The organism is Kitasatospora sp. NPDC001095, from assembly GCF_053598615.1.
Window position 1 is genome coordinate 1 of the sequence record NZ_JBSFKQ010000020.1, and the last position, 112395, is coordinate 112395.

General features: G+C 75.1%; 100 protein-coding genes and 1 pseudogene (1 of these 101 only partly in view). 53 read left to right on the forward strand and 48 right to left on the reverse strand.

All coding sequences use genetic code 11. The features are described from left to right. The first annotated feature begins 416 nt into the window (after nucleotides 1–416). Both ACWDBB_RS18540 and ACWDBB_RS18545 read left to right on the forward strand, forming a co-directional pair. Entirely contained in the window at nucleotides 417–1181 is a 765-nt protein-coding gene (locus tag ACWDBB_RS18540; RefSeq protein WP_449790615.1) for an SDR family NAD(P)-dependent oxidoreductase, read from the forward strand. Between the two features lie 125 nt (nucleotides 1182–1306). Continuing rightward, entirely contained in the window at nucleotides 1307–1912 is a 606-nt protein-coding gene (locus ACWDBB_RS18545; RefSeq protein ID WP_449790616.1) for a TIGR03086 family metal-binding protein, read from the forward strand. Between the two features lie 149 nt (nucleotides 1913–2061). On the opposite strand, the gene ACWDBB_RS18550 is transcribed toward ACWDBB_RS18545, so the two are convergent. From ACWDBB_RS18550 to ACWDBB_RS18560, 3 genes are all read right to left on the reverse strand, one after another. Continuing rightward, nucleotides 2062–3210, reverse strand: coding sequence for an alpha/beta hydrolase (locus tag ACWDBB_RS18550; protein WP_449790617.1), 1149 nt, complete (start codon nucleotides 3208–3210; stop codon nucleotides 2062–2064). A 111-nt stretch (nucleotides 3211–3321) separates the two neighbouring features. Next, entirely contained in the window at nucleotides 3322–3789 is a 468-nt protein-coding gene (locus ACWDBB_RS18555) for a (2Fe-2S)-binding protein (protein WP_449790618.1), read from the reverse strand. 41 nt (nucleotides 3790–3830) lie between these two features. Next, nucleotides 3831–5840: a molybdopterin cofactor-binding domain-containing protein gene (locus ACWDBB_RS18560; RefSeq protein ID WP_449790619.1), complete on the reverse strand. Its 2010-nt coding sequence runs from the start codon at nucleotides 5838–5840 to the stop codon at nucleotides 3831–3833. Nucleotides 5841–6701: 861 nt separating this feature from the next. Between ACWDBB_RS18560 and ACWDBB_RS18565 the strand changes: the two genes are divergently transcribed. From ACWDBB_RS18565 to ACWDBB_RS18580, 4 genes are all read left to right on the forward strand, one after another. Further along, on the forward strand, nucleotides 6702–7964 hold the full coding sequence (locus ACWDBB_RS18565) for an MFS transporter (RefSeq protein WP_449790620.1): 1263 nt from the start codon (nucleotides 6702–6704) through the stop codon (nucleotides 7962–7964). Nucleotides 7965–8160: 196 nt separating this feature from the next. After that, nucleotides 8161–8949, forward strand: a complete 789-nt coding sequence (locus tag ACWDBB_RS18570; protein ID WP_449790621.1) for a Mut7-C RNAse domain-containing protein — start codon at nucleotides 8161–8163, stop codon at nucleotides 8947–8949. 93 nt (nucleotides 8950–9042) lie between these two features. Then, nucleotides 9043–9468 carry a cupin domain-containing protein gene (locus tag ACWDBB_RS18575; protein WP_449790622.1) on the forward strand — a complete coding sequence of 142 codons (426 nt, stop codon included), beginning with the start codon at nucleotides 9043–9045 and terminating at the stop codon, nucleotides 9466–9468. Further along, on the forward strand, nucleotides 9465–11330 hold the full coding sequence (locus ACWDBB_RS18580; RefSeq protein ID WP_449790623.1) for a CocE/NonD family hydrolase: 1866 nt from the start codon (nucleotides 9465–9467) through the stop codon (nucleotides 11328–11330). Before ACWDBB_RS18575 ends, ACWDBB_RS18580 begins: the two co-directional genes overlap by 4 nt. Nucleotides 11331–11441: 111 nt before the next feature. Here ACWDBB_RS18580 and ACWDBB_RS18585 read toward each other — a convergent pair whose 3' ends face one another. Next, nucleotides 11442–12518: a restriction endonuclease gene (locus ACWDBB_RS18585; RefSeq protein WP_449790624.1), complete on the reverse strand. Its 1077-nt coding sequence runs from the start codon at nucleotides 12516–12518 to the stop codon at nucleotides 11442–11444. Nucleotides 12519–12628: 110 nt separating this feature from the next. After that, nucleotides 12629–13435 (reverse strand): hypothetical protein, encoded by an 807-nt coding sequence (locus ACWDBB_RS18590; RefSeq protein WP_449790625.1) that lies wholly within the window; start codon nucleotides 13433–13435, stop codon nucleotides 12629–12631. A 109-nt stretch (nucleotides 13436–13544) separates the two neighbouring features. On the opposite strand from ACWDBB_RS18590, the gene ACWDBB_RS18595 reads away from it, so the two are divergent. Continuing rightward, on the forward strand, nucleotides 13545–14045 hold the full coding sequence (locus ACWDBB_RS18595) for an inorganic diphosphatase (protein ID WP_449790705.1): 501 nt from the start codon (nucleotides 13545–13547) through the stop codon (nucleotides 14043–14045). Between the two features lie 49 nt (nucleotides 14046–14094). Here the strand turns inward: ACWDBB_RS18595 and ACWDBB_RS18600 are convergent, their stop codons facing one another. Then, nucleotides 14095–15354, reverse strand: a complete 1260-nt coding sequence (locus ACWDBB_RS18600; RefSeq protein ID WP_449790626.1) for a pyroglutamyl peptidase — start codon at nucleotides 15352–15354, stop codon at nucleotides 14095–14097. A gap of 168 nt (nucleotides 15355–15522) precedes the next feature. Between ACWDBB_RS18600 and ACWDBB_RS18605 the strand changes: the two genes are divergently transcribed. Together ACWDBB_RS18605 and ACWDBB_RS18610 are read left to right on the forward strand one after the other, a co-directional pair. Beyond that, nucleotides 15523–16596: a TerD family protein gene (locus tag ACWDBB_RS18605; RefSeq protein WP_449790627.1), complete on the forward strand. Its 1074-nt coding sequence runs from the start codon at nucleotides 15523–15525 to the stop codon at nucleotides 16594–16596. Nucleotides 16597–16740: 144 nt separating this feature from the next. Next, the gene (locus tag ACWDBB_RS18610; protein ID WP_449790628.1) at nucleotides 16741–17343 is read left to right on the forward strand and encodes an SUKH-4 family immunity protein; all 603 of its coding nucleotides are present in this window, start codon (nucleotides 16741–16743) and stop codon (nucleotides 17341–17343) included. A 96-nt stretch (nucleotides 17344–17439) separates the two neighbouring features. Here ACWDBB_RS18610 and ACWDBB_RS18615 read toward each other — a convergent pair whose 3' ends face one another. After that, nucleotides 17440–18105 (reverse strand): TetR/AcrR family transcriptional regulator, encoded by a 666-nt coding sequence (locus ACWDBB_RS18615; RefSeq protein WP_449790629.1) that lies wholly within the window; start codon nucleotides 18103–18105, stop codon nucleotides 17440–17442. Between the two features lie 117 nt (nucleotides 18106–18222). On the opposite strand from ACWDBB_RS18615, the gene ACWDBB_RS18620 reads away from it, so the two are divergent. Further along, nucleotides 18223–19260, forward strand: coding sequence for an aldo/keto reductase (locus ACWDBB_RS18620; protein ID WP_449790706.1), 1038 nt, complete (start codon nucleotides 18223–18225; stop codon nucleotides 19258–19260). A gap of 12 nt (nucleotides 19261–19272) precedes the next feature. Here the strand turns inward: ACWDBB_RS18620 and ACWDBB_RS18625 are convergent, their stop codons facing one another. From ACWDBB_RS18625 to ACWDBB_RS18635, 3 genes are all read right to left on the reverse strand, one after another. After that, a complete protein-coding gene (locus ACWDBB_RS18625) occupies nucleotides 19273–20244 on the reverse strand; it encodes a hypothetical protein (protein ID WP_449790630.1) in 972 nt (323 codons plus the stop codon). Nucleotides 20245–20348: 104 nt separating this feature from the next. Beyond that, nucleotides 20349–20771, reverse strand: a complete 423-nt coding sequence (locus ACWDBB_RS18630; RefSeq protein ID WP_449790631.1) for a hypothetical protein — start codon at nucleotides 20769–20771, stop codon at nucleotides 20349–20351. 277 nt (nucleotides 20772–21048) lie between these two features. After that, nucleotides 21049–22023, reverse strand: a complete 975-nt coding sequence (locus ACWDBB_RS18635; protein ID WP_449790632.1) for an NAD-dependent epimerase/dehydratase family protein — start codon at nucleotides 22021–22023, stop codon at nucleotides 21049–21051. A 383-nt stretch (nucleotides 22024–22406) separates the two neighbouring features. Here ACWDBB_RS18635 and ACWDBB_RS18640 point away from each other — a divergent pair, with 383 nt between their 5' ends. The 7 genes from ACWDBB_RS18640 (at nucleotide 22407) to ACWDBB_RS18670 (ending at nucleotide 31581) form a co-directional block, all read left to right on the forward strand. Further along, a complete protein-coding gene (locus tag ACWDBB_RS18640; RefSeq protein WP_449790633.1) occupies nucleotides 22407–25151 on the forward strand; it encodes an SdrD B-like domain-containing protein in 2745 nt (914 codons plus the stop codon). A 129-nt stretch (nucleotides 25152–25280) separates the two neighbouring features. Next, nucleotides 25281–26123: a hypothetical protein gene (locus ACWDBB_RS18645; RefSeq protein ID WP_449790634.1), complete on the forward strand. Its 843-nt coding sequence runs from the start codon at nucleotides 25281–25283 to the stop codon at nucleotides 26121–26123. A gap of 207 nt (nucleotides 26124–26330) precedes the next feature. Next, the gene (locus ACWDBB_RS18650) at nucleotides 26331–27221 is read left to right on the forward strand and encodes an ABC transporter substrate-binding protein (RefSeq protein WP_392878083.1); all 891 of its coding nucleotides are present in this window, start codon (nucleotides 26331–26333) and stop codon (nucleotides 27219–27221) included. 31 nt (nucleotides 27222–27252) lie between these two features. Further along, the gene (locus ACWDBB_RS18655; protein WP_449790635.1) at nucleotides 27253–28251 is read left to right on the forward strand and encodes an amino acid ABC transporter permease; all 999 of its coding nucleotides are present in this window, start codon (nucleotides 27253–27255) and stop codon (nucleotides 28249–28251) included. After that, nucleotides 28251–29051 carry an amino acid ABC transporter ATP-binding protein gene (locus ACWDBB_RS18660; protein WP_449790636.1) on the forward strand — a complete coding sequence of 267 codons (801 nt, stop codon included), beginning with the start codon at nucleotides 28251–28253 and terminating at the stop codon, nucleotides 29049–29051. Before ACWDBB_RS18655 ends, ACWDBB_RS18660 begins: the two co-directional genes overlap by 1 nt. Nucleotides 29052–29092: 41 nt before the next feature. After that, complete coding sequence (locus tag ACWDBB_RS18665; RefSeq protein WP_449790637.1) at nucleotides 29093–30721, forward strand: N-acyl-D-amino-acid deacylase family protein; 1629 nt, start codon at nucleotides 29093–29095, stop codon at nucleotides 30719–30721. Then, nucleotides 30718–31581, forward strand: coding sequence for a serine hydrolase (locus tag ACWDBB_RS18670; protein WP_449790638.1), 864 nt, complete (start codon nucleotides 30718–30720; stop codon nucleotides 31579–31581). The genes ACWDBB_RS18665 and ACWDBB_RS18670 overlap by 4 nt, the downstream gene beginning before the upstream one ends. Nucleotides 31582–31633: 52 nt before the next feature. Here the strand turns inward: ACWDBB_RS18670 and ACWDBB_RS18675 are convergent, their stop codons facing one another. Then, nucleotides 31634–32557: a LysR family transcriptional regulator gene (locus ACWDBB_RS18675; protein WP_449790639.1), complete on the reverse strand. Its 924-nt coding sequence runs from the start codon at nucleotides 32555–32557 to the stop codon at nucleotides 31634–31636. A gap of 9 nt (nucleotides 32558–32566) precedes the next feature. After that, the gene (gene lysA / locus ACWDBB_RS18680) at nucleotides 32567–33955 is read right to left on the reverse strand and encodes a diaminopimelate decarboxylase (RefSeq protein ID WP_449790640.1); all 1389 of its coding nucleotides are present in this window, start codon (nucleotides 33953–33955) and stop codon (nucleotides 32567–32569) included. Nucleotides 33956–34144: 189 nt separating this feature from the next. Between lysA and ACWDBB_RS18685 the strand changes: the two genes are divergently transcribed. The 3 genes from ACWDBB_RS18685 (at nucleotide 34145) to ACWDBB_RS18695 (ending at nucleotide 36899) form a co-directional block, all read left to right on the forward strand. Next, nucleotides 34145–34813, forward strand: coding sequence for a GntR family transcriptional regulator (locus ACWDBB_RS18685; protein ID WP_449790641.1), 669 nt, complete (start codon nucleotides 34145–34147; stop codon nucleotides 34811–34813). An 85-nt stretch (nucleotides 34814–34898) separates the two neighbouring features. Next, nucleotides 34899–36158, forward strand: coding sequence for an MFS transporter (locus tag ACWDBB_RS18690; RefSeq protein ID WP_449790642.1), 1260 nt, complete (start codon nucleotides 34899–34901; stop codon nucleotides 36156–36158). Nucleotides 36159–36329: 171 nt separating this feature from the next. After that, a complete protein-coding gene (locus ACWDBB_RS18695; RefSeq protein ID WP_449790643.1) occupies nucleotides 36330–36899 on the forward strand; it encodes a Uma2 family endonuclease in 570 nt (189 codons plus the stop codon). Nucleotides 36900–36906: 7 nt separating this feature from the next. Here the strand turns inward: ACWDBB_RS18695 and ACWDBB_RS18700 are convergent, their stop codons facing one another. After that, a complete protein-coding gene (locus tag ACWDBB_RS18700) occupies nucleotides 36907–38973 on the reverse strand; it encodes an MDR family MFS transporter (RefSeq protein ID WP_449790644.1) in 2067 nt (688 codons plus the stop codon). 219 nt (nucleotides 38974–39192) lie between these two features. Here ACWDBB_RS18700 and ACWDBB_RS18705 point away from each other — a divergent pair, with 219 nt between their 5' ends. Next, entirely contained in the window at nucleotides 39193–40734 is a 1542-nt protein-coding gene (locus ACWDBB_RS18705) for an MFS transporter (protein WP_449790645.1), read from the forward strand. Continuing rightward, nucleotides 40731–41372: a maleylpyruvate isomerase N-terminal domain-containing protein gene (locus tag ACWDBB_RS18710; protein WP_449790646.1), complete on the forward strand. Its 642-nt coding sequence runs from the start codon at nucleotides 40731–40733 to the stop codon at nucleotides 41370–41372. Before ACWDBB_RS18705 ends, ACWDBB_RS18710 begins: the two co-directional genes overlap by 4 nt. 71 nt (nucleotides 41373–41443) lie before the next feature. On the opposite strand, the gene ACWDBB_RS18715 is transcribed toward ACWDBB_RS18710, so the two are convergent. Together ACWDBB_RS18715 and ACWDBB_RS18720 are read right to left on the reverse strand one after the other, a co-directional pair. Next, on the reverse strand, nucleotides 41444–42319 hold the full coding sequence (locus tag ACWDBB_RS18715) for an ABC transporter permease (RefSeq protein WP_449790647.1): 876 nt from the start codon (nucleotides 42317–42319) through the stop codon (nucleotides 41444–41446). Next, nucleotides 42316–43239 (reverse strand): ABC transporter ATP-binding protein, encoded by a 924-nt coding sequence (locus tag ACWDBB_RS18720; RefSeq protein WP_449790648.1) that lies wholly within the window; start codon nucleotides 43237–43239, stop codon nucleotides 42316–42318. Before ACWDBB_RS18720 ends, ACWDBB_RS18715 begins: the two co-directional genes overlap by 4 nt. Before the next feature lie 135 nt (nucleotides 43240–43374). Between ACWDBB_RS18720 and ACWDBB_RS18725 the strand changes: the two genes are divergently transcribed. Both ACWDBB_RS18725 and ACWDBB_RS18730 read left to right on the forward strand, forming a co-directional pair. Next, nucleotides 43375–44613 carry a sensor histidine kinase gene (locus ACWDBB_RS18725; protein ID WP_449790649.1) on the forward strand — a complete coding sequence of 413 codons (1239 nt, stop codon included), beginning with the start codon at nucleotides 43375–43377 and terminating at the stop codon, nucleotides 44611–44613. A gap of 5 nt (nucleotides 44614–44618) precedes the next feature. Continuing rightward, entirely contained in the window at nucleotides 44619–45380 is a 762-nt protein-coding gene (locus ACWDBB_RS18730; RefSeq protein WP_449790707.1) for a response regulator transcription factor, read from the forward strand. Nucleotides 45381–45434: 54 nt separating this feature from the next. Here the strand turns inward: ACWDBB_RS18730 and ACWDBB_RS18735 are convergent, their stop codons facing one another. Both ACWDBB_RS18735 and ACWDBB_RS18740 read right to left on the reverse strand, forming a co-directional pair. Next, the gene (locus ACWDBB_RS18735; protein WP_449790650.1) at nucleotides 45435–46274 is read right to left on the reverse strand and encodes an SAM-dependent methyltransferase; all 840 of its coding nucleotides are present in this window, start codon (nucleotides 46272–46274) and stop codon (nucleotides 45435–45437) included. Nucleotides 46275–46451: 177 nt separating this feature from the next. Then, on the reverse strand, nucleotides 46452–47219 hold the full coding sequence (locus tag ACWDBB_RS18740) for a hypothetical protein (RefSeq protein WP_449790651.1): 768 nt from the start codon (nucleotides 47217–47219) through the stop codon (nucleotides 46452–46454). A 314-nt stretch (nucleotides 47220–47533) separates the two neighbouring features. Between ACWDBB_RS18740 and ACWDBB_RS18745 the strand changes: the two genes are divergently transcribed. Next, nucleotides 47534–50365, forward strand: a complete 2832-nt coding sequence (locus tag ACWDBB_RS18745) for a hypothetical protein (RefSeq protein ID WP_449790652.1) — start codon at nucleotides 47534–47536, stop codon at nucleotides 50363–50365. Nucleotides 50366–50448: 83 nt separating this feature from the next. Here the strand turns inward: ACWDBB_RS18745 and ACWDBB_RS18750 are convergent, their stop codons facing one another. Both ACWDBB_RS18750 and ACWDBB_RS18755 read right to left on the reverse strand, forming a co-directional pair. Next, nucleotides 50449–51462 (reverse strand): DUF1648 domain-containing protein, encoded by a 1014-nt coding sequence (locus tag ACWDBB_RS18750; RefSeq protein ID WP_449790653.1) that lies wholly within the window; start codon nucleotides 51460–51462, stop codon nucleotides 50449–50451. Next, the gene (locus ACWDBB_RS18755; protein WP_392878052.1) at nucleotides 51459–51806 is read right to left on the reverse strand and encodes a GntR family transcriptional regulator; all 348 of its coding nucleotides are present in this window, start codon (nucleotides 51804–51806) and stop codon (nucleotides 51459–51461) included. The genes ACWDBB_RS18750 and ACWDBB_RS18755 overlap by 4 nt, the downstream gene beginning before the upstream one ends. Before the next feature lie 318 nt (nucleotides 51807–52124). On the opposite strand from ACWDBB_RS18755, the gene ACWDBB_RS18760 reads away from it, so the two are divergent. Together ACWDBB_RS18760 and ACWDBB_RS18765 are read left to right on the forward strand one after the other, a co-directional pair. Then, nucleotides 52125–52688, forward strand: a complete 564-nt coding sequence (locus ACWDBB_RS18760; protein ID WP_449790654.1) for a universal stress protein — start codon at nucleotides 52125–52127, stop codon at nucleotides 52686–52688. A 6-nt stretch (nucleotides 52689–52694) separates the two neighbouring features. After that, on the forward strand, nucleotides 52695–53141 hold the full coding sequence (locus tag ACWDBB_RS18765) for a hypothetical protein (RefSeq protein WP_449790655.1): 447 nt from the start codon (nucleotides 52695–52697) through the stop codon (nucleotides 53139–53141). Nucleotides 53142–53346: 205 nt separating this feature from the next. Here ACWDBB_RS18765 and ACWDBB_RS18770 read toward each other — a convergent pair whose 3' ends face one another. Next, nucleotides 53347–53775, reverse strand: coding sequence for an RNHCP domain-containing protein (locus ACWDBB_RS18770; protein ID WP_449790656.1), 429 nt, complete (start codon nucleotides 53773–53775; stop codon nucleotides 53347–53349). A 28-nt stretch (nucleotides 53776–53803) separates the two neighbouring features. Then, nucleotides 53804–54172 (reverse strand): RNHCP domain-containing protein, encoded by a 369-nt coding sequence (locus tag ACWDBB_RS18775; protein WP_449790657.1) that lies wholly within the window; start codon nucleotides 54170–54172, stop codon nucleotides 53804–53806. 275 nt (nucleotides 54173–54447) lie between these two features. On the opposite strand from ACWDBB_RS18775, the gene ACWDBB_RS18780 reads away from it, so the two are divergent. Beyond that, complete coding sequence (locus ACWDBB_RS18780; RefSeq protein WP_449790658.1) at nucleotides 54448–55044, forward strand: GNAT family N-acetyltransferase; 597 nt, start codon at nucleotides 54448–54450, stop codon at nucleotides 55042–55044. 103 nt (nucleotides 55045–55147) lie between these two features. Here the strand turns inward: ACWDBB_RS18780 and ACWDBB_RS18785 are convergent, their stop codons facing one another. Then, the gene (locus ACWDBB_RS18785) at nucleotides 55148–56131 is read right to left on the reverse strand and encodes a S1C family serine protease (RefSeq protein ID WP_449790659.1); all 984 of its coding nucleotides are present in this window, start codon (nucleotides 56129–56131) and stop codon (nucleotides 55148–55150) included. A gap of 198 nt (nucleotides 56132–56329) precedes the next feature. Between ACWDBB_RS18785 and ACWDBB_RS18790 the strand changes: the two genes are divergently transcribed. Further along, nucleotides 56330–56839: a Clp protease N-terminal domain-containing protein gene (locus ACWDBB_RS18790; RefSeq protein ID WP_449790660.1), complete on the forward strand. Its 510-nt coding sequence runs from the start codon at nucleotides 56330–56332 to the stop codon at nucleotides 56837–56839. Between the two features lie 48 nt (nucleotides 56840–56887). Then, nucleotides 56888–57568: a GOLPH3/VPS74 family protein gene (locus ACWDBB_RS18795; RefSeq protein ID WP_449790661.1), complete on the forward strand. Its 681-nt coding sequence runs from the start codon at nucleotides 56888–56890 to the stop codon at nucleotides 57566–57568. A 122-nt stretch (nucleotides 57569–57690) separates the two neighbouring features. On the opposite strand, the gene ACWDBB_RS18800 is transcribed toward ACWDBB_RS18795, so the two are convergent. Continuing rightward, nucleotides 57691–58107, reverse strand: a complete 417-nt coding sequence (locus tag ACWDBB_RS18800) for a hypothetical protein (protein ID WP_449790662.1) — start codon at nucleotides 58105–58107, stop codon at nucleotides 57691–57693. A 201-nt stretch (nucleotides 58108–58308) separates the two neighbouring features. Between ACWDBB_RS18800 and ACWDBB_RS18805 the strand changes: the two genes are divergently transcribed. Next, nucleotides 58309–59307, forward strand: a complete 999-nt coding sequence (locus ACWDBB_RS18805) for a right-handed parallel beta-helix repeat-containing protein (protein WP_449790663.1) — start codon at nucleotides 58309–58311, stop codon at nucleotides 59305–59307. A gap of 43 nt (nucleotides 59308–59350) precedes the next feature. Here the strand turns inward: ACWDBB_RS18805 and ACWDBB_RS18810 are convergent, their stop codons facing one another. From ACWDBB_RS18810 to ACWDBB_RS18825, 4 genes are all read right to left on the reverse strand, one after another. Beyond that, nucleotides 59351–60613 (reverse strand): NAD(P)/FAD-dependent oxidoreductase, encoded by a 1263-nt coding sequence (locus ACWDBB_RS18810; protein ID WP_449790664.1) that lies wholly within the window; start codon nucleotides 60611–60613, stop codon nucleotides 59351–59353. A 136-nt stretch (nucleotides 60614–60749) separates the two neighbouring features. After that, nucleotides 60750–61181 (reverse strand): nuclear transport factor 2 family protein, encoded by a 432-nt coding sequence (locus ACWDBB_RS18815; protein WP_449790665.1) that lies wholly within the window; start codon nucleotides 61179–61181, stop codon nucleotides 60750–60752. A gap of 7 nt (nucleotides 61182–61188) precedes the next feature. Then, the gene (locus tag ACWDBB_RS18820; RefSeq protein WP_449790666.1) at nucleotides 61189–61992 is read right to left on the reverse strand and encodes an MBL fold metallo-hydrolase; all 804 of its coding nucleotides are present in this window, start codon (nucleotides 61990–61992) and stop codon (nucleotides 61189–61191) included. Between the two features lie 111 nt (nucleotides 61993–62103). Beyond that, nucleotides 62104–62670, reverse strand: a complete 567-nt coding sequence (locus tag ACWDBB_RS18825; RefSeq protein WP_449790667.1) for a hypothetical protein — start codon at nucleotides 62668–62670, stop codon at nucleotides 62104–62106. A gap of 181 nt (nucleotides 62671–62851) precedes the next feature. Here ACWDBB_RS18825 and ACWDBB_RS18830 point away from each other — a divergent pair, with 181 nt between their 5' ends. The 3 genes from ACWDBB_RS18830 (at nucleotide 62852) to ACWDBB_RS18840 (ending at nucleotide 65971) form a co-directional block, all read left to right on the forward strand. Next, nucleotides 62852–63709 (forward strand): PhzF family phenazine biosynthesis protein, encoded by an 858-nt coding sequence (locus ACWDBB_RS18830; protein WP_449790668.1) that lies wholly within the window; start codon nucleotides 62852–62854, stop codon nucleotides 63707–63709. 89 nt (nucleotides 63710–63798) lie between these two features. After that, entirely contained in the window at nucleotides 63799–65037 is a 1239-nt protein-coding gene (locus ACWDBB_RS18835; RefSeq protein WP_449790669.1) for a phosphotransferase, read from the forward strand. Nucleotides 65038–65056: 19 nt separating this feature from the next. Next, nucleotides 65057–65971: a LysR family transcriptional regulator gene (locus ACWDBB_RS18840; RefSeq protein ID WP_449790670.1), complete on the forward strand. Its 915-nt coding sequence runs from the start codon at nucleotides 65057–65059 to the stop codon at nucleotides 65969–65971. 9 nt (nucleotides 65972–65980) lie between these two features. Here ACWDBB_RS18840 and ACWDBB_RS18845 read toward each other — a convergent pair whose 3' ends face one another. The 3 genes from ACWDBB_RS18845 to ACWDBB_RS18855 all read right to left on the reverse strand — a co-directional run bounded on the left by ACWDBB_RS18845 (nucleotide 65981) and on the right by ACWDBB_RS18855 (nucleotide 68817). After that, the gene (locus tag ACWDBB_RS18845; protein ID WP_449790671.1) at nucleotides 65981–67192 is read right to left on the reverse strand and encodes an MFS transporter; all 1212 of its coding nucleotides are present in this window, start codon (nucleotides 67190–67192) and stop codon (nucleotides 65981–65983) included. Between the two features lie 147 nt (nucleotides 67193–67339). Further along, nucleotides 67340–67597 (reverse strand): ferredoxin, encoded by a 258-nt coding sequence (locus ACWDBB_RS18850; RefSeq protein WP_449790672.1) that lies wholly within the window; start codon nucleotides 67595–67597, stop codon nucleotides 67340–67342. Further along, nucleotides 67594–68817: a cytochrome P450 gene (locus ACWDBB_RS18855; RefSeq protein ID WP_449790673.1), complete on the reverse strand. Its 1224-nt coding sequence runs from the start codon at nucleotides 68815–68817 to the stop codon at nucleotides 67594–67596. Before ACWDBB_RS18855 ends, ACWDBB_RS18850 begins: the two co-directional genes overlap by 4 nt. 689 nt (nucleotides 68818–69506) lie before the next feature. Here ACWDBB_RS18855 and ACWDBB_RS18860 point away from each other — a divergent pair. From ACWDBB_RS18860 to gndA, 4 genes are all read left to right on the forward strand, one after another. Beyond that, the gene (locus tag ACWDBB_RS18860) at nucleotides 69507–70592 is read left to right on the forward strand and encodes an S-(hydroxymethyl)mycothiol dehydrogenase (RefSeq protein ID WP_449790674.1); all 1086 of its coding nucleotides are present in this window, start codon (nucleotides 69507–69509) and stop codon (nucleotides 70590–70592) included. Beyond that, the gene (locus tag ACWDBB_RS18865) at nucleotides 70589–71230 is read left to right on the forward strand and encodes an MBL fold metallo-hydrolase (RefSeq protein ID WP_449790675.1); all 642 of its coding nucleotides are present in this window, start codon (nucleotides 70589–70591) and stop codon (nucleotides 71228–71230) included. Before ACWDBB_RS18860 ends, ACWDBB_RS18865 begins: the two co-directional genes overlap by 4 nt. An 88-nt stretch (nucleotides 71231–71318) precedes the next feature. Beyond that, the gene (locus ACWDBB_RS18870; protein ID WP_449790676.1) at nucleotides 71319–71720 is read left to right on the forward strand and encodes a pyridoxamine 5'-phosphate oxidase family protein; all 402 of its coding nucleotides are present in this window, start codon (nucleotides 71319–71321) and stop codon (nucleotides 71718–71720) included. A 285-nt stretch (nucleotides 71721–72005) separates the two neighbouring features. Continuing rightward, nucleotides 72006–73445, forward strand: a complete 1440-nt coding sequence (gene gndA / locus ACWDBB_RS18875) for an NADP-dependent phosphogluconate dehydrogenase (protein WP_449790677.1) — start codon at nucleotides 72006–72008, stop codon at nucleotides 73443–73445. 62 nt (nucleotides 73446–73507) lie between these two features. Here the strand turns inward: gndA and ACWDBB_RS18880 are convergent, their stop codons facing one another. The 7 genes and pseudogenes from ACWDBB_RS18880 to ACWDBB_RS18910 form a co-directional block, all read right to left on the reverse strand. Next, nucleotides 73508–74611, reverse strand: coding sequence for an NAD(+)/NADH kinase (locus ACWDBB_RS18880; protein ID WP_449790678.1), 1104 nt, complete (start codon nucleotides 74609–74611; stop codon nucleotides 73508–73510). A gap of 214 nt (nucleotides 74612–74825) precedes the next feature. Then, nucleotides 74826–76151 carry an MFS transporter gene (locus tag ACWDBB_RS18885; protein ID WP_449790679.1) on the reverse strand — a complete coding sequence of 442 codons (1326 nt, stop codon included), beginning with the start codon at nucleotides 76149–76151 and terminating at the stop codon, nucleotides 74826–74828. A gap of 299 nt (nucleotides 76152–76450) precedes the next feature. Continuing rightward, nucleotides 76451–77187, reverse strand: a pseudogene (locus tag ACWDBB_RS18890) (class I SAM-dependent methyltransferase). 254 nt (nucleotides 77188–77441) lie between these two features. Beyond that, complete coding sequence (locus ACWDBB_RS18895; RefSeq protein WP_449790680.1) at nucleotides 77442–78644, reverse strand: MFS transporter; 1203 nt, start codon at nucleotides 78642–78644, stop codon at nucleotides 77442–77444. Nucleotides 78645–78782: 138 nt separating this feature from the next. Next, entirely contained in the window at nucleotides 78783–79022 is a 240-nt protein-coding gene (locus ACWDBB_RS18900; protein WP_449790681.1) for a hypothetical protein, read from the reverse strand. Nucleotides 79023–79198: 176 nt separating this feature from the next. Next, nucleotides 79199–80620, reverse strand: a complete 1422-nt coding sequence (locus ACWDBB_RS18905; protein WP_449790682.1) for a glutamate-cysteine ligase family protein — start codon at nucleotides 80618–80620, stop codon at nucleotides 79199–79201. Beyond that, the gene (locus ACWDBB_RS18910) at nucleotides 80617–82083 is read right to left on the reverse strand and encodes a flavin monoamine oxidase family protein (RefSeq protein WP_449790683.1); all 1467 of its coding nucleotides are present in this window, start codon (nucleotides 82081–82083) and stop codon (nucleotides 80617–80619) included. Before ACWDBB_RS18910 ends, ACWDBB_RS18905 begins: the two co-directional genes overlap by 4 nt. A 586-nt stretch (nucleotides 82084–82669) precedes the next feature. On the opposite strand from ACWDBB_RS18910, the gene ACWDBB_RS18915 reads away from it, so the two are divergent. After that, a complete protein-coding gene (locus tag ACWDBB_RS18915; protein ID WP_449790684.1) occupies nucleotides 82670–83047 on the forward strand; it encodes a hypothetical protein in 378 nt (125 codons plus the stop codon). Between the two features lie 277 nt (nucleotides 83048–83324). Further along, nucleotides 83325–83957 carry a sigma-70 family RNA polymerase sigma factor gene (locus ACWDBB_RS18920; protein ID WP_449790708.1) on the forward strand — a complete coding sequence of 211 codons (633 nt, stop codon included), beginning with the start codon at nucleotides 83325–83327 and terminating at the stop codon, nucleotides 83955–83957. Between the two features lie 37 nt (nucleotides 83958–83994). On the opposite strand, the gene ACWDBB_RS18925 is transcribed toward ACWDBB_RS18920, so the two are convergent. Further along, nucleotides 83995–86892 (reverse strand): BTAD domain-containing putative transcriptional regulator, encoded by a 2898-nt coding sequence (locus tag ACWDBB_RS18925; RefSeq protein WP_449790685.1) that lies wholly within the window; start codon nucleotides 86890–86892, stop codon nucleotides 83995–83997. 276 nt (nucleotides 86893–87168) lie between these two features. Between ACWDBB_RS18925 and ACWDBB_RS18930 the strand changes: the two genes are divergently transcribed. Both ACWDBB_RS18930 and ACWDBB_RS18935 read left to right on the forward strand, forming a co-directional pair. Beyond that, complete coding sequence (locus ACWDBB_RS18930; RefSeq protein WP_449790686.1) at nucleotides 87169–89838, forward strand: BTAD domain-containing putative transcriptional regulator; 2670 nt, start codon at nucleotides 87169–87171, stop codon at nucleotides 89836–89838. 318 nt (nucleotides 89839–90156) lie between these two features. Continuing rightward, on the forward strand, nucleotides 90157–92526 hold the full coding sequence (locus tag ACWDBB_RS18935) for an ATP-binding protein (RefSeq protein ID WP_449790687.1): 2370 nt from the start codon (nucleotides 90157–90159) through the stop codon (nucleotides 92524–92526). Nucleotides 92527–92597: 71 nt separating this feature from the next. Here the strand turns inward: ACWDBB_RS18935 and ACWDBB_RS18940 are convergent, their stop codons facing one another. Beyond that, nucleotides 92598–93878: a serine hydrolase domain-containing protein gene (locus ACWDBB_RS18940; protein ID WP_449790688.1), complete on the reverse strand. Its 1281-nt coding sequence runs from the start codon at nucleotides 93876–93878 to the stop codon at nucleotides 92598–92600. A gap of 338 nt (nucleotides 93879–94216) precedes the next feature. On the opposite strand from ACWDBB_RS18940, the gene ACWDBB_RS18945 reads away from it, so the two are divergent. Continuing rightward, the gene (locus ACWDBB_RS18945; RefSeq protein ID WP_449790689.1) at nucleotides 94217–95113 is read left to right on the forward strand and encodes an alkaline phosphatase family protein; all 897 of its coding nucleotides are present in this window, start codon (nucleotides 94217–94219) and stop codon (nucleotides 95111–95113) included. Between the two features lie 10 nt (nucleotides 95114–95123). On the opposite strand, the gene ACWDBB_RS18950 is transcribed toward ACWDBB_RS18945, so the two are convergent. Next, nucleotides 95124–96449 carry an MFS transporter gene (locus ACWDBB_RS18950; RefSeq protein WP_449790690.1) on the reverse strand — a complete coding sequence of 442 codons (1326 nt, stop codon included), beginning with the start codon at nucleotides 96447–96449 and terminating at the stop codon, nucleotides 95124–95126. Between the two features lie 84 nt (nucleotides 96450–96533). Between ACWDBB_RS18950 and ACWDBB_RS18955 the strand changes: the two genes are divergently transcribed. The 4 genes from ACWDBB_RS18955 to ACWDBB_RS18970 all read left to right on the forward strand — a co-directional run bounded on the left by ACWDBB_RS18955 (nucleotide 96534) and on the right by ACWDBB_RS18970 (nucleotide 97790). After that, complete coding sequence (locus ACWDBB_RS18955) at nucleotides 96534–97067, forward strand: MarR family winged helix-turn-helix transcriptional regulator (protein WP_449790691.1); 534 nt, start codon at nucleotides 96534–96536, stop codon at nucleotides 97065–97067. A 131-nt stretch (nucleotides 97068–97198) separates the two neighbouring features. Then, complete coding sequence (locus ACWDBB_RS18960; RefSeq protein ID WP_449790692.1) at nucleotides 97199–97450, forward strand: hypothetical protein; 252 nt, start codon at nucleotides 97199–97201, stop codon at nucleotides 97448–97450. Between the two features lie 24 nt (nucleotides 97451–97474). Beyond that, the gene (locus ACWDBB_RS18965) at nucleotides 97475–97618 is read left to right on the forward strand and encodes a hypothetical protein (protein WP_392877974.1); all 144 of its coding nucleotides are present in this window, start codon (nucleotides 97475–97477) and stop codon (nucleotides 97616–97618) included. After that, nucleotides 97611–97790: a hypothetical protein gene (locus ACWDBB_RS18970; RefSeq protein ID WP_392877972.1), complete on the forward strand. Its 180-nt coding sequence runs from the start codon at nucleotides 97611–97613 to the stop codon at nucleotides 97788–97790. The genes ACWDBB_RS18965 and ACWDBB_RS18970 overlap by 8 nt, the downstream gene beginning before the upstream one ends. Before the next feature lie 13 nt (nucleotides 97791–97803). Here ACWDBB_RS18970 and ACWDBB_RS18975 read toward each other — a convergent pair whose 3' ends face one another. Further along, nucleotides 97804–99075 carry a DUF5685 family protein gene (locus ACWDBB_RS18975; RefSeq protein ID WP_449790693.1) on the reverse strand — a complete coding sequence of 424 codons (1272 nt, stop codon included), beginning with the start codon at nucleotides 99073–99075 and terminating at the stop codon, nucleotides 97804–97806. Nucleotides 99076–99306: 231 nt separating this feature from the next. Here ACWDBB_RS18975 and ACWDBB_RS18980 point away from each other — a divergent pair, with 231 nt between their 5' ends. The 3 genes from ACWDBB_RS18980 to ACWDBB_RS18990 are packed head-to-tail and all read left to right on the forward strand — an operon-like array spanning nucleotide 99307 to nucleotide 102113. Continuing rightward, complete coding sequence (locus ACWDBB_RS18980) at nucleotides 99307–99870, forward strand: helix-turn-helix domain-containing protein (protein ID WP_449790694.1); 564 nt, start codon at nucleotides 99307–99309, stop codon at nucleotides 99868–99870. Next, nucleotides 99867–101393, forward strand: coding sequence for an MFS transporter (locus tag ACWDBB_RS18985; RefSeq protein ID WP_449790695.1), 1527 nt, complete (start codon nucleotides 99867–99869; stop codon nucleotides 101391–101393). Before ACWDBB_RS18980 ends, ACWDBB_RS18985 begins: the two co-directional genes overlap by 4 nt. A 27-nt stretch (nucleotides 101394–101420) precedes the next feature. Beyond that, nucleotides 101421–102113 (forward strand): alpha/beta fold hydrolase, encoded by a 693-nt coding sequence (locus tag ACWDBB_RS18990; RefSeq protein ID WP_449790696.1) that lies wholly within the window; start codon nucleotides 101421–101423, stop codon nucleotides 102111–102113. 19 nt (nucleotides 102114–102132) lie between these two features. Here ACWDBB_RS18990 and ACWDBB_RS18995 read toward each other — a convergent pair whose 3' ends face one another. Continuing rightward, complete coding sequence (locus tag ACWDBB_RS18995; RefSeq protein WP_449790697.1) at nucleotides 102133–103581, reverse strand: DUF2252 domain-containing protein; 1449 nt, start codon at nucleotides 103579–103581, stop codon at nucleotides 102133–102135. A gap of 244 nt (nucleotides 103582–103825) precedes the next feature. Here ACWDBB_RS18995 and ACWDBB_RS19000 point away from each other — a divergent pair, with 244 nt between their 5' ends. Then, a complete protein-coding gene (locus ACWDBB_RS19000; RefSeq protein ID WP_449790709.1) occupies nucleotides 103826–104266 on the forward strand; it encodes a ribosomal maturation YjgA family protein in 441 nt (146 codons plus the stop codon). Nucleotides 104267–104300: 34 nt separating this feature from the next. Here ACWDBB_RS19000 and ACWDBB_RS19005 read toward each other — a convergent pair whose 3' ends face one another. Continuing rightward, nucleotides 104301–105083 (reverse strand): SGNH/GDSL hydrolase family protein, encoded by a 783-nt coding sequence (locus ACWDBB_RS19005; RefSeq protein ID WP_449790698.1) that lies wholly within the window; start codon nucleotides 105081–105083, stop codon nucleotides 104301–104303. A gap of 339 nt (nucleotides 105084–105422) precedes the next feature. Here ACWDBB_RS19005 and ddaH point away from each other — a divergent pair, with 339 nt between their 5' ends. Beyond that, on the forward strand, nucleotides 105423–106250 hold the full coding sequence (ddaH, locus tag ACWDBB_RS19010) for a dimethylargininase (RefSeq protein ID WP_449790699.1): 828 nt from the start codon (nucleotides 105423–105425) through the stop codon (nucleotides 106248–106250). Here ddaH and ACWDBB_RS19015 read toward each other — a convergent pair. From ACWDBB_RS19015 to ACWDBB_RS19035, 5 genes are all read right to left on the reverse strand, one after another. Beyond that, nucleotides 106237–106956, reverse strand: coding sequence for a LutC/YkgG family protein (locus tag ACWDBB_RS19015; protein ID WP_449790700.1), 720 nt, complete (start codon nucleotides 106954–106956; stop codon nucleotides 106237–106239). The genes ddaH and ACWDBB_RS19015 overlap by 14 nt on opposite strands. Beyond that, complete coding sequence (locus ACWDBB_RS19020) at nucleotides 106953–108347, reverse strand: lactate utilization protein B (RefSeq protein ID WP_449790710.1); 1395 nt, start codon at nucleotides 108345–108347, stop codon at nucleotides 106953–106955. The genes ACWDBB_RS19015 and ACWDBB_RS19020 overlap by 4 nt, the downstream gene beginning before the upstream one ends. A gap of 17 nt (nucleotides 108348–108364) precedes the next feature. Then, nucleotides 108365–109126: a (Fe-S)-binding protein gene (locus tag ACWDBB_RS19025; protein ID WP_449790701.1), complete on the reverse strand. Its 762-nt coding sequence runs from the start codon at nucleotides 109124–109126 to the stop codon at nucleotides 108365–108367. Nucleotides 109127–109313: 187 nt separating this feature from the next. Next, nucleotides 109314–110495, reverse strand: a complete 1182-nt coding sequence (locus ACWDBB_RS19030; RefSeq protein ID WP_449790702.1) for a globin domain-containing protein — start codon at nucleotides 110493–110495, stop codon at nucleotides 109314–109316. Between the two features lie 73 nt (nucleotides 110496–110568). After that, nucleotides 110569–111030 carry an RrF2 family transcriptional regulator gene (locus tag ACWDBB_RS19035; protein ID WP_449790703.1) on the reverse strand — a complete coding sequence of 154 codons (462 nt, stop codon included), beginning with the start codon at nucleotides 111028–111030 and terminating at the stop codon, nucleotides 110569–110571. A gap of 265 nt (nucleotides 111031–111295) precedes the next feature. On the opposite strand from ACWDBB_RS19035, the gene ACWDBB_RS19040 reads away from it, so the two are divergent. Then, nucleotides 111296–112395, forward strand: the 5' portion of a protein-coding gene (locus ACWDBB_RS19040; RefSeq protein WP_449790704.1) for a YVTN family beta-propeller repeat protein. 511 nt of this gene lie beyond the right edge of the window; only the first 1100 of its 1611 coding nucleotides appear in the window; it begins with the start codon at nucleotides 111296–111298; the stop codon falls past the right edge of the window.

The window sequence follows — 112395 nt, forward strand, 5'->3', positions numbered from 1 at the left end:
CCCGGGGCCGGCCGGGCCCGACGGCAGCTTCGAGAACAGGCGCCGCACCCAGGGCCCCGCGCGGGGCGGGCGCCGGCCGTCCGGCCTCTCGCCGGCGTCGGCCGACGGTCCGGTGGTGACGGCCCTGCGCGCGGCGGGATTCGAGAACCGCGCGGCGGCACCCGTTGCTCCTGGACGGCGCGCGGGAGCTGGAGCGGCCCTTCGGCTACGCCGGAGCCGACCCGGCGGCCGGGCCCGACCGCACGGGACAGACGGCGGTCGGCTCGTACTGCCACTGACGGGCGCGTACGCCGGGGTGCGGGGCGTCCCGCGAATGGTTGAACGTTGAACGCAACGTCTGATTTCCGCCGGAGGTTTGAAACGCCCCGGACCAGGATCGAGTCATGTCCGAGATCGGAACGAGGAGTTCTGGAGAGATGACGATGAACGGTGCGGCGGGAATCGACGGGGTCGACGGCAAGGTGGCGCTGGTGACCGGCGGCAGCCGGGGGATCGGGGCGGCGGTCGCCCTGCGGCTGGCCGAGGACGGTGCCCACGTGGTGCTGACCTACCAGGGCGGTGCGGAGCGGGCCGAGGAGGTCGTCGCCAAGATCACCGCGATGGGGCGGACCGGCTGGGCCCTACGGGCGGACAGCTGCGACCCGCAGGCGGTGGAGAGCGTGGTCGAGGCCGTCGTCGAGCGGTTCGGGAAACTGGACGTCCTGGTGAACAACGCCGGCGTCGGCGCCGTCGGCCCGATCGGCGACTTCACGCTGGAGGACGTCGACCGGGTGATGGAGGTGAACGTCCGGGCCCCCTTCCTGTACGCCAGGGCGGCCTCCGCGCACCTGGCCGACGGCGGGCGGATCGTCAGCATCGGCAGCTGCATCGCCCAGCGCGCCGCCTTCCCCGGTGCCACGCTGTACGCGACCAGCAAGGCCGCGCTGATCGGCCTGACCAAGGCGCTGGCCCGCGAGCTCGGCCCGCGCGGGATCACCGCCAACCTGGTCCACCCCGGGCCGATCGACACCGACATGAACCCGGTCGACGGCCCGGCGGCGGAGCTCCAGAGCGGACTCACCGCACTCGGCCGCTTCGGCACCGGGGCGGACGTCGCCGGCGCCGTCGCCTACCTGGTCGGCGCGGACGGCCGGTACGTCACCGGCGCGGAGCTGGCGGTGGACGGCGGCTTCGCTTCCTGACGCCCGGCGGCGGGCCCGGTGACGGTGGGTGCGGTGTCGTGGCGGGCGGTGGTCGGTGCCCGCGCTTACGATCACCCGGCACGACCCGCGCTCCCGCACCGGGACCCCGTACCGAGAGGTGTGCCATGACCGCAGCGGAAGACCCGATCGAGCTGCTCGCCCGGGCCCTCGCGCAGACCGCCGGACTGATCGACGGCACCGGCGTCGAGCTGGCCGGCCACCCGACGCCCTGCCGCTCGTGGGACGTCGGCGACCTGGTCAGCCACCTCCTGCACGACCTGCGGCAGTTCACTGTACGGGCGAAGGGCGGGCAGCCGGACTGGTCGCAGCCCTTCGACCGGGTCGAGGAGGACTGGCTGCACGCCTTCGAGGCCGGGGCGGAGGAACTGGTCGACGCCTGGCGCGCGGCCGGCGACCTCGGAGGCACCCTGGAGATCCCCGGCGTCGGCACCCTCCCGGCCCGCTTCCCGGTGGACCAGCAGATCGCCGAATTCGCCGTCCACGGTTGGGACTTGGCCCGAGCCACCGGCCAGTCCACCGAGGGCCTGGACCACGAGGTCGCACACGCGGCGCTCGCCTGGGCCGGCGGCGCGCTCAAGCCCGAGTACCGCGGCGCCGAGGAGGAGCACCACGCGTTCGGCCCCGCCGTCGCCGCCCCCGAGGACGCCCCGGCGTACGACCGGCTCGCCGCCTTCTTCGGCCGCGACCCGGCGGAGTACCCGGCGGGTTAGGGCGGGATCGTGCCCGGGGCCCGTCTTGTCGACCAGTCCGGATCAGGGCGCGGCCTTGGGGTGCGTGCATCGCAGGGCGGGGGTGGGGTACCGCCCGGCCCGAAGGCCGGGGGAGTGTCCCGGCCCGGGAACGATCGGCGACACGGCCCCTACCCGCGGCTCCAGCGGAACTCGATCTCCGGGTGGCGAGGCGACGGGCCGTCGAGGAGCGGGGTGGGGCGGTCGCGCAGGAAGCGGTCGGCGAAGGCCCGGACGTAGCTGCGGGTGAGCGCGGTGGCGCGGGGCGGGGCGAGGGTGCCGAGCAGGGCGGCGTAGGCGTCGGCGGGGAGGTGGTCGGCGAGGTGGCCGGGGGCGGCGGCGTGCGGCAGGTCGGTGAAGCTGAGGTGGCCCGCGCCCAGGGTGCGCAGCTGGCGGCCCCAGGCGTGGTGGTGCTCGCGCCAGCGCTGCCAGGTGTCGTGGTCGTCGATCGAGGTGAGCAGCAGGAACGGCCGGTCCAGCCCGAGTTCGGGGACAGGGGAGCCGAACAGGCCGCCGTCGAGGTCGAGGCCGATCCGCAGGCGCCGGTCCTGGCGCAGCGCCTCGGCGGCCGCGGCTCCGCCCATGGAGTGGCCGAGCACGCCGATACGCTCCTCATCGACCCGGAACGGCAGCCGGCCGCCGGTCAGTTCGTCGGTGACGAAGCGCAGGTCGCCGACCCGTGCGGCGATCTCCTTGCGGTCCTCGGGGTCCCAGCCCGGCGGGCTCTCCGGCAGGGCGCCGCGCACCAGCCGGCCGTCCGGGAACTCGACGGCGGCGGCGTCGTAGGTGTGGTCGACGGCCGCGACGAGGTAGCCGTGGGCGGCCAACTCCTCGGCCAGTGCGGTGCAGTTGCTGCGTGCGCCGCCGCGGCCGTGGCCGAGCAGCAGCAGGGGGAGCGGGCCGGGGTGGGCGGGGGCGTCGACGCGGGCGGTGGGGCGGACCAGGGCGAGGGTGCCCGGATCCAGCGGCAGGATCCGCTCGATCGCGGCCGCGACCCGCGCGGTGGTGTAGGGCGCGCGGGGCCGGCCGGCGGTGCCGCGCGCCGGGTACCAGAACTGGACCATGAGTTCGCGCAGGCCGGGGACGGGGGCGAACGGGTCGGGGCGGCCGTGGTCGACCAGGTGCAGGCTGGTGGTGCCGACCGGGCGGCCGACGGTGGGCGCGGGCAGGTCGATGGCGCGCGCGGGGGCGGCCGGGGCGGCCTGGGCGGGCCCGGCGGGCAGCAGGGTCGCGGCCCCGCCCAGGCCGGCGAGGGCGAGCAGTGAACGGCGCCTGATCATGTGTCATCCTCGCGTGGCTCGGCGACTGGATCCCCGGGCCAGCCTAGGTGGTGCGGACCGGTGTGGCCAGGGCGCCGAACTGCTCGCGCCGCGCCAGGGCTCGCCGTCCGCTCAGGGCTTGGCGCCCTGTCGGGTGGCGGCCTGCTTGATCGCCTCGCGGATGCGCGGATAGGTGCCGCAGCGGCAGATGTTCTGGATCTGGTCGATGTCCGCGTCCGTCGGGTTCGGGGTGCGGCGCAGCAGGGCGACGGCGGTCATGATCTGGCCCGGCTGGCAGAAGCCGCACTGGGCGACGTCGCAGGCGAGCCAGGCCTCCTGGACGGGGTGCAGCACCTCGCCGTCGGCCAGTCCCTCGATGGTGGTGACGGTGTGGCCCTCGCAGTCCTTGACGGACCGGGTGCAGGGCTGGAACTCCTGGCCGTCCAGGTGGCTGGTGCAGGCGCGGCAGACGCCCACCCCGCAGCCGTACTTGGGGCCGGTGACGCCGAGCTTGTCGCGCAGGACCCAGAGCAGCGGCATGTCGTCCGGGGCCTCGACGGTGACGGGCTTCCCGTTGAGGACGAAGGTGTGGGTGGGCATGGGGAGTCGGGATTCCTCAGCTGGTGGTCAGGAGCCGGTGGTCAGAAGTTGATCGGGAAGGAGCGCGGACTGGTGCCGGTCGCCCGGGCGTAGGCGTTGGCGACGGCGGCGGAGGCGGCCGGGACGCCGAGTTCGCCCGCGCCGCCGGGCTGTCCGCTCGGCGGCATCAGGTGGATCTCGACCACCGGCGGGGTGTGCCGCTGCCGGGCGTAGTGGAAGTCGCCGTAACTGCCCTCCCGGAAGGCGCCGTTGTCCAGGTGGTTGCCGGCCTGGAGGATCACCGAGATGCCGTCGACGAGCGCGCCGGTCAGCTGGGCCTCCAGGCCCCTGGGGTTGATCACCCGGCCGACGTCGGCGACGACGACGGCCTTGGTGACCCGCGGGTTGGCGCGGTCGGTGGCGTCCAGCTCGACCAGGTAGGCGACGCAGGCGCTGTGCTCGTCGTGGTAGCCGATGCCCTGGGCCTGGCCGGGGGGCATCGGGCGGCCCCAGTTGCCGCGCCTGGCGAGCTCGTCCAGCACGGCCCGTCCGGCGGCGCTGCGCATCCGGTCGCGGCGGAAGGAGAGTTCGTCCTGGCCCATCGCGCGGGCGAGTTCGTCCATCATGATCTCGTCGGAGACCCGGACGGTGCCCGAGTAGACCGAGCGCCAGCTGCCGGTGGGCAGTTCCAGCGGCAGCTCGGCGAGCAGCTGGGTGGGGACGCCGACGTCGTACGGGATCTTCTCGGTCAGCAGGAAGAAGAGTTCGGAGGCGGTGAGCCCGGCCAGCGGGAGGTCGTAGCCGGCGGCGGTGAGCATCTCGCCGAGGCCGTGCCCGAGGTCGGTCCGGACGCCGGCCACGCGGTGCTCCCAGCTGAACACCTGGCCGAGGCCGTAGGTGGCCCGGATGACGTGGTGGCTGGCGGGGCGCACCCGGCCGTGGCGCATGTCGTCGTTGCGGGTCCACATCAGCTTGACCGGGCGGCCGGCAGCCTTGGAGACCTGGGCGGCCTCCAGGGCGGCGTCGAAGAACAGCCGGCGGCCGAACGAACCGCCGCCGCGCACCACGTGGACGGTGACGGCGTTCTCCGGCAGGCCGAGTTCCCTGGCGATGGTGCCCTGGGCGAGGATCGGGCTCTGCGCGGCGAACCACAGTTCGGCGCGGTTCGGCCGGACGTCGGCGACGGCGGTGAGCACCTCCATCGGGGCGTGGTTGACGAAGGCGAAGTCGAACCCCCCCTCGACCCGGTGGGAGAGCAGCGGCGGCGGGAGGGACGGCAGGTGGGCGGCCCGCAGTTTGGACCGTACGTCGGCGTCGGACAGGCCGGCGACCGGGCCCGGGTTCCAGGTGGTGACCAGCGCGTCGCGGGCCTTGAGCGCCTGGTCGAAGGTCTCGGCGAGGACGGCGACGCCGGTCGGGATCCGCACCACGCCGAGGACGCCGGGCATGGCGCGGGCGGCGGAGGCGTCCAGGGACTTGAGGGTGCCGCCCACGGTGGTGGGGCGGGCGACCACGGTGGGCACGGCGCCCGGGACCTGGAGGTCCCCGGTGTACTGGGCCCGGCCGGTGACGATGTCGCGGGCGTCGATCCGGCCGGTCGGCCTGCCCACCAGGCGCAGCTGGTCGGCGGTCTTGGGGACGGCCGGGACGGCGGGCACGGCGACGCGGGCCGCCTCGGCGGCGAGGTCGCCGTAGCCGAGGCGGCGGCCGTCGGGGGCGAGGACGGCGGAGTCGGCGGTGCGCAGGGTGGCCGCGGGAACGTTCCAGCGCTTGGCGGCGGCGGTCACCAGCCGGGCCCGGGCGGCGGCAGCCGCGGCGCGCACCGGGTCGTACAGCGAGCGGATCGAGTTGGAGCCGCCGGTCAGCTGGTTGAAGAGCAGTTCGGGGCGGGCGTCGGAGAGCGGGACGTCGACGTCGGAGAGCCGGGCGTCGAGCTCCTCCGCGACGATCATGGCGATCGCGGTGGTGAGGCCCTGGCCGACCTCCAGCCGGGGCAGGTGGAGTGCGGCGCGGCCGTCGGCCGTGACCTCGAGAACCAGCAGGTGGGCGGTCGGCAGCCCGGCGATGACCATCGCGTCGCCGAGGTCGACGATGTCCGGGATGCCGGGCAGCCCGATCAGCTGCTGGGGGAGGGCCGTCTCGCGGGCCGGCGCGGCGGCTGCGGCGGCGGGCTGGACGGGCGTCGGGGCGGCGGCCTCCGCGGTGGCGGGCGCGGCGGTGTCGAGGCCGAGGCCGGCGGCGACGGTGAGGGTGGGGGCGGCCAGCAGGTAGGTGAGGAAACGCCGTCGGCGGGTGCCGCCGTCCGACGCCGGGGCGTACGGAGCGTCGGCGGGGTGGGTGTGCGGGTGCCCGGGGCCGTCGGGTCGGTCGGTGGAGTCCGAGGGCGCGATGGAGGTGCTGATGGGGAGGCCACCCTTCGAACCGGAGACGGCGATGGAGCGGGCGGGCCGGGCGGCCCCGGCCCGGTGCCGGATCGCGAACGCCGTTGAGCATAAAAGGGCGCTACTGACGGGTCAACACGGTCAAAGTTGGCCCCTGGTCTGTCCGATCGCGGTTTTGCAGCGCTCGGCGGAGCCGGATTCGGAGCGGGTACGGACGGCGCTTCACCGGCGCGGGCGCGGCCGGGGCGGGACCGCTCCGAAGAACTCGGAGGCGCCAACTGGAGCCCCTCGCACGCGGGTTCACGGGTCGGTCGACGGTGCGGCGGCATGGCGGATTGGCCCAGGAAATTCCTTGATCACTGGACCGGTCCACTGGGCCGGTTCTCTCCTAGGGTGAGGGGGCGCCAGAGCCGCGGTCGCGAAGAGCCGCTCCGTGCGCCGCCCATCCGGCGGTCGCGGGTAGGGGTGACGGTCCGTGAAGTCGTTTACACAGGTGGACGCGTGTGGGTGACCGCGCCTACGCACCAGAACGCGCCCGAGCGAAGGAGAGGCATGCCGACCGAACGAGCCGCCCGCCGCGGCGCCCTGCCGCCCGCCGGGCCCCAGCGGACCCTCGCGGCCGCCCAGTTGGCCGCCGCCGTGGGCGACGGCGCCTACTACACCTGCTCCGCGCTCTACTTCACCAGGGTGGTCGGGATGTCGCCGACCGCCCTCGGAATCGGCCTCACCCTCGCCTGGGCGCTCGGCTCCGTGGCCGGCGTCCCGCTCGGGCACCTCGCCGACCGGCGCGGCCCGCGCCGCACCTCGGTGGCGCTCGCGCTGGGCACGGCGGCCGTGGTCACCGCCTTCCTGGTGATCCGCTCCTACCCGCTGTTCCTGGTCGCGGTCTGCCTCTACGCCACCGCGCAGTCCGGCCTGACCGCCGCCCGGCAGGCACTGGTCGCCGCGCTGGTGCCGCCCGCGCAGCGGACCGCGCTGCTCGCCCACATGCAGTCCACCCTCAACGGCGGACTGGCCGTCGGCGCGGCGATCGGCGGCATCGCGCTCGGCCTGGGCACCCGCGCCGCGTACCTGACCGCCTTCGCCGTCACCGCGCTCGGCTTCCTGCTCGCCGCGCTGTTCCTGCGGCGGCTGCCCGAAGCCCCGCCCGCGGCAGGGTCCTCGGACGCCGGGCCGCGCCTCGCCGTACTGCGCGACCGCCGGTACGCCGCCGTCACGGCCGTCAACGCCGTCCTGCTGCTGCGGATGCCGCTGCTCAGCCTGATCATCCCGCTCTGGATCGCCGCGCGCGCCCCCGGGCTCGGCTGGCTCGGCTCGGCGCTGTTCGTGCTCAACACCCTCGCGGTGCTGGCCTTCCAGGTCCGGGCGGCACGCGGCGTCACCGGACTGGCCCCGGCCGCCCGGGCCGTCCGCTCCGCCGGGCTGCTGCTGCTCGCATCCTGCGCGGTCTTCGGACTGTCCGCGCTGGACGTGCCGGTCTGGGCGGTCGGCGCACTGCTGGTCGCGGCCTCCGTCCTCCAGGTGGCCGGGGAGATGCGGCAGTCGGCCGGCAGCTGGCAGATCGCCTTCGACCTCGCCCCGCCCGGGCGGGTCGGTCAGTACCAGGGCTTCTTCGGCACCGGCGTCGCCGTCGCCCGCACCCTCGGACCGCTGCTGCTCACCACACTGCTGCTGGACGGGGGTCTGGTCGGCTGGCTGGTCCTGGGCGGGGCGTTCCTCGCGGCCGGGTACGCGATGGGGCCGGTCGCCCGCTGGGCGGCGCGCGACCGCGGTCACCCGGTGTCCCCGTCGACGGTGGTCGCGGCGGCCGTCTGAGCCCGCGCGTCGCCAGCCGCCTGAGCCCGCGTGCGTCGGCGGCCGTCTGAGCCCGCCCGTGCCGCCGGCCGCCCGACCTCGCCCGCGTCCGCGGCCGCCTGGGCTCGGACGGCCGCCGTGCGCCCGGGACGGCCGGTCCGACGGCGAGCCGCAAACCCGGTGGCCCCGGCCCGCCGCCCGCTGGCATGCTGGCCGCGTGGACCGACCCCAGATCAGCCTCGACTTCGCCCCCGAACTGCACCTCTTCGTCTCCGCGCCCCGGCGGGCCGGCAGCACCGCGCTGCGCACCGACGGCACCTCCACCCTCGGCCACGTCGTCGAGTCCCTGGGCGTCCCGCTCACCGAGGTCGGCGCCCTGCTGGTGGACGGCCGGGCCGTGCCCGACACCCACGTGCCGGCCGACGGCGAGGAGATCTCCGTCCGGGCCGTCACCAGGCCGCAGCGCTCGCCCGCCCCGGCGCGCTTCCTGCTGGACGTCCACCTCGGCACCCTCACCCGCCGGCTGCGCCTGCTCGGCGTGGACGCCGCGTACGAGAACCCCGACATCGGCGATGCCGCCCTGGCCGCCCGCTCGGCCGCCGAGCAGCGGATCATGCTCTCCCGCGACCGCGGCCTGCTGCGCCGCCGCGAACTGTGGGCCGGCGCCTACGTGTACAGCCACCGCCCCGTCGAGCAACTGCGCGACGTGCTCTCCCGCTTCGCGCCGCCGCTCGCCCCCTGGAGCCGCTGCACCGCCTGCAACGGCACGCTGCACCCGGCCACCAAGACCTCGGTGCGCGAGCAACTGCGGGACGGCACCGAGCGCTCCTACGACGCCTTCGCCCAGTGCGCCGACTGCGGACAGGCCTACTGGCGCGGCGCCCATCACGCCCGCCTGGAGGCGATCGTCACCGAGGCCGTGCGCGACTTCGGAGCCGATCCGACCGCGGGAGGAGGCCAGGAGTCCGGGGAGGGCCGGGGCCGGATCGGGGTCGTCTCAGGGTAGCCCCGCCCTGGCGGACGGCCGGGGGCCCGTGATCCCATCGACGGTGGGGGACGAGACCACGCTACTCACTCGGATGAGAGGCCAGGTCGTCACATGGGACATCACACAGGGCACCAGCCCTTCGGCACCGCGGACGTGGGGGACGCCGAGGTGGTGACCGCCCCGGACGGGGCCGAGGTGCGCCCGCTGCTGGTGCTGGAGGGATCCGGGAGCCTCGCGGTCTTCACGCTCACCCCCGGGCAGGTGACCCACGCGGTGTCGCACGCCACCGTGCAGGAGCTGTGGCAGGTCACCGCGGGCAGCGGCGAGCTGTGGCGCCGCCAGGGCGGCCGCGAGGAGACCGTACGGCTCGCGCCCGGAACGGCGGTGTCGATTCCGCTGGGCACCGCGTTCCAGTTCCGGGCGGACGAGGGCTCCGACGGGCCGCTGCGGATCACCGCCGTCACCATGCCGCCCTGGCCCGGCACGGACCGCGAGGCACGCCCGGAGGAAGGCCGCTGGAAGGCGACCGTCCGATGAGGCGGGGACTGCCGCGCCGCCCGCTGGCGGCGCTGCTCGCGGCCGCCGCCGTGCTCGGACTCTCGGTCGCCCCGGCGGCCGCCGCCGCGCCCGCCGGTTCCGCCGAACCATCGCGGCGGTCGCTCTACGTGGCGATGCCGGACGGGGTCCGTCTCGCCGTCGACGTCCACCTCCCCGAGGGCACCCGGGCCGGCGCCCGACTGCCCACCGTGCTGGTCACCAACCGCTACTGGCGGGCGAGGGTCCGGGCCGGCCAGACCGACGGCGTCAGCGGCGAGGCGCGGCGGTGGACCGCCCGCGGCTACGCCTTCGTGACCGCCGACCTGCGCGGCACCGGGGCCTCCTTCGGCACCCTCACCTCCGAACTCGGCGCCGACCTGACCGCCGACAGCGGCCCGCTCAGCGACTGGATCGCCGCCCAGCCCTGGTCCAACGGCCGGGTCGGCACCACCGGCATCTCCTACGGCGGCGACACCGCGATGCTCGCCACCGCCCTCGGCAACCACCACATCACCGCCGCCGCCCCGATCTCCTACGACTTCGACCCGTACGAGGACCTGGTCCGCCCCGGCGGTGTGCTCATCGAACCGCGCATCGCCCAGTACGCGCTGCTGCTGCGCGTCCTCGACCAGGCCGGCGGCACCACCTGCGAGACCGACGAGCGGACCCGGAAGCTCTGCGCCGACGTCGGCCTCACCGGGCTCCAGCCCCGGCCGGTCGACGGCCCCGACGGGCCGGCCCTGCTCGCCGCCGCCCGCGCCGAGCACGCGGACAACGCCAACCTCGTCGAGATGGCGCACACCGGCGTCCACCGCGACTACCGGGACGGACCGAAGAGCTGGACGGTCGGCAGCGTCGGCGAACGGACCGACGCGATCGAGGCCGGCCGGGTGCCCGTCCTGACCCGGGCCGGCTGGCTCGACGCCGGCACCGCCAACGGGACGCTCTCCCAGTTCACCGGTCTGTCCAACACCCAGGACGTCTGGCTCGGCCCGTGGAACCACGGTGCCGGGTGGCTCGCCGACCCGTTCCAGCCCGCCCGCCCGCTCACCGAGCGGGAACACGACGAGAACGACCGGCGCGTGTTCGACTTCTTCGACCGCTACGTGCGCGGCGACGCCCGCCCCGACGGCCGCCGACAGGTGCACTACTACACCTTCAACGAGGGCGTCTGGCGCACCACCACCCGCTGGCCGGTGCCCGGCACCCGCACCCAGCGGTTCCACCTCGGCGCGGGCGGCACGCTCGCCGGCCGGGCCGACGACCACCGCCACGGCTCAGACCCGCTGCACCTCGACCCGACCGCCGGCACCGGCCCGTTGGACCGCTGGAACACCAACCTCAGCGGTGACGAGGTCAGTTACCCCGACCGTGCCGCCGTCGACGCCAAGCTGCTCGGCTACACCACGGCGCCGCTGACCGCCGACACCAGGGTCACCGGCAACGGCAAGGTCACCCTCGATGTCACCGGACTGGCGGGCTCGGCACGCGGCGCCCTGCACGTCTACCTGGAGGACGTCGCTCCGGACGGCCGGGTCACGTACCTGACGGAAGGTCAACTCGCCATGGCGGACAGGGCGGTGGCCGACCGGTCGGACAACCCGGACTGGCGCCGGCTGCGCACGCCGCGCAGCTACGCGGCCGAGGACGCCGAGGACTTCCCGCGGGGGAGCGCCCAGCGCGTCACCATCGACCTCCAGCCCGTCTCGGTGCTGTTCCGCGCCGGCGAGCGGATCAGGCTCACCGTCGCCGCCGCCAACCCGGACTCCTTCCAGCTGCTGCCGGCCGACGGGCGGGCGGACTACCGGATCGGCTGGGGCGGGGACCGGGGGTCGGTGCTGGAACTGCCGGTCGTGCACTGAGGTCCGCGAAGTGCCGAGACGAGCCAAGTGCTGAGGCGCAATGGCCGAGACGCGTGAAGCGTCGGGTTCGCGGGGCGAGGCGCCCGGTCGACGACCGGGCGCCCCGCCCCGTCACGCGTCCACGACCTCCAGCCCGTAGGCGGTCACGGCCTGGCGCAGCCCGCCCGGGTACCCGGCGAGCGCCGGAGTGAACTCCCAGTCCCCGGAGGGCTCGCGGTCGAACCGGCCGAGCCGCATCGCGGTGTTGGTCTCCGCGCCGTCCGCCAGGTGCACCACGGCCGCGTCCTGCCCGGAGCCGGCCTCCAGGATCAGCGCCGGCCCGGCGAACCCGCCCATGGTGGCCCCGGGGTGGTTCTCGGTGTCGGCGGCGGCGATCACGACCAGCCGGTCGACCTCGGCGGGCAGCGCGTCGAAGTCGACCATCAGGCAGGCGTTCGCGTCGCCGTAGCCAGTCACCAACCGCACCGAACCGTCCGGCGTCGAGGCGTTGTTGTAGAACACCAGGTGGTCGTCGGAGAGCGCCACGTTGCCCGTGCAGACCAGGGCGGCGATGTCGTACTCCTCCTCCCCGGTCCAGTGCAGCAGCAGCCGTGAGGGCTCGGCGGCCACCTCGATGGCGGGCAGCCCGTCCAGGGCGTCGGCCTCGGGGGAGTCCCCGTCCTGGACGGCCGCGAACACCTCGTGGAAGCCGTGGTGCTTGAGCAGCCCGACCAGCTCGGCGCCGTTGATCAGGCTGACCGGCTTGCCCGCGACGAACTGGTGCGAGCTGGGGCCGAACTTGCTGGTGGTGACCAGGACGGCCTTGGTCGCGTCCCGGTCGTGCCGCAGCGTGCCGTACAGGTCCCGCACCGCGGACGGCGCCACCGTGTCCCGGTACCGCTTCACCTGCACGATGACGTTGCCGCCGCGGAACGGGTCCGGGTCGACGCCGCGGACGTCCACCCCGCCGTCCCGCGACCGGGCGGTGAGCTCGACCTTCATGCCCATCGCCTCCATCAGCCGGGCGATGAGGCCCTCGAACTCGACCGGGTCCATCGCCAGCAGCAGCTGGAGCTCGCGGACGCGCTTGGCCATCCGGCCGCGGTTGGCGTTGGTGTCGTCGCGGAGGTGACGGAACAGCGCGCGCTGGGCGCGGCGTTCGTCGACGTCGGGGTTGCTGAGGCGGTGGAGCTTCCGGCTCCGGGACATGGGCGTGCCCCCTCTTGCATGGTGACGGTTGTTGCAGGCGTCACCGTAGAGGAATCGTGGACGAAGGGATGTCGGGCCGTCAGTTCCGCCGCACAATCGAGATCTGGAGGCTAGCCTGCGTGCAGGTCGAGGGTCCACGCGTGGGTGGTGTAGGCGCCCATCCGGGTCGGGTGGCGCTCGACCAGCGTGACGGCGAGGCCGTCGGCGGTGCGGTGCAGCGAGCCGGTGTGGCGCGGCCGGTCCTCCGGGGCGAGGGGGAGCAGCTCGGCCAGTACGGCGTCGTCCAGGTCCCGGCCGACCGCGCGCAGCACCCCCGCGTCCAGCACCAGCAGGGTGCCGTCCGGCAGTACCAGCGGCGCCGGGGCCTGCGGGTCGGCCAGCAGCGGGCCGTGCTCGATCCGGCCGCCGGGCAGCAGCCGGACCACCCGGCTTCCGGTCGGGTGGCGACGGTCCGTCTCGACCACCCGCAGGGCGCCGCCGACCACGTAGTGGCCATAGCTGAGCCAGGAGTCGACCAGGGTGCCGTCCCGGTCGTACGCCCGGGTGCCGAAGGCGCCTTGGCCCGCCGACCCGAGCAGGAAGCGGCCGCCGCCGAGGGCCGCGCCGCGCTCGCCGCGCAGCTCCGCGAGGGTGGCGCCGTCGGCGAGGTCCAGCAGCAGGGCCGGGCCCGGCGCGGTGCGGGTGAAGGAGTCGGTGGTGACCAGCGCCCGGCCGGCCGAGAGGTGCGCCGCGTTCGGACGGCCCGGGCAGGGCCGCCGCCAGCGTTCCCCGCCGGTGGCGTCGACGCGGACGAGCCCGCCGTCCCGGACGTGCAGCTCCGTTCCGTCCCGGCGGGCCAGCGGCCCGTCCGGAAGGCCCTGCGGGCGTCCGCCCGCGCGGCGACGGCGATCCAGGACCGTGACCCGCCAGTTCCCCATGCGCCGGACGGTAGTGGGGCGGGTTGAACGGCGGGGGTGCTTTCGGTGGCCGTCCGGACGGCCGACAATTCCCCCAGGAACCGAGGAGGAGGCCGCGGTGGCGTTCGACGTGGAGTTCGAGGTCATGATCGAGATCCCTCAGGGGTCGCGGAACAAGTACGTGATGGACTTCGTGGCGGGCCGGATCCGCCTGGACCGCATGCTCTTCACGGCCACCGCCTACCCCGCCGACTTCGGCTACGTCGAGGGCACCCTCGGCGGCGACGGCGAGCCGCTGGACGCCCTGGTGCTCGGCGGCGAGCCGGCCGTCCCCGGCTGCCTGCGGACCTGCCGGGCGGTGGGCATGTGGGTGATGCGCGACGAGCGCGGCCCGGACCAGAAGGTGCTCTGCGTCCCGGCCCACGACCCGCGCTACGCCGACCTGCGGGACATCGGGGACGTCCGGGAGTTCGACCTGCTGGAGATCACCCACTTCTTCCTGGTGTACAAGGACCTGGAGCGCGGCAAGTCCGTCGAGGGCTCGCACTGGGCGGGGCACGACGCCGCCTACGCCGAGATCGCCGATTCGCGCGCCCGTGCGGCGGGCACGCGCTTCGCCGGCCCGGCCTGAACGGGCCTCCGGGGCGGGCCGGTTCCCACCGCCCGCCCCGGAGGCGCCGTCAGAGTCGGGCGGTGCTCAGGATCGCCCGCACCTCGTCGCCGATCGCGGCCTCGTTCTGCTCGAACTCCGGTGCGGTGAGCAGGCTCGGGTCGGCCGGCAGGCCGGTCAGGACCGGGGTGTGCAGATGCCCGCCTGGCAGTCCCGGGGCGAGGAACGTGCGCAGCCGGTTGGAGCGGTAGGCGACCTCGTTGGACAGGTACCCGCCGCCGCCACCGGAGACCGCGCGGGAGCCGGGGGTGGGCCCGTCCGGCCGGAAGACGGGGTCGGTGGCACCCGCCGGGATCTCGGTGACGAAGGTGTCGAGCAGCACCGGGAAGGGCTGCTGGACGGCCCTCATGGCGTCGGTCGGCAGGGTGGTGCGGACGAACTGCGGCCCGGCGGCCAGGCCGGGGGCGTCCACCGGGTGCCGGGTGGTGCCACCGGAGAGCGCGGCCACGTTGTCGGTGGCCGGGTCGGCGGAGCGGGCGCGCCCGGCCCACTCCTCCAGGGTGAACTTGCCCGGGTAGCCCTGGCTGATGCTGGTGATCAGGTCGGCGGACTGTCGGCCCGGCCGCAGGTGCGGGGTGAAGGCGCGCTCGACGATGCCCTCGTCGAAGTCCCGGTAGCGCACGGGGAGCACGACCGCCCGGACCTCGGCGGTGCTGCCGTCGGCGAGGGTGATCCGCTGCCCGTGCAGCTGCAGGACGGCCGAGCCGGAGGGGTTGGCGCGGCGCGGCTCGGCGTCCAGGCCGAACGGGTCGAAGCCGCTGACGAAGATCCGACGGACGCCGGAGGCGGAGTCGAAACCGTCGTCGAGGCCGCGCGAGGCGTCCTCGAAGCGGGACCGCAGCGCGGCGTGGTCGACGTCGAACCGGGGCTGCCACCGCGCGAGCCGGACGGCCATCGCGAGCCTGGTCCAGTACAGCGGGCGGTCGTCCCTGGCGGGCAGTTCGCCGCTGGGCCGCCGGCCCTGGGCGCGGTCCAGTCCGGCCTGCCAGAGCGTCCGGCCCCACGTGGTGACCACCCGCTCGGCCTGCCGGGCGTCGCGGGCGGCGCACAGGGCGGAGGGGAAGGCCCCGAGCAGTTCTCCCAGCCCGGAGCGCTCGGTGAAACCGGTCGTACGGGCGTCCTGGAGGCGGGCCTGCTCGGCGTCCAACGCCATCGTGGCCGAGGTGCGGCAGCCGGCCGGTGCGGCCTGGGCGGCGGCCGGGGCCAGCAGGGCGGCGAGCGTTCCGGTGAGCGCGGCGGCCAGTCCCGCGGCGCGGCGTAGACATGTCATGTCCGCTGACAATAGGTCCGGACCTTACGGCCCGCCAGAGTGTCGGCACCGTACCTCGCGCTGTTTCGGCCTTGACGGAAAACTGACGGTTCGACCGGGAACCGTCGCGAGTTCTACAGCGTTGTCGTGGAAGAACAGCGGTACTCGTACGGTGGTGGAGGAAGTTCCATGAGCGTGGCCCTGACGAAGGGCGGCAACGTCTCCCTGGGCAGGCAGGCCCCCGGGCTGAGGGTGGTCCGGGTGGGTCTCGGCTGGACGGCCGGGGCGGGGTACGACCTGGACGCCAGCGCGCTGCTCTGCGGGGCGGACGGGAAGGTCGCCTCGGACCAGCACTTCGTCTTCTTCAACAACCTGCAGAGCCCGGACGGTTCCGTCCGGCACCAGGGCGGCTCCGGCGGCGGCCCCGACCGCGAGCAGATCGAGGTCCGGCTCGCGGAGGTCTCCGCCGGGGTGGAGAAGATCGTCTTCGCGGTGGCGATCTACGACGCGGCGCAGCGTCGGCAGTCCTTCGGGCAGGTCAGCGGCGCCCACATCCGGGTCCTCGACCCGGAGGGCGGCGCCGAGGTGGCCCGGTACGACATCGTGTCGGACGGCGGCAGCGAGACGGCGATGGTGTTCGGCGAGCTGTACCGGCACGGCGCGGACTGGAAGTTCCGGGCGGTCGGGCAGGGGTACGCCGCGGGGCTCGCGGGCATCGCCACCGACTTCGGGGTGGACGTCCTGCAGCCGGCGCCCGCCGCCGTGCCGGTCGCGCCGCCCGTGCCGCCCGCGCCGGTGAAGCCGCCCGTCGCGCCGGCGGTGCCGGTCGCGGCCCCGGTGTCGGCCGTGCCCACCGCCGCCGAACCCGCCGTTCCCCCGACCCAGCCAGGGAGCTTTCCCGTGACGTGTTTCTTCGACCCCTCGCACGGCGCCGGCACCACGGCGGTGTACTGGTCGCCGCAGTGGGGCGTGCCGCGCCAGATCGAGGCCTGCGTGGCCTGCGCCCAGCGGGTGCAGACCAACGTCCCGCCGTTCTACACCCCGGCGCAGGCCGGCTACCCCCAGCCGGTCCAGCAGCCGGTCCAGCAGGGCCAGCCGCAGCTGCCCGGCCAGCCGGCCCAGGGCGGGCGGCGCTTCGGCACCGGCGCGCTGATCGGCGCCGGCGCGGCCGGCCTGGTCGGCGGCGCGCTGCTGAACGAGGCCTTCGACGACGATCCCCAGGTGGTCGTCAACAACTACTACGAGGACGACGGCTTCTTCTAAACCATCAGGCCGCCAAACCATCGGGCCGCGGCTCCGCTCGGGCCGCCGGGGGTCCTCCCCGGCGGCCCGAGGGCGTGTCCCGGCTGTCGGCGCGGTGGGCTTGAATGGCGGCAGAGCACCGTTCCGACCGGGGGAGACGCACCGATGACCACGCCCGACGCCGAGCTGCCGGCCGCCGCCGGGAACCCCACCGCCGCCTGGCTGGAGTCCTGCTTCGGCCCCGGCACGCTGTGGCGGCCCGAGCCCGGGGCGCTGCCCGAGCGGCTGACGTCGAAGGCCGCCCGGGCGTTCCTGACCGAGGTCGGCGTCCCGGCCGTCGAGCTGGACTTCCTCGGCTTCGACGCCACCGGCCTGCCCGAACGCGGCATGTGGGAGGCGGACCTGGACGAGCTGTTCGGCGAGCGCACCCCGGACGACGACACTCCGCCGAGCAACTGGGGGTACTGCGTCGGGACGTTCGGCGAGCGGCACCTGATGGTGTCGGGCGACACCGGCACCGTACGGATCTACCACCCGGACGGCTGGGACCACGGGGACGGCTACGGCGGCTGGGCGGCCGACTCGCTGCCCGGGCTGGTCGGCGCGCTGGCGCTGCTGGCCCGCCTGGAGGAGCGGATCTGCGGCGGGGACGCCAAGGCCGCGCTGGACGAGTTCGCCGCGCTGGTGCGGGAGTTGGGGCAGGGGCCGGACGAGTCGGACCTCTGGTCGGGCCTGCTGGAGAACCTGCGCGACGAGTACGAGGGCTGACCTTCCCCGGCCCCGGTCGGTCTTCCCCGGCTCCGGTCGGTTGCGAACGGCCGCACGGCGCTTCGGCGCTGTGCGGCCGTTCCTGTCCGACGGGCCCTAATCGCCCTGGCGCCGGTACGCCCCGGCCCGGGCCGCCGCCTCGGCGGCCTGCGCCGCGCGGTCCGCGGCCGCTTCGTCCAGCGGCTCCGCGGTGGTGAGCATCCGGTAGTAGAGCGGCGCCGAGACCGCCCGGACGACCTCGAACACGTCGGTGTCCGGCGGGAGTTCGCCGCGCTCGACGGCCGCGGTGACGCACGGCGCCCACTCCTCGACCCGGCGCCGGTAGAAGTGTCGCAGCGCCTCGGCCGCGTCGGGATCGCAGGTCGCCGCCACGATGACGGCGCGGAACAGCGCGCCCTGCCGGGAGTCGGCCAGGGTGCGCTGGACGAGCCGGGCGTTGGCCCGGAGGTCCCCGGCGAGGGAGCCGCTGTCGGTGCGCGGCAGGGACTGCTCGGCCATGTCCGCGAGCAGGTCCGCGACCAGCGCCGTTGTGCTGCCCCAGCGGCGGTAGACGGTGGTGCGGCCGACCTCGGCCCGCTGGGCGATGTCGCCGAGGTCCAGGCCGCCGAAGCCGTGCTCGACCAGGGCGTCCTCGGCGGCGCGCAGGACGGCGGCGCGGACCCGGGCGGTCCGGCCGCCGGGGCGGACCGTACCGGGCGAGGAGGGCTCGGGCGGGGAGGTCTCCGGCGGGGAGGTCTCGGGCAGGGAGGGCTCGACAGCCATTAACGGGATTCCTGTTCCATTAGCCGGGCGGAGTCTGCTAACTTCGAGGCATTCTAACGGAACAGGAGTCCCATTAGGGGCTTCGAGGGGAGAATCGCCATGACCATCGCCACCGACATGGAGTACCGCCGACTCGGCGCGTCCGGGCTCAAGGTGCCCGCGCTCAGCCTCGGCACCGGGACCTTCGGCGGCCGCGGCCCGCTGTTCGGTGCCTGGGGCACCACCGACGTCCGGGAGGCCCGCCGACTGCTCGACATCGCCATGGACGCCGGGGTCACACTCTTCGACACCGCCGACGTCTACTCCGACGGCGCCTCCGAGGAAGTGCTCGGCCAGGCGGTCCGCGGCCGCCGCGCCCAGGTGCTGATCTCCACCAAGGCCGGACTGCCCACCGGCGACGGCCCCCAGGACGCCGGCACCTCCCGGGCCCGGCTGATCCGCTCGGTGGAGGACGCGCTGCGCCGCCTCGACACCGACTACCTCGACCTCTTCCAGCTGCACGCCTACGACGCCGCCACCCCGATCGAGGAGGTGCTGGCCACCCTGGAAGACCTGGTCCGGGCCGGCAAGATCCGCTACACCGGCGCCTCCAACTTCTCCGGCTGGCAGCTGATGAAGTCCCTAGCCCTCGCCGACCGGCACGGCCGCCCCCGGTACGCCGCCCACCAGGTCTACTACTCGCTCGTCGGCCGCGACTACGAATGGGAGCTGATGCCGCTCGCCGAGGAGGAGGGCGTCGGCGCCCTGGTCTGGAGCCCGCTCGGCTGGGGCCGGCTCACCGGGAGGATCCGCCGCGGGCAGCCGCTCCCGGACGGCAGCCGGCTGCACGACACCGCCGACTACGGCCCGCCGGTGGAGGACGAGCTGCTGTACCGGGTGGTCGACGCACTGGACGAGGTCGCCGCCGAGACCGGCCGCACCGTCCCCCAGGTGGCGATCAACTGGCTGCTGTGCCGTCCGACCGTCTCCTCCGTCATCATCGGCGCCCGCAACGAGGAGCAGCTGCGCCAGAACCTCGGCGCGGTCGGGTGGTCCCTGACGGAGGAGCAGGTGGCCCGGCTGGACGCGGCGAGCGCCCGCACCGCGCCGTACCCGTACTTCCCGTACCGCCGCCAGGAGGCCTTCGCCCGGCTCAACCCGCCGCTGGCGGGCTGAGCCCCGTAGGGGTCAGGACTGTCCGGCGGTGGCGGTCACGGCCCGGGCGGTCGCCAGCATGGCGTCGTTGCCAGCCTTCGCCGCCGTGAGCTCCGGCAGGCGGAGGCGGATCAGCTCGTTCTCGTAGGCGGTCTCGACGGTGAACCAGACCCCGACCACGTTGGTCCGCTCCTTGCACTGGACGTCCGCGGTGGCCGTGGCGATCTCCTCGGCGGACGGCCTGGTGTTCGCCCCCCACCGGGGGTCCTTCAGGGCGTCCCCGGGGGTGGCATAGGAGTGTCCCCGTTCCGCCATGCAGCGCGACCAGTCCTGGAAGACGGCCTTGACCCGGGGGTCCGACCTCGAGCGCTCGAAGCCCTCGAAGTTGATTCCCACCGCGACGTCGGCGTCCCCGCCGGTGCCGCCGTGCGCGATCAGCTCCTGTTGTGCGGCGCTGATGCACCCGCCGGGCGGCAGTGCCTTCCCCCGGAACGAGGAGGCCGTCCCCGGGGCGGGCTTCCCGTCCGTCCCGAGGCCGCTGCCGAGCACGGTGTTGACGTCAGGACTCAGCGCGGGCCCATCGGCGGACTTCTTCCCGTCGGACGGGTCGGGCGAGTGGTAGCCGTTCACGGAGACGTCGGCGAGCTCGACCGGATCGTACCGGTGGGTGGTCTGGGTCCTGGACGGCGCTCCGCCGCCGGTCGGCCGGGTGTAGTCCAGGCCGAAGCCCCGGACGCAGCGGGTGACCAGAACGGCCTCCGCCGCGTGGTACTGCCGGTAGTCCTCCCTGCTCAGCAGGTAGGACTCGATCGGCAGCGTCCGGTCGGCCACCTGGCTCAGCCGGGGCGTGTCGCCGACCGGCGGCGGGTCCATCGGGGTGAGGGAAGCGGAGGGAGGGACGGGGGCGGCGGCGGGTCGGGAAGGGCCGGAGGCACAGCCGGCGGCGAGGACCAGGGGGATCAGCAGCAGGGCCGGCAGCGAACGGCTGCGGTGGCGGGACGTCATGGCGGGGCTCCTCGGGGCCGGCTCGCGGGGTGGTGCGGTCGGTCGATGACGGCCGGACGGGTGCCGGACCCCCGGCGGGGCGGGGGCCCGGCGCCCGGTCGGGGCTAGATGTGCTCCCAGCTCTGCGAGTGGTTGTTGTTGCGCATGTCGATGTAGACGCCGGACCACCACACGGTGCCCAGGTTCGCCGAGTGGCCGGCCTGGATGTACTGGTTCGGCCCGGTGTCCCGGATGCTGTACTCGCGGTAGTGCACGTAGAGGTTGTAGTTGTTGTCCATGTTCTTCACGGACGCGGCGTTGTTCATCACGGGCTGGCCGTTGCCGGCCCCGCCGCCGCCGAAGTAGCCGTCGTAGTTGCCGGCCTCGCCCTTGCCGAAGAAGGCACCCTGCAGGTTGGGGCTGTAGTACAGGCAAGCGTCGCCCGCGATGCAGCCGCCGCTGCTCGCGAGGGCCGGGGTGGCGGCGCCGAGGAGCACCGTGCCGAGGGTGGCCGCGGCCAGGGCGGCGGCTGCCAGCTTCTTCTTCATCCCAATGCCTTCCGTTGGGTGAACCGGAGGGTTTCCGGCTGCCCTTGAGTCTGTGGGGATTCGAAAGCAGGGCCTATCCAGTACCGGCCCGGTCGGGTGTCAAAAGATGGATAGCGCGCCGCTCCCGGGGGCGCTATCGCCGCGCGCGGTGGTGCGCCGCGGGGCGCGGGCGTGCCGCGGGGCCCCGGCCCGGGAGATGTCCGGGCCGGGGCCGGACCGGGGCCGGACCGGCTGCCGAGCGGCGGCGGTCGGCCCCGCGCCGGTGGCTGAGCGGGCGTCAGGCCTGCCGGGCGTGCCAGGCGGCGAGCAGTTCGGCCTCGCGGTCGGGGGTGAGGGTCTCCGGCTGGGGCTCGAACGGCTCGATGTCGCGGGCGGTTTCGGCCACCGGGCGGAGGACGAGCCCGGTGGCGAGGGCGGCGGCCGGGTCGGCGGTGCTGGTGGCGCGGGTGTGCGGGTTGGCGGGCCAGAGCGGGAGCGCGCGCTCCGGGACATCGGCGGCGCGCAGGAAGTCCTCGTCCACCCAGGTGAGGGTGGTGCCGGGCGGGGCCACCGCCGAGGCGACGGCGTCGAGCAGGTCGCCCATGCCGAACGGCGGGGGAGTGGCGGCGTGGTAGGGGCCGGAGGCGCCCTGTTCGAGGAGGGCGAGCATCCAGGCGGCGAGGTCGCGGGCGTCGACCACCTGCAGCGGCGCGTCCGGCCGGCCCGGGGCGAGCACCTCGCCGCCGCGGGTGAGGCGCTGCACCCAGTAGTCGAAGCGGTGGGTGTAGTCCCGGGGGCCGATCACGTACGTCGGGCGCACCATCAGCGTCTCCGGGCCGAAGGCCTGCCGGGCGGCGCGCTCGCACTGGGCCTTGAGGACGCCGTACGTCGCGGCGGTGACCTCCTCGGCCTCCGGGCCGTTGGAGGGCAGCAGCGGGGAGTCCTCGGCGTAGCCGGGGGCGGCCGGGTCGTCGTAGACCGAGAGGGTCGAGACCAGCAGGTAGCGCCCGGCCGCGCCGGGGTCGACGTTGGCTGCCAACTTCCACACCTGGCGCGGGAAGTAGGCGCAGGTGTCGACGGTGGCGTCCCAGTTGCGGCCGCGCAGCGCGGACAGGTCGTCGTCCCGGTCGGCGATCAGGTGCTCGGCGTCCGGGAGCAGTCCGGCGCCGGAGCGGCCCCGGTGGAGCAGCGTGACCTCGTGCCCGGCGGCAAGGGCCGCCTCGGCGAAGTGGAAACCGATGAAACGGGTGCCGCCGATGACCAGAATGCGCATCCTGACATCGTGCCAGTCCACGGTGGAGCAGTGCCAATCGGCGCCTGGCCGTTACCCGAGTTGTGGGTGGGGTGCGTGAGTCAGGATCGGTGTGTGCGGTTCCGGTGGGAACTGTGTTCGACGGTCGACGGCCCGTGGCCGCGATCGTTGGCGGGGGCCGGGACGCGCCGGACCGGTCGTCGCTGGTAGGTTGCCCGATGGCGGGAGTGGGGGCCGAGGGCCGCGACGGCCTCGAAACGTCTGATGGACCGCCAAAGTTCCCTGTTTCCCGGCGAACTTGTGTGAAGGCCCTTTAAGCTCCCGTTAACGATGGCGGTTTTTCGCCGCTCACGAACTCCCTCACGAGGTCGGGCGGAAGGCCCAACTTGACGATGAGAGCAGGGATGACGACGACTAGTGAACGAACGGCCGGTGTCGCGCGCGGCCCGGACCGGCGGCAGGGCGGACTCGGTCGCACCGTGGCCGGCGCGGCGGCCCTTGCCGTGGTGATCGGCGCCGGCTCGTTGGCGGCGGCCCCCTCGGCCTTCCCGGCGGCCGGCGACGGCACCGTGAAGGTCCGGGTGATCCGGGCCGTCGACACCGACGGGGTGTGGACCCCCGGGCTGGAATCGACCATGGCGGGCGTGAAGGTGACGCTCACCGACGACGCAGGGGTGGCCGTCGAGGGCACCACGGCGGCCGACGGCACGGTGACGCTGGCGCCGGCCACCAGCAAGCTCACCGGCGGCAAGTACCGCGTCCAGGTGGCGAATCCGAAGCCGGGCGTGCTCTACCCGGCCTTCGCCTCGCGCGAGGGCCTGGACGGCGCCCCCGACAAGCTGAGCTCCAACGAGGAGTTCGTCGACCTCTCCGGCGGCAAGACGGTGGAACTCACCACGGGGCTCTGGAGCCCGGGTGACTACTGCCAGAAGAACGCGCCGCTGGTGTCGACCTGTCAGAACCCGCCCGCGGACGGGGACAACCAGCACACGCTGGTGTCCTTCCCGTACGAGTCCCGCGGAACGGCCGGCACGGGCTTCACCCTGACCGACGTGGCCACGGCCGGGCAGACCGGGAACCTCTACGGCATCGCCTGGAACAGGGTCGACCGCAGGGTGTTCTCCTCGGCCCAGGCCAAGCGGACCACCAGCTACGGCCCCGGCGGCCCCGGCGGGATCTACGTCACCGACTGGGACAAGAAGAAGACCACGCTGTTCGCCACCGTCCCGGACGCGGGCACCACCCCGCACACCCCGGGCAACGACGACGGCTTCCTGGCCGCGGTGGGCAAGGAGAGCCTGGGCGGCATCAAGATCACCGACGACGGCAAGGACCTCTTCGTCGTCAACCTGCACGACCGCAAGCTCTACCGCTACGACGCCACCGCGGCGACGGCGGCCGCACCCAAGGCCGCCTACGCCATCCCGGACCCGGGCTGCCCGGCGGCGGGGGACTGGCGTCCGTACGGCCTCGGCATCCAGGACGGCGTCGGCTTCCTCGGCGGCGTCTGCTCGGGCGAGTCCACCCACAAGGCCTCGGACCTGCGGGCCGTGGTGCTGCCGTTCGACCTGGCGACCGGCGCGTTCAAGTCGGCGGTGCTGAACCAGCCGCTCGACTACCCGCGCGGCACCACGGTCGGCGGGCCGTGCCCGGGCACCGGCTGGTTCCCGTGGCAGGACACCTTCCCGGCCAGCCAGAACGGCCAGGCCTGCGGGGACAACTACCTGGCCAACCCCGAGCCGGCGGTCGCCGAGATCACGTTCGAGACGGACGGCTCGATGCTGCTCGCCTTCCGGGACCGCTTCGGCGACCAGTCGGCGGCCAGCCCGACGGGCAGCGTGATGGCCAAGGTCCTGCCCGGCGGTGACCTCCTCAAGGCCTGCCTGGCGAACGGCACGTACGTGCTGGACACCAACCTGGGCTGCGGTTCCACGGCCCGGGGCCAGCGGTTCTTCGACAACGCCCGGATCGGCCACAACAACCCCGCCAACGCCGGGATGGCGCTGTCCAAGGTCGAGGACTCCATCGTGACCTCGGGCTACGACAGCGACAGCCGGGCCTACGGCTACGGCAGCGCCTTCCAGAAGCGCAACGGCAAGGCGGACGGCGGCGTTCGGCTCAACACGGCCCCGGGCGCCCCGCCGTTCGGCAAGGGCGCCGCGATGGGCGACCTGGAGGTGCTCTGCGACCAGGCGCCGCTCCAGATCGGCAACCGGGTCTGGTACGACCCCGAGCGCAGCGGCCTCCAGCTGCCGGGCCAGAAGCCGGTGCCGGGTGCCACCGTGCACCTGTACGACGAGGCGGGGAAGCTCGTCGGCACCACCAGGACGACCAAGCGCGGCGAGTACTACTTCGACGACAGCAACGTCGACGGAGGCCTCAAGCCGAGGACCAAGTACACGATCAAGCTGGACAACCCGGCGGACTACGCCAAGGACGGCCCCCTCTTCCAGTGGGTGCCGACCGACCACGACGTCGGTGACAACCACTTCGTCGACTCCAAGGGCATCGTCCCGAAGGACGGCAAGTTCCCGGAGCGGGCGCTGACCACCGGCGGACCCGGCGAGAACGACCACACCTACGACTTCGGCTTCCGCCTGCAGGAGGGTGCGCTGCGCCTGGTCAAGCACGACCAGGACGGCAAGCCGCTGGCGGGCGCCAAGTTCCAGCTGTGGCACGAGACCAACGGGACCGACGGGCTCCAGCCGACCGGCGACAAGCCCGACACCAAGGTCGGCGAGCTCTGCACCACCGGGGCCGACGGCATCTGCCAGGGCACCGGCGTGCCGGGGACGTACTACTGGCAGGAGCTGAGCCCGCCGGACGGCTACGCCGCGCCGGAGGTCACCGTCTTCGGTCCGCTGAAGCTGACCTCGGCGAACCTGGACGCCGGCGTGGAGGTGACGGCCGTCAACAAGCTGATCCCCAAGCCGACGCCCACCCCGACCCCGACCGAGACGCCGACCTCGGCGCCGACGTCGGCGGCTCCGGTGCCGCCCGCACCGCAGCCCCCCGCACCCGGGCACCTGCCCAACACCGGTGCGGGTGAGGGGATGCCGATCGCGCTGACCAGCGCGGCGGCGCTGATCGCCCTCGGCACCGCCATGGTGCTGGTGGTCCGCAGGCGCAAGGCCGCCCAGCGCGGCTAGCGGTTTCGCAGTGAGCGGGCCCGGTGGGGGAGACCTCCGCCGGGCCCGAATCGGGCGGGTTCGTGGGACCGTTGGGTCCCCCGGACCCGCCCGACTGTCGTGTCCGACCGAGGAAAGGGAGCGGGCCGCATGCCCCGCAAGACGAAGGCCGAGGGTCGAGCGCCCCGTCGGGCCCGGGCCGGCTGGCTCAAGGCCGTGATCGCGATCGCGGTGTGCGGCGCCGCGGCGGGCGGCGTGGCCGTCTACCGGACGGTCTCCGACGAGGCCGTCGAACGCCCGGTGACCACCGACGAGGCGGGCCGGCTCGCCCTGTCGCGCCTGAACCTGTACCAGGCGAGCCCGATGGCGGTGACGCTCACGGCCGACGAGGGCGGGGGCGTGAGCATCCGGGTCGACGGGGTCGTCGACTACCGCACCCACCGGGGGGTGGGCCGCTACCGGACCACCGGCGCGAGCGGACCGATGGACCACGGTCTGATCGTCTGGGACACCGGCGGCCTCGGGCTGGCGCCCGACCAGGCCGGAACCGGCAGCACCGGCAGCACCGGCAGTGCGGGCAGCGCGGGCAGCCCCGGTACCGACGCCCCCGCCTGGCAGCAGGCCGAGCACATCCCGCGCCAGGGCTGGTCGCCGCGCACCTACACGGCGGACCCGCTGGACGCCGGACTGAACCTGCTCGTCCAACTCGGCGCGGACCGCCCCGACAACCCGCTGCTGCTCGCCCAGTCCGGCGCCCGCTGGCTGGGCCGGGACCGGATCGACGGCCGGGACTACGACCGCTTCGCCGGTCCGCGCGCCCAGGGCTCCGCGCCCGACGGCGCCCGCTCGCCGCTGACGTACTGGGTGGACGGCGACGGCGGGCTGCGCCGGGTGACGATGCGGATGCCGGGGCTGGGCACCCCGACCACCGTCGAGCTCACCGGACGGCAGGCCGACGCCAAGCTGCCCGAGGCCCCCTGGCTCACCGGCTGACGCGCCGGGCCGCAGGCCCGCAGTCCCACAACCCTGCAATCCCACAAGCCCACAAGCCACAAGCCCGCAGGCCCGGCGGAACACCTCCGCAGGGGGCGATCAGCCGTACGAAAATCGTTGGTGAGCCAGCAATAGCTTCATCATCTTCCGTTCACCCGGACCCGGCTGCCAGCATCGGCGCACCGTCACCGCCCGAGGGAGTAGCCGATGAACCGCCCCCGTTCCCTGCGCTGTCTGGCCGCACTGTCCCTGGTCGTCCTGGCCGCCACCGCCTGCGGGCGCTCCGACCAGGGCGGCTCCCCGGCCGCCGGCGCGGCGCAGGCCGCGCAGAACTCCGGGAAGAGCGCCGCCGAGCTGCTCCCGGCGAAGAACAAGCAGAGCGGCGTGCTCAGAGTGGCCACCTCCGTCGGCTACCCGCCGATGGAGATGTACAAGCCCGGGACGACCGAGCTGACCGGCGTCGACCCGGACCTCGCCGCCGCCGTCGCCGGGCGGCTCGGCCTGAAGCTGGAGCTCGCCAACTCCTCCTTCGACGGCCTGATCCCCGGACTCCAGGCCGGCCGCTACGACCTGGTGATGTCCTCCATGACGGACAGCGCGCAGCGCCGCCAGGCCGTCGACTTCGTCGACTACTTCCGCACCGGCGGCGTGATCATGACGAAGAAGGGCAACCCCGAGGGCATCAAGTCCATCGAGGACCTCTGCGGCAGGAAGGTGGTCCTCGCCAAGGGCAGCTCCAACCTGGAGATCGGCGAGCAGCAGAACGCCAAGTGCGCCGCCAAGATGGCGATCTCGCAGAGCGAGGACGCCCCGACCGGGCTGCTCCAGCTGGACAGCGAGCGGGCCGTGGCCACCATCGTGGACTACCCGGTGGCGCAGATGTTCGTGCAGAACAGCGGCTCCTACGAGGTGCTTCCGGAGCAGTACGGCACGGCGCCCTGGGGCATCGCGGTGGCGAAGAAGGACTCCGGGCTGCGCGACGCGGTGCAGAAGGCGCTCCAGGAGCTGATCGAGAGCGGCGAGTACCGCAAGGTGCTGGACACCTACCAGGTCGGCGGCAGCGCGGTGGAGCGCGCCACCGTCAACGCGGCGCAGTGAGAACGGCGGTACCGACGAGATGAGCACCGACATGAGAGACCCCGCGACGTCCGACGGCCCCGCGACGACCGCCCAGGCCGGCCCCGCGACGACCTCCGGGGGCGCCGCCGACGACGACCTCGCCTTCGAGGTGACCGGCCGGCCCCGCCCGGCCCGCTGGTTCGCCGTCCTGGCGGCCGCCTTCGTCGCCGTCTGGCTCGCCTGGACCGTCATCGTCAACCCCAACCTGCACTGGGACATCGTCGCCAGGTACCAGTTCGACGGCGTGATCCTGGAAGGGCTCTGGGTGACGGTCCAACTCACCCTGATCTCCCAGGTGGTGGGCATCGTCATCGGCGTGGTGGTCGCCGTGATGCAGCTGTCCGACAGCCCGGTGCTGCGGACCACCGCCGGCGCGTACACCTGGTTCTTCCGCGGCACCCCGCTGCTGGTCCAGCTGATCTTCTGGTTCAACCTGGCGCTGCTCTTCCCGGAGATCAGCATCGGCATCCCCTTCGACGGGCCCAAGCTGGTCAGCTGGCAGTCCAACACCCTGATCACCGGCTTCGTGGCGGCGCTGCTCGGCCTGTCGATCAACGAGGGCGCCTACATGTCCGAGATCGTCCGGGCCGGCATCCAGAGCGTCGACCCCGGGCAGCGCGAGGCTGGCGCCTCGCTGGGCATGTCCAACCGGCAGATCCTCACCAGGGTGGTGCTGCCGCAGGCGATGCGGGTGATCATCCCGCCGTTCGGCAACCAGTTCATCTCGATGCTGAAGACCACCTCGCTGGTCTCCGTCATCGCCGGCGCCGACCTGATGACCGTCTCCCAGCACCTCTACCTCGCCAACTTCGAGGTGATCGCGCTGCTGATCGTCGCGTCCATCTGGTACCTGGTGCTCACCACCATCGCGAGCGTCGCCCAGCACGCGGTGGAGCGGAGGTTCAACCCGGCCGGGGCTCCGCCGGCGCTGCACCGCCGGGTGCTGGCCAACCTGCGCCCCGGGCGCGGTGGAGCACGCAAGAGCGTCAAGAAGGGGGAGGGCAAGTGATGATGAGTGCGGACCTGGAGAAGCCGGCCGCCGAGGTGGTCCTGTCGGCTCGGAAGGTGCGCAAGCACTTCGGGGACCTGGAGGTGCTGCGCGGCATCGACCTGGAGGTCAGGTCGGGGGAGGTGCTCTGCGTGATCGGCCCCTCCGGCTCCGGCAAGTCCACCCTGCTGCGCTGCTTCAACCACCTGGAGAAGATCGACGCCGGGCGGATCGAGGTGGACGGCGAGCTGGTCGGCTACGAGCAGCACGGCGCCTCCGGCAGCAGGCTGCGCGAGCGCCGCCCGCGCGACATCCGCCACCAGCGCGAGCGGATCGGCATGGTCTTCCAGCGCTTCCACCTCTTCCCGCACCGCACCGCGCTGCAGAACGTGATGGAGGGCCCGGTCGCGGTCAAGGGCCGCCCGCGGGAGGAGGCCGAGCGGCAGGCCCGCGAGCTGCTCGCCCGGGTCGGCCTGGCCGACCGCGCCGACCACTACCCGGCCCAGCTCTCCGGCGGCCAGCAGCAGCGGGTGGCGATCGCCCGGGCACTGGCCATGGAACCGACCCTGATGCTCTTCGACGAGCCCACCTCCGCGCTCGACCCGGAGCTGGTCGGCGAGGTGCTCGGGGTGATGCGCGACCTCGCCCGCAGCGGTATGACGATGATCGTCGTCACCCACGAGATGGGCTTCGCCCGCGAGGTCGCCGACCGGGTCGTCTTCATGGACCAGGGCGCCGTCGTGGAGGCCGGCAGCCCGGCCGAGGTGTTCACCGCCCCGCGGCACGACCGCACCCGGGCCTTCCTCTCGACGGTGCTCTGATGGGAGCGATGGGACCAGCGATGGCACAGATGGGAGCGGACGTGACCACGACCCCGGTCGACCTGCTGCTGCGCGGCGGCACCCTGGTGGACGGCACCGGGGCGCCCGCCCGTCCGGCCGACCTCGCCGTCGCGGACGGCCGGGTCTCCGTGCTGCCGCCCGGCACCGCGGTGACCGCGGCCGAGACCCTGGACGTCACCGGACGGGTCGTCACCCCCGGCTTCATCGACGTCCACACCCACTCGGACGCGCTCGCGGCCCCCTTCGGCGGCGGCAGCCACACCGACGGCGACGCCCTGGACGAGCTGCGGCTCGCCCCGCTGCTCCAGGGCGTCACCACCGAGGTCAGCGGCAACTGCGGGATCAGCCTGTTTCCCGCGCTGCCCGAGCGGCTGCCCGAACTGGCCGGGCACCTGCGGGTCTCCTTCGGCCTCGGGCCGGTGCTGCCCGCCGAGGACTTCGACGCCTTCGCCGCCGGCCAGCGGCCCGAACTGCGCCGCAACCACATCGCCTCGCTGGTCGGCCACGGCACGCTGCGCGCCGGGGTGATGGGTTTCGAGGACCGCCCGCCCACCGCCGAGGAGCTGGCCGCCATGTGCGAGCTGCTCGACCGGGCGCTGGGCCAGGGCGCGGCCGGGCTCTCCACCGGCCTGATCTACCCGCCCGGCGTCTACGCGGACACCGAGGAGATCGTCGCCCTGGCGAAGGTCGCCGCCCGGCACGGCAAGCCGTACGTCACGCACCTGCGCGACGAGATGTCCCAGGTGGAGAAGGCCCTGGAGGAGGCGCTGGAGATCGCGGTGCGCTCCGGCGCCCCGCTCCAGGTCTCCCACCACAAGACCGCGGGGCGGCACGCCTGGGGTGCCACCCTGCGCACCCTGCCGCGCCTGGAGCAGGCCCGCGCCGACGGCGTGGACGTGCTCTGCGACGTCTACCCGTACACCGCCGGCAGCACCGTGCTGCACGCGATGCTGCCGCCCTGGACCAGCGAGGGCGGGCCGGCCGCGCTGCTGGAGCGGCTGCGCAGCAAGGAGGTGCGGGACCGGATCCGGACGGACATCGCGAACGGCGTCGAGGGCTGGGAGAACACCGTCGGCAACGGCGGCTGGGACCTGATCTCGGTGGCCGCCGCCCCCGCCCGCCGTACGGCCGAGGGCCGCCGGATCGCCGACCTGGCCGCCGAGCGCGGCGCCGACCCGGTGGACTTCGTCTGCGACCTGCTGCTGGAGGCGCAGGGCGAGGTGACCATCATCAGCCACTCGATGCGCGAGGACGACGTCCGCCGGGTGCTGGCCAGCCCGCTGTCGATGATCGGCTCCGACGGCGTGCCCAAACCCGGCCGCCCGCACCCCCGTTGGGCGGGCAGCTTCGCCCGTGTGCTCGGCCACTACGGGCGTGAGCAGGGGCTGCTTCCGCTGGAGCTCGCGGTGCACAAGATGACCGGCCTGCCCGCCGAGCGCTTCCGGCTGGCCGGGCGCGGGGTGGTCCGGGACGGCGCGATCGCGGACCTGGTGGTGCTGGACCCGGCGGCCGTCCTGGACGGCGCGACCTTCGAGCGGCCGCTGCTGCCGCCGGTGGGGGTGGAGACCGTGGTGGTGGCCGGGCGGGTCGCGGTGCGCGGCGGCCGGGCGACCGCGATCCGGGCCGGAGAGGTGGTGCGGGTCCGATGAGCCTCGCCCAGGTGGCGGCCGCCGCGCGAAGCTCGGCGGCGCTCCCGCTGACCCTCGCGGTGGCGGCCGTGGACGTGGACGCCGTCGGCCCGGCCGACGGCGGCGCGGTCGGCGCGGTCGGGGTGGACGACACCGTCGTGCTGCCCGTCGCCAGCGCCTCCAAGCTGCTGCTGCTCGCCGAGGTCGCCCGGCGGCTGGACACCGGGGAGCTGACGGCCGGGAGGCCGGTGGCGATCCTCCCCGAGGACGTCACCGGCGGCACCGGCCTGCTCGGCCGGCTGAGCCGGCCCGGCTGGACGGTGGAGGACCTGGCCTGGCTGACCGCCGCGGTCAGCGACAACACCGCCACCAACGCGCTGCTGCGACTGGTCGGGCTGCCGGCCACCGCCCGGCTGGCGCGCGAGCTCGGGCTGGAGCGGCTCACCCTGCACGACCGGGTGCGCGATGAGCGCGGGCCGGACGTCCCGCCCGTCTTCGCCACCGGCACCGCCCGCGACCTGGCCCGCCTGGTGGCCCTCGCCGTCCGGGGCACCATGGCCACGCCGGCGGCCTCGGCCCGGCTGCTCGGCTGGATGCGCGCCAACACCGACCACGGCCTGGTGCCCGCGCTGATCGACCACGACCCGTACGCCCCGGGCTTCCCCGAGCCGCTGCCCGGCCGCCTGCTGGTCGCCAACAAGACCGGCACGGACACCGGGGTACGGGCCGACGCGGGCGTCGTCGTGGGTGCCCGCCGGGTGGCCTACGCGGTCGTCGCGCACTGGGACGTGGCGCTCGGGCCCAGCACCGAACGGGCCGCCGTGCACGCCATCCGGGACGTCGGCCGCGCCCTCGCGGCCTGGGCCCAGCGGCCGGCCTGAGCCGGCTCCCTGCCGGCCTGATCCCCCGGCCCGGGCCGCCCGGGCCGGGGGATCAGGCCCACCGCATGTCGAGCAGGGACCTGATCTCCCCGGCGGCGGCGCCGAGTTCGGCGAGGAAGTCCCGCAGCACCGGGTTGCGGTTGGTGGCCCGGGTGGCCACCCCGATCCGGCGGTGCAGCTGCGGGTGGTCCAGCCGGCACACGTGCACCCCGGCGCTGTCGGCCAGGCCGAGCGCCGGGATCAGCGCGACGCCCATGCCGGCCCGCGCGAGGTTGATGGTCACCTGGTAGTGGTCGCTGCGGCAGCGCACCCGGGGGCGGAACCCCTCGGCCGCGCAGGCGCGTTCGAGCACCGGCTCGCCGGTGCTGCCGCCGTGGGTGCCGATCCAGCTCTCGCCCTCCAGCTCGGCCAGCCGCACCACCGAGCGCCGTCCGAGCCGGTGCCGCAGCGGCACCACGACCAGCTGCGGTTCCTCGAAGTACATCCGCACGTCCACCGCCGCCTGCCGGCACCACGGGTCCAGCGGGTGCTCGAAGACGACGGCCGCGTCCAGCCGGCCGGCCTCCAGGTCCGGGACCAGCTCGTGCGGCTGGCCCATGATGAGCTCCAGCTCCACCTGGGGGTGCCCGGCGGCGAACGCGGCCAGCGCCCGGGGCAGCAGGTCCAGCCCGGCGGAGGCGAAGAAGCCGATCCGCAGCACGCCGGCCGCGGCCTCGGCGTGCGCCCGCAGGTCGTCCTGGGCGACGGCCATCAGATCGGCGATCGCCTGCGCGTGCTCGGCCAGCCGGACCCCGGCCGGCGTCAGGCGCAGGGACTGCGGAGCCCGTTCCACCAGCGCGACACCCAGCTCCTGCTCCAGGCGGGCGAGCTGGTGCGAGATGGCGGACGGGCTCAGGTGCAGGGCCTGCGCCGCGGCCACGATGGTGCCCCGGCGGGCGATCTCCAGGAGGACGTGCAGTCGGGCGCTGTTCAGCATCGGCCCAGGTTAGAGGGTGTACGCCGGCTGCGCAGCCACCGGTTCGCGGGTGCCGGAGGCGGCGGCCACGTCCAGCCGGAGCAGGTCGTGCTCGGTCTCCCGGCGCACCACCAGGCGGGCCTCGCCGTCGCGGACGAAGACCACGGCGGGCCGCGGCAGCTTGTTGTAGTTGGACGCCATGGCGTAGCCGTACGCGCCGGTCACCGGGGTGGCCAGCAGGTCGCCGACCCGCAGGTCGGCGGGGAGCGCGGCGTCGTCGATGATCACGTCGCCGCTCTCGCAGTGCTTGCCGACCAGCCGGGCGCGGGCCGGGCGGGGTGCCTGGGGGCAGCGGGGCAGGAAGGCCTCGTAGCGGGCGCCGTACAGGGCGGGGCGCAGGTTGTCGCTCATCCCGCCGTCCACGCTGACGTAGGTGCGCACGCCCTCGATCCGCTTGACGGTGCCGACCCGGTACAGGGTCAGCCCGGCCCGGGCGGCGATCGAGCGGCCGGGCTCGACGCCGACCTCGCCGCTCCAGCCGGCGCCGCGCACCGCCGCGCGGACCCGCTCGGCCCAGACGGCGAAGGAGGGGGCGCTCTGCCCGCTCAGGTAGGCCACGCCCAGGCCGCCGCCGACGGTCAGCCGGCGCAGGCCGTGCTCCACCGCGAACCGGGCCACCGCGGCGGCGCCGTCGGCCAGTTCGGCCGGGTCGAGCACCTGGGAGCCGACGTGGGCGTGGACGCCCTCCAGCCGTACCGCGGCGGAGGCCACGGCCCGGCGCACCGCGGCCGCGGCAGCGCCGTCGGCCAGGCCGAAGCCGAACTTGGAGTCGTGGCCGCCGGTCTGGATGGCCTGGTGGGCGCCGGCCGCGACCCCGGGAGCCACCCGCAGCTGGATCCGGGCCGGGGGCAGGCCCTCCTCGTGGTGCAGCCGTTCGATCCGGTCCAGCTCGTCGAAGCTGTCCACCACGATGTGGCGCAGGCCGACGGTCAGCGCGGTGCGCAGCTCGGCCTCGTCCTTGTTGTTGCCGTGCAGCACGATCTGCTCCGGGGTGACTCCGGCGTACAGCGCGGTGCGCAGCTCGCCGCCGGAGGCGACGTCCAGCAGCAGCTCCTCCTCGGCGGCGAGCCGGGCCATCGCGGTGCAGAGGAAGGCCTTGGAGGCGTAGGCGACGTTGCCCCGGCCGAAGGCGGCCACCGCCTCGCGGCAGCGGCGGCGCAGGTGCTCCTCGTCGTAGACGAACAGCGGCGTGCCGTACCGGCGGGCCGCCTCGGCGAGGAGCACGCCGCCGACGGACAGGCCCTCGGGGCGGAACTCGGCGGTGAGCGGCAGCAGGCCCGGATCGACGGGCGGCAGGCCCGGATCGATGGCTGGCAGGGCCTGGTCGACGGGCGGCAGGGCCGGCGGCACAGGGGACACGGGCGACATGGGCGACAAGGCTTCCTCCCGGCAGGCTGTTGGCCCCGCCCATCCTCGGCCCTGCGGGAGGGACTGAGAAAGCGCATTCTTCGGGCCCTGAGCAGTACCGAAACCGATGCTCGGGCTCCGCCGAAGAACCCATCCAGCTGTTGCATCTAAGCTTGCATCTATGGTGCTACGGTGTGCTCCATGGCCGACACCCCGCCCCCCGCCCGCGTACCGGCCGCGGACCGCGCGTACGAACTGACCAAGGACCTCATCCTCGGCGGCGCCCTGCCCGGCGGGACGCTGATCAGCGAGGGCGAGATCGCCGAGCGCGCCTCGCTCAGCCGCACACCCGTCCGGGAGGCCTTCCTGCGGCTGCAGGCCGAGGGGCTGCTCCAGCTCTTCCCCAAGCGCGGAGCCGTCGTGGTGCCGGTCGGCCCCGGTGAGGCCGAGGACGTGCTGGAACTTCGCGAGGCGCTGGAGAGCACCGCCGTGCGCCGGATCACCCGCCGCCCCGACGGCCTCGACGCGCTGGTCCGGCAGCTGTCCGAACTGATCGACCAGCAGCGCGGACCGGCCCGCCGGGCCGACCTCGGCGCCTTCGCCGACGCCGACGAGGCCTTCCACCGGGGCATCGTGACGGCCTCCGGCAACGAGCTCGCCGAACGGTTCTACGGGACGCTGCGCGACCGCCAGCGCCGGATGGCCGTCCAACTGCTCCAGGTGCGGCCGGAACGGCAGGCGGAACGGCTGGCCACGCTGGTCGAGGAGCACACCGTGCTCGTCGAGCGGATCGCGGCCCGTGACGCCGAGGGCTTCACCGCCGCCCTGCGCGCCCACCTGGACGCCCACCGGGCGGTCACCGACCGCTGACCCCCTTCACCGCGCGCCGACGACCGTGCGCGCACACCCCCGACGGACCGCCGGGACCGACCATCCGACAAGGAGCAGCACCACCATGAGCACCACCCGGCCGCCGTCCGCCGGTCCCGTCGCACCGTCCGGCCGGGGGCGGCCGTGGCTGCCCGCGGCCCTGGCCATGCTCTGCTGCGGGTGGGGCGGCAACCAGTTCACCCCGCTGCTGCTGATGTACCGCCACCTCGGCGGCTACTCGGAGGTCACCGTGGACGCCTTCCTGGGGGCGTACGTCCTCGGACTGGTCCCCGGGCTGCTGGTCGGCGGCGCGGCCTCGGACCGCTACGGGCGCCGCCCGCTGATGATCGGCGCGGTGGCCGTCTCGCTCGCCGCCAGCGCGGTGCTGTGCGGCGGTGCCGCCGGTGAACTCCCCATCTACGCCGGGCGGTTCCTCACCGGCATAGCCGTCGGCATCGCGATGGCCGTCGGCACCAGCTGGGTCAAGGAGCTCTCCCAGGCCCCGCACGACCCGGCCGCCGACCCGGGCGCCGGCGCCCGCCGCGCCTCCCTCGCCCTGACCCTCGGCTTCGGCCTCGGCGCCGGGGTGGCCGGGGTGCTCGCCCAGTGGGGCCCCTGGCCGATGGTCACCCCGTACCTCGCCCACCTGCTGGTCACCCTGCCCGCGCTGTTCCTGCTCCCGAGGGCCGTCGAGACCCGGGCCCGTTCGGCGGCCGTCCGCAGCCTCTGGGCGGACCTCAAGGTCCCGGCGGCCGGGCACCGGCGCTTCGTCCGGGTCGTGCTGCCGATGGCCCCGTGGGTGTTCGGCTCGGCAGGCGTCGCGTACGCGGTGACCCCGCAGCTGGTCGGCGACCGGCTCGGCGACTGGTCGCTGGCCTACGCGACCCTGCTGACCGTCCTCACCCTCGGCACCGGCGCCCTCGTCCAGCCCTTCGCCAAGCGCCTGGACTCGCTCTCCTCGGCGCGCGGCGTCATCGTCTCCATGGTGCTGATGGCCTGCGGCATGGCCGTCTGCGCCGGCGACGCGGCGGTCCGCTCCCCGCTGCTCGGCCTGGGCGGCGCGGTCCTGCTCGGCGCCGCGTACGGGATCGGGGTGGTCTCCGGACTGCTGGAGATCCAGCGCATCGTCACCCCGGACGACCTGGCCGGCATCACCGGCGTCTACTACGCGCTCTGCTACTCGGGTTTCCTGCTGCCCGCCGTGCTCGCGGCGCTCTCCTCGATGGCCTCCTACACCGTGATGCTCACCGTGGTGACGGCCCTCGCCCTCGCCAGTCTCGCCGTGATCGTCCTCTCCTCCCGCCGCGCGGCCCCCGCCCCGACCCCGGCGGAAGCCTCCCGCTGACGCCCGGCCGCCGCTCTCCTGCCTCCACGCCCGTTCCCGGGCGGGGAGACAGAATGCGCTGCACGAGGGTGCTGCTGCGGGCATGAACGGTCAGTGTGCGTCCAAGTCCGGTCAGTGGGCGAGGCAGCCACACGAGCCGGGGGAGAATGACATGACGGAAGGAGACGCGCTGTGAGTACGGCACCCCAGGTCCCCGGTGACTACAGCACTGTCAGCGACCCCGAGCGGGCCCTGAAGTACGCGATCCGGCACATCGCGGGCGACCGCACCGAGATCATCGAGGGAGTCATCACCCCCATGTCGCCGTCATGGGCGCACGAGTCCGCCGCCGAGATCGTCCGCCGCCAGCTCGGACCCCGAATGGACCAGCTCGACCTGGTGTCCGGCTCCGGCAACCTCGACCTGCCCGGCAGCGAGAACTGGTACATCCCCGATCTGGCCGTCGTACCGGCCGAACTCGCCCTGAAGACCGAGGGCGCGTTGCTGCCCGATCAGACCCTCCTGGTCGTCGAGGTCAGTTCGCCGTCGAACGCCGAGACCGACCGCGTCGTCAAGCGTCGCCGCTACGGCCAATACGGCGCCCCGCTCTACCTCCTCGTCGACCGGCAGAACCGCAGCTGCACCCTGTACAGCGAGCCGACCCGCCTCGGTTACGCCGCCGAGAGCGGCCCGCATCCCTTCGGCGTGCCCGTTCACCTCCCGGCGCCGTTCGACCTGGACATCGACACCACCCGTCTGTAGGTGCCGCCTAGACCGTGGCGCCGTCCGTCGGGCGGACGTGGGCCGGGAGGCCGTTGGCGAGGTCCTCGACCAGGAGGCGCCAGGCGATGGCGTCGGCGGCGGCGCGCAGGCGGGGGCTGCGGGGGCGGTCGGCGTCGGCGTCGAGGCGGGCGTTGAGCCAGTCGGACCAGGCGTGGGCGAGGGTGCGGACCTCGTGGGTTCCGGCCTCGGTGAGGGAGAGGTGGTCGCCGTCGCGGAGCAGGTAGCCCTCGGCGGCCATCCGGTCGAAGACCGGCTCCAGGACCTCGGGCGGCACCCGCTTGCGGGCGCCGACGAGGTCCAGCGAGGCGTAACCGACGGCCTTGGTGTGGCCGGCCACCTCCATCAGCGCCCAGGCCCCGGCCAGGTCCACCCGGGTGCCGGCGCCGGAGACGATCGTCCGGACGGTGTCGAGGTCCACTCCTCGTACGAGCGTGGACACCGCGTACTCCAGGTGCGGGTCGGAGTCGGCGGTGGTCGGCTGGCCGAAGGCCTCGCCCATGTCGGTGGAGCCCGCCCGGGCGGTGTCGCGCAGCTGCACCTGTTTGAGGAAGAGCGACACCACGAAGCCGATCACGGCCACCGGGATGGTCCACAGGTACACGGTGTGCAAGGCGTCGGAGTAGGCCTGGACGATCGGCGCGGCCTGGTCGGCGGGCAGCTGGTGCAGGCCCTGCGGGCTCTGCGCGGCGTGGGTGAGCGCGGCCGGGTCGGCGCCGGTGAGCCGGGCTGCGGTGGCGATCCCGCCGACGAGTTCGGTCTTCAGGCTGTTGGCGTAGATGGTGCCGAACACCGCCGTGCCGAAGGAGCTGCCGATGGTGCGGAAGAAGGTCACCCCGGAGGTCGCGGTGCCGAGGTCGGCGTAGTCGACGGTGTTCTGCACGGCGATGGTGAGCACCTGCATGCTCAGTCCGATGCCGGCGCCGAGCACGAACATGTAGAGCGAGGCGAGTACGGATCCGGTGCCGGGTTCCAGCCGGGAGAGCAGGTAGAGGCCGAGGGCCATCACCGCCGTGCCGACGATCGGGAACAGCCGGTACTGCCCGGTCTTGCTGACCGCGTTGCCGCTGGCGACCGAGGCGATCAGCAGACCGATCACCATCGGCAGTGTCCGGACGCCGGAGACGGTCGCCGAGTCGCCGTCCACGTACTGGAGGAAGGTCGGCAGGAAGGTCAGCGCGCCGAGCATGGCGAAGCCGACGATGAAGCTGAGCACCGAGCAGACCGTGAACACCGGGTTGCGGAACAGCCGCATCGGCAGCATCGGTTCGACGGCCCGGGTCTCCACCCAGCAGAACAGGCCGAGCGCCAGCGCGCCGCCGACGAACAGGCCGATGATCACCCCGGAGCCCCAGGCGTACTGGTTGCCGCCCCAACTGGTCGCCAGGATCAGCGCGCCGGCGCCGGCCGCGACCAGCACGATGCCCAGGTAATCGACGACCGGGCGGGTCGCCGAGCGGACGGACGGGATGGTCCGGGCGGCGGCGGCGACCACCACGACCGCGAGCGGCACGTTGACGTAGAACGCCCAGCGCCAGGACAGGTGGTCGGTGAACAGCCCGCCCAGCAGCGGCCCGATCACCGTGGCGACGCCGAACACCGCGCCCATCGCGCCCTGGTACTTGCCGCGCTCGCGCAGCGGGATGACGTCCGCGATCAGCGCCATGGAGGTGACCATCAGGCCGCCCGCGCCGAAGCCCTGCACGGCGCGCCAGGTGATCAGCAGGGTCATGGAGGTGGCCAGGCCGCACAGGAACGAGCCGGCGACGAAGACGATGGCGGAGATCTGGAACAGCAGCTTGCGCCCGTACAGGTCGCCGAACTTGCCGGCCAGCACGGTGGCCACCGTCTCGGCCAGCAGGTAGGAGGTCACCACCCAGGACATGTGCGCGGCCCCGCCGAGGTCCGCGACGATGGTGGGCAGCGCGGTGCCGACGATGGTCTGGTCGAGGGCGGCCAGCAGCACGCCCAGCACGATGGTGGCGAAGACGACGTTCCGCTGCCGGACGTCCAGCACCGGAGGGGCGGAGGGCGCGGTCTCGCTGGCGACGGTCATGCCGTCAGCCTCCGGGGCGCGGGCGGCGGTCGCGATCCGGTTCGGCCGTTCGGGTGACAGCGGGTGGAATCCGCCCGGGTGGCGGGCACAGGTGGGCCGGGCGACGATGATCCGAGCCGGGCCGAACGACGATCACCCGTCGACCCAGGACGCCCCATCGACCAGATGCCCCGTCGACCAGGATGTCGACCAGGAAGCCCCGGCCCCCGGGAGGCTCCCATGAACGCCGACCCCCCGCGCCACACCACGAACCCCGAGCAGTCCGGATCCACCGCCGTGGGCGCCCGGGCCGCCGCCCGGCGGTGGCGGGCGCTCACCGTCTGCCTCGTCGCCGGCTTCATGACCCTGCTGGACGTCAGCATCGTCAACGTCGCGCTGCCGACCGTACGGGTCGGGCTGCACATGTCCGAGAGCGGCCTGCAGTGGGTGCTCAGCGGCTACTCGCTGGCCTTCGGCCTGGTGCTGGTGCCCGCCGGGCGGCTCGGCGACGCGCGCAGCCGGCGGGCCGTCTTCCTCGCCGGGCTCGCCCTGTTCACCGTGGCCAGCGCGCTCGCCGGCGCGGCGCAGAGCCAGGAGTGGCTGGTGCTCGCCCGGCTGTTCCAGGGCGCGGCCGGCGGCGTGCTGGTGCCGCAGGTGTCCGGCTTCATCCAGGTGCTGTTCCAGGGCGCTGAGCGCGGCCGGGCCTTCGGCGCCCTCGGCGCGACCATCGGGCTGTCCACCGCCGTCGGACCGCTGCTCGGCGGGCTGCTGATCCACGCCGTCGGCCCGGAGAACGGCTGGCGCTGGGTGTTCCTGGTCAACCTGCCGATCGGCGTCGCCCTGCTGCCGATCGCCTACCGGCTGCTTCCGGAGCCGCCGCCCGCCGACCAGCGGGCCGGGCACCGGGACTTCGACCCGGTCGGCGTGCTGCTGCTCGGCGCCGGGACGGTCTCGCTGCTGCTGCCGTTCGTCCAGGCCCAGCAGTGGCACGGCTGGGTCCGCTGGTTGCTGCTGCCGCTGGCGGCGGTGCTGCTCGCCGTGTTCGTCGGCTGGGAGCTGCACTACGGGCGGCGGCGGGAACCGCTGGTGAGCATGGCGCTGTTCGCGGTGCGGCCGTACGCGGCGGGAACGCTGCTGTCGCTGGTGTACTTCGCCGGGTTCACCGCGGTCTTCTTCATCTTCACGCTCTACCTCCAGGCGGGCCTGCACTACTCGGCGCTGACGGCGGGCCTGGCCGTCACGCCGTTCGCGGTCGGCTCGGGGGTGTCCGCGGCGGTGGGCGGGCGGCTGGTGAGCCGGCTCGGGCGGCGGTTGGTGGTGGCCGGACTGCTGCTGGTGCTGGCCGGGCTGCTGGCCTCGGCGCTGGCGGTGCAGCTGTGGTCGGGGCCCCACGTGGGATGGACGACGGCGCTGCCGCTGCTGGTCGCCGGGGCGGGCAGCGGGCTGGTGATCGCCCCGAACCAGACGCTGACCCTCCAACAGGTGCCGGTGGCCCGGGCTGGCAGCGCGGGCGGGGTGCTGCAGACCGCGCAGCGGGTCGGGTCGGCGGTGGGCATCGCCGTCGTCGGCTCGGTGTTCTTCGCCCGTGCGACCGGGCCCCGCCCGGACTGGGCGCTGGCCTTCCAGCTGGGCGTGACGGTCGCGGCCGGCCTGGTGCTGGCGGCGCTGCTGGTGGCGGTCGCCGACATGGCCTCGGGCCGGGGCAGCTTCCGGGCCGCCGGGCCGAGGGTCGGGGACGGGCCGCGGGTGGGGGACGGGCCGCGCGGCGGAGACGAGCCGTGACGGGCGCCCGGACGGACTTCCTGGCCGCCGCCGCGGCAGCCGAGGAGCTGCTGCGCCGCCCGGAGGTGGCCCGGGCCTGGCGGCGGCCGAGCGCGCTGGCGCAGTGGAGCGTCGGCGGGCTGGCCGGGCACCTGGCCTACCAGGTCCTGTGCGTGCCGGAGGCGTTGGCCGCGCCCGTACCGGCGGAGCCGGTGGTCGGGCTGCTGGACCACTACGCCCGGTCGGCCTGGGTCGGCGCCGCGCTCGACGCGGACGTCAACGTACGGATCCGGCAGGGCAGTGAGGCCTTCGCGGCCGACGGGCCGGCCGTGCTGCACCGCCGGCTCGCCGCCGTACTGCCGGAGCTCGCGGACGCCCTGGCGGCGGCGGACGCCACCCGGCCTGCCCGGCTGCCGTTCTGGGGCCCGTGGGCACTGACCCTCGACGACCTGCTGGCCAGCCGGACGATGGAACTCGCCGTCCACGGCGACGACCTCGCGGTGAGCGTCGCCGTGGACGGACCCGAACTGCCGCCGGAGACCGCCGAGTCGGTGATCGGCCTACTGGCCCGGCTGGCCGTCCGGCGGCACGGCCGGGCGGCCGTGCTGCGGGCGCTCAGTCGGGCCGAGCGGGCACCGGGCAGCATCGCGGCGTTCTGAGCCGCCGTGCTTCGCGCTGTGCCGGGTTTCGCGCTGTGCCGCGTCTCGTGCTGTGCCGCGCAGGTGGGCCCTCAGTGGTCCCGGCGGTGGATGGCGAGAGCCGCGACGGCCACCGAGGCCAGCGACCACACCGCGAAGGTGGTCCAGGCACCCGTGACGGTGGCCGGGTACTCGGACGGGCGCAGGCCCGCCAGGGTGGTCCGGGCCAGGCGCTGCCAGGCGGGCAGCGGCAGGGCGTGCAGCAGGTCGGCGCTCCAGCGGTAGCGCTCGGTGATCAGCGACGGGACGAAGAACAGCACCCCGACGGTGGCCACCACGGCCCCCGCGCCGTGCCGGATCAGGGTGCCGAGGCCGAGGCCGACCAGGGCGCAGACCGGGCCGAACAGCACCGCAGCCGCGACGTACCGCAGCGCGGCCGGATCGGTGACGGACTGTCCGATGCCCGTCCCGGCCAGGATCGCCTGGCTCCCACCGAAGGAGGCGCCGACGGTGAGCACCCCGTAGCCGAACAGCACGGCGGCCAGTACGCAGGCCTTGGCGACGAGCACCGCCCGGCGGTCGGGCACGGCCGCCAGGGTGGTGCGGATCAGACCGGTCGCGTACTCGCCCGCGATGGCGAGCGCGCCGAGGCCGCCCGCGACCAGCATCAGGATGTCGGCGGAGGCGACGTTGAACGCGTCGTTGAGCGCCACCTGCGCCATGACCGCGGGGTCATCCTCGCCCGGGGTGTAGTGGTCGCGGGTGTAGAGCGCGGACTTGAGGCCGGCGGCGACGATCGCCACGGCGCTGAGACCGAGCACCCAGGGGACCGAGCGCAGCGACCAGAACTTGATCCACTCGGCGGCCAGCAGGTCGCCGATGCGGGCGCGCGGTTCGGTGCGGAGCGAGGCGGGGCCGGTGCGGGGCGAGGAGGGGTCGGTGCGGTGCGGGGCGGGCAGGGTGCTCAACGGGGTTCTCCGGCGGGGTACTCGACGCTGTCGGCGGTCAGGTCCATGAACGCCTCCTCGAGGGAGGCGCCCCGGGTGGTCAGGGCGTGCAGCAACAGGCGCTGCTCCAGGGCGAGTTCGCCGATCCGGGTGGCGTCCAGGCCGCTCACCGCGAGCTCGCCGTCCGGGCCGGGCCGGACGGTGGCGCCGGCCGTCGTCAACACGGCGGTGAGCCGCTCGGGTTCGGCGGCCCGGACGGTGACGGCGCGCAGGCCCGCTCGGGCGGCGAACTCGGTGAGGCTCTCGTCGGCGAGCAGCCGGCCGCGCCCGATCACCACCAGGTGGTCGGCGGTGTGCTCCATCTCGGCCATCATGTGGCTGGAGACGAAGACGGTCCGGCCCTCGGCGGCGAGCCGCCGGAACAGCCCGCGCACCCAGAGCACGCCCTCCGGGTCCAGTCCGTTCAGCGGCTCGTCGAACAGCAGCACCGGCGGGTCGCCGAGCAGCGCGCCGGCGATGCCGAGCCGCTGCCGCATGCCGAGCGAGTAGCCGCGGATCCGCCGCCCGGCGGCCTCGGTGAGCCCGACCTCGTGCAGCACCTGCTCGACCCGGGCGGCCGGGATCGCGTTGGCGCGGGCCAGCGCCCGCAGTTGGGCCCGGCCGGTGCGCCCGCCGTGGGCGTCGCCCGCGTCCAGCAGGGCGCCGGCGTCACGCAGGCCGCGCGGCCGGCCGCGGAAGGGACGGCCGTCCACGGTGACGGTGCCGGAGGTCGGGTCGCCCAGGCCGAGGACCAGCCGCAGGGTGGTGGACTTGCCCGCGCCGTTGGGGCCGAGGAAGCCGGTGACCCGGCCGGGCCGGACGGTGAAGGAGAGGCGGTCGACGGCGGTGCGGACGCGGTGGCCGCGGCCGTAGCGCTTCGTCAGCTCGGTGACTTCGATCATGCGCCCCACGGTGCCGGGGATCGTGGGGCGGGCACATCGGACCGGTGTCGACACCGCGAGCCACCGGAGGCCACCCGGGGCCGTACAACCACGGTTGGATGACGGCGTCCCGGACCGTCGTTACGATCGTGGACCATGCCCTCACCCCCCTCCCCGCCGCTGCTCCGGCGCGTTCCGCCCGAGGCCTGGGTCGGCCTCGCCTGGTGCGTGGCGGCCGGTTACCCCGCCGTCCGGCTCGGCGGCCAGGCCGCGCAGCACCCCGGCGCCGCCGCCCACGGCGGCTGGGCGTTCACCCTGGCCGACACGGCGGTGGCCTTCGCGGGCGCGGCGCTGGTACGACGGCTGCCGGTGCTCTCCGTCGTCCTGCTGCTGGTCGCCGCGTTCACCGAGACCGACGGCTGGGCCGGCGGCGCGCAGGTGCCGCCCGGCGCCCTGCTCGCGGTGGACACCGCGCTCTGCCTGATCACCGCGACCCGGCCGCGGCGCAGCTCCCGGGCCGCGTTCGCGCTGGTCATGGCCTTCCTGATGCTGCACATCGGCATGGTGCACGGCAACACGGTGGGCATCTTCACCGGTACCCACATCGGCTCGGCCGACGGCGCCGCGCTGCTCGCGCTGGTCGCCTGGCTGATCGGCCGCTCGGTGCGGCAGAACCGGGAGCACGCCGAGGCGCTCAGCGCCCGGGTGGCCGAGGAGGCCGTCACCGCCGAACGGCTGCGGATCGCCCGGGAGATGCACGACACCGTCGCGCACAGCCTCGGTATCGTCGCCCTCCAGGCCGGCGCCGCCCGCCGGGTGATCGACCGTCGGCCGGAGCGGGCCAAGCAGGCGCTGGGCGAGATCGAGTCCGCCGGACGGGAGACCCTGGCCACGCTGCGCCGGATGCTGTTCGTGCTGCGCCGGGCCGACGGAGAGGCCTCGGCCACGGTGCCGCAGGGCCTGGCGGACCTCGACCGGCTGGCCGGGGCGACCACCGCCGCGGGGGTACGGGTGGAGGTGCGGCGGCACGGCGAACCGGGGCCGCTGCCGCCGGAGGTCGACCTCGCGGCGTTCCGGATCGTCCAGGAATCGGTGACCAACGTGGTGCGGCACGCGGACGTCGGCGCCTGCGTGGTCACGGTGGACCACCGGGCGGCGGGGGAGCTGTCGGTCGAGGTCGCCGACCGGGGCAGTGGCTCCGGGGAGGGGCCGGGCGGCGGGTTCGGGCTGGCCGGGCTGCGGGAGCGGGTCGCCCTGCTGCGCGGCGAGTTCGAGGCCGGGCCGCTGCCCGGGGGCGGCTTCCGGGTGGCCGCCCGGTTGCCGGTGCCGGTGCCGGCGTCGGCGTCGGTGTCGGTGTCGGGTCCTGGCTCGTCGGTCGAGGAGGCGGGCGCGTGATCCGGGTGGTGCTGGCCGACGACCAGCCGCTGGTGCGCGCCGCGTTGGAGATGGTGATCGCGGAGACGGCGGACGTCGAGGTGGTCGGCGAGGCGGGCACCGGGGCGGAGGCCGTCCGGCTGGCCGCCGAACTGCAGCCGGACGTCGTGGTGATGGACATCCGGATGCCGGGCATGGACGGCATCGAGGCCACTCGGCTGGTGACCGCGGACGGCGGGCCGACCAGGGTAGTGGTGCTCACCACCTTCGACGAGGACGAGCACGTGTACGCGGCGCTGCACGCGGGGGCGTCCGGCTTCCTGGTCAAGGACATGGCGCTGGACGACATCCTCGGCGCGGTACGGGTGGTCGCCGCCGGGGACGCGCTGATCGCGCCGAGCGTCACCCGGCGGCTGATCGGGGCCTTCGCCGCTGCCGCCGCTCCAGCCGCGGCCGCCGTTTCCGCCATCGCCGCCGCCGACACTGCCGCCGCCGCCACCGCTGCCGCCGCCACCGCTGCCGCCGCCACCGCTGCCGCCGCCACCGCTGCCGCCGCCACCGCTGCCGCCGCCGAGCGGCGGCTGGCGGCGATCACCGGGCGCGAGCGGGAGATCCTCACCCTGGTCGGCCTGGGCCTGTCCAACTCCGAGATCGCCGCCGAACTGGTGCTCAGCATCGCGACCGTCAAGACGTACATGACCCGGCTGCTGGCCAAGCTCGACGCCCGGGACCGGGTGCAGCTGGTCATCCTGGCGTACGAGGCGGGCCTGGTCTCCGTGTCCGGCTGACCGGGCCCGCCACCGCGGGAACGATTCCGCGATCGGTCGTCGGGCGCCGGTTGCTCAGCGCTTGACGGCCACGCCCGCGTACATCGCGATGTCCTGGTCGCGGACGGGCGCGGCACCGGCGTCCGGCCGCCAGTGGTGCACCAGCGTGACCCCCGGGTCGAGCAGCTCGTAGCCCGCGAAGAAGGCCTCCGCCTCGGCCTTGTCGCGGATCTGGAGCGGGATGCCGCGGGCGTTGTACTCGCGGCCCACGCCGCCGACCCCCACCGGGTCGGTGTCCCCGGTAAAGACGGTCAGGGCGAGGAAGCTGCCCGGCGCCAGGGCGTCCATGAAGCGGCGCACGATGCCCTGCGGGTCGTCCTCGTCCAGTACGAAGTGGACGATCGCGATCAGCGACAGCGCCACCGGCTGCGAGAAGTCGAGCACCTCGCGCAGCCGGGGGTCGCCGATGATCGACTCCGGGTCGCGGAAGTCCGCGTCCACGTAACAGGTGCGGCCCTCGGGCGTGCTGTCCATCAGGGCCCGCGCGTGGGTCAGCACGATCGGGTCGTTGTCGACGTACGCGACCCGGGCCTCGGGGGCGATCGCCTGGGCGATCTCGTGCACGTTCGGCGAGGTCGGGATGCCGGTGCCGATGTCGAGGAACTGCCGCACGCCGTACTGCTCGGCGAGTTGGCGCACCGCGCGCTGCATGAAGTCGCGGGTGGTGCGCATCGAGACGGGCAGTGACGGCCAGGCCTGCACCGAGGCGTGCGCCGCGACCCGGTCCGCCTCGAAGTTGGTCTTGCCGCCGATGAGGTAGTCGTAGACCCGGGCGGAGTGCGGAACGTCCATCCGCAGGTCCACCGACGGGGGATCCTTGTGCGGACCGTGCTCGACTCGGATCTCGTTCGCCATGCTCGCTCTCCCGGTGCTGGGCATTCGTCATGGGCCGCGGTGGCAGCGGCCCATGGTGCGCATGGTAACGGTCTTCCAATGTGATGAGATGACTGGCCCTCAGACTCGACCTCAGGCGCGACTCTCAGGCTCGACCCGCAGGCGCGGGCCCTCGGGTGCGGCTCTCGGGTGCGGCTCTCAGGCCTGTGCCTCGGGGTGCCTCTGGTCGGACGCGGCGGCGTCCGACTGGTGGGGGAGCGCGGTGGTCTCGGCGTCGCCCCGGTCGGAGGGGGACCGGCGGCCGTGCGCCGCGAGTTCGAGTGCGGCGCCGATCCAGGCCATGCCGAAGGCCCAGGTCGCCAGCCACTCGCCCAGGTAGAGCGGCCGTACCGGCCAGTCCGAGCCGACGCCCGTCACCCCGGCCAGGACGGAGAGCCCCAGGGCGGCCAGGATCACCACCCCGGCCACCAGGTAGGCCGTGCCCACCCGGGCGGGCTGGGCGGAGCGTGGGTTGCGGAAGGAGTAGAGGCAGAACATCGCCAGCATGACGAACAGCAGGCCGGCGAAGACCAGGTGGAGCACCCCGACGGTGCGCTGGACACCGGACCCGCCCCCGGCGGACGTCGGGCACAGCGCGACCCCGAGCGCGAAGAAGCCGGCCGCCGTGCTCCAGCGGTCGTCCCTGCGGTCGAAGCGGTAGCAGATCAGGAACACCCCGAGGGCGCACAGCCCGCCGACGAAGAGGTTCCGGGTGTCGGTGTAGTACGAGGCGCTCATCGAGACCGGCCAGAAGCCGTCCGTGCTGCGCCCCGTCACCACGGCGGACAGCCAGTTGCCGAACGGCAGGGCCGGCGGCAGCAGGATGCCGATCAGGCCGACACCGAGGCGCAGGATCGCGATGGTCCGAACGTCCTGGATGCTCCACCGGACGCCGGGGGAGTTCTGCGTGCGCGAGTCGTGAGTCACGGACGCCTCCTTGCCTTTCGCACGGGCACGCGGGCCCGCTGGTCCTCCGGCCGCGCGGGACGGGGTGGGCGGTGCGGACGGGCGCCGCCACACACCTGAACGACCGTCAACTGGTGTACCCGCATCAGCGTTCGAAGCACCACCGATTTGAGCGGTTTACGCCCCCGATGACCGTCAGGAGTGCCTCTGGGCACCATCTTTCACGGCTGCGCGCACCCGTTCGGTTCAAGTCACCGCCGAGGGCGTCGAGGAGCGGCCCCCACCAGCACAACCGCGCCTGACCGAAGCGGAATTGATCTGTACGATCTCGCCCCGTGGAGGAGACGCTGACCACCGGGGCCGCCCTCCCCGGCACCCCGAGGACCCCCGGCACCCCCGGGACCGCCCACCGCCCGGCGCGCTGGGTCCGCACCCGGCTGCGCGCCGACCCGGCAGCCGCCCTGCTCGTGGCGGCCCTCGCGTTCGTCACCGTCCTGCTCGCCGTGGCCGTCCCCCGCCTCGCGGACCGGGGCGCGGACGCGGCCCTGCGGGACCACGTGCGACAGAAGGGCATCCACCCGACCAGCCTGCAGGCCGTCGCGAGGAGCCGCCCCACCGACACCGCCGCCGACCTCGACGCCGTCCAGCGGGAGCTCGCCGCGCGGTTCGGCGCGAAGCTGCCGCTCTCCGCGCCGGGCCACGCCCACGGCACCCGCACCGCGGCCGACAAGGTGTACAACCCGGACTTCGCGCGGCTCAACGCCGAAGTACCGCCGCGGCTCTCCCTGATGTACCTGGACGGCTCCGCCGACCGCGTCACCCTGACCGAGGGCAGCTGGCCCGGCCCCGCCACGGCCGGCGCGCCGCTGCCGATGGCCGTGAGCCGCACGGCCGCCGAGATGATCGGCATCAGGGTCGGCGACGTCGTCGACAGCGGCAGCAAGGGCCAGGTCCGGCGGGCCGGCGTGGTGACCGGCATCTACCGGGTCAATGACCCGCTGGACCCGTTCTGGGACGACCTCGGCTGCCCCGACCAGCCCTGCCTGGAACTCGGTCAGTACGGCGACGACTGGCTGAGCTTCACCGGGCTCGTCGACGGCGCGAGCCTGGCGGCGCTGACCGCCTGGGGCGAGAACGTCCAGAACTTCTGGCGGCTGGCCGTCGACCCCGCGCCGCTGCGCGCCGACCGGCTGGACCGCACCCGGGCCGACGCCGCCCACCTGCTCGCCGGACCGGAGAACGACGCCCTGGTCGCCGCGACCGGACGGGCCGACCTGCGGGTCAGCTCGTTCCTGCCCGACGTCCTCACCGAGGCGGCCGACCGCCACCGCGCCGCGACGGCGCTCAGCGCGATCGGCCCGACCGGGGCCGCCGGGGTCGCCGGGGTGGTGCTCTGCCTGGCCGCGGTCCTCGCCGCCGACCGGCGCGCCGCCGAACTCCGGCTGCTGCGGGCCCGCGGCGGCTCGCTCGGCGGGGTGCTGCTGCGGCTGCTCGGCGAGGGCGCGGTGACCGTCCTGCCCGCCGCCGCGCTCGGGACGGCGCTCGCCCTGGTGCTGCTGCCCACGCCCCGGTGGGGCGCCGCGGCGGCGGCCGGCCTCGCCACCACCCTGCTCGCCCTGCTGGCCTTCCCGGCCCGGGTCGCGCTGCTCTGGGCGCGCCCCCGGGCGGCCGGGCGGTGGCGCCGGCCGATCGGCGAACTCGCCCTGCTGGCCGCCACCGTCGCGGCGGTGGCCGAGGCCCGCCGCCGGGGCGTCGGCCACTCCGGCGCCGCCGTGGACCCGTTGCTCGTCGTCGCCCCGCTGCTGCTCGCGGTCACCGGCGGACTGCTGCTGGCGCGGATCGAGCCGCTGCTCCTCGGCCGGCTGGCCGCCCTCGTCGGCCGCGGCCGGGGACTGATCGGCTTCCTCGGCCTCGCCCGGGCCGCCCGCGACGTCTCCGGCCGTCGCCGGCCCAGCGCGCTGCCGCTGCTCGCCCTGCTGATCGCCACCACCGCGACCGGCTTCGGCGCCACCGTGCTCGACTCGGTGGACCACGGGCGGCTGCGCGCCGCGCGCATCGCCACCGGCGCCGACGTCGCCGTGTCCGTCCCGGACTACGCGACCCTGCCGGACCGGTTCCTCGAGGCCGCCGGCGCGCTGCCCGGCACCCGGAGCGCGACCGGGATCCGGGTCGACCGCAGGGCCCTGTTCGTCGGCGCCGGTTCGAACAACTACACCAAGGTGACCCTCGTGGTCGCCGAGCCGGCCGCGTACGCCGAGATCGCCCGCACCCTCGGCGCCGGCGGCTTCGACCCGGCGAGGCTCGCCGGCACTCCCGGCGGCCCTGACACCCCGGTACCCGCGCTGTTCAGCCGCGACCTGGCCGACCGGCTGGCCGCCGGCGCGCCGACGGTGCACCTGTCCACCGCGAACGAGCTGCGCACCACCGTCGCCGGGATCGTCACCGCGACCCCGGCGCTGCCGGACCCGAGCCTGCCGTTCGTCGTGGTGCCCTCCGGCCCCGCGGTGGAGCGCCTGCCGGAACTCGGCCGGGCGACCGGGTGGCTGGCCGTCGGAGACGTCGACCCCGAGCGGGTCAGGGCGCTGCTGCGGGAGCAGGGCGTGGTCCAGCCGACCGGCAGCGCCAAGCGGGTCGCGGAGGCCGCCGCGGCGGCCGGCAAGGGCAGCCACGGACTGCCGCCCGCCTACGAGGTGGGCAGCAGCCGCGAGTACGCCGGGCACCTAGCCGCCGACCCGCTGCAGCAGGCCGCCGGACGGCTGTTCCGGTACGCGGTCCCCGCCAGTGCCGGATTCGCCGTCCTCGCGGTCCTGTTGACGCTGCTGCGCGCCGCGCCCGACCGTACGGCCGTGCTCGCCCGGCTGCGCACCATGGGCCTGCGGCCCCGGCAGGGGCTGGCGCTGATCCTCGTGGAGGCGCTGCCGAGGACCCTGGTGGCGGCCGCCGGCGGCGGGCTGGTCGCGGTGGCGGCGGCCGTCCTGCTCGGGTCGGCCTTCGACCTCTCCACCCTGGTCGGGGCCGGGGCCGGCCACGCCCTGGATCCGGCGGCGCCGCCGGTGCTGCTGCCCACGGCGGGCCTGGCGCTGGTGGCCTGCCTCGGGGTGGTGCTGGAGACGCTGGTGGCCGGCCGGCGGCAGATCGCCACCGAACTGCGCGCGGGGGAGTCCTGACGGTGGTATGAACGGCGGGGCGGCCCGGTCACCACGACCGGACCGCCCCGCCGTCCGGACCGCCGGACCGCCGAACCGCCGGTTCAGCCGGCGGGCTGCCGGGTGCGCGCGATCAGCGCGTTGAGCAGGGCCGCCCCGCGCTCGGCGTCGTCGACGCTGACCGCGAAGTCCGTTCCCCGGCGGGTGCGGACCACCAGACAGGCGCCCCCGCGCAGCATCACGGTGGTGCCGAGCCCGTTGATCCGGTAGCCCCAGCCGCCCGCCTGGGTGGCGGTGCGCCGCTCGACGCGGGCGGACTCCAGCTCGGTGGGGGACCAGCGGCGGGCGGGCCACCCGAAGGGGCCGAAGCCGACGGTCAGGCCGGAGGCGGTCACCCGTACCCGCACCGAGGAGCAGACGAGGATGGCGAGGGCCGGGAGCGTGAGCAGCAGCACCAGCGGCAGGCCCACGTCGGCCACCCCGCTGGCGGCGGCCACCGCCACGGCCACCGCCGCCAGTCCGAACACCGACGCGGTCAGCTGCAGCCACGGGTTGGCGGCGTGGGAGAGCCAGACGAGGTGCGCGCCCGGCGGCACCTCCAGCGCCGGCTCCCCGGCCGCCGGGCGCGGTGCGGGTCGGGCGTCGTAGCGGTGGCTCGCCAGCCGGGCGAGCAGCCCGGCGAGGCCGGTGGCCAGCAGGATCAGGACCACCTCGATGCCCATCGGCGCGGCGTCCTGCCAGCGGGCACGGTCCAGGTTGGCGTGCACGATGGAGGCCTGCGCGCCCGTCAGCAGCACCCCGCCGGCCGCCAGCGTGGTCGCCGCGGCACCGGGCGCCAGGTTGCCCCGGTACCGCCGCAGGGCCACCGCGGTCAGCACCAGGACCGCCCAGAACGCCGCCGGGAAGAGCACGGCGGCCGTCAGCGACATCGAGTCGTCCGGTTCCCGTCCGCCCCAGTGGGTGGCCAGCGGGTCGGGCAGGCGGTCACGCGCCAGCAGCGGCAGCGCGATCAGCAGGGCCAGCACGCCTGCCGACCAGGTCGCCGCCGCCCAGACCGCGCCGCGGTGCGTCGGCCGCTCTGCCGCCGCTCTCGTCGAAGTCGTCCCCTGGTCCGTCACGACAACCCCCTGATCATGTCCACGAGATCGTTCCTGCTGTAGCCGGCCCGGGCCGCGTCTTCGACCAACTGCCGGACCCGGTCCACGAGTTCGGAGCGGGTGTCGGCGCCGGTCGCGATCGTGATGCCGCGGCCCCTGCGGAACTCCAGCACCCCTTCGTCGCGCAGCGTGCGCAGCCCGCGCAGGACGGTGTTGGTGTTCACCCCCAGCGCCCGGGAGAGCTCCCGGGCCGGGGGCAGTTTGTCCCCGGGGGCGCACTCGCCCTCGGCGACGGCCCGTCTGATCGCGCCGGCGACCTGTTCGTGCAGCGGTCGGGTGTCCCCGATGTCCAGCTTCAGCAACATGGTGCTACTGACGATAGCACCATTCATGTCAACTGCTGCTGCTCGGAGAACGGTGAGCGGGCACGGCGAAGGGGGCGGGCCCCGGGGCCCGCCCCCTTTCCGCGTTCCCTTTCCGCCTTCCGTCTCGGGCGGCTGCTTCCGCTCGTCCCCGGGGTGAGGCCCGGGTGGCGGGAGCCCCCGGTTGGCCGGGTGCGCCGCGTATGGAGTGCGTTGGGAACGACCCCGGGGACGTCAGGAAGGCGTCAAGGAGAGCAGGTCACCCCGTCGACGGCGGTTGGGTGGAGGACGACGGAGAACGCGACCACACGAGGACGGATCATGCACGGCAACGGGCGGCACGAAGGCGGCACGGCACCCAGGGTGGTGGTCGGGGTCAGCGGGTCGTTGGGGAGCCTCGCGGCACTGCACCGCGGCGTCGCCGAGGCCCGCGAGCGCGGCGCCGCCCTGGTGCCGGTGCTCGCCTGGGAGCCGCCCGGCGGCGAGCACGGTTACCGGCGCTCGCCCTGCCCGCCGCTGCTCGCCGCCGTCCGGGAGGCCGCCGAACAGCGCCTGCGGGACGCCCTCGACGCGGCCTTCGGCAGCGCCGACCCCGGGGTGCCGCTGCACCCGGTGGTGATCCGCGGCGAGGCCGGCCCCGCCCTGCTGCAGGTCGCCGACAGGCCCGACGACCTGCTGGTCCTCGGCCGCAGCGGCGGCCCGCTGCGCCGCCGGCTGCGGCGCTCGGTGCCCGGCCACTGCGCCCGGAAGGCCGGCTGCCCGGTGCTGACCGTCCCGGTGCCCGAACTGCTGCGCGACCTGCACCGGCTGGAGTCCGCGCACCGCCGCGCCCGCCGGCACCTGCCGGCCGGCCCCGCGCCCGAAGCCCTCGCGGTGAAGCGGTAGTCCGCGGTGCGGATGTACTCGGCCGGCCCCGGCGCCGACCGCTACCGCCCGGTGCTGGAGCGCCTCTCGGCCCCCACCGCGGGCACGGTGGCGCTGCTGGGCGGCGGCGCGCTGGCACTCGCGCTCGGGGTTCTGCGCGAACTGCACTCCGGCCCGCTGCCGTACCTCGGCTACCTGGCGCTGTGCGGACTGGTCGGGCGCCGTTCCCGGCCGGGGGCCGCACCGCTGATCGGCCTGGCGGCCTGGCTCTGCTGCAACGCCTTCGCCGAGCACCGCCACGGCGAACTGGGCTGGGCGGGCCCGTGGCCGGAGGCAGGGCACTACGCGATGTTCACCGCGACCGCCCTGCTGGCGGCCCTGCCCACTGCCCTGCCGCGCCGCACCGTACGGGTGTCGCCGCTGCGGTTCGACGGCCCGCGGTTCGACGGCCCGCGGCTCGACGGCCCGCGCTGAGGCGCCGCCCAAGGATGGTCCGCCCGTACGGACGGACCTCGCCGGGGGCCGGGGCTCCGGCCGGTATCCGGAGCCCCGGCGAACCGGTGGAGGCGGGCGACCCGGGCACGCGGAGTGGTCGCCGGTTCGGACTGCGGGCCCGCCCGTACGGACGGGCCCGCCGCGACCACCACCCCGCGCGCCCCGGTCGAGCCGCGGGCCCGGCCTACAGCGCGAGCAGGACGCGGTGGGCCAGGGTGGTGTCCCGCAGCGGTTCGAGGGCCAGGCGGACCAGGGCCAGGGCGTTGTCGTCCCCGGCGATCCGGTTGGCGCTCAACTCACCGCAGGACAGGCACTGGTGGATGATCATCCACTCGCCGTCGGCGCGGACCGACAGGCCCAGCACGGCCATCCGGCCGCCGCAGCCGGCCGCCCGGTCACCGGGCCTCCGGCCGTCGACATGACGGCTGGCCAGGCAGTTCGGGCAGTGGTTGCGGTGCGCGGTGCCAGGGGCGTCCAGGGGGACGTCCAGCCGGCAGTCCACGCAGCGGAAGGCGTTCGCCCGGTGGCCGCCCTGCTCGTGCAGGACGTCCTTGTGCCGCTGCGGGCGGCGGTCCTGCCGGCTCCGGCCGCCGGTGTTCTTGCGTCGTGGCATGCTTCGGTTCCCCTCTTCCGTGCGCGGCTCAGAGGGTGCCGAACGCTTCGAGCGGGAACGGCGGTTGGGCGAGCGGCCGGACGGCCATCCGCATCAGGATGAGCTGGTTGTCGTCCGTGCAGACGGGGGTGGACGTCAGCTCGTCGCAGCGCACGCACCGGTGGACGACCGTCCAACCGCCGGTGCGCAGCACGGCGATGGCGATCGGCGACATCCGGCCCCGGCAGTCGCTCGGGCCGCCCTCGACCTGGTCGAGGACGTGCCGTGACTGCAGGCAGGACGGGCAGTGGTTGCGCCGCGTGCCGTCGGCGGCGTAGGTGGAGACGGTCAGACCGCACCAGGCGCAGGCGAAGGTGGAGGTCTTCAGAGTGGGGGGAGTGCTGGAGGTGCTGGACACCCGGGGTGCTCCTTGCTGAGGGGTTCTGCGATGACAGCAAGAGCAGGCCGAGTGGCCTCGACGGTTCGTCAGGCCTGGTTGCAGGCGGTGTGGCGAGGCGCACTCGGCGCGGTCCGGGACATGAAGACACCCTCTCCGGTCGGGCGATGGCCCGGGTCGATCGGTACGGAACGGCGTCAGCCTAACCACGCCGATCGCACGGGCGCCAACGGTTATTTCCGCCCGCAGCCACCCTCACCGCCGGGCCGGAGATAAAGGGCGCGCACGATGTCCGTGTGCAGATGACCAACACGCCGCAGCCGGCGACCCTCGATGACGCGTCGTCAGTCAGTCGATTACTGGCCCTGGCCTTCGCCGACGACCCGATGATGTGCTGGTTCTTCCCCGACCCGGCCACCCGGCAGGCGGGGCTGGGCGGTTACTTCACCACGCTGTTCACCCGGCAGTACGTCCGGCACGGGGTGTGCGAGCGGACGGCGGACGCGGCCGCGTTCTGGGTGCCGCCGCACGCGCAGGACAAGGCGGTACCGGACGAGGAGACGCTCCGGGAGCTGGTCGCGCCGCTCGGCGACCGGGCCGAGTCGTTCCGGCAGTCCGTCGAGGCGGCCGCCGACAACGCGCCGCAGGAGCCGCACTGGTACCTCGCGGTGATCGGCACCGACCCCGTCGCCCAGGGCCGGGGGCAGGGTTCCGCGCTGCTGCGCTCGGGGCTGGCCAGGGCCGACGCCCAGGGGCTGTCGGTCTACCTGGAGTCCTCCAAGGAGGAGAACCTCGCGCTCTACGGGCACTTCGGCTTCGAGGTGCTGGAGGAGGTCCGGCTGCCGGAGGGCGGGCCGGCGCTCTGGGTGATGCGGCGTGGGGCCCGCGCGTAGCGGTGCCTTCGGGGCGGCATCTGTGGCGGCACCGGTGGCGGCCCGGCCGAGACGGGCGGTGAGGTCGGTGGGGCCCGTGCGTAGGGGTGGCCCCGGGGCCCGGTCAGTCGTCGGCGGGCAGCTCCGCGGGCACGGCGAGCACGTCGACCAGGGCCTCGCCGCGCAGCACGGTGAGCGGGAGCGGGCGGCCGATCGCGTCGGCCAGCATCAGCCGCTGGAGGGCCTGGGCGCTGCCCATCGGCTCGCCCGCGGCGGTGAGCAGCAGGTCGCCCGCGTGCAGCCCGGCGCGGTCGGCGGGCGCGCCGGGCACCACCTCGACGATCCGCAGGCCGCCGCGCTGCCCGGTGCGGTGGCGCAGGGCGGGCGGCAGGGGCGCGGGCATCCCGGCGAGGCCGAGGTAGGCGCGGCGGATCCGGCCGTCGGCGAGCAGGGCCGCGACGATCCGGCGGCTGGTGGCGTCGAGCGGCACGGCCAGGCCGAGCCCGTTGCCGGCCACCGCCGTGGTGATGCCGACCACCTCGCCGTCCGCGGTGGCCAGCGCGCCGCCGGAGTTGCCCGGGTTGAGCGCGGCGTCGGTCTGGACCACGTTGTCGATGACCCGCACCGCGCTGCCGGAGCGGGCCGGGATCGAGCGGCCGAGGGCGCTGACCACGCCCGCCGTGACCGTCCCGGCCAGGCCCAGCGGGTTGCCGACGGCGACGACCAGCTGTCCGACCCGCAGACCGGTTGCCTCGCCGAGCGAGACCGGCGTCGGAGTCGGCCCGTCGGCGCGCAGCACGGCGAGGTCGGAGAGCGGGTCGGCGCCGATGGTGTGGAACGGGGAGGTGGTGCCGTCGGCGAAGGCCAGCGTCCCGGCGTCGGCGTGGCCGACGACGTGGGCGTTGGTGAGCAGGAACCCGTCCTCGGTGAAGACCACCGCCGAGCCGAGGGCGGTGCTGAACCAGCCGCCCCGGCCGCGCCGGGGGACCTGGAGCGCGGCGACCCGCGGGGTCAGCGCCGCGGCGACGGAGGTGACGATCCGGGAGTAGGCGTCCAGCGGCGCCCGCGCCTCGGGGGCCGGACCCGGCACGGGGAGCGTGTCGGCCATGGTGCTCACCCCTCTCGCGGACGCGGTTCCCACGATGGCACCAGATGCCAACAACGGCGGGGCGCCCCGTCTTCCGCGCCCCGTCTTCCGCGCCCCGCGCCGGAGGAGTCCTGACATGTTCTTGGCGTGCGGGAAATTCCCAAGAAGAGGAAAAGCAGGAATATAGTCCGAGTAAAGCCGTCGTGATGGGAGGGGCCGATGGACACGACCATGCTGGAGCCCGAAGGGCGAGAGGGCGCGGTGCCGAGGGGAGGCGGCCTCGACCCGCTGCTGCGTCCCACCCGGGAGGCGATGCTGGCCCGCCGCGCGCACCCGGCGCCGCGCTGGAAGCGCGTGCTGCGGCCGGGCTCGTCCGGTCCGGCGGCCTGGATCCGGTCGGAGGCCGACGCCCAGGCCGAGCGCCTCGGGCGCCGGACGCCCGGTACCGAGCACGTCCTGCTCGCCCTGCTGGCCGTACACGAAGTGGCCCGTCACGAGCCGCAGTTGGCACAGGAGGGCGGCACCGGCGAACTGCTCGCCGGGCTCGGCCTCGACTACGCCCGGGCGCGGGCCGCACTGGACTCCGGCGGGGTGACGCTGCCCGCCGACCCCCGCTCGGTCGAGGCCTACTTCGCCGACGTCGCAGGTCAGGGCACTGATCGACTGCTCCGGGCGTTGCTCGAGGAGGACACCAGGGCCCGGCGCCTGGTCGAAACACTGCGCGGTTGAGGCGCCGTCGGCGCAGCGAACCGCGGTACCGAGAGGAAGGGGCACCCGATGCACGTCACCCTCGCCGAGGAGCTGATGCTGCTCTCGCTGGACGACGAGTCCGGCGTCGCGAAGGACGCCGCCACCGCCGCCTGGGCCGCCGCGGGCGGCATCCTGGCCGAGCTGGTGCTGGCCGGGCGGGTCGCGATCGAGGACGGCCGGCTCACCGTCGCCGACCGGACCCCGACCGGTGAGCCGCTGCTGGACGGCCGGCTGGCCCGGCTCGACGAGTGGGCCGCGGGGCGCCGCTCCGGCAAGGCCAAGGCGGCCGACTGGCTGACCAAGGACCGTGCCACGGCCGTCGCCGACACCGTCGCGCGGCTGTGCGAGCGGGGCCTGGTGGTCGAGGAGCGGCGCCGCGCGCTCGGCATCTTCCCGGTCCGCCGCTACCCGGAGGCGGACGGCGGCGTGGAGCGCGAACTGCGCGAGCGGCTCGCCGCCACGGTGCTGAACGGCGCGGAGCCGGACCTGCGCACCGCCGCCCTGGTGGCCCTGCTGCACGGCTCCCGGCTGCACCGGCTGGCCTTCCCCGAGCTGCCCCGCAAGCAGGTCGAGCCGCGCTTCGCCGAGATCGCCGCCGGTGACGGGGCCGCAGAGTCGGTCCGCGAGGCGATCCGGAACATGCAGCTCACCATGGTCGCCGTCACCACTGCGGCGACGGTGGCGGCGACCACCGCCGCCACCGTCTGAGCGGGCGGGCGGGCCGCGTACCGCGCGGCCCGCCCGGTGCGCCGTCCCGGGGGCCCGACCGCGTGCGACCCGCCCGATGCGCCGCCTGGTCCACCGCCCGGTGCCCCGTTCCGGGCGCCCGGTCAGAGCACCGTGGCGCCGAGGGTGATCGAGCCGAGCACCACCAGCACCCCGAGCGCGAGGAACCCGTACTCCAGCCCCGCGCGCTCCCGCCCGTCCACCAGGACCTGCGACGGGTCCGCCGGGTCGTAGCGGACCGGGACGAAGCCGCCGTCCGGCAGTGGGTGGCGGGTGGTGGAGGGGACGGGGGAGAAGACCTCGACCACCCGGCCGTCCTCGGTCGCGAACTGGAGCAGCGGCCGCGGCGGCAGCGCGCGGTCCTCCGGCGCCGTGGCGCGCTCGCGCACCAGCGCCCGTGCGGGCACGCCGACCCGGCGCAGTCGCCGCAGTTCGCGAAGGCCGACCACCCCGGCGAGGTAGGCGACCACGCCGCCCAGCGCACCGAACACCACCACGGCGAACCCGGCCGTGCCGCCCATCGCCGCCTCCCTCTCCGCGGCTCCGTGTCCGCGGCTCCGTGTCCGCGGGGACTCCAGAGACCCCCAGGGCTCCAGTATCACGCGGACGAGGCGCTCTTGACGCCCCGGAATGGTCCAGTCCACCCTGGCGGCGGCATGTTCCTGTCATTCACCGGCCCCGGTCACCCCGGCCGGCCCCGACCACTGCAAGGAGCACCGTCCGTGACCCAGCGTCCCGCAGTCCCCGTCCTCCTCGCCGCGCTCACCGTCCTCGCCCTCGGCTCGGCCGCCCCCACGGCCGTGGCCGCCGGCTCCGCCGCCCCCACGGCCGTGGTCGAGGCGGCCGTGGTCAAGGTCGGCACCACCAAGCAGCTCCAGAGCGCGCTCGCCGCCGCCGCGCCCGGCCAGACCATCCAGCTCGCCGACGGCACCTACTCCGGCAACTTCAAGGCCACCACCCCCGGCACCGCGGCCGCCCGGATCACCCTCACCGGCTCGGCGAAGGCCGTCCTCACCGCCCCCGGCGGCGGTTACGGACTCCACCTCGACGGCGCGAGCTACTGGACCGTCCAGGGGCTGACCGTCACCGGCGGCCAGAAGGGCATCATGGCCGACTCCGCGAACCACGTGGTCCTGGACGGCGTGACGGTCCACCACACCACCATGGAGGGCGTGCACTTCCGCAACTCCAGCGCCTACGGCACACTGCGCGACTCGCGCGTCCACGACACCGGCCTGAGCGGGGACGGCATGGGCGAGGGCGTCTACGTCGGCACCGCCAACACCCTGACCGACCGCAGCGACCACGTGCAGATCACCGGCAACACCTTCGGCCCGAACATCGGCGGAGAGAACGTCGACCTCAAGGAGGGCACCACCGGCGGCCTGGTCTCCGGCAACACCTTCGACGGCGACGGCCTCACCGGGAGCCACTCGGACGACTCCTGGGTCGACGTGAAGGGCAACGGCTACGTCATCGAGAACAACACCGGCCGGCGCACCACGAACGACGGCTACCAGACCCACAGCCTCCAGCCGGGCTGGGGCTGCGGCACCGTCTTCCGCGGCAACCGCTCCGACCTCACCGGCGCCACCGGGCCGGACCGGTACGCGATCCACGTGACCGCCTACGACGCGGCGAAGTGCAAGGTCACGATCGGCGCGGGCAACACCGTCACCGGGGGCCGGGGCCTGGTGAACCCCGGCATCCCCGTCGGCTGACCGATCCGGCTGACCGGTTCGGCTGACCGGTTCGGCTCGCCGACTACAGCGAGCCGAGCGGAACGTTCGGGTCGGCCAGCGCCTCGGCGTCCACCACCCGCCCCGAGCGCACCAGTTCGCGGATCGGGTCGGTGACGTCCCAGACGTTGACGTTCATCCCCGCGAGCACCCGGCCGCCGGAGAGCCAGAACGCGATGAACTCGCGGGTGGCCGGGTCGCCGCGGAACACCACCCGGTCGTAGCCGTCCGGCTCGACGTAGCCGACGTACTCCATGCCGAGGTCGTACTGGTCCGTGAAGAAGTAGGGGACACGGTCGTACACCGCGTCCGGCTGCCCGAGCAGCGCGCGGGCGGCGGTCTGCGGCTGGTTGAGCGCGTTGGCCCAGTGCTCGACCCGCACATGCCTGCCGAACAGCGGGTGGAAGGCGTTGGCGACGTCGCCGGCCGCGTAGACGTCCGGGTCCGAGGTGCGCAGGTGCTGGTCGGTCTTGACGCCGTTGTCGACCTCCAGGCCGGCCGCCTCGGCCAGGCCGGTTGCGGGGGCGATGCCGATGCCGACGACCACCGCGTCGGCCGCCACCGTGGTGCCGTCGGCGAGCTTCACGCCGTTCACCGTGCCGCCGTCGCCGGTAAGTTCGGCCACCTTGACGCCGAAGCGCAGGTCCACGCCGTGCTCCCGGTGGAGGTCGGCGAAGACCTGGGCGACCTCCCGGCCGAGCACCCGCAGCAGCGGCAGTTCGAGCGCCTCCAGCACCGTCACCTCGGCGCCCGCCTCCCGGGCCGCGGCCGCCACCTCCAGCCCGATCCAGCCCGCGCCGATCACCGCGATCCTGGCCCCGGGCCGCAGCGCCTCCTCGATCCGGTCGCTGTCCTCGACCCGGCGCAGGTAGAGCACCCCGTCCTGGTCCGCGCCGGGCACCGGCAGCCGGCGCGGTACCGAGCCGGTGGTCAGCAGCAGCTTGGCGTACTCCACCTGGCCGTTGTCGGCGAGCGTCACGGTGTGCCCGGCCGGGTCGATCGAGGCCACCGCCGTGCCCATCCGCAGCGTGACGTCGTGTTCCGCGTACCACTGCGAGGGGTGGACGTAGATCTTCTCCCGGGGCGTCTTGCCCTGCAGGTAGCCCTTGGACAGCGGCGGCCGCTCGTACGGGCGCTCGTGCTCCTCGCCGATCAGGACGATGCCGCCCCGGTACCCGGCCTCGCGCAGTGCCTCGGCCGCCTTCGCACCGCCCAGGGACGCCCCGACGATGACGACCGGGCGCTCCCGCCCGCCCGCTCCGGTGGTCCCGGTGTCCGTGCCCGCCATGCTCGACTCCTCGTTCTCCGGCCGTGGTCGGGCCCAGCCTGCCGCCGTCCGGGTGGTCTGTCGAGACTGCGCCTGGCGCGCCGCGCCGCGCTCGCCCGTACGGGTGAACGTGGGCCACGGCGGGCCACGGCGGGCCTCACGCCGTCATCGCGTCCCTGACCAGCGCGGTGTCGGTGAACTGCTCGAAGCGGACGATCCGGCCGCCGCGCACGGTGAAGCGGTGGGCGACCCGGACCGCCAGCGGCTTCCGGGTGGCCTTGTGGACGGCCGTGTACCGGCCCAGCACCACCACCGTCTCCCCGTCGACCACGTAGGTGTCGTCGTGCGCCGTCCAGTCGTCCCACTCGGCGGCCAGCCGCTCCATCACGTTGGCGGTGACGCCCTTCGGCGTGCGGTAGGTGCCGGCCAGCGGGAAGCCGGCCATCTCGGTCCACTCCACGTCCTCGGCCAGGGTGGTGCGCAGCGCCGCCAGGTCGCCCCGGGCGGAGGCCAGGTACTGGCGGCGCACCACGTCGGCGGGAGCGGGCGACTCGGCGAAGGAGGAGACGTCCCGGGGGATCTCGATCACTGCCCGCTCACCCCCAGGCCATCTCGCCCATGACGACCTTGGTGCCGATGTCCACCGCGATCCGCAGCCCCAGCTCCGGGAACCGCCGCTCCAGCGCCTCCTTGGCGGCGTCCGCGTTCGCGGCCCGGCCGATCTCGGTCTCGAAGGCGCGCAGGTAGGCGCGGGTGTGGTCGACGGCGTTCAGGTCGGTGGACGCGCCGGCGATCCGGTGGCCGGCCGCGACCCAGGTCGGATGCAGTGCCTCGATGCCGTCCAACAGGTCGATCCAGGCGGCCCGTTGGGCGGAAGTCGGGGTGTCGGCGGTCCACACGTGCAGGCCCTGGAAGAGCAGCACCCCGGCCAGCACGGCGCGGTGGTGGTGCTGCCAGAGGTAGTGCCGGTCCGGCAGGTGGAAGTCGGCGCCGCGCAGCTCGAAACGGTGGCCCTCGAAGACCAGCTCGTCCCCGTGCAGCGCCTCGGGCCGCACCAGCCGGGTGGGCAGCTCGGGGCCCAGGTGCGCCCAGGCGCGAAGCTTGGCCTCGTACGTCTCCTGGATGCGCTCGACGGTCGAGGCGGTGGCCACGAAGCGGGACTGCGGGAAGGCGTCCTGGACCTCCTGGGCGCCGAAGTAGAAGTCCGGGTCGCCGTGGCTGACGAAGACGGTGGTCAGCCGCTTGCCGCTCGCCCTGACCCGCTCCACCAGCCGGCGCCCGTCGGAGCGGGTGAACCCGGCGTCCACCAGCAGGGCGTCGTGGGGGCCGGTGACCAGGACGGAGGTCTTGTTGAGCGAGCTGTCGGGGCTGTCGATGATCTCGAAGTCGAGAGCACTCACGTTGTGGCTTCCTTCCTCGGGCCGCGCACGCCTCGCCGCCAGCATCGGCGCTCGGCGCGCCGTTCGCATCCGGAAGCCGGACGGGCCCGGGAAGGAGCGGCGGGGCGGGTGCTAGCCGCGGGTCCAGAGCGTGAGGTCGCTGCTGGTGGCCACCGCGAGGGTCCGGCCCGTCGGGGAGAAGCCGGCCGCCCGCAAGGTGGACCGGTCGGCGTCCAGGACCAGCCACCAGCTCTCGCCGTGCTCGCCCTCCGACGGCCCCCGCCCGTTGGCGAGCAGCACCCGGTGGTGCGGCCACTCCGGGGCGGCCACGCTGACGTGCCAGCCGCCCTCGGCGGCGGTGTGCAGTCCGCCGCCCCACAGCCCCGCCACCGGGACGCGCACGTCCGTGACCTGGCCGAGCCCGGGGCAGGCGAGGTCCGGGCCGTCCGGGTCCTCGGCGGGCTCGTGGTCACGGGCCAGCTTGAGGCCGGTCACCGCGTCGAACAGGCCGTGGCCGCCGTGCGAGACCGTCAGCACCAGGTCGTGGCCGCTCTCCGGGTGGACGGCGAAGCCGATGCCGAGCAGCCCGCCGACCGCGAGCGCCCCACGGCCCACCGGCCGCCACGGCTCCGGCGGGGCGGTCACCTCGGCGGCCATGATCCGGTCACGGAGATGCCGCTGGTGCGGGGTCAGGGCCATGCTGCAGATCATCCCACCGGGACGGGACGGCCGCGTCCGATCGACCGGCCCCACCGCCGGTCGCCGGGCCCGGCCGGGCCCGGCAGCGCGGGCGCGCGCGACCGGTGCGGTGGCCGCGCCCGGGCGGCACACCCGCGGCGCCGACGGGAACAGCCCACGCACCCGGCGCGTTCGTCCGGTCATGACCGACGACGCCGCTCCCAAGATCCTCCGCTACGCCGCCTTCGCGACCCGCCCCGAGGGCGGCAACCCGGCAGGCGTGGTGCTCGACGCCACCGGGCTGACCGACGAGCGGATGCTCGCCATCGCCGCCGAGGTCGGGTACTCCGAGACCGCCTTCCTGACCGCCGGCCCGGCCGAAGGGTCCTACCGCGTGCGGTACTTCAGCCCGCTCGCCGAGGTGCCGTTCTGCGGCCACGCGACGGTCGGCTCCGCCGTCGCCGTCGCCGAGCGCACCGGCCCCGGGCAGTACGTCTTCGAGACCGCGGCCGGGGAGGTCCCGGTCGAGGTCGAGCGCGGAGCCGACGGGCTGCTGCGCGCCACCCTGACCAGCGTCGAGCCCAAGGTCGAGGAGGTGCCGGCGGCCGACGTGGCGCAGGCGCTCGCCCTGCTCGGCTGGTCCGCCGCCGACCTCGATCCGGCCCTGCCGCCCCGCGTCGCCTACGCGGGCGCCCGGCACCTCGTCCTGCCGGTCGCCACCCGCGAGAGGCTGGCCCGGCTCGACTACGACTTCGACGGCCTCGCCGACTTCATGCGCGCCCGCGACCTGACCACCCTGCAGCTCGCCTGGCGGGAGGGCCCCGAGGTCTTCCACGTCCGCGACCCGTTCCCGGTCGGCGGCGTGGTCGAGGATCCGGCGACCGGCGCCGCCGCGGCCGCCTTCGGCGCGTACCTGCGGGAGCTCGGCGCGGTGGAGGCCCCGGCGGCGCTGACGCTCCACCAGGGCGCCGACCTGGGCCGCCCGGGCCTGCTGCGGGTCGAACTGCGCGCCGAGGACACCCGGGTGCGGGTCTCGGGCACCGCGGTGGCTATCGCCTAGCGCTAGCCCCGGGCGCACCGGATCCGACCCGGTCGGCGCGGCCGGAAAACCGGTGGCGTCGCCCCGACCCCGTCGGCGAAGCTGCTCCGATGCAGCGAGCGAGCAACCGGACCGTGACGGTCGATCTCACCTACGGCGACGAGTACTTCGGGCAGTTGGGCCCCTTCGAGGTGGAGCTCGGCTGGTGGTCCTCCGTGGACGAGGTGGTCGCGCGGGCGACGGAGGCGGCCGGCGTGCCGGTGATGGTGGCGCGGCTGGTCGACGGGCGGAGCGAGGAGCCGGGCCACGGCGGGCGGGTGCGCTACCACGCCGAGGCGCTGGAGCGGCCGAAGGCGCTCGACTCCCGCCCCCCGGAAGCCGGGACGGTCGCGCTGCTCGGGCCCGCCGAACGCCGCGCCGCCTGGGCCACGCCCGCGGGTCTGCGGGAGGCACTGGCCTGGGCGCAGACGGAGCTGGCCGCCGTCGGCCGCGCGCCGGCCGCGCCCGCGCGGCAGATCCGGACCTGGAACCTCTCCGGTCTGTTCCGCCTCCCCACCGCCGGCGGCGTCGACGCCTGGCTGAAGACCACGACGCCCGCCTTCAACGCCGACGAGGCCGCGGTCATCGCGCTGCTCGGCGGCGTCGACCGCGCGCTCGTCCCGACCGTCCTCGCCGCCCACCCCCGCGGCGGGCGGCTGCTGCTCGACCATGTCCCCGGCGAGGACTGCTGGAGCCCGTCCGCCGGGACGGTCGCCGACGTCGTTCCCCGGCTGGTCGCCGCCCAGGCCGCGCTCGCCGATCGCCCGGCCGACCTGACCGGCCTGCGCGACCGCACCCCCCGCGCCCTGGCCGCCCAGCTGACGGCCCTGCTGGGCCGGCTCGCCGAGGAGACCGACCTGACGTCCGAGGAGCTGGACGGCCTGGCCGGCTTCGCCGCCGGCCTCCCCGGCCTGCTGGACCGGCTCGCCGACTGCGGCCTGCCCGAGACCCTGCTGCACGGCGACTTCCACCCCGGCAACTGGCGCTCCGACGGCACCGGCACGGTGGTCGTCGACTACGCCGACTCCTGCCTCGGCCACCCCGCCCTGGACGGGCTGCGCCCCCGCGCCTACCTCGGCGAGGAGGCCTGGCAGCACCACACCCGGGTCTGGACGGAGGCCTGGCGGCGCCACGCCCCCGGCTCCGACCCGCGACGCGCCCTCGAACTCGCCGAGCCGCTCTACCACCTGTCCTACGCCCTGCGCTACCAGGAGTTCCTGGATCACATCGAGCCGAGCGAACGCCCCTACCACGAGGGCGATCCGGCCGCCGAGCTGCGCGCCGTACTGGCCTGCGGAGCGGCCGGGTAGCCGGACGTAGACTGCCGAGATGGAACGACCGCCCTCAGCCCTCGCAGCCTCCGCCGTCCTGCCCGAGCTGCCGCTGCAGGAGCTGGAGTGCTTCTCCGTCCTCGTCCACCAGCTGCACTTCGGGCGGACGGCGGAGCGCCTCGGCGTCTCGCAGGGCCGGGTCTCCCAGCTGATCAAGCGCCTGGAGAGCCGGATCGGTGCCCCGGTGTTCCGACGGACCAGCCGCCGGGTCGAGTTGACCGAGCTGGGGCGGGCACTGGCCGAGCAGGTGGTGCCCGCCTTCGAACGGCTCCGGGACGGCTACGACGCCGCCCGGGCCGGGGCCGCGACGGCGAGGCCGCTGCGGCTGGGCTTCCAGTGCGCGGTGTACGAGCCCGTCGCCCGGGTGGTCGCGAGCCTGCCGGAGGGCGCCGCGCACCTGGTCGAACTGCCGTGGGCGGACCCGTTCTCGCACCTCGCCCGCGGCGAGGTCGACCTGGCGATCGTGCTCGCCCCGTGCCGGGAGCCGGGGCTCGAGGTGCTGATGGAGTTCTCCCGGCAGCCGGTGTACGTGGCGGTCTCCGCCGCGCGGCGCCCCGGCGGGGCGGACGGTGTGAGCGCCGCCGAGCTGGCCGCCATGCCGCTGATCGAGCCGCGCGGCCCGGCGCCCGAGTACTGGCGGCAGGCGAACGCGCCCCGGCGGACGCCGGACGGGCGGGAGTTGGCCTACTCGGCGGGTGCGGCAACCCTCCAGGCGGGCCTGTCGATGGTGGCCGGTACCCGCCAGGGCCTGCTGCTCTGCGAGCGCAGCACGACGTACGTCCGGCGGCCGGACATCCGCTTCCTGCCGGTGCCCGACCTGGAGCCGACCGCGCTGCAGGTGGTGCAGCACGAGCGGCGCCCGCACCGGCTGGCGGCCGGGTTCGTCGAGCTGCTGGCCGGGCACGTCGACTGAGCCGCGGGGCTACCGCCCGCTTCGCCCGCTCGGCCCGCCGTCGTGCGGCCGGGAGAGCAGGGTGAGCAGCAGCCCGGCGGCCGCCAGCGCGGCCGCGGTGAGCAGTACGGCGTGGGTCCCTGCCCGGTCGACGACGAGGCCGCCGGCGAAGGAGCCGAGCGCGATGCTCGCGTTGAACACGCCCGCCCAGACCGCGGCAGAGGCCTCGATCCGGGCCGGATCGGCGATGCGGACCCAGGTCTGGGTGGAGACCGACACCCCGCCGTACGAGGCGCCCCAGACGACCAGGACGAGCAGCACGGCGACGACGCCGGTGGCGTGCGTGAGCAGGGCGGCGGCCAGGGTGACGCCGGTGAGTGCGAGGGTGACGGCGGTCTTCGGGCGGCGCCCGGACAGCGGGCCGAGGGTGAAGTTCCCGGCGACGCCCGCGAGTCCGTACACCAGCAGGCAGGCGGCGATCGCGCCGCTGCTCAGGCCGGCGTCGGCTTCGAGGACCGGGCGGACGTAGGTGTAGCCGGCGAAGTGGCCGAGCACGACGAAGGCGGTGATCGCGGTCCCGGCGGCGACGCCCCGGTGGCGCAGGGCGCCGGCCAGTCCGCCGAGCCGTCCGCGTTCGGGTACGGGCAGCGGGGGCAGGGTGGCGGCGAGCACGGCGGCGGAGGCGGCGCCGAGCAGGGCGAGCGCCCAGAACGCGGCGCGCCAGTCGAGGAGAGCGGCCAGGTAGGTGCCCAGCGGGACGCCGAGGACCGAGGCGATGGAGACGCCGGAGAAGATCAGCGTCATGGCGAGCGCGATGCGCGGCCCGTCGGCGAGGCGGGGGCCGAGGCTCGCGGCGAGGCCCCAGACGATGCCCATGGCGGCGCCGAGCAGGACGCGGCCCGCGGTCAGCACCGCGAAGTTCGGTGCCATCGCCGTCACCGCGTCGGCCAGGCCGAGCAGCAGCATGAAGGCGACCAGGACGGTGCGGCGGTCGCGCAGCCCGACGAGCAGTGGCGCGAAGGGGGAGAGGACGGCGGCGATCAGGCCGGTGACGGTGAGGGAGAGGCCGGTGACGCCGTCGGTGACCCCGAGGCTGTGGGACATCGGGGTGAGCAGGCCGACCGGCATCATCTCGGAGGACACCACGGTGAAGGTGGCGAGCGAGACGGCGAGGACCGGGGACCAGCGGTGCGGCGCGGTCGGTGAACCGGCCGGTGGGGCCAGGGTTTCGGCGTTTGTCATGCGGCCAGCTCACCAGCCGGCGGAAGGGCCGAACAAGATCGATGAACTCATCGACCGATGAGCAGGGCTCATCGATCGCCCGGCCGGCCGAGGCGTTCCCGGCGGTGCCCGCCGCGGTTCGGCGCGGCGGGCACCACCGGGTCGGACTCACTCCGCGGGGGCGATCCGGTAGCCGCCGCGGGCCGAGTGGAGGCTGAGCGCCTCGACCGGGCAGTAGTCCACCGCCTCGCTCAGTCCGTCCGTCAACTCCGCGCCGCCGTCCGCGTACGCGGCCAGCGGCGCGGCCAGCCCGTCGGCGCCGAGGGCCAGCGAGTCGGGGGCACTGAGGGCGCACATCCCGGAGCCGATGCAGCGGTCCCGGTCGACCCGGACGACCACCGGCTCGGTGTCCGCGCGGCCCGTCACCAGGCCACCTGCAGGGAGTTGGGGCTGCGGGTGAGCAGGCCGCGCCGCCAGTCGATCCGCTCGACCGGGCCGGCCAGCCGCAAGGAGGGCAGGCGGCGGGCCAGCCGGTGCAGGGCGAGTTCCAGCTCCATCCGGGCGAGCCAGGCGCCCAGGCAGTGGTGCGGTCCGGCGCCGAAGGTGAGCGTGGGGCCGGTCAGCGGGGAGAACAGCTCGGCGGGCAGGTCCCCGGCGAACACCTCCGGGTCGTGGTTGGCGGCGGCCGGGTCGGCGGCGACCACGCTGCCGGCCGGGATGACCACGCCGCCGATCTCGACGTCCTCGACGGTGCGGCGCAGCAGTCCGGGCATGTGCTCCTGGCGGTCGCCGAGCGGGATGGCGCGCAGCAGCTGCTCGGTCGCGACCGTGGCGCTGGCCTCGTCGGCGGCGAGCCGCTGCCAGGCCTCACGGCCGTCCTGGAGCAGGTAGACCAGGGCGTTGCCGAGGCTGGTCATGGTGGTCTCGTGCCCGGCCACGACCAGGCCGATGACCAGCAGGACCAGCTGACCCTCGGTGATCGAGCCGTCCTCGGCGGCGGCCGCGAGCAGTCCGCTGACCAGGTCCTCGCCGGGGGCGGCCCGGCGCTCGGCGATCACCTCGGCGCCGAAGGCGGCGAACTCGGTCATCGCCGTGACGATCTCCTCGGCGCTGTAGGCGGTGGTGGAGAACGCGTGGTCGCTCCAGTGCGCGAGCCGCTTGCCGTCCAGGTTGTCCAGGCCCATCAGCCGGCTGATCACCGCGACCGGCAGCGGGCGGGAGTAGGCGGCGATGATGTCGGCCGGGGAGCCGTGGTCGATCAGCTCGTCGATCAGCGACTCGACCACCGAGGCCACCCAGGGCCGCCAGCGTTCGATCGCGCGCGGGGTGAAGGCGCGCTGCACGGTGCGGCGCAGCCGCTGGTGCTCGGTGCCGTCGATGTTCAGCATGCCGTCGGGGTCGTCCAGGATGTTGGGCGTGACCGTGATCGGCGGGGCGTCCGGCGCGTAGAGCGGGGCGCGGCCCAGCCGCGGGTCGGTCAGTACCTGGCGCACGTCCGCGTGTCGGCTGACCAGCCAGACCGGCGTGCCGGTGGGCAGCGCGGCGAGGCGGGGCGGACCGGGTTCGAGCAGGCGGATGCAGTGCAGCGGGGGGAGCGGGGGGAGCGGGGCGGGGCCGGCGCTGGTCGCACTGTTCTCGGTGGACATCCGTACTCCAGACTCCAGGGTGGTGGGCCGCGGAACGCGACCCGACGGAGGGTGAATCCGGGGATGGTGCGGGGCGGGGGACGGGTGATGCGGCCGGCTGGCGGCTCGACACGGGCCGGGTTCGGTCGGGCTCCTGCGGAGGGGGTGGCGCGAAATGTGCGGGCGCGCACGGTCGGTACGCACCCGGCGCGGCCGGCTCGCGGTCGCGCGCCGACGGGTGGTGCGGGTGTGCTGAGCGTGGTCGCGTGGACCGTCTCAGCTACGACCGTACGTGGGCGGCGGGCGCCCGTCTGCGCCACTTCCAGCCAACGCCGGTGCTTTCCGGGCACTTCGGGACGGGCTGACAGGCGCTCAGTGCCACTTGTGCGCCCCCGTCGCCTCCGCCGCGCCGGGTTGTCGTCGGGCCCTCGGCGGATACCCGGCGGGCACATGCCGGCTGAGCGCCCGTGAGCCGACGCGACGGCGCCGGAAGTGCCGAAAGTGCCGGGAGCGCCGGGGCGTCGGACGGCGTCGAAGCCGCCGCCGACAGGTCCGGTGAGCCGTATCACACCGCGTCACACCGGATCGCCCCGGGCGCTCGGCAGGTGGTCGGCGGGTGGGCGATACGCTTCGTGGGCAGTTCGTCTTGCAGTCTTTTGTCGCAGGTCACGCCGGTGCAGAGTCGCACCGGCCGACGGAGGTGGAATCGGATGCCCCAGCAGGTCAAGGCAGTCATCGCGCGCGCCAAGGGCGCTCCCGTGGAGGTGACCACGATCGTGGTGCCGGACCCTGGCCCGGGCGAGGCGGTGGTCCGGGTCCAGGCGTGCGGCGTCTGCCACACCGACCTCCACTACCGGGAGGGCGGCATCAACGACGAGTTCCCGTTCCTGCTCGGCCACGAGGCCGCGGGCATCGTGGAGTCGGTCGGCGAGGGCGTCACCGAGGTCGAGCCCGGTGACTTCGTGGTCCTCAACTGGCGCGCGGTGTGCGGCCAGTGCCGTGCGTGCAAGCGGGGCCGCCCGCAGTACTGCTTCAACACCCACAACGCCAAGCAGAAGATGACGCTGCTGGACGGCACGGAGCTGTCCCCGGCACTGGGCATCGGCGCGTTCGCCGAGAAGACCCTGGTCGCGGCCGGCCAGTGCACCAAGGTGGACCCGGCCGCCGAGCCGGCCGTCGCCGGCCTGCTGGGCTGCGGCGTGATGGCGGGCCTCGGCGCCGCGATCAACACCGGCAACGTCGGCCGGGGCGACTCGGTCGCGGTGATCGGCTGCGGCGGCGTCGGCGGCGCGGCCGTGATGGGCTCCCGGCTGGCGGGCGCGGCGAAGATCATCGCGGTGGACATCGACGACCGCAAGCTGGAGACCGCCCGCAAGCTGGGCGCCACCCACACCGTCAACTCCCGCACCACCGACCCGGTCGAGGCGATCCGCGAGCTGACCGGCGGCAACGGCGCGGACGTCGTGGTCGAGGCGGTCGGCCGGCCGGAGACCTACAAGCAGGCCTTCTACGCCCGCGACCTGGCCGGCACCGTCGTCCTGGTCGGCGTGCCGACCCCGGAGATGACGCTGGAACTGCCGCTGCTCGACGTCTTCGGCCGTGGCGGCGCGCTGAAGTCCTCCTGGTACGGCGACTGCCTGCCCTCGCGGGACTTCCCGATGCTGATCGACCTCTACCTCCAGGGCCGCCTGGACCTCGGCGCCTTCGTCACCGAGACCATCGAGCTCGACAAGGTCGAGCAGGCCTTCGAGCGCATGCACCAGGGCGACGTCCTCCGCTCGGTGGTGGTCCTGTGAGCGAGAGCGGCACGGTGCGCGTCGACCGGCTGGTGACCGCCGGGACCTTCGAACTCGACGGCGGCAGCTGGGAGGTGGAGAACAACGTCTGGATCGTCGGGAACGACGAGGAGGCGGTGGTGATCGACGCCGCGCACGACGCCGAGGCCATCGAGGCCGCGCTCGGCGGGCGCCGGCTGCTGGCGATCGTCTCCACCCACGCGCACAACGACCACATCGACGCGGCCCCGGCCCTCGCCGCCCGCACCGGTGCGCCGATCCTGCTTCACCCCGACGACCTTCCGCTGTGGCAGCTCACCCACCCCGAGCGGCTGCCGGACGGCGAACTGGCCGACGGCCAGCGGATCGAGGTGGCCGGCACCGAGCTGACGGTGCTGCACACCCCGGGCCACGCACCGGGCGCGGTCTGCCTGTACGCGCCCGAACTGGGCACCGTCTTCACCGGCGACACCCTGTTCCAGGGCGGCCCCGGCGCCACCGGCCGGTCGTTCTCGCACTTCCCGACGATCGTCGACTCGATCCGCGAGCGGCTGCTGACGCTCCCGGCCGAGACCGTGGTGCGCACCGGCCACGGCGACCCGACGACCATCGGCGCCGAGGCCCCGGCCCTGCCGGAGTGGATCGCGCGCGGTCACTGACGGAACGGGCGGGCACGCCGGTACCGCCCGCCCGGCCCGTACGGCCCCCGCGGAACGAGCGTTCCGCGGGGGCCGTACCATCGCGACCATGGCCCACGACCCGCGCGACCTCGACGAATCCTTCCTCGCCTTCTGGCGGGAGCGGCACATCTCCACGCTGACCACCATCCGCCCGGACGGCACGCCGCACGTGGTGCCGGTCGGTGTGACGTACCAGCCGGAGACGGGGACCGCCCGGGTGATCACCAGCCGTACCAGCCGCAAGGCCCGCAACGTCGCCGAGGCCGGGCCCGAGGGCCTGCGGGTCGCGGTCTGCCAGGTGGACCGGGCCCGCTGGTCGACCCTGGAGGGCGTGGCGGTGGTCCGCGACGAGCCCGAGCAGGTCGCCGACGCGGAGCGCCGCTACGCCGAGCGCTACCGGGAGCCGCGGGTCAACCCGGACCGGGTGGTCATCGAGATCGCCGTCGACCGAGTCCTCGGCCGGGCCTGAGGAAGCCCGCTCCCGGGAGTGGCCGTTCCTGGGAACGACGGCTCCCGAGAACGCTCGTTCCCGCTTCCGGAACGAGCGTTCCGCGCGGCTCCGGCCGATCCCGGCGGCACCTGAACGGGCCAGCTCCCCGCGCGGGCGCCGGGCGCCGCCGGTGAGCATGTAGATCGCCCGCCCCGGGCGCCCGGTGCTGTGCGCGCAGCGCGCCGGCGGGTGGAAACGGCCGGCACAGGCCGCGGCGCGGCCCTTCCGGCCCGCCGGGAACCCCCGAGGAAGGAAGCAGCCGCCATGGAGGCATCCGCACAGATCGGCGTGACGGGGCTTGCGGTGATGGGCCGCAACCTGGCGCGGAACTTCGCCCGCAACGGCTACACGGTCGCGGTGCACAACCGGACCGCGGGGCGGACCGAGGCGCTGATCGAGGAGTTCGGCCACGAGGGCGCGTTCGTCCCGGCGCGGTCGCCGCAGGAGCTGGTGGCCGCCCTGGAGCGTCCCCGCCGGCTGCTGATCATGGTGAAGGCCGGTCAGCCCACTGACGAGGTCATCGAGGAGTTCGCCCCGCTGCTGGAGGCGGGAGACATGATCATCGACGGCGGCAACGCGCACTTCGCCGACACCCGCCGCCGGGAGCGGGCGCTGCGCGAGCGCGGCATCCACTTCGTCGGCAGCGGCGTCTCCGGCGGGGAGGAGGGCGCGCTACACGGCCCCTCGATCATGCCCGGCGGCTCCGCCGAGTCCTACGCCGTCCTCGGCCCGATGCTGGAGAAGATCAGCGCCCACGTGGACGGCGACCCGTGCTGCACCCACATCGGCACCGACGGGGCCGGCCACTTCGTGAAGATGGTGCACAACGGCATCGAGTACGCCGACATGCAGCTCATCGCCGAGGCCTACCACCTGCTGCGGGAGGTCGGCGGCTACGCCCCCGCCGAGATCGCCGAGATCTTCCGGAACTGGAACAAGGGCCGGCTCGACTCCTACCTGATCGAGATCACCGCCGAGGTCCTCGCCCACACCGACGCCGCCACCGGCCGGCCCTTCGTCGACATCGTCCGGGACGCCGCCGAGCAGAAGGGCACCGGGCGCTGGACCGTCCAGACCGCCCTCGACCTCGGCTCCCCGGTCACCGCCATCGCCCAGGCCACCTTCGCCCGGGTCGCCTCCTCCCGGTCCGAGCTGCGCGCGGCCTACCGGACGCTGCCCGGCGGCACCCGCCAGGAGCTGCGCCCGCACGAGGCCGAGCGCTTCACCCGGGACGTCGAGCAGGCCCTCTACGCGTCGAAGGTCATCGCCTACGACCAGGGCTGGACCATGATCCGCGACGGCGCGGCCGAGTACGGCTGGGACATCGACCTGGGCGCGGTGGCGCGGATCTGGCGCGGCGGCTGCATCATCCGGGCCGCCTTCCTCGACCGGATCCGCGCCGCCCACGCCGCCGCCCCCGACCTGGTCAGCCTGCTCGCCGAGGAGCGGTTCGCGGCGGAGGTCTCCGACGCCCAGGCGGCCTGGCGCACCGTGGTGGCCGGCGCGGCCCAGCACGGCATCCCCGTACCGGCGTTCTCCGCCGCGCTCGCCTCCTACGACACCCTGCGCAGCGAGCACCTGCCGGCCGCCCTGATCCAGGGGCAGCGCGACTTCTTCGGCGCCCACACGTACCGCCGCACGGACCGTCCGGGCAGCTTCCACACCCGCTGGGCCGAGCCCGGCCGCCCCGAGGTGAGCGCGTAGGGCCCCGGGCCGGCCGCGTAGGCGCGGCCCGCTCGGGCCGCTTCCCGCGGGGGCGCGGCGGGTCAGGCCCCGCCGTCGGTCCGGCGCACCACGGACGGGAGGTTCCTGCCCTCCTGCAGCGTGGGCAGGTTGAGGTGGTCCAGGTCGTGCGGCGGCGGAGCGGTCAGCGGCCAGGCCGACGGCACCTCGCCGTCGGAGGCGGCGGCGGGCGCGTCGGTCAGCCGCAGCCGCCGGCGCAGGCGGCCGTAGAAGTCGGTCGGCCCCAGCCGGACCGCCCGCAGCCGGGTCGGCGCGGCGTAGACGCCGATCCAGTCACCGGGGTCCAGCACGCCTCGGAGCTGGCCGTCCACGCTGACCGCCGCGCTGCCGGAATGCGGCAGCAGGCGCATGGCGATCGGCTCGTCCGGTGCGGTGAGGACCGAGCGCTCGAAGACCATGTGCGCCGCGACGGGGGTGAAGACGAGGACCTCCGCCCGGGGCGAGACCACCGGCCCGCCCGCGGCGAAGCTGTACGCGGTCGAGCCCGTCGGGGTCGCCACCAGCAGCGCGTCGCCCGCGTAGGAGGCGAGCAGCCGCCCGGCGAAGTAGACCGCGGCGGCGACCCGGCCGTCCCGGGCGAACTTCTCCACGACGACCTCGTTCAGCCCGAGAAGGTCGAGGGCCACCCCCCAGCCCCCGCCGGCGTCGCAGTCCGGGCGCACCTGCGGCGGGGGCAGGGCCGGCCGGCGGCCGTAGAACTGCGCCGGGCCCTCGTCCTCGGGCGGCGACAGCGGTCGGGAGGCCCGCATGGTGAGGAGCATCCGCTCCTCGACCGTGGTGCGGGACTCCTGGACGGCGTCCAGGGCCTGGAGCACGTCCCGCGCGGGCACCTCGGTGAGGAAGCCGACGTGCCCGAAGTCGATGCCGAGCAGCAGCGAGCCGTTGTGCGCCGCCAGGCGCGCGCCGCGCAGAAAGGTTCCGTCGCCGCCCAGCGTGACGATGAGGTCCGGATTCCCGGCGGCGGCTATCTCCGCCCCGGCGCTGTGTCGCTGGACGCCCGCGTTCCACACGTCGATCTCGGCGCACGGAACGCGGTGGTCGTCGCACCAGGCCCGGACCAGGCCCGAGGCGGCCACGGCTTCGGGCCGCCCCTTGTGCACGACGAGTCCGAGGCGGTGGACCGCCATGGCGCGTCCTCCCGGGCGAGGGGTGGGGTCCTCTCCAGGATGCGCCCGGGCCGGCAGCCCCGGCGACTCGCCCCCGCCCCAGGGCCCGGACCGGCCCCGCCGTCGGGCTCCCACGGCCCGGTGCCGTCGGGCCCGTAAAGGGCCGGTGCCGTCGGGTTTCCCTGGGCCCGGTGTCGTCGGGTTCCCCGCGGTCCGGTACGAAGGGCGACGGGGCTCAGGCGGCCTTCTGCTCGGCCGCCCGCTCGATCCCGGCCAGCATGTCGCGCGGGAACCAGAGGCTGCTCGCGCCCGCCAGCGCGACGGCTGCCGCCCCGACCAGCACCGGCACGATGCCGACCCGGGCGGCGAGCCACCCGCCGACGAAGGCGCCGACCGGCAGGGTGGCGGTCAGCACCGCCTGGAGGAAGGCGTTGACGCGGCCCAACAGGTTCGCGGGGGTGACGAGTTGGCGCCCGGTGGTCATGGCGATCGACCAGATGGTGGCCAGCAGTCCGAACAGCAGCTGGTAGAGCACCAGCACCGGGAACGACAAGCCCAGGGAGGCCGCCGGGATGAGGAAGAGGGCGGCCCCCGCGCCGACCGCGCACAGCCGGATGGCCCGGGCCATGCCCAGCGCCCGGGTCACGGAGGCCGCGACCAGCACGCCGGTGCCCATGCCGACGGCGTACGCGGCGTAGACCGCGCCGAGCTGCCACGCGGGCAGCCGCAGCTCCCGGTCGGCGTACAGCACGAACAGTCCGGCGCCGGCGCCGCCGCCGAGGTTGAGCCCGGCGGCGGCCAGGGCCTGGCGGCGCAGCAGGGTCTCCCGCCGGATGACCGCGAGGCCCTCCCGCAGGGCTTCGAGTCGGGACCGCGCGCCGTGCCCCGCCTCGTGCGCGGGCCGGTTCAGCGCGGCCGGCAGCGCCAGGAAGAGGGCCCCGCCGACGAGGTAGGCGGCGCACTCGACCAGCAGCGCGGGGGCCGGGTCGACCACGCCGATCAGGACGCCGCCGAGCGCCGGCCCGCCGATCAGGCCGATGGTCCTGGCCCCGGTGAGCGAGGAGTTGGCCGGCAGCAGACGCTCCGCGGGCACCACCCGGGGCAGACAGGACTGCAGCGCGACGGTCTGGGCGGATCCCAGCGCCCCGGAGGCGGCGGCCGCGGCGAAGAGGTGCGGCCAGGTCAGGCCGTCCAGCGCGGCCGCGAGCGGCACGCTGCCGATGGCGGGGAGCTGCAGCCAGGACACCGAGACCAGCATCCGGCGCAACCGGGCCCGGTCGACGGCGACGCCGATCAGCGGGCTGAGCAGGACGCCGGGCAGGTAGGTCATCGCCAGCAGCGCGGAGGAGCCGAGCGGGCCGGCGCGCAGGTGGGCGATGGCCAGCAGCGGCAGCGCCAGTGCGGTGACCTGGCGTCCCACCGAGCTGCTCAGCTGCTCCGTGACGAGCAGCAGCAGCGGACGGTGCCGGCGCAGCGGTACGGGTTCCGGGGCCGGGGGCGCTGTCGTGGGCGGGCCGGACTCCGCCGGTACGGACGACCCCTCGGCCGTGGAAGATCCCATGCGGGGAAGCAAAACACGGCGGGGTCGTCCGCCTGCCCGCCTTTGCCGCCGCTCCTGCACGATTGCGCCAATCTCCCGGTGCTCCAGGGGACTTGAGTGGTTCGCCGGGCGCCGGATGCTGACCAGCGGAGATCGGGAACGGCCGGGCCGTCGGCGCGGCCCGTCCGGAGGGTCCGACCGGACACGGAGGATGGCCGAAAGCCGGTGGATCGTCGGGTTTCCGCGCGCCCGGCCCTGCGGGCCGGGGCGTGTCCGACGATTCCCGTCGCACGTCTGGCGCGAATTGTCAGACACGCCCTCTAGGCCGGCGCGGAACCGCGCGGCCCGGCGACCAGCCAGTGCGCGGGCAGCTCGATCCGGGTGCCGTCGGGGCCGGACTCCGTGGTGGCCAGCGGCAGTTCACCGGTGGCGAGGACGTCCAGGCCGGCGGCGTGGAACAGCTCGGGGAAGGCCGAGTCGGCGACTCCGGCGGGGGCGAGCCCGTGCGAGAACACGGGGCGCAGCTTCGGGGGCGGTCCGGCCGGCCCGCGGACGAGCTCGGCCAGCACGTCCTTGGCCGCCTCGGCGAGTTCGAACACGAAGGCCCGACCGCGCGCCCCGAGCAGGATGCGAACGGCTTCGACCACCGCGGGGCGGTCGGCCGGTTCGCTCTGGTGGATCACCCCGCGCACGTACACGTTAACGTCGCCGAGGCGGTGGTGGAGCTCCCGGACGGCCTCGGTGTCGGTGGCGTCCAACCGGGTGAACTCGGCCCGCCCGGCCGGGTCGCCCCGCCGGGCGAGGTTCAGCGCGGCGGTGGACAGGTCGACTCCGAGGACGACGGGGAAGCGCTCGGCGAGGAAGCGGTCTGGGTGCCGTTGCCGCAGCCCAGGTCGACGACGGGCAGCGCGGGGTCGGCCAGGTGGGGACGGAACAGCGTGAGGTGGCGTTCGGCGCCGAGGGCCGGTTCCGCGTCCCAGATCACCGAGCCCGGTTCCTCGGGCGCATCGCGCCAGAAACCCTCCCAGGCGCCCAGGTAGCGACTCGTCACGGCCATGGCGGGAACCTCCGGATGTCACGCAAGGTGTCTGGCTCGTGTCTATCGGTCCCCGGCGTGGGCGGCAAGCGCGTACGGGCGGCCGGCGGCGTTCGCGCGCGGGTTGCGTACGGCCGGCGCGTACGGCGGCGCGCGGGACGGCCTGCGGCGTGCTGGTCGGCGCGCGGGCCGGTGCGGGGGAGTGCGGGCCGGCGCACAGGCCGGTGCGGAGCAGTGGGGGCCAGCGCACGGGCCGGTGCGGGGCAGTGCGCGCGTCAGCTCGCGGTGCGCGCCTGGCGCAGCAGGTAGAGGCCGGAGGCGGCGGCGAGCACGCCCATGCAGGCGGCGAAGACCAGGCCCGCCTGGGCCAGGCCGAGCGGCCCGGTCAGCAGGCCCACCCCGATGACCGGGATCGAGATGCCGAAGTAGGCGACCACGAACAGCGCGGAGAGGGCGCCGCCGCGGTGCTCGGTGGCGGCGGCCGCCGCCACCTCGCCCACCGCCCCGCGCAGGCCCATGCCCTGGCCGGCGCCGCCCACCAGGGCGCTGAGCACCAGCAGGGCGAGGACCTCCCGGGCGAGCGAGCCGGCCAGCAGCGCCAACCCGGCGATCAGCACCAGGCAGCCCAGTGGGATCGCCCGGGCGGTGCCGAGCCGGGGCACCAGGAGCTGGCCGAGGGTGGAGGCGAAGAAGACCGTGAAGACCACCAGGCCGACCACCGCGCGGTTGTGGACGCCCAGGTCGGTGGCGAGGAAGGCGGGGCTGACGGAGGTGAACAGGCCCAGCAGGGAGAAGCCGGCGAAGGCGGCGACCGCGGCCGGCACGAACACCCGGCGGACCTCCGGCGACAGGCTCGGCCGGTCGGGCCGGGCCGTGCGCAGCGGGCGGGCCCCGGCGACCGTCTCCGGCAGCAGCCGGGTGAGCGCGAAGGAGACGGTGACCAGGCCCAGGTGCACGGCGAACGGCAGCACCAGCGGGTGCGGCGCGTACTGCGAGAGCACGCCCGACAGCAGCGGTCCGCAGCCGAGTCCGCCCATGTTGGCGGCGGTCGCGACGAAGCCCGCCCGGGCCCGGTGCCCGGGCGGGGCGAGCTCCAGCACGTACGCCGTGCCGGTGCCGGTGAACAGGCCCGCCGAGAACCCGGACAGCAGGCGGCCCAGGTAGAGTACGGCCACGCTGTCGGCGGCCATGAAGACCACGGCGCTGGCGGCCGAGCAGGCCAGCCCGCAGAGCAGCACGGGCCGGCGCCCGACGGTGTCCGAGACGTTGCCGACCAGCAGCAGCACGCCGATGACGCCGAAGGCGTACACCGCGAACACGACCGTCACCGTCAGCTCGGAGAAGCCGAGCTTCTCCTGGTACAGCCCGTAGAGCGGGGTGGGCAGGGTGGTGCCCGTCATGCAGACGGCGAAAGCGGCGGCGGCGACGAGGTGGCCCAGCCGGGCGACACCAGGCCGGACGGTCCGACGATCGGTCATTCGCCCACCATAGGTGCGGCCCCGGACCGGGGCCGTGCCGCGCGGGGGAGCGCTGCGCCGAATGGCTGTCCGCGCCCGGCGCCCGTCCGCGACCGGCCGCCGCCGTCGCGGACGGGCGCGAACGGGCGCCCGGTGGCCTCAGCGGTCCGGGTGCCAGGCGGCTTCGAGGGCGGTGGTGCCGTCCGGCCGGGACACCAGGTGCCACCGGGCGCGCGGCCCGGCCGGGCGGGCGGACGGGCGGGGCGTGCCGATCGCGCCGAGCACGGTGTTGTCGAGCGGGCTGGCGGCGAGGCGGTCCAGCACCCGGGTGACGGCGGTGCGCAGGCCGTGGCGGCGCACGTCGGGGAGGACGGAATGGAACGTGGCGGGGACGGACATGCGGCTCACCTCCGGGACGACCTGCGGGGCTTGCAGGTGTGATGGTGTCCAGCTTCCGCCCGCCCGCGCCCGCCGGGGCTCGGATTGACGCACTGCTGACACTCCGCTGACGACCTGCTGACGCGGAGGTTCCCTCCAAGTGGTCCGCGGGCGGTCCGCCGTGGTCCGCCGCTGCCTCAGACCCGGTACGCGGCGACGTAGCGGGCAGGGTCGCGGCGCAGTTCGCCGTGCCAGCGTTCGAGGCACTGCTCGGCGAAGGTCCGGCCGGTGGCGAGGACCTCCTCCAGCGGGTCCAGGTACCCGAGCACGTGCGGCGGTTCGAGGCCGGCCGCGATCCGGGCGGCGAGGCCGCCCCGGGCCAGCCGCAGGAGTTCGGCGGCCAGCGGGCGGACCGGTTCGCCGCCGAGCCGGGTGGCCAGGCCGAGGGCGGGTAGTTCGGCGAGTGCGGCCCGGTGGTCGTGCAGGGTGTGGCGGCCGAGCAACTCCCAGGCGGCGTCGCAGGATTCGGGGTGGTAACTGAGCCCGGCCCAGAGCGCGGGGACGGCGGGGATGGACGGGTACGGCGGGCCGTCCGAGGCGCGCAGCTCCAGGGTGTTGCGGACCCTGGTGTTGGTCCAGAGCTGGTTGAGGTGGGCGGCCCAGTGCGCCGGGGTCGGGCGCGAGCCGTCCGGGTAGCCGTGCCGGAGCAGTTCGTCGAAGGTGAGCTCCGGGGGCGCCGGGTGGTAGCGGCCGTCCGGGGTGCGGTAGTGGATCAGCGGGATGCCGAGCGCCCAGTCGACGACGGACTCGACGGTGACGTCGGGGCGCAGCGCGGGCGGCAGCACTCCGCCCCGGCGCGGGTCCATCCGCTGCCAGGCCCAGCACCGGTGGGACAGTCGCCCGCTGGAGGAACTCCCCCCCTGGAGTGGTGAGTTGACGAGCATCGCGGAGACCACCGGGGCTGCGGCCATCTGCATCCGCAGCTTCCGGGTGAAGTCGGAGGGGGAGAGGTAGTCCAGGGTCACCTGGGTGGACAGCGACAGCGCCATCACGTACCGGGCGCGGCTGCCGGGCTCGCCCAGTCCGGTGAAGTAGTCCCGCATGATGGCGCCCCGGGTCATCGGCACCCACTGCATGTCGGCGAGCCGGTCGAAGGGCAGGTAGGCGCCGGGTAGCAGGGCGAGGCCGAACGAGCCGACCAGGTCGGCGAGTTGCTCCAGTGCGGCGCGCATGTCGTCCACCGCCTCGGCCACCGAGGGCGCGGGCGTGGAGGAGTACTCCAGCTGGCCGCCGTGTTCGAGCGTGATCTGGCTGCCGTCCGGGAGCAGTACTCCGGTCAGTCGCCCGGTGTCCTCCTGCGGCTCGCCGCCCCACCGGGCCAGCACCGCCTCCAGGACGGCCAGCACACCGTTCTCGCCGGCGTAGCGGGCGGCCAGCCCGGTGGCCGGGTCGACCAGGCCGCACTCGACCTCGATGCCGACCAGCTCGCCACGGCCGGGCCGGAACGGGGCGAGCAACTCGGCGCGGCCCAGTGCCGGGGCGGGGGCCGGGGCCGGTTCCGGGGCGACTGCGGGGCCGGATGCGGTGCCCGGCGCCGGGCCGGGGTCGGCGACCGTCACACCGCCCCCACCCGGGTGACGACCCGGGGGTGCCCCGCCCGGTCGAGCAGCGCGCCCACCGCGCCGAGGGCGGACTGCGCCGCGCCCTGGCACCAGGCGTGGGCACCGGACAGGTGCTCGCCGGCGAAGAAGACCCGCGGCCGCTCCGCCGGGTACGGGGAGCCGAGCACGCTCAGGTAGCGGCTGTGCTCGCCGGGCGTGAGATGGGCGAACGCGCCGCCGCCCATGCCGCTCTGCACGTCCCAGTTGCAGTGCACGATGTCGTCCACGTCCGCCGTGATGCCGGGGTGGAGCCGTTCCAGGCACTCCAGCACCAGCGCGTCCCGCTCGGCCGGCTCCAGCGCGGCGAAGCGGCGGGCGTTGGCACCCCACAGGTACGCGCCGAGCAGGGCCGTCGGCTCGGCCGAGCGCAGCGGGTCACGCGCGACCCAGTGCGGGCCGCCGCTGCCGTTGACCCCGTCCTTGCTCCGCACCGCGTTGTCGGAGGGGTACCAGCACTGCTGGATCGGGAGGTCGGTGAAGCTGCCGCCGCCGTGGATGCCGTCCTCCAGCTCCCAGCGGCGGCGGGTGAGGTGCAGGACGGTCTTGATGCTGCTGGCGTAGCTGATGCCGCGGATGGCGTGCCGCTGGGCGTGCGGCAGGCCCGGGGTGACGGTGATCTGGTCGAGCGCGGGTGCCGGGACGCAGCACACCACGTAGTCGACGTCGTCGTGCAGCCTGGCGCCGATCCGCCGGCCGTGGAGCCGGACGCCGTCAGCGGTCAGCGCCAGTTCGTCGACCTGGGTGGAGAGCTGGAGCGTGCCCGGGCGCAGCGAATCGACGAAGGCGTGGATCAGCGTGTCCAGCCCGTCGACCAGCTCGATCTGCCCGCGGTGGAACAGGCCGAAGTAGTCGACCAGCACCTCCAGCAGTGAGGACTGCTCGTAGTGGGCCAGGCCGCTGGCGTGGCCGAAGAGGTCCCAGGCGTCCTGCGACAGGTGCTCGTGGACGAACTGCCACAGCGACACCGAGGCCGCCCGCTCCAGCGCCGGGTCGTCCCAGTGGCCCTCCAGGGTGCGGCGCTGCTGCTCCACGGTCAGGGTGCGCCACACCGAGCCGAGCAGGTGGTCCAGCACCGGGGTGGGGGCCTGGCGCTCGGTCGGGCGCAGCTCGTACGCGGGGAACAGCGACGCCACGTCGTGCACCCGGACCCGCCGGCCGCGCAGGTGGTAGTAGGCGCGCGGGTTGGAGTTGACGAACGGGCGGGTCGCCAGCCGGAACCGGGAGACGTAGTGCAGCACGCAGTGGTGGTTGCCGGGGATGCGCATGGCGCCGAGGTCCACATGGGTGCCGTCCCAGAACCGGTGGGTGCGCACCCGTCCGCCCGGCCGGTTCGCCCGCTCGTACACGACGACGTCGAAGCCCCGGCGCTGCAGCTCGTACGCGCACACCAGCCCGGCGACGCCGGCTCCGACCACGGCCACCCGCCCCCGGGCACCTGCGACCGGTTCCAGCAGCGAGCGGGGGAACGCAAAGCTCGATTCGAACATCGGCACCGTACCCATCTGAGGCGGGACCCCCGGGCCCAGCCTTGGCCAGGCCGCCGTCGGATGCCACTTCGCGGCGCCGATGCGGGTGACGGGCAGGTGACGGGCGGGGGTTTGACGGGGACGGAGCGACCGCGGCGGCCCTGCGGGCTTCTACCCGGGGTCCATCTGTCCAATCGCGGGGCCTTCGGAGGGGCGTCCTCACCCGGATGCCCCAGCCGGTCGGCGGGCACGGCCATGCCGGGCCGGGCCGGGCCCCGGCTCCGGCCGGACCGTACGGCCGGGAGCACGGCTGAAGGAGTTCCTCCGGTTCACCTGAACCGCTGGTGGCGGAGGGCTCGTTGAGCGGGACGGGGTGCACGGAGCGCCCCTTGCCACTTCGGGAGGGACCGCATCGGAAAACCCTCCGCTCGACCGGCTACCGATCGGTACCTTCGTTCGGTGGCACCCGGCGCTCGCCGAGTGCCATCGGACAGCACCGAGTGCGAGTGAGTGCGACGGAGTCGGAAGGAGCGTGAGCCCCGTGAACGGGACGGGGGAGGGACCCGGCACGGCCGCGGACGGACCGGAGGCCCGGGAGTTCATCGCGGCCCTGGTGCGGTCGGGAACGCCGAGCGTGGCCGGGCCCGCCGCGTTGGCGGTGCCCGAGGCGGCGGCGGGGGAGGTGATCGCGGTCGCCCGGCGGCTGGCGCTGCGCGCGGTGCCGGAGGGCCGGCTGTGGCCGCGGCCGGCGCCGGGGCTGCTGGGCCTGGCGACGGCGCTGGTGGTGGACGAGCACCCGTCGGCCCCCCGGTGGTCGGCGGCGGAGCGCCGGCGGCTGGCGACCTGGGTCGCGATGCTGATCGAGCACCGGGGCGAGGACGGGGTGCGGGAGCTGCTCCGGGTGCTCGCCGAGGGCTGACCGGCCCCCGGTCGGCGGTGCCCCGCCGGAGCCGCGGCGCACGGCCGCTAACGGCCGGCCAACGGTCGTCGGCGTCCGCCAACGGTGGCGTCCGCGGCCGGGCCGAGCGCTGCGCGCGGAGGCGTTGGCCGATCCTTGGCGCGGACTTGGCGGCCTCCGGCAGTGTGCTGGTGCAGCCACCGCCGGGGATGTCCGGCCGGTGCCCAGCACTCCTGCCCGTGCTGCGACCCCTGCCCGTGCTGCGCCCCTTGCCCGACCTGAGAGGTAGCGCGTGTCGATGCCGCCCGTCGCCCAGTCAACGTCCGCCACCCCGCCGCCCGGGGGCCCCGCGGACACGCCGGAAGGTGCCGGCGCCCCGGCCCGTCCTACCCTCGACCCCGACACGCTCGCCGAGATCCACCGGCTGCACGGCGGCTACCTGCTGCGCTCGCTGCTGCGGGCCACCGGCGGGGACCGGGGCAAGGCCGAGGACATCCTCCAGGAGACCCTGCTGCGTGCCTGGCAGCACCCGGAGGCGCTGGCCGCCGGCCCGGCGGCGAGCCGGCCCTGGCTGTTCACCGTGGCCCGGCGGATCGCGATCGACCACTACCGGATGGCCGCCGCCCGCGCCAAGGAGGTGATCGGCGAGCCGGTGGAGGACCGGCCGCTCGCCGACGACCCGTACGAGCGGGTGGTGGTGGCCCGGGACATCGCGCTGGCGCTGCGCCGGGTGCAGAAGCACCACCGCGAGGTGCTGGTCGAGCTGCACCTCGAGGACCGCTCGGTGCTCGAGGCCTCCGCCCGGTTGGGGGTGCCGCCGGGGACGGTCAAGTCCCGCAACTTCTACGCGATCCGGGCGCTGCGCCCGGTGCTGGCGGCGGAGCACGGGTACGCCCCGCCGGAGCACGGGGCCGCCTCGGCCACCGGCTGACCGGGCCGGCGGTGGCACCGGCCCCGGGCCGCGCGGCTCAGTCGTGCGCGGGCCGCCGGTCGGCGCGGAGGTCGAGCGACTCCTCCAGACCCGCGGTGAACTCGCTGAGGTAGCCCGCCTGCCGGTCGTGCGCGCGGAAGCGGTCCAGCGCCCTGCGAAGCCGTCCTCCGGCCTCCGGCTCCCGGCCCCGGGCCGTCAGGTGGGCGGCGTAGGCCTGTTCGGCCACCGCGTGCAGGTACAGCAGGCCGGCCTCCTCGCAGGCGGCGAGCAGCCGGTGCCAGGCGAGGTCGGCGGCGTCGTCGCGGACCGTCGGCGGCAGGGCCTGGGCCTCGGTCAGCAGCGACCAGAGGTGGACCTGGGTGACGGGCGTGGCGGGCAGCAGCTCCCGGGCCTCGCGGGACCGGCGCTGGGCGCCCTCCCGGTCCCCGACGGCCAGGCTCACCCAGCCCTGGTGCACCTTGGCGTCGACCAGCCGGCGGCGGTCGCCCGACTCCAGCGCGAGCGCGGTGGCGGAGGCCGCCAGCCGTTCGGCCTCGGCGCAGTGGCCGAGCATCGCGGTGACCAGCGCCAGCGTGGCGAGCGCCCGGACGCGCGCGGACGCGGCGGCGGGCCCGGTCGCGGACTCGGCGGCGGCCACCGCCCTGCGCGCCGCCTCCGCGGACTCCGGTCGGCGTTCCAGCGCGACCAGGGCCTGGGCCCGGCAGGTGAGCAGCAGCGCGACCGCGACCGGGTCGCCGCACCGTTCGGCCGCCGCCAGCCCCAGCCGGGCGCCGGCGAGCCAGTCGGTGAAGCGGCTGGCGCCGTAGTAGAGCGAGCCGCAGGTCAGCGCGAGCCGCCAGGTGCGGGCCGGATCGGTGTCGGGGGACGCGATCAGCGCGGAGATCGCGGGTTCCTCGGCGTCGAACCAGTCGAGCGCGGTGCGGATGTCGACGGCGGCGGGCACGGCCTGCGCCGGACCGGTGGGCGGGGCGGTGTCCTCCTGGCCGGGGTCGAGGAAGGAGCCGCAGTGCCGCAGGGCCGTGAGGTAGTGGTCGGCCAGGCGTTCGCGGAGCAGCCGACGGTGCTGTTCGGGCCGTTCCGCGAGCAGGCCGGCGCCGTACAGCCGGACCAGGTCGGCCCGGGCGTGGCGGCCCGGGGCGGTGTCGGTGAGCAGGTGGTGGGAGGTCAGTTCGCCGAGCGCCCGGTGGGCGGTGGCGGTGTCGCTGCCGAGCAGGGCGGCGCTCGCCTGGGCGTCCACCTCGCGGCCGGGATGTTCGGCCAGGGCGGTCAGCAGCTCGGCCGCGGGTTCGGAGAGCCGGCGGTGGGTGAGCCGGAGCCGGCCGGCGACGGAGAGCGTGCCGTCGGCGTCCAGGACGGCCAACCTGGCGCGCTCGTCGGCGAGTTCGGCGACCAGACCGGCGACCGTCCAGTCCGGCCGGGCGGCGAGGCGGGCGGCGGCGATCCGCAGGGCGAGCGGCAGGTGGTCGCAGAGCCCGGCGAGCCGGGCGGCGGCCTCCGGCTCGGCGCGCAGCCGCTCCGGCGTCAGGGCGCGTTCCAGCAGGTGCAGGGCGTCGTCCTCGGGCAGCGCGGCCAGGCGCAGCAGGCCGGCCCCCTCCAGGGCGACCAGGCCCTCCAGCGGGCCCCGGCCGGTGACCACGGCGGTGCCGGTCGGTCCCGCGGGCAGCAGGTCGGCGACCTGCTCGGCGTCGGCGGCGTCGTCCAGCAGCACCAGCAGCCGCCGGCCCCTGGTGCGGTCGCGGTAGAGCGCGGCCCGGGCGGCGCGGTCGGCGGGGATGTCCTCCTCGGGTACGCCGAGCGCGCGCAGGAAGCCGGCCAGCACGGCCTCGGGCCGGGCCGGGGCGTCCGGCGAGCCAGGGGCACCTGGGGTGTGCGGGTCGGCCGGAGTGTCCGGGCCGGCCGGGGTGTCCGGGTCGGTCGGGGCGAGGCCGTGCAGCTCGGCGTGGAGCACGCCGTCCGGGAAGCGGGCGGCCGCCCGGTGGGCCCAGGCGGTGACCAGCGCGCTCTTGCCGACGCCGGCCGGGCCGACCACCAGCACCGGGCCTTCACCGGAACGGTCGGGCCCGCAGGCCCGGTCCAGGCGGGCCAGGTCGGCGAGACGGCCGACGAAGTCCGGGTCGCGGCGAGGGAGTCGGCGCGGGACGGGCGGGGCCTGCGGGGTCGGCGGCGCCGGCTCGGCGGCCGGCGGCAGCTCCACCGTGCGGTCGTCGGCCAGCACCTCGGCGAGCGCGGCCCGCAGCGCCGGGCCGGGGTTGATGCCCAGCTCGTCGGCCAGCCGTACCCGGGCCTGGTGGTAGGCCGTCAGCGCCTCGGCGGGCCGGCCCGCCTGGTGCAGGCAGCGCATCAGCAGCGCCACCAGCTCCTCGCGCAGTCCGTCCACCCGTACGCCCTGCTCCAGCAGGGGCACGGCCGACGCCCCGGTGCCCTGGCCCAGCCGCAGCCCGGCCCAGCGGACCAGGACGGAGGTGCGGGACTGCTCCAGCCGGTCCACCGTGGCGGCGCGCAGGGGGGTGTCGGGCAGGTCGGCCAGCGGCTCGCCGCGCCACAGCCCCAGTGCCTCCTCCAGCAGCGCGACCGCTGCGGTGCGGTTGTCGAGCCAGGTCTGCCGGTCGGCCGCGGCCGCGAGCTCCTCGAAGCGCAGCGCGTCCACCGCGCCGACCGGCCCGTCCAGCAGGTAGCCGGAGTCCCGGGTGTGCAGCTCGAACGGGGTGTCCGCGAGCACCTTCCGCAGCGCGGCGACGTGCCCCTGCACGGCCGCCCGCGCGCTCGGCGGCGGCTGCTCGTCCCACAGCATCTCGTACAGCTGCTCCATGGCGACCAGACGCCCCAACCGCAGTGCCAGCAGGGCCAGTACGGCCCTCCGCTGCGCGCCCGCCACGCCGTCGAAGCCCTCTGCCCCGACCCGCAACTCCACCGGCCCGAGCAGCCGAATCCGCACCAGTGCCCCCGTTTCACCGCGAACCGCACATCACACCCGAAGCCTCGGGGTGGAGCAGTGTAGTGCGACATCGTGCCCCGTCCGTGCCGGACGGGGCTCCCACCGCAGGCCACACCCTCCCTGAGGGGATGCCACCGCGGCAGCCGGGGGTTGCACGGGGCGACGGACGCCGGGCCCGGTGTCGTACCCGCCGGGTACCGTACGGCCGACTGCAAGGGCCGGTCGGCCCTATCCTCGATCCGGCCGGGAATCGACGGCGGGGAGGGGAACGGGCGCGTGCACATCGATCTGCTCGGACCGATGGCGGTGCGGCGGGAGGACGGGACGGCGGTGACGCCCTCGGCGCCCAAACGCCGGGCGCTGCTGAGCGCGCTCGCCGTCCGGCTGAACCGGACGGTGGCCACCGAGGAGCTGATCGAGCTGGTCTGGGAGGGCAGCGCCCCGCCCACCGCCCGCGCCGCCCTGCAGGGCCACGTCACGGCGCTGCGCCGACTGCTGGACGGCTCCGGCCTGGAACTGGGCACCCGAGGGGCCGGGTACCTGCTGGCCGGTGAGCCCGACCGGGTCGACGTGCTGCACTTCGGCCGGCTCTGCGAACAGGCGGGCGTGCTGCTCCCCGAGCCCGCCGCCCCGGGGGAGGACGCCACGGCGGACCGGGCACTGTTGCGACTGCGCGCCGCCCTGGACCTGTGGCGCGGCCCGGCGCTCGCCGACTGCGGTTCCGCCCTGCTGCGCGAACGGACCCTCCCGCACCTGACCGACCTGCGGCTGCGCGCCCTGGAGCGGCTGGCCGACGGCCTGCTCCGGGACGGGCGGGGCGGCGAGCTGGCCACCGAACTCGCCGAGGCCGCCGACGGCCACCCCGCCCGGCAGGAGCTGGCCGCCCGGCTGGTGCGCTGCCTGGAGCAGGACGGGCGGAGCGCCGAGGCCCGGGCGCGGTACGAGCGCGCGGTGGCCCGGCTCACCGGGCCGCCCGGTCCGGAGCTGCGCCGGGCCGGCGAGCAGTCCGGTGCCCGGCCCGCCGCTGCCCGGCCGGCCGCTGCCCGGCCGGCCACCGACCCCTGGCTCGCCGCGGACCCCCGGTTCGTCGGCCGGAGCGCCGAACTCGCCCGGCTGGACCAGGTGTTGCCCGCCGCCCGGGACGGCCGCCCGATCCTGGTCACCGGCCCCGCCGGAGTCGGCAAGACCAGCCTGGTCCGGCACTGGACGGCCCGGCGCGGCGCCGCCCACTTCCCGGACGGCATCCTCCGCGCCGACCTGCGCGGCTTCGACCCGGACGGGCCGCGCGAACCCGCCGAGGTGCTCGGCGAGCTGCTCACCGCCCTCGGCGTCGCCCCGGACGCGCTGCCCGCCGAACCCGAGGAACGCGCCCGCCGCTACCGCGAACTGACCGGCGGTCGGCGGATGCTGGTCGTCCTGGACGACGCCGCCGACTACCCGCAGCTCGCCCCGCTGCTGCCCGACCCGCCGGCCACCGACAGCGAGCCCGCCCCGGTCACGATCGTCACCAGCCGCAGCCGGCTGCGCCACCTGCTGGTCCGCACCGGCGGCATCCCGCTGCCGCTGGGCGTGCTCGGCCCCGACGAGGCCGCCGCCCTGCTCGCCCGCGCCCTCGGCGCCGACCGCACGGCCGACGAGCCGGAGGCCGTCGCCGAACTCGCCGAGCGCTGCGACCACCTGCCGCTCGCGCTGCGGCTGGCCGCCGCCCACCTGGCCGCCCGGCCCGACTGGTCCGCGACCGACCTCGCCGCCGAACTCGCCGACGAGCAGAGCGGCCTGGCCGCCCTCTCCGGCACCGGCGCCCCGCGCGGCCCGCTCGGCCTCACCGCCGCGCTGGACCGGACGTACCGCACCCTGGCCCCCGACGCCGCCCGGCTGTTCACCCTGCTCGGTCTGCACCCCGGCGCCGAGATCGGCACCGACACCGCCGCCGCCCTCGCGGACCTTCCGCCCGCCACCGCCCGCACCCTGCTGACCCGGCTCGACGCCGTGCACCTGCTGGAGGAGACCGGCCCCGGCCGCTACGCCCGGCGCGAACTGGTCCGCCGGCACGCCGCCGCGCGGGCCTCCGAACTCGCCTGCGAGCAACGGTTCCTGGCGCTCGACCGGTTGATCGCCCACTACCTCGACGTCACCGCCGGCTGGACGTCCGAGGGCACGGCGACCGGCGGCCGGGCGGACGACTGGTTCCGCCGCGAGGAGAGCGCCCTGCGCGCGGTGGTGCTCTGCGCCGAGCACCAGGACCGACCCACCGCGGCCTGGCAACTCGCCCACCGGGCCTGTCGGTTGTACGAGACCACCGACCACGACCGGACGCACTGGCGGGCCGTGGCCGAGGCCGGGCTGCGCGCCGCGCACGCGGACCGAAACGAGGCGGCGATCGCTCGGCTCGCCACCGACCTCGCCGTCCTGCACGTCGACCGCGCGGCCCACCGCACCGCCGCCGACCAGCTGGAACGAGCCCTCGCGGCCGCCGACCTGGCCGGTGACCGGGCCCTGCGCCACGACTGCCGCAGCCGGGTGGCCGCCGCCCTGCTGCGGGCCGGCCGGTACGAGCGCGCGGTACCCATGCTGGGCGACCTTGTGGCCACCGCCCGCACCTCGGCCACCGACCACCTGCTGGTGCGCGCGCTCACCGACCTCGCCGACGCGCTGGTCCTGGCCGGCGACCCCGAGCCCGCCCTGCGCCACGCCGACGAGGCGGTGCGCGCCGCCACCGCCCGTTCCGGCGGCGCCGAGGCCGTCCTCGCCACCCACAGCCGGGCCCGCGCCCTGCACGCCCTCGGCCGCCGGGACGCCGCGCTCTCCACGGCCCGACTCGCCGTCGCCCTCGGCCGTACCGTCGGCGACCCGGCCCTCGAAACCCGCTCCCACACCCTCCTCGCCGACCTGCTGGACGCCCTCGGCCGCACGGCCGAGGGCGCGGAGGCGAGGCGGCTCGCGTAGGGGGTGTCGTCGAACTCCGCTCCGGTCCGTCGGCCGCCGCCGGCGGAAACCGCCGATCGGTCGGCGGAACCACAGGCGGAACTACCGGCGGTTCACCCGTCCTGGAACCGCCCGCGTTCCTCCATCCCGTCCCCGCCCGACCCTCCTGACCTGGGAGGACGCCATCGGATCGGGCCGAGTAGGAGGAACCCGGCCACCGGGGCATACTTCTGCCTGGAACGAAACCGCCGGAGGCGACTCCAGGCAGAAGTGCGGAACTGAGCGGGACCGAGCGAGTGGGGGCGGGGCATGGCGGCCGGGGGCGGCACGGACACGGACGTGAACGAGTTCAGCCGTCTGCTGGCCGGGCACCGGGTGGCGGCGGGCCTGACCCAGGAGGAACTCGCCGCGGCCGCCGGGGTCAGTCTGCGCGCACTCGGCGACATGGAGCGCGGCCGCACCCGCGGACCGCAGCGCCGCACCGTACGGGCCCTGGCCGAGGCGCTCGGGCTGGACGACGCGCAGGCGCGGGCGCTGGACGGGGCCGCACAGTCCGGACGTCCGCGCGGGGCGCGGCAGGCCCTCACACCTGCCGCGAGCCCCGCCCGGTCCCGCCGGTCCGCCCCGCGCACGGCCGCCTCGGCCCCGACTGCGGCCGACACTCCGAGTGCGGCCGAAGCGCCGGGTACGGCCGACGCCCCGCCCGTGGCCTCCGCCGAGGCCGGCCAGAGCGCCCTCGCGCTGCCCCGCGACATCGCCGACTTCACCGCCCGCGAGGACGCCCTCGCCCTGCTGGCAGGACTGGCGCAGGACGAGCACCCGGCCCACCCGCGCGTGGTGCTGGTCAGTGGTCAGCCCGGCCTCGGCAAGACCTCCTTCGCGCTGCACGCCGCCCACGCCCTGGCGCCGCGGTTCCCGGACGGCCAGCTCTCCCTGGACCTCGGCGGCATGTCCACGCAGCCGCTGTCCGCCCGGGACGCGCTCGGCCAGGTGCTGCGCGCCCTGGGCGTCGCCGACGCCGCGGTGCCCGCCGGGACGGAGGAGCGGGCCGGCCTCTACCGGGCGCTGGTCCGCGAGCGGCGGCTCGTCCTCGTGTTGGACAACGCCGCCGACGAGGGCCAGGTGCGCCCGCTGCTGCCCGGTTCGGGCCCGGCCGTGACCATCGTGACCAGCCGCAACGTGCTGCCCGGCCTGGAGTCGGTGCACCGGCTGAACCTGGACGTGCTCTCCCCGGTCGAGGCGGCCCGCCTGCTGGCCAGGATCGCCGGCCGGGAACGGATCGAGGCCGCCCCCGACGCCACGGCCGAGCTGGCCAGGCTCTGCGGCTACCTGCCGCTCGCGCTGCGGATCGCCGGGCAGCGCCTGGTCGCCCGCCCACAGCAGCCGGTCGCCCACCTGGTGCGCCAGCTCGCCGCGGAGGAGAACCGGCTGGACCTGTTGGAGACCGGCGACCTGGCCGTCCGCCCGGCCTTCGAGCTGTCCTACCGGCGGCTGCCCGAGGAGTCGCAGCTCGTCCTGCGGCGCTGCGCCCTGACGGCCGGCCAGGACTTCACCGCGGAGATCGCCGCGGCCTACGCGGGCCGGTCGGCGGCCCGCACCGAGCTGGTGCTGGAGCAGCTCGTCGACGCCGGACTGGTGCGGGCCGCCACCCCGGACCGCTACCGCCTGCACGACCTGGTGCGGCTCTACGCGGGCGAGCGGCTGGCCGCCGACGAGACGCCCCAGGAGCTGGCCGAGGTCCGCACCCGGGCCGGCCGCTGGATCCTTGGCCGGGCGGCCGACTACGGACTGCGGTTCGACCCGGACCACGCCACGGCCGGGACCGGCACCGACGGCCCGGCACCCGCGTACCTCACCGAGGCCGCCGCCTGGCTGGAGTACGAGCACCCGGAGTGGCTGGCGGCCCTGCACCAGGCGCAGCGGGCCGGCCGGTACCGGGAGGTGGTGGACACCGCCGAGGCGATGCACTGGTTCTCGGACCGGCTGTTGAGCTGGGGCATCTGGGCCGAGGTGTTCCAGCTCTCGGCGGACGCCGCCCGGGCGATCGGGGACCGGCGGGTCGAGGCGGTGCACGTGAACTACCTGGCCTGGACGCACGTCACCTGCCTGCACCGCTACCAGCGCGGCATCGAACTGGCCGCCGAGGGACTGGAGCTGGCCCGCGCGGTCGGTGACCGGGAGCAGGAGGGCTGGGCGCTCACCTACCTCGCCTCGGGCCTGCGCTACCTCCAGCGGCACCGCGAGGCGACCGACGCCTTCCACCGGGCGGCGGACGCCTTCGCCGAGGTGCCCAGCCGCTCGGCGATGATCGGCAGGCTGGTCACCCTGCGGGGCGCCGCCAACTGCCTGCGGGAGTCCGGCCGGGCGGAGGAGGCGGTGGAGTCGCGCCGGCGGGCGCTGGCCGGGGCGCTGGAGCTGGTGGAGCGCTGGTCCTCGCCGCTGATCCACCTGCTCGCGGCCATGACCGCGCACGAACTCGGCCTGGACCGGGCGGCGTTGAAGCGGTGGCCGGCCGCCGAGAAGGCCTACCGGCAGGCCCTGCTGCACTTCGAGGCGGTGGGCCGCCCGGACAGCATGACCAAGACGCTGACCGAACTGGGCACCGCGCTGATCGAGCAGGGCCGCGCCGAGGAGGCCCGCGAGCTGCTCACCGAGGCGCTCACCGACCTGAGCGCGGAAGGACCCCGCTCGGCGAGTGCCCGGCACTGACCGGCACCGACCGGTGTGCCCGCTCCCGGTCGTACCGGGCGCGGGCGCGGGTGCGGGCCGAGCGGCCGGTGTCAGATCCTGATGTCCTCCACCACCGGCAGCGAGTTCACCGGTGCCGAGGCCGGGTCGGCGGCCGGCGTCGACGCCGGTGCGAACGCCGTCCGCGACTCGGCGGCGGGCCGCTTGCCGCAGAAAGCCGGCTCCAGGGTGTTCATCAGCCCCTGCGTCACCGAGCCGTTGTTGGAGGCGTTGGCGAAGACCACCACGCTGCGCCGCCCGTCCGGGGTGGTGAAGGACTGGCTGTTGAAGCCCTGCACGATGCCGCCGTGCCCGTACACGTCCCCGCAGGAGAGCGAGATGCGGCGCAGGCCCAGGCCGTAGGAGATCTTCGCGGTGGGCGTGGGCAGGGCGGCGGTCATCTGCCGGAGCGAGGCGTCCGAGACGAGCCCGCCGTTGCCGCCGGCCGTCAGCGCGGCGAGGAAGCGGTCGAGGTCCTCGGCGGTGGAGATGACGGCCCCGGCGCTCCACACCCAGGAGCCGGTCTGCTCGGTGGAGTCCAGGAGCGGCTTCGTCCGGTCGTCGTTGGTGAGGTAGCCGGTGACGTGGGCGCCGCGGATCGTCTGCTCGGGCACCACGAAGGAGGTCCTGCGCAGGCCGAGCGGCTGGATGATCCGCTCGTTCAACACCTCCGGGAACGGCCGGCCGGTGAGGTGTTCGACGGCCAGGCCCATCAGCACGAAGTCGGTGTTGGAGTAGGAGTAGCGGGTGCCGGGGGTGTACTGCACGCCGTGCTTGACGGACATCGCCACCAGCTCGCGCGGGTCGTACACGGTGGTGCGGATGCGCGCCTCGAACGCGCCGGTGGTCTCCTCGCCGGCCTGCTCCAGCAGGTCGTCGGTGTGGTCGAAGATCCCGGCCCGGTGCTCCATGACCTGGCGGCCCGTCATGGTCCAGCCCTCCGGCAGGGTGCCCTCGGGCAGGTACTCGCGCAGCGGCCGGTCGAGGTCGATCCGGCCCTCCTCCACCAGCTGCATCACGAGAACGGCGGTGAACATCTTGCTGTTGCTGCCGACCCGGAACCTCCACGAGGAGTTCATCGGGGTCCCGTCCAGGTCGGCCAGGCCGACGTTCACCGAGCGGGTCCGGTCGATGGTGCCGTGGTCGCGGATCACCGCGAAGGCGCCCGGGGCCCCGGCCGCGGTGGTGGCCTCCAGGGCGGCGCGCACGCCGGCGAGGTCGGGGGCGGTCGCGTCGGTGGTGGCCCGGCCGGCCGCCGCGGCGGGCAGGGCGCCGGTCGCCACGAGGACGGCGCCGGCGGCGGCCACCGCGAGCGGACGCAGAAGGCTGGTCATCGCCATGTTCCTCGGCTCTCTCGTCAGCTGACGCGGTGTCGGACCGCGTCGGTCGGAGATCACTATCACCGTCCCGGCGGCCGGTGGCAATGTGAACCGATTCGCCCGCATTCTCCGTTGTCAGCGGCGGCCCGACCGGTCTCACCGTCCGTTTCCCACGCCGGGGCCAAGGTTTCACCTGCCGCCGACTACCCATGTCGGCGGCGGAGCCCCATGCTGTTCGGGCGCCTTTCGCGCCGGTCGCACCCCAGGCGCCGCACCGGAACGCCGCATCCCGGCGGCAGGCACCTCCCGTCCCGGGCCCGTTCACCGGGCCGTCTCCCACCCAAGGAATTGTCATGACTTCGTCCACGAAAGCCATGAGCCCCCGCTCCCGTCGCACTGCGACCGCGATCGGCTCCGCCGTCGCCCTGCTGGCCGCCTCCGCCGGCCTCTGGGCGGCGACCGCCACCACCGCGCAGGCGGCGGCCCTGCCCACGCCCGACCACGTCGTCGTGGTGGTGATGGAGAACCACGCCTACTCCCAGGTCGTCGGCAGCAGCAGCGCGCCGTACCTCAACAACACCCTGATCGCGGGCGGCGCCAACCTCACCCAGTCGTACGGCATCACCCACCCGAGCGAGCCGAACTACTACGCGCTGTTCTCCGGCTCCACCCAGGGCCGGGTCGACGACAGCTGCGTGAAGGTCGGCGGCTTCCAGAGCGCCAACCTGGCGTCCGAGGTGATCGCCGCCGGCAAGACCTGGGCCAGCTACAACGAGACCCTGCCCAGCGAGGGCAGCACCGTGTGCAGCAGCGGCAAGTACGCGCAGAAGCACAACCCCTGGTTCGGCTTCGGCAACGTCCCGCTCAACTCGGCCAAGACCTTCGCCCAGTTCCCGGCCGACTACAGCACCCTGCCGAACGTCTCCTTCGTGGTGCCGAACCTCTGCAGCGACATGCACGACTGCTCGGTCGGCACCGGCGACACCTGGATCAAGAACAACCTGGGGGCGTACGCCGCCTGGGCGCAGACCCACAACAGCCTGCTGGTCGTCACCTTCGACGAGGACAACTCGCTGTCCGGCAACCGGATCCCGACCGTGGTCTACGGTGCCCACGTGACGCCCGGCAGCAGCAGCTCCACCACCTACAACCACTACAACGTGCTGCGCACCCTGGAGGACCTGGTCGGCACCACCGGCCACGCGGGCAACGCGGCCTCCGCCGCCGACATCACCGGCATCTGGAACTGACCCGCGGCGATCAGGACCTGATCCCGGCCCGAGCCCCGGCCTGGGGCTGGGCCTCGGCCTGGGGCTGAGCCGGGTTCCGATCCCGGGCCGGTGGCCGGACGGCCACCGGCCCGGGTGCGGTCACGGGCTCGGCTCCGGCCGCCGCCCGGGCGCCGTACCGCCGGACGCCGGGCACCGCCGCCGTGCCCGCGCAGCACAGCGTCACCAGGGCCGCCGTCGCCAGCAGCGGCGCCCGCTCGCCCCAGGCGTCGGCGGCCAGCGGCGCCAGGACGTACCCGAGCGGGGCGGCGGCCAGCGAGAGCAGCCAGTCGTACGAGGTGACCCGGGCCAGCGTCCCCGGCGGGAAGTCCTGCTGGACCACCGTCTCCCAGAGCGGGTTGAGGAAGCCCAGCCCGGCCATCGCCACCGCCTGCGCGGCCACCGCGACCGGCGCCGGGGCCGGGAGGGCGAGCGCGATCAGCGGCAGACCGAACAGCGCGAGGGCGAGGTTTCCGGCCAGGACCGGGCGGCGGGGCCGCAGCCGTCCGGCGATCAGCGAGCCGACCAGCAGGCCCACCGCTCCCGCCTGGGTCAGCGCCACCCAGGCGCCGTCCCCGCCGAGCCGGGTGGCGGCGATCAGCGGGCCGAGGGTGAGCAGCACGGCGCTCGCGCCGTTCCACACCCCGTGGGCGATCAGGCTGGTCCAGTACCAGTCCCGGGAGCGCACCTCGCTCCACCCCTCGACGAGGTTCCGGCGCAGCGAGCGCGGCTCGGCGGGCACGTGGTCGACGCGCAGGCGGGAGAGCAGCGCGGCGCTCAGCGCGAAGGACGCGCCGTCCAGCACGAACGCCCAGCCGGGCCCGGTGGTGTACACCAGCAGGCCGGCGAGCGCCGGTCCGCCGAGTCGGGCGGCTCCGGTCGCGGTGCCGAGCAGGGCGTTGGCGCGCAGCCGCAGCTCGCCCCGGACGGTGGCGGCGACCAGTGGCGAGGCGGTGGGCATGGCGAAGGCGGAGGCGATGCCGCCGACGGCCGAGGCGGCCGCGATGTGCGGCAGGCTCGGGTGTCCGCCGAGCAGTTCGAGGCCGACGAGCAGCTGGGCGAGGGCCCGGACGAGGTCGGTGGCGAGGGCGACCAGGCGGGCGTTGTAGCGGTCCCCGATCACCCCGCCGACCGGCAGCAGGAGCAGCTTGGGCACCATCGCGCAGCCCAGGACCAGGGCGAGTGCGGCGGAGGAGCCGGTGGCGCGGGTGATGGCGATGGCCAGGGCGGCCGGGACCGCGGCGTCGCCGAGGGTGGAGACCGTCCGGCCGATGAAGAGCAGGCGGAAGCCGCTCAGGCGCAAGGGGTGTCGTGTCACGCACCGCACTGTATTTCGGTAACGAAATTTCGGCAACGAATATTTTGATGCCGCCGCTTCTGTGATGGTTTGTAGACTCCTCGCATGGCCGAGCATCCTCCCGAGCGCCCAACCGAGAAGCCCGCCGCGTCCCGCGACTGGACGGACGGTCACGTCGACCGCTGGCAGCCGGTGCTGCCCGGCCTCGACCCGGACATCGAGGCCTCCGTGACCCGGATGTCCCGGCTCACCCGCCACCTCGGCCGGGTCCGCGAACAGGGCGTCGCCGACTACGGCCTGCACAAGCACGAGTTCGACACCCTGCACGTGCTCGCCGGGCGCGGCGGCCACGCCGCCCCCTCCGACCTGCGGGCCGACCTCAACCTCGCCCCGGCCTCGGTCACCGGCCGGCTGGAGACCCTGGAGCGCCGCGGCTTCGTCCTGCGCACGCCGTCCACGGAGGACCGCCGGAAGGTCGACATCGTGCTGACCGAGGCCGGGCGCGCCGCCTGGCAGGAGGCCCTGGAGGTGGTGGGCCGGGAGGAACGGCGGCTGCTCGGAGTGCTGTCCGAGGATGAGCGGCGCACCCTGGCCGACCTGCTGCGGAAGGTGATGCTCGCTCAGGAGGGCGAGGAGTAGCGGCACCCGCCCCGGCGGCCGGGGTCGACCGGCGGGGGCCGTCCCTGGTGCCGATAGGGGCGTGCGATTCGAACTCGTGCCGGTGCCCGACGACGTGGGGGCGCGGCCCCCGGGACGGGCGGGGCTACCCGGTGCCGGCGATCACGCCCTGGCAGGGCGACGTGCCGCAGTTCGCGCTGACCGACCGCGGGCGCAGCGCCGACTGCGCGCTGGAGCGGCTGTGCTCGGTGTGCGGCCGTTTCATGGAACGCCGCCCGGCTGCTGCTGGAGGCGACGACGGCCCGGTAGGACCTCGCCCGGCCGCCCCGGACAACCGCCCTGCGTTCGGGGCGGACCGCACCGGCAAGCACATTTCGCGTCAACACGCGTTTATCACCCATTGATCGTCGCCGCCTAGCCTCGGGCCCATGGACGAGAGAGCGGCCGAGTGGCCGGGGGCGTTGCCCGAGGGGCGGATGACGGAGCAGGACACCGAGCGGTTCCGGCAGTTGCTGGCGCGGCTGGAGGACTCGCTGGCGGTGGACCGGAAGGCGGCGGGGCGCGATGCCTGAGTGCGCCGAGCTGTGCCCGCCGGCGGTGATGCCGGTGGCCGTCCTGCCGCTCTGGCGGCGCGGCGAGGCCGGGCAGGACCGGAACGCGGACCGGCCCGGGGTGCTGCGGGGGCACCCCGGGCCGGTGGCGGCCGGTCAGGAGCGGGAGGCCGACGCAGCCCGGCGGGGCTGACCGGCCGGCCGCGTCAGCAGTCGCACCCGCAGTCGCACCCGCCGCAGCAGTCCCCGTCGCAGCAGTTGCAGCAGTCACAGCAGCCGGAGCAGTCGCAGCCGGAGCAGTCGCAGTCGTGCCGCTGGCAGAAGCCCTCGCGGCGCTCGCGGCTGAACGGGTCGTTGTGGTCGCAGCAGAGCAACTGGCAGCTGCAGGCCATCAGCGCCCACACGGCGCACCCGGCGAGCAGGTTGCGCGGGTTCGGCGGCTTCTCGCCGGGCGGGGTGAAGCCGGGGCCCTGCGGCACCCACGGCGGAACCGGCGCCTGGCCGGGGGGCGTCTCCCGCGGCGGAGCCTGGTGCGGGTGCTCGCCCGTGGTGCCGCCCGCCGCACCCGTGGCCGCGGCATCGCCCGCCGAGCCCGGACGGCGGCAGCTCGCCCCGTGCCGGGCCGGGCCGAAGACCCGCTCCACCGCGCGCTCGGTCTCGTGCGCGAGCAGGACGTGCACCAGCGCGCGGTCGGTCAGTTCGACCTCGCCCAGCGCGAGCCGGATGCCGTGCACGGCGTCCCGGCAGAGCCGCTCGGCCTCGGCGCGGTCGGTCCCGGTGGCGGTCAGCGGGTTCCAGGCGCCGGAGGCCGCGTCGGCGGCCTGGTCCTCGGCGGCGTCCAGGAGGTGGGCGAGCCGGCCGAACAGCCGCCCGGCCTCGGCGAGCGGGGCGGCGTTTCCGGGGCGCCCGGCGATCACGGCGGTGTGCGCGAAGGCGGCCGCGGTGGCGGTCTCGGTGGGCTCGGTGACCAGCAGGACGGAGCCGCCGGGCCGCAGCGAGCGCTCCAGCTCGCCCTGCCGGGAGGCCGCGTCGAGCAGTACGGCGGTGTCGAAGCCGACGATCGAGGCGCTGCCCGCGCTCTTCCGGTCCCAGCGCCGGGTGACGGCCCGGGCCCCGGCGGCGACCGGGCGGCGGGCGAAGACGCCGTCACGGTCCTCGACGTGGTCGCGGATCTTGACCGAGGCGAGTGCCAGGGACACGGCGGCGGCGAGGCGGGCGCCCTCGCCCTTGGCGACGGAGGCGGTCCGCATGCCGCGCAGCGGGCAGGGCCCGGCGGTGCGGCGCCAGGAGGAGTCCTCCCGGGCGGCCTGGGACTCGACCAGCACGGAGATGATCAGACCGTCGTAGTTGGTCGCCGTCCGGGCGAGCTGCCCGTGGTCGTCCCGCAGCGCGAGGCAGAGCCCGCACAGGTGGGCCATCCACGAGGTCTGGAGGCGCTCGGACAATCGATGCCTACACGGTCTGATGATGCCGAACACGCTGGTCCCCCTCGCCTCACGGGCCGCCGACCGGCCACGATTCGGCGCACATCATATGATCGGCGCCCCTCGCGGGCCGAGGCCCCGTCAAGCTGCGGCTTCGAGCGGGACGACGGTCGCCCACCGCTCCTGGGGTTCCGGGGGATCGCGTCACTCCTGAGGTTCCGGGCGGACGGATCCGGCGGCCCTCGCCCGGTGAGTGGATCTCAGATCCGGGATAGCATCACGAATATGGGAATCGACACGGCCGGCGACGAGCGGCTGGCACAGCGGCTCGCCGAGCTGAGACTGGAACACGGGTGGACCCTGGAGGAGTTGGCCCGGCTGGCGGACGTCAGCCGGTCGACGCTGTCACGGGTGGAGCGGGCGGAGGTCAGTCCGACGGCCGCGCTGCTCGGGCGGCTGTGCGCCGTGTACGGGCGGACCATGTCGCGGCTGCTGGCCGAGGTGGAGTCCGGCCCGGACCGGCTGGTGCGCGCCGGGGAGCAGCAGGTCTGGCGGGACGGGACGACCGGGTTCGTCCGCCGGTCGGTCTCGCCGCCGCACGGCTCGCTGCGGGCGGAGATCATCGAGGGCCGGCTGCCGGCCGGCGCGGACATCGCCTACGACCGCGCCTGCCCGCCCGGCCGGGAGCACCACCTCTGGCTGTTCGAGGGGAACCTGGAGCTGACGGTGGACGGCGAACCGCAGCCGCTGGGCCCCGGCGACTGCCTGCGCTACGTCGGCGCCACCAACCGCTTCCGCAGCCTCGGCCCGGGCGAGGCCCGGTACGCGTTGGTGGTGGTCGAACCGTGAGCGCCGCCACCGGCCCGATAGCCGAGGAGCCCGGGAGGAGCAGGGCCCCCGAAGGGTCCGGGAACTCCCAGCAGCCCAAGGAGCGCTTCGACGCCGCCGGGCGCCGGGTCCTGCTGGTCTGCGTCGCGGGCGGCTTCACGACGCTGCTCGACCAGTCCGTCCTCAACACCTCCATCCCCGCCCTGCGCGAGACCCTGCACGCCGGGCCTGCCGACCTCCAGTGGATCGTCGCCGGCTACTCGCTCGCCTTCGGCCTCGCACTGATCCCCGGCGGGCGGCTCGGCGACGTCAGGGGCCGCAAGTGGTTCTTCGTCACCGGCCTCGCCCTGTTCACCCTGGTCAGCCTGGTCTCCGCGACCGCCACCGAACCCGGCGTGCTGATCGCCGCCCGGCTGGTGCAGGGCGCGGGCGCCGGCCTGGTCAACTCCCAGATGATCGGCACCCTCCAGGACGTCTTCGACGGACAGCTGCGGGCCCGCGCCCTCGGCATGTACGCCGTCACCGGCAGCCTCGCCTTCGCGCTCGGCCCGCCGATCGGCGGCGCGGTACTGGCCCTGGCCGGCCCCGAGCACGGCTGGCGGCTGACCTTCCTGCTCAACGTCCCCTTCGGCCTGGCCACCGTCGCCCTGGCGGCCCGCCACCTGCCGAAACCCCGCCCCAGCGCGCGGAACGCCAACCTCGACGTCGTCGGGCTGCTGCTGGTCGCGGCGCTCACCCTGGCCCTGATGCTGCCCTTCGTCCGGCCGCCCGGCTGGACCGGCTGGCTCGCCTGCGCCGCCGCCGCCCTGCTGCTGCTCGGCGCGCTCGCCTGGTGGCAGCGCCGCTACGCCCGGGCCGGCGGCCGGCCACTGATCCACCCGGCTCTCACCCGCTCCGCACCGTACGCGCTCGGGACGGCCACCGCGATGGCCCAGTTCGGCTCCTCGCTGGCCGCCTCGCTGGTCCTGACCATGTTCCTCCAGGACGGCCTCGGCCTCTCCCCGATGGGAGCCGCGCTGGTCGCGCTGCCCTCCGCCGTGGCGATGGGCGTGGCCTCCGCGCTGGCCTGGCGGGTCGTCCAACGTCACGGCCGGCGCACCGTCACCGCCGCGATGGCCGGCTCCGCGCTCGCCATACTGCTCAGCGGGCTGCTCGCGCACTGGGCGTCCGTCGCCGTCCTGCCCTGGCTGCTGGCGCTGCTACAACTGCTCGGCGGCGCCTCGATCGGCCTGATGGGCTCCACCAACCAGGCGTACGTGCTGCGCCACGCGCCGGCCGAGGCGGCCGGGGTGAGCGGGGCGATCCTGCAGATGGCCCAGCGGATCGCGGCGGCCGTCGCGGTCTCGGCACTGTCCGGGGTCTACCTGCGGGAGACCGCCGGCGGCGGCGGGCACCGCTCCGCCTACCTGACGGCGAGCGTGGTGTGCGCCGCGGTGGCCGGACTCGCCGTCCTGACCTCGGTGTTCGCCGGCCGGGCCGCGGCGCGGGAGCAGCGCGAGGACGAACCGGTCGCGGTGAGCCGAGGGCGAACGCCGGTCCGCTAGCCGAGACCGGCCCGTACCGTGGCGGGCATGACCGACGTACGGAACCGGACCGTGGACCTGCCCGGAGCGACGCTCGCCTACCGCGAGAGCGGACGGCCCGGCGGACCGCCGCTGGTACTGCTGCACGCCCTCGGCGAACGCGCCGCCGACTGGGACACCGTCCTGCCGGACCTCGCCCCCGCCCACCGCGTGTACGCGCTCGACCTGCGCGGCCACGGCGACAGCTCCCGCACCGCCTCCTACTCCCTGGAGGCGATGCGGGACGACGTGCGGGCCTTCCTCGACGCCCTCGGCCTCGCCCGGGTCGACCTGGTCGGCCACTCGATGGGCGGCGCCGTCGCCTACCTGCTCGCCCAGGCCGCGCCGGAGCGGATCGACCGGCTGGTCCTGGAGGACATCCCCGCGCTGTACCCGCGCCCGGCGAGCGCGCTGCCCGAGGACCCGGACCCGGACGTGCACTTCGACTGGGCGATGGTCCGGGCGGTCCGGGCCCAGCTCGACGACCCCGACCCGGCCTGGCGGGCGGGCCTGGCCCGGATCACCGCCCGCACGCTGGCGGTGGCGGGCGGCCCGGCCAGCCACATCCCGCAGGAGCGGATCGCCGAACTCGCCCGGCTGATCCCGGACTGCCGCCTGGTCACCGTCGAGGCCGGGCACCTGGTGCACGCGGCCCGGCCGGCGGAGTTCGTCGCCGCGGTGGCGCCGTTCCTGGCCCGCTGAACCGCCGGGGCCGGGCGGATCAGACGCCGTGCTCGACGGGCAGCCGCCCGTTGCGCACCGCCGTCAGCAGGTCCGCGTGGTCGGCCTCGGTGCGGTCCGCGTAGGCCACCGCGAAGGCGGCGACCGCCTCGTCCAGCGCCTCGCTCTTGCCGCAGTACCCGGCCAGCAGGCCCGGGTCGACGGTGTGCGAGTGCGCCCGGGCCAGCAGGGCGCCGGTGATCCGGGCGTAGTCGTCCAACTGCGAGGGCTGCAGCGCGGCCGGGTCGACACTGCCCTTGCGGTTACGGAACTGCCGTACCTGGTACGGGAGTCCGTCCACCGTCGTCCAGCCCAGCAGGGTGTCGCTGACCACCTGCATGTGCTTCTGGCCGAGCACCACCCGGCGGCCCTCGTGCCCGTCCGGCTCCGACTGCGCCCCGGCCGGCAGGTACGGCAGCAGCACGGACGGACGGGCCTCCTTCACCTGCAGCACCAGCGGCTGGTCGCGGTGGTCGGTGAGCAGCACCACGTACGAGCGGGTGCCCACGCTGCCGGTGCCCACCACTCGGAACGCCACGTCCTGCACCCGGTAGCGGGACAGCAGGGTGCGCACTTCCGCCGGCACCGTCTCGACGTACGGGCCGAGCGCGTGGGCGACGGCGCGGGCGGTCGCGTCGGTCACCTCGGTGAGCACCGGGGGAGCGGCCGTGAAGCGCCAACCGCCGTCCGCGGTCCGGGTGGTGCTGCGGGCGGCGAACCGCGCGCTGGTGTTGCCGAGCGCCTTCGCGCCGACCTTCCGCAGCACCTCGGCGAGGTCGTGCGCTTCGGCGAAGGAGACCAACTGCTCGTCCGCGATGGCGTTCCAGGCGTCCAGTCCGGGGAGCTTGGCGAGCGTGCGCACGGTCCGGCGGTAGGAGCCCGCCACGTGCTGGGCGGCCTCGCGCGCGGTGGCCTCGCTCGCCCCGGTCTCCCGGGCGGCCAGCACCAGGCTGGCGGCGAGCCGCTTGAGGTCCCACTCCCAAGGGCCGCGGACGGTCTCGTCGAAGTCGTTGATGTCCAGCACGATCTGGCCGCGCGCATCGCCGTACAGGCCGAAGTTCGCGGCGTGCGCGTCCCCGCAGAGCTGCGCGTTCACCCCGGTCACCGGGGTGCCCGCGAGGTCGGCGGCCATCAGTCCGGCCGAGCCGCGCAGGAAGGCGAACGGGGTCGCGGCCATCCGGCCGACCCGGATCGGCACCAGCTGGGCTATTCGGCCGGTGTTGGAGGCCTCCAGCGCGGTCACGGCCGTCGGCCGGTCGGGCGCGGGCGTGAACTCCGCATGCCGCTCCCGGGGCACCCGTGTCCGCAGCTCCTTGCCGCGTTCCCGCGCCTGCCCGTCCTGCGCCGAGGCGAACCCGGCCACCGCGAACCCGCGCCGGGTCCGCTCGTCCCGCCCCGCCGTCGGTCCCGACTGCGCCTCGACCACCTCGGCCCCACCCACGTGCGCCACTGTCCCAGCCCGTCCCTTCCGGTCCTCACCCCGTCCGCGACCTGCGCGGACGTTCGTTCGGGGGGATGGACGTACGGGGTGGCGCGGTGGTTCCGGGGGAGGGCGGTCCGCTTGCGGTGTGCGGTGTGCGGTGTGCGGTGTGCGGTGTGCGGCGGGGGCGGGGAGGACTTGCGGGCGCGGCGGAGAGGGCGAAGGCCCCCGGGGCAGCGTGCGTTCGGGGGAGGGGGAGGTGCCGGGTAGCGTGGTGCGGGTGAACGATCTCGGGGGGAACGGTCTTCGGGCGCACCGGCGTACGCGCCTGGCGGCGGGGTGCGCCGCCGTGCTGACGGTGGTGGCCGGGCTGGGCGTGCGCGCGGTGCCGGGCGGGGAGTTCGCCAAGTGCGCCGGGGACGCGCTCTACACAGTCCTGCTGTACGCCCTGCTGGTGCTGGCCGTGCCGAGGGTGCGCCCCGGCCGGGCCGCCCTGCTGGCCGCCGCGCTCAGCTGGGCCGTGGAACTGTTCCAGCTCACCGGTCTGCCGGACGCCTGGGGGCGGCACAGCACGGCGGCCCGGCTGGTGCTGGGCTCGACCTTCAATCCGCCGGACCTGCTCTGGTACCTGGTCGGCGCGGGCTGTGCGGGCCTGCTCCACCGGCTGCTGCGGACCTCACGGGTCGCAGCGGCCGGCGGAGCGGGAGCCGCCTGAACGGGTCCGCCCGGGCCGATCTCCTGACGTGGCGTCAGAGCGGCAGCAGCTCCGGTCGCTTGGGCTCGAGGTGGTCGCCCGAGGACTCGCCGCGCAGGCGCCGGCCGACCCAGGGCAGCAGGTGCTCACGGGCCCACTGGATGTTCTCCCGCCGCTGGTCGGCGGGGCTGAGCGCGCGGGCGTTCGGCCACGGGGCCTCCGGGTCCTGCTCGGTGCGCAGGCCCAGCGAGCGGGCGGCCAGCAGGGCGACCCGCTGGTGGCCCTCGGGGGACAGGTGCAGGCGGTCCTCGCTCCACGCGTGGCGGTCCTGCACCGCGCGCAGCGACCACAGGTCGGCCACCTTGCAGCCGTTGCGGTCGGCGACGGCGCGCATGTGCCCGTTGTAGGTGGCGATCTTGCCGCGCAGGTGCTTCAGCAGCGGCACGTCCTTGGTGTCGAAGCCGGTGCAGATCAGCACCGTTCCGGCGCTCTCGGTGAGTTGGACGACGGCGGCCTCGAAGCGCTCGGCGACCTCGTCCGGGTCGGCGCCCGGCCGGAGGATGTCGTTGCCGCCGGCGCAGAAGGTGACCAGGTCGGGCTGGAGGCGCCGCACCTGCGGCACCTGCTCGGCGGTGATCTGGTCCAGCAGTCGGCCGCGCACCGCGAGGTTGGCGTAGCGGAAGGCGCCCGGCGGGCGTCCGGCGGCGAGGAGCCCGGCGAGGCGGTCGGCCCACCCGGCGAACCTGCCGTCGACGCCGGGATCGTTCAGGCCCTCGGTGAAGCTGTCCCCGAGGGCGGCATACGAATCGAGGTCAAGGGTCTCCTGGAGATTCGGCATGAAGGAGATAGTTCACCCAATCAAGTGACCTACGCCACCGTAGGTGACCCCGGCGGCACGTGAGATGGGCCACGTGACCTCTCGGCCCTCTCCGCCGGGCGCCCGGCGGCGGCTGCCGCCCGGCCACGGCGGCTGCCACCGGATGCCCGCGGAACGGCCCCGGCGGTCCGATGCGCCGGTGCCTGCGCCGGGTGCGCGGGGGCGTGCGACCGCCGGGAGCGCCCGTCCGGGTGTGCGAACGGTTCCGTCGGGGCAGCCGCCTTGGGAACGAAGGTGTTCGGCCCCGGGAGCCCCGAACTCCGTGCGACGAACTCCCCGCGATCCAAGGATGGTTGAGCCATGCTCACGCAGACTCCGGAGCGCCACGCCCGGCCGCGGCGCTACCTGATGTGCCGGCCGACGCACTTCACCGTGGACTACACGATCAACCCGTGGATGGACCCCTCCCAGCCCACCGACACCGCGCTCGCCCTGCGGCAGTGGGAGCGGCTCTACTGGACGTACCGCCGGCTCGGCCACACCGTCGAGCTGATCGACCCGGTTCCCGGCCTGCCCGACATGGTGTACGCCGCCAACGGCGCCACCGTGCTGGACGGCCGGGCCCTGGTCGCCACCTTCCGCCACCCGGAGCGGGCCGCCGAGTCGGAGGCCTACCAGGCCTGGTTCCGCGAGCGCGGCTACCGCGAGGTGCGCCGCGCCGGGCACGTCAACGAGGGCGAGGGCGACCACCTGGTGGTGGGCCGCCGGGTGCTCGCCGGGACGGGCTTCCGCACCTCGCGCGCCGCGCACGCCGAGGCCGGGGAGCTGTTCGGCGTCCCCGTGGTCAGCCTGACCCTGGTCGACCCGCGCTTCTACCACCTGGACACCGCACTGGCGGTGCTCGGCGACGACCACGTCATGTACTACCCGGAGGCCTTCGACGCCGACAGCCGCTCGGTGCTGCGCGCGCTCTACCCGGACGCGATCCTCGCCGACCGCGCCGACGCCGAGGTGTTCGGGCTCAACGCGGTCTCCGACGGCCGCCGGGTGCTGCTGCCGGAGGCCGCCAAGAACCTGGCCGGCCGTCTGGTCGAGCACGGGTACCAGCCCGTCCCGGTGGACGTCTCGGAGCTGCTGAAGGGCGGCGGCGGGGCGAAGTGCTGCACCCTGGAGCTCAGGCCGGAGTGAGGGCCCGCCCGGAGCCGGTTCCCGGCGCCGTGACCAGCAGCACCTCCAGGGTGCGCGGCCCGTGCACCCCCTCCACCCGGTCCAGCTCGATGTCGCTGGTGGCGGACGGCCCGGAGATCCAGGTCTGCGGCCGTACCGGATCGAGTCGTGGCAGCGCCAGCGGCACCGAGGCGACGACCTGCTCCGGCACCCGCACCACGCAGACGTGGTGGTCCGGGACGAGTGAGAGCAGCCGCCGCCCCTGGCCGGGGCCCGCGTCCAGCACGATCGTCCCGGTCTCGGCGACGGCCAGCGCGCAGCCGGTCACCACGCTGTCCACCGCGTCCAGTCGGGCGGCGGTCAACGTCCCGTCGTCCGGGAGGAGTTCGATCCCCTCGGCCTCGGCCTCGGTGAGCCAGGCGGGCGGCAGCCCGGCGGGCACCACGGCCGTCCGGCTGCCCCGCTCGACCAGCAACCCGGCGATCCTCCCGGGTAGTTCGTCCTCGGGGGAGCGGTGCACCAGGGCCCGGTAGTCGGCCAGGTTGCGGTGCAGCAGGTCGAGCAGCGCCGCCGGGTCGTCCGTCGGCACGTGTGCGGTCAGGTAGTCGCGGGGCAGTGGCTGTTCGGCGACGGCGGCGGTGTCGCCGAGCGCGGCCCGGATCCGGCCGAGGACCAACTCGCGGGAGGTGGAGGGCCGTTCGGGCGGATTGCGGTCGGACGTGGTCATCTGCGGTTCCTCCGCCACCAGTCGCGGAACGGTTCGGCCGGCACCTCCGGCAGGTCCCGGGTGTCGCTCCAGGCCCGTCCGGGCCCGGGCAGCCGGCGCGGGTGCAGCCGCCGGGTGCGGCCGGCCAGCCGCTCGGCGGCGGTGAGCGCCGCCGGGTGGTCCAGCACGAACCCGGCGGCCGCCATCGCGGCCCGCTCCAGCGGGTGTCCGCCCTGCTCGGCGACCCGCTCGCGCAGGTGCACCAGTACCTCGGGGATGTCGATCGCCACCGGGCAGGCCTCGTAGCAGGCCCCGCAGAGCGAGGAGGCGTACGGCAGCGAGGCGTCCACCGGGCTCGCGGTGCCGCGCAGTTGGGGCGTCAGGATGGCGCCGATCGGCCCGGGGTAGACCGAGCCGTAGGCGTGCCCGCCGGCCCGCTCGTACACCGGGCAGACGTTGAGGCAGGCCGAGCAGCGGATGCAGCGCAGCGCCTGGCGGCCGACCCGGTCGGCGAGCGCGGCGGTGCGGCCGTTGTCCAGCAGCACCAGGTGGAACTCGGACGGGCCGTCGCCCGCCGTCGTCCCGGTCCAGAGCGAGGTGTAGGGGTTCATCCGCTCGGCGGTGGAGGAGCGGGGGAGCAGCTGGAGGAAGACCTCCAGGTCCCGCCAGGTCGGCACGACCTTCTCGATCCCGACCACGGAGATCAGCGTGCGCGGCAGGGTGAGACACATCCGGCCGTTGCCCTCGGACTCGACCACCACCAGGGTGCCGGTCTCGGCGACCATGAAGTTGGCGCCGGAGACGGCGACTTCGGCGCGCAGGAACTTCTCCCGCAGGTGCAGCCGGGCGGCCTCGGCGAGTTCCGCGGGGGAGTCGGTGAGGCCCTCGGGCGCCGGGCGGCCCCAGGAGGCCATCCGGTCGGCGAAGACCTCCCGGATCTCGGCGCGGTTGCGGTGGATCGCCGGCACCAGGATGTGCGAGGGCCGGTCGTCGCCCAACTGCACGATCAGTTCGGCGAGATCGGTCTCGTAGGCGGTGATCCCCTCGGCCGCCAGCGCCTCGTTGAGCTCGATCTCCTGGGTGGCCATGGACTTGACCTTGACGACCTCGGTCCGGCCGGTGGCCCTGACCAGTCCGGCGACGATCCGGTTGGCCTCCTCGGCGTCGGCGGCCCAGTGCACGGTGCCGCCGGCCGCCGTGACGGACTCCTCCAACTGCACCAGGTAGCGGTCGAGGTGGCGCAGCGTGTGGTCCTTGATCGCCTTCCCGGCGGCGCGCAGCCGCCCCCAGTCGGCGAGTTCGGCGACGGCCCGGGCCCGTTTGTCGCGGATGGTGTGGGTGGCGTGCCGCAGGTTGGTGCGCAGCCGCTCGTCCCGTACGGCCCCGGCGGCGGCCTCGGGGAAGGCGGGCATGCCGAGGAACGCGTGACTCACGACGGCCTCCAGGGGTGTTCCTCGGTACTGGCCAGGATCTCCGCCAGGTGCAGCGGCCGCAGCGGCGCGCCCCGGCGGCGCAGGGTGCCGCCGAGGTGCAGCAGGCAGGAGTTGTCGGCGCCGCACAGCACACGGGCGCCGGTGCTCAGCGCGTTGGCGGTCTTGTCTTCGGCCATGGCGGCCGACACCGCCGCGTTCTTGACCGCGAAGGTGCCGCCGAAGCCGCAGCACTCCTCCGCCCCGGGCAGCTCGACCAGTTCCAGGCCCCTGACGGCGCCCAGCAGCCGGCGCGGGCGCTCACCGAGGCCGAGCAGGCGCAGGCCGTGGCAGGACGGGTGGTAGGTGACGGTGTGCGGGAAGTACGCGCCGACGTCCTCGACGCCGAGCACGTCGGTCAGGAACTCGGTCAGTTCGACCACTCGGGGCACCAGCGCGGTGGCCAGGTCGGCGAGTTCGGTGCCCCGGCCCTCGGTGGCGGCCCTGGCGCCGATCCGGGGGTAGTTGTCCCGGACCATCGCCACGCAGGATCCCGAGGGCGTCACCACGTGGTCGTACCCGGCGAAGGCCCTCGCCGTCCGTCGGAGCAGCGGCTCGCAGGCCCTGCGGTAGCCGGTGTTGTACTGCGGCTGCCCGCAACAGGTCTGCCCGGCGGGGAAGTCCACCGCAACGCCGAGCCGTTCCAGCACCCGGACGGTGGCCACCGCCGTGGCGGGGAACAGCGCGTCGTTGACGCAGGTGGCGAACAGCGCGACCCGCATCCGGGCTCCCTCCTGCCGAACTGCTGCCGAACTCCTGTCGAACTCCCGGCGGACGTACGGACGTACGCGCGCACGGACGGTGCCGGACGCCGAGCGGCACCGGTCCGCTCGTGATCGTACCGAGCGGACCGGTGCCGCGGTGGGACCTCGGGTGCCGAGCCCCGGGCTCAGGCCCGGGGGCCGGGACTCAGGCGCCGAGCCACAGGTCCGGGCCGAACACCTCGTAGTGGATGTCCGCCGCCGGGACGCCCGCGGTCAGCAGCTGCTCGCGGACGGCGCGCAGGAAGGGGAGCGGGCCGCAGAGGTAGGCGGTGGTGCCGGCCGGGACCTCGACGGTGGAGAGGTCCACCAGGCCGGTGCGCTCGGCCGGCCACTCGCCGAGCGGCTGCTCGTAGAAGACGTGCGAGGTGGCGTTCGGCAGCGCGCTGGTGAGCTGCGCGAGCTCGGCCCGGAAGGCGTGGCTCAGCTGGTCGCGGTCGCCGTGGACGGAGACGATCCGCCGGGTGGAGCCGGTGGCGGCCAGGTGGTCGAGCATGGCGGTCATCGGGGTGTTGCCGATGCCGGCGGAGGCGAGCAGCACCGGGCCGTCGCCGTCGGCCAGGGCGATGTCGCCCAGCGGGGGCGCCAGCTCGATGGAGTCGCCGGCCTTCAGGTGGTCGTGCAGGTGGCCGGAGACCTCACCGCCGTCCTCGCGCTTGACGCTGAAGCGCAGCGCGCCGTCGGCGCCGCCGGAGAGGCTGTACTGGCGGATCTGGTGGGCGCCGTCGGCCAGTTCGGTGCGCACCGAGACGTACTGGCCGGGGCGGAAGGCGGGCACCGGGCGGCCGTCGGTCGGGCGGACCAGGTAGGTGGTGACGGCCTCGGTCTCCTGGACGCGGGCGACGACGGTGTAGGTGCGCCACAGGTCGGCCGGGTCACCGCCGGCGGCGACCTCGGCGCGCAGCCGGTCCTCGATGGCGATCAGCGCGTTGGCCATCAGCCAGTAGACCTCGTCCCAGGCGGCGGCGACCTCGGGGGTGACGGCCTCGCCGAGCACCTCCACGATGGCGGCGAACAGGTGCTCGTGGACGATCTTGTACTGGTCGTTGCCGATGCCGACGGAGACGTGCTTGTGGGCGATGCGGGCGAGCATCGCGTCCGGCCGCTGGTCCGGGTCGGCGATCAGCGCGGTGGCGAAGGCGGCTATCGAGCCGGCCAGGGCCTCGCGCTGGCTGCCGTTGGCCTGGTTGCCCCGGTTGAAGAGGTCGCGCAGCAGCTCCGGGTGCGCGGCGAACATCCGGTCGTAGAAGCGCGGGGTGATGTCACCGATGGCGGCGCCCACGACGGGCAGGGTGGCCTCGATGACCTCGGCGGACTTCGCGGACAGCATCAGACGGCTCCTCATTGGTATCTGAGATGCGTATTAAAGGCCGCAGGGTGGTACGCGGCCCCGGGTGGGCTGATCAGCCTGTGGGTCCGGCGGCCCCGGTGGGTGCGGTGGTCAGGTCGAGCAGGACCGGACCGGTGGGGGAGGCCACCAGATCGGCGACCGAGAGGTGGTCGAGCGCCGCGAAGAACGCCTCCTGGGCGCCCCGCAGTGCCCCGCGCAGCCGGCACGCGGCCCGCAGCGGACACGGCGGATCGTCCTCGCAGCCGACCACGTCGCCGACCCCCTCCAGCTCCCGCAGCAGCAGCCCGAGCGAACCGGTCCGCCCGGCGAAGGTGAGCGTCAGCCCGCCGCCGCGACCGCGTCGGGCCTCCACCACTCCCATGTGCTGCAGCCGGCTGACCACCTTCGCCGCGTGGGTGTACGGCACGCCGACCGACTCGGCCACCTCGCGGGTGGTCGGGGTGTCGCCCTCGTCCAGGACGGCCAGTCGCATGGCGATCCGTAGGGCGATGTCGGTGCTCTTGGTCAGCCTCACGTTCGAAACGCTATCGAATGCGAGTCTCCGACTCCAATTTTCTGCACGACTTCGATCGAGACCCTCGACACACCGGTTCGCCGGGGGTGCTTGCGATCGAATCTGAACAGTTGGCGACATTAGTAATCACTCCCTGACGGAATGTCAGGGCGGCTCTTACGCTTCCCCCGGCTCCGAACACCACCACATCCGCACCGTTCGTACCGCCGAGCAGCTGGAGAGATCCGTGAGAACAGCCCGCACACCCCGCCGTACCCGGACGGCCGTGGCCGCGATAACCGCGACCACGGCCGCGCTGCTGGCACTGCCCGCGACGGCCGAGGCCGTCACGCCGCCGCCGGGCGTCGCCGCGCACGTGGCGGTGGCGCCGTACCCGGCGGGAGTCGCGCTGACGCCGGACGGCGGCCACGCCTACGTGACCAGCCAGAGCAGCGGCGCGGTCAGCGTGCTGGACACCGCGAGCAACACCGTTTCCGGCACCTTCACCGCCGGGACGGGCTCGTACGCCGTGGCCGTCTCGCCCGACGGGCACCGGGCCTACCTGACGCACCACCTGGACAACACCGTCAGCGTCGTGGACACCGCCACCGACACCGTCACCGCGACCGTCCCGGTCGGCGCCCAGCCCTGGGGCCTCGCCCTCTCCCCGGACGGCTCCCGCGCCTACGTGAGCAACGCCGCCGCCGGCACCGTGAGCGTGCTGGACACGTCGTCCGCCACCGTGACCGCGACCGTCCCGGTCGGCGCCGAACCGCACGGACTGGCCCTCTCCGCGGACGGCACCCGGCTGTACGTCGCCGCCTCCGGCGCCAAGGCGGTCACCGTGGTCGACACCGCGGCCGGCACGGTGAGCGGCACCGTCCCGGTCGGCCACAGCGCCTTCGGCCTCGCGCTCAGCCCGGACGGCACCCGGCTGTGGGCCGCCGACGGCGACGACGCCACCGCCGCGGTGATCGACACCGCGGCCGGCACGGTCCTCGGCACCGTCGCGGTCGGCTCCGGCCCCTACGCCGTGGCCCTCTCCCCGGACGGCGCGGCGGCCTACGTCTCCAACTACGCCGGCAACACCCTCAGCGTGGTGGACACCGCGAGCCGGACGGTCACCGCGACCGTCCCGGTGGGCGCGAGCCCGTACAGCCTGGCCCTGACCGCCGACGGGCGGCACGGCTACCTCGCCGACTTCACCGGCAACGCCGTCGACGTGGTGAACTTCCCGCTCCCGGTGCCGGACGTGACCGCGATCAGCCCGAACGGCGGCTCCGGGCTGGGCGGCACCGCGGTGACCATCACCGGGACCGACCTGGCCGGCGCCACCGGCGTGACCTTCGGCGCGGCCGGCGCCGCCACCTCCTTCAGCTGCACCAA

Bases quoted from the DNA above. Each gene is read 5' to 3' on its own strand.
- ACWDBB_RS18540 (WP_449790615.1), top strand. From the start codon at position 417: ATGACGATGAACGGTGCGGCGGGAATCGACGGGGTCGACGGCAAGGTG.
- ACWDBB_RS18545 (WP_449790616.1), top strand. From the start codon at position 1,307: ATGACCGCAGCGGAAGACCCGATCGAGCTGCTCGCCCGGGCCCTCGCG.
- ACWDBB_RS18550 (WP_449790617.1), bottom strand. From the start codon at position 3,210: ATGATCAGGCGCCGTTCACTGCTCGCCCTCGCCGGCCTGGGCGGGGCC.
- ACWDBB_RS18555 (WP_449790618.1), bottom strand. From the start codon at position 3,789: ATGCCCACCCACACCTTCGTCCTCAACGGGAAGCCCGTCACCGTCGAG.
- ACWDBB_RS18560 (WP_449790619.1), bottom strand. From the start codon at position 5,840: ATGGTCATCGCCGGGCTGCCGACCGCCCACCTGCTGGTTCTCGAGGTC.
- ACWDBB_RS18565 (WP_449790620.1), top strand. From the start codon at position 6,702: ATGCCGACCGAACGAGCCGCCCGCCGCGGCGCCCTGCCGCCCGCCGGG.
- ACWDBB_RS18575 (WP_449790622.1), top strand. From the start codon at position 9,043: ATGGGACATCACACAGGGCACCAGCCCTTCGGCACCGCGGACGTGGGG.
- ACWDBB_RS18580 (WP_449790623.1), top strand. From the start codon at position 9,465: ATGAGGCGGGGACTGCCGCGCCGCCCGCTGGCGGCGCTGCTCGCGGCC.
- ACWDBB_RS18585 (WP_449790624.1), bottom strand. From the start codon at position 12,518: ATGTCCCGGAGCCGGAAGCTCCACCGCCTCAGCAACCCCGACGTCGAC.
- ACWDBB_RS18590 (WP_449790625.1), bottom strand. From the start codon at position 13,435: ATGGGGAACTGGCGGGTCACGGTCCTGGATCGCCGTCGCCGCGCGGGC.
- ACWDBB_RS18600 (WP_449790626.1), bottom strand. From the start codon at position 15,354: ATGACATGTCTACGCCGCGCCGCGGGACTGGCCGCCGCGCTCACCGGA.
- ACWDBB_RS18605 (WP_449790627.1), top strand. From the start codon at position 15,523: ATGAGCGTGGCCCTGACGAAGGGCGGCAACGTCTCCCTGGGCAGGCAG.
- ACWDBB_RS18610 (WP_449790628.1), top strand. From the start codon at position 16,741: ATGACCACGCCCGACGCCGAGCTGCCGGCCGCCGCCGGGAACCCCACC.
- ACWDBB_RS18615 (WP_449790629.1), bottom strand. From the start codon at position 18,105: ATGGCTGTCGAGCCCTCCCTGCCCGAGACCTCCCCGCCGGAGACCTCC.
- ACWDBB_RS18620 (WP_449790706.1), top strand. From the start codon at position 18,223: ATGGAGTACCGCCGACTCGGCGCGTCCGGGCTCAAGGTGCCCGCGCTC.
- ACWDBB_RS18625 (WP_449790630.1), bottom strand. From the start codon at position 20,244: ATGACGTCCCGCCACCGCAGCCGTTCGCTGCCGGCCCTGCTGCTGATC.
- ACWDBB_RS18630 (WP_449790631.1), bottom strand. From the start codon at position 20,771: ATGAAGAAGAAGCTGGCAGCCGCCGCCCTGGCCGCGGCCACCCTCGGC.
- ACWDBB_RS18635 (WP_449790632.1), bottom strand. From the start codon at position 22,023: ATGCGCATTCTGGTCATCGGCGGCACCCGTTTCATCGGTTTCCACTTC.
- ACWDBB_RS18640 (WP_449790633.1), top strand. From the start codon at position 22,407: ATGACGACGACTAGTGAACGAACGGCCGGTGTCGCGCGCGGCCCGGAC.
- ACWDBB_RS18645 (WP_449790634.1), top strand. From the start codon at position 25,281: ATGCCCCGCAAGACGAAGGCCGAGGGTCGAGCGCCCCGTCGGGCCCGG.
- ACWDBB_RS18650 (WP_392878083.1), top strand. From the start codon at position 26,331: ATGAACCGCCCCCGTTCCCTGCGCTGTCTGGCCGCACTGTCCCTGGTC.
- ACWDBB_RS18655 (WP_449790635.1), top strand. From the start codon at position 27,253: ATGAGAGACCCCGCGACGTCCGACGGCCCCGCGACGACCGCCCAGGCC.
- ACWDBB_RS18660 (WP_449790636.1), top strand. From the start codon at position 28,251: ATGATGAGTGCGGACCTGGAGAAGCCGGCCGCCGAGGTGGTCCTGTCG.
- ACWDBB_RS18670 (WP_449790638.1), top strand. From the start codon at position 30,718: ATGAGCCTCGCCCAGGTGGCGGCCGCCGCGCGAAGCTCGGCGGCGCTC.
- ACWDBB_RS18675 (WP_449790639.1), bottom strand. From the start codon at position 32,557: ATGCTGAACAGCGCCCGACTGCACGTCCTCCTGGAGATCGCCCGCCGG.
- ACWDBB_RS18685 (WP_449790641.1), top strand. From the start codon at position 34,145: ATGGCCGACACCCCGCCCCCCGCCCGCGTACCGGCCGCGGACCGCGCG.
- ACWDBB_RS18690 (WP_449790642.1), top strand. From the start codon at position 34,899: ATGAGCACCACCCGGCCGCCGTCCGCCGGTCCCGTCGCACCGTCCGGC.
- ACWDBB_RS18700 (WP_449790644.1), bottom strand. From the start codon at position 38,973: ATGACCGTCGCCAGCGAGACCGCGCCCTCCGCCCCTCCGGTGCTGGAC.
- ACWDBB_RS18705 (WP_449790645.1), top strand. From the start codon at position 39,193: ATGAACGCCGACCCCCCGCGCCACACCACGAACCCCGAGCAGTCCGGA.
- ACWDBB_RS18720 (WP_449790648.1), bottom strand. From the start codon at position 43,239: ATGATCGAAGTCACCGAGCTGACGAAGCGCTACGGCCGCGGCCACCGC.
- ACWDBB_RS18725 (WP_449790649.1), top strand. From the start codon at position 43,375: ATGCCCTCACCCCCCTCCCCGCCGCTGCTCCGGCGCGTTCCGCCCGAG.
- ACWDBB_RS18735 (WP_449790650.1), bottom strand. From the start codon at position 46,274: ATGGCGAACGAGATCCGAGTCGAGCACGGTCCGCACAAGGATCCCCCG.
- ACWDBB_RS18755 (WP_392878052.1), bottom strand. From the start codon at position 51,806: ATGTTGCTGAAGCTGGACATCGGGGACACCCGACCGCTGCACGAACAG.
- ACWDBB_RS18760 (WP_449790654.1), top strand. From the start codon at position 52,125: ATGCACGGCAACGGGCGGCACGAAGGCGGCACGGCACCCAGGGTGGTG.
- ACWDBB_RS18770 (WP_449790656.1), bottom strand. From the start codon at position 53,775: ATGCCACGACGCAAGAACACCGGCGGCCGGAGCCGGCAGGACCGCCGC.
- ACWDBB_RS18785 (WP_449790659.1), bottom strand. From the start codon at position 56,131: ATGGCCGACACGCTCCCCGTGCCGGGTCCGGCCCCCGAGGCGCGGGCG.
- ACWDBB_RS18790 (WP_449790660.1), top strand. From the start codon at position 56,330: ATGGACACGACCATGCTGGAGCCCGAAGGGCGAGAGGGCGCGGTGCCG.
- ACWDBB_RS18795 (WP_449790661.1), top strand. From the start codon at position 56,888: ATGCACGTCACCCTCGCCGAGGAGCTGATGCTGCTCTCGCTGGACGAC.
- ACWDBB_RS18800 (WP_449790662.1), bottom strand. From the start codon at position 58,107: ATGGGCGGCACGGCCGGGTTCGCCGTGGTGGTGTTCGGTGCGCTGGGC.
- ACWDBB_RS18810 (WP_449790664.1), bottom strand. From the start codon at position 60,613: ATGGCGGGCACGGACACCGGGACCACCGGAGCGGGCGGGCGGGAGCGC.
- ACWDBB_RS18825 (WP_449790667.1), bottom strand. From the start codon at position 62,670: ATGGCCCTGACCCCGCACCAGCGGCATCTCCGTGACCGGATCATGGCC.
- ACWDBB_RS18830 (WP_449790668.1), top strand. From the start codon at position 62,852: ATGACCGACGACGCCGCTCCCAAGATCCTCCGCTACGCCGCCTTCGCG.
- ACWDBB_RS18835 (WP_449790669.1), top strand. From the start codon at position 63,799: ATGCAGCGAGCGAGCAACCGGACCGTGACGGTCGATCTCACCTACGGC.
- ACWDBB_RS18840 (WP_449790670.1), top strand. From the start codon at position 65,057: ATGGAACGACCGCCCTCAGCCCTCGCAGCCTCCGCCGTCCTGCCCGAG.
- ACWDBB_RS18845 (WP_449790671.1), bottom strand. From the start codon at position 67,192: ATGACAAACGCCGAAACCCTGGCCCCACCGGCCGGTTCACCGACCGCG.
- ACWDBB_RS18855 (WP_449790673.1), bottom strand. From the start codon at position 68,817: ATGTCCACCGAGAACAGTGCGACCAGCGCCGGCCCCGCCCCGCTCCCC.
- ACWDBB_RS18860 (WP_449790674.1), top strand. From the start codon at position 69,507: ATGCCCCAGCAGGTCAAGGCAGTCATCGCGCGCGCCAAGGGCGCTCCC.
- ACWDBB_RS18870 (WP_449790676.1), top strand. From the start codon at position 71,319: ATGGCCCACGACCCGCGCGACCTCGACGAATCCTTCCTCGCCTTCTGG.
- gndA (WP_449790677.1), top strand. From the start codon at position 72,006: ATGGAGGCATCCGCACAGATCGGCGTGACGGGGCTTGCGGTGATGGGC.
- ACWDBB_RS18880 (WP_449790678.1), bottom strand. From the start codon at position 74,611: ATGGCGGTCCACCGCCTCGGACTCGTCGTGCACAAGGGGCGGCCCGAA.
- ACWDBB_RS18885 (WP_449790679.1), bottom strand. From the start codon at position 76,151: ATGGGATCTTCCACGGCCGAGGGGTCGTCCGTACCGGCGGAGTCCGGC.
- ACWDBB_RS18895 (WP_449790680.1), bottom strand. From the start codon at position 78,644: ATGACCGATCGTCGGACCGTCCGGCCTGGTGTCGCCCGGCTGGGCCAC.
- ACWDBB_RS18900 (WP_449790681.1), bottom strand. From the start codon at position 79,022: ATGTCCGTCCCCGCCACGTTCCATTCCGTCCTCCCCGACGTGCGCCGC.
- ACWDBB_RS18920 (WP_449790708.1), top strand. From the start codon at position 83,325: ATGCCGCCCGTCGCCCAGTCAACGTCCGCCACCCCGCCGCCCGGGGGC.
- ACWDBB_RS18940 (WP_449790688.1), bottom strand. From the start codon at position 93,878: ATGACCAGCCTTCTGCGTCCGCTCGCGGTGGCCGCCGCCGGCGCCGTC.
- ACWDBB_RS18945 (WP_449790689.1), top strand. From the start codon at position 94,217: ATGACTTCGTCCACGAAAGCCATGAGCCCCCGCTCCCGTCGCACTGCG.
- ACWDBB_RS18955 (WP_449790691.1), top strand. From the start codon at position 96,534: ATGGCCGAGCATCCTCCCGAGCGCCCAACCGAGAAGCCCGCCGCGTCC.
- ACWDBB_RS18965 (WP_392877974.1), top strand. From the start codon at position 97,475: ATGGACGAGAGAGCGGCCGAGTGGCCGGGGGCGTTGCCCGAGGGGCGG.
- ACWDBB_RS18970 (WP_392877972.1), top strand. From the start codon at position 97,611: ATGCCTGAGTGCGCCGAGCTGTGCCCGCCGGCGGTGATGCCGGTGGCC.
- ACWDBB_RS18980 (WP_449790694.1), top strand. From the start codon at position 99,307: ATGGGAATCGACACGGCCGGCGACGAGCGGCTGGCACAGCGGCTCGCC.
- ACWDBB_RS18990 (WP_449790696.1), top strand. From the start codon at position 101,421: ATGACCGACGTACGGAACCGGACCGTGGACCTGCCCGGAGCGACGCTC.
- ACWDBB_RS19005 (WP_449790698.1), bottom strand. From the start codon at position 105,083: ATGCCGAATCTCCAGGAGACCCTTGACCTCGATTCGTATGCCGCCCTC.
- ddaH (WP_449790699.1), top strand. From the start codon at position 105,423: ATGCTCACGCAGACTCCGGAGCGCCACGCCCGGCCGCGGCGCTACCTG.
- ACWDBB_RS19015 (WP_449790700.1), bottom strand. From the start codon at position 106,956: ATGACCACGTCCGACCGCAATCCGCCCGAACGGCCCTCCACCTCCCGC.
- ACWDBB_RS19020 (WP_449790710.1), bottom strand. From the start codon at position 108,347: ATGCCCGCCTTCCCCGAGGCCGCCGCCGGGGCCGTACGGGACGAGCGG.
- ACWDBB_RS19025 (WP_449790701.1), bottom strand. From the start codon at position 109,126: ATGCGGGTCGCGCTGTTCGCCACCTGCGTCAACGACGCGCTGTTCCCC.
- ACWDBB_RS19030 (WP_449790702.1), bottom strand. From the start codon at position 110,495: ATGCTGTCCGCGAAGTCCGCCGAGGTCATCGAGGCCACCCTGCCCGTC.